Source organism: Actinacidiphila yanglinensis, assembly GCF_900107965.1.
Classification (GTDB): domain Bacteria; phylum Actinomycetota; class Actinomycetes; order Streptomycetales; family Streptomycetaceae; genus Actinacidiphila; species Actinacidiphila yanglinensis.
The window spans coordinates 114,123-228,381 of sequence record NZ_FNVU01000002.1; the positions used below are offsets into that span (position 1 = coordinate 114,123).

Sequence of the window (114,259 nt, forward strand, 5' to 3'; positions counted from 1 at the left end):
CCGCCGGGGGCAGCCCCGTGTGGCTGGAGGTCGGCGGCACCAGCCTGTCCGCCCCGACCTGGGCCGCGGTGATCAGCACGGCCGACCAGCTGCGTGCCGAGGCCGGCAAGGCGCCCCTGGCCGTCGCCGGGCCCGAGGGGGACACCGCCCACACCGACGTGTACGCCCTGGGCACCAAGCTCGACGACGTCACGTCGGGCTCCAACGGGCTGTGCGGCACCGAGTGCACCGCCGGCCCCGGGTACGACACCGTCACCGGTCTCGGATCGCCCCTCGCGGGAGTGGACCAGGCCCTGGCCGCCATGAAGTGAGCCCCGGCAGGCCCGCCCCCGGCGAGGCGGCCTGACCGGACGCCCCGGGCAGGGTGCGCGGAGGGGAGCGCCCGGCCCGGAGCACCCAGAGCTGTGCCCCGCTGCCAACGGCAGCGGGGCACAGCCGCGTTCAGCGGTCGGTTCGGCAGGCCCGGGGGCGCCTTGGACGAGGGTGTCCCGGGACCCGCCGGAGGCCGCTCCCTGCCGCGCACTCCGGTCACCCATGGCATTTCAGCCACATGGTTTTCTCCTGTCACATCCAACCCATCAGTAACTTGTGTCTCGGACGTCTCGCCCCGAGCCGGTCCTGCCGGTGAACGGCCAGGTCAGGCGGGCGAGTTGGGCGGCCCGCCCGGTGGGACAACGGCCGAAACGCCCCCTTAACCGCCGGGTCGGGCGGGTGGATATTCCGGCGTAGGCGGTCGGGAATGACATGTACATGATTTACGTACCTGATCGACCTGCACCACTCCCGCACCCCACCCCCACAGCCCCGGCCCGGGCTGACACGGAGCCGGAGCACCGGAACAGGAGAGGTTCATGCGAACCAGAGTTGCTCTGCCCATGGCCCTGCTCGGCGCGGTGGCCGCGCTCGGCCTGGCCACCGGGGCGGCCTCGGCCGCCGACAACCCGCTCACCCTGGCGTGCCAGGCGACACCGCCGATCGTCTCCGCGGAGACCTTCACCATCGACGCCGGGGTCAACGGCACGGCCCCGGCCACCGTCGCCGCCGGCAGCGCCTTCACCGTGACGCTGGCGCCCGACGCGATCACCGTCCCCGGCTCGGTCAACGGGAACACGGTGAACTCGATCAGCTCGCTGAAGCTCACCGCCCCGGTGCCGGCGAACGCGACCCTGAACACCGAGACACTCAGCGGCGGTTCCGGGCTGGGCTCGGGTACGCCGTCGGTCTCGGTGAGCGGCGGCACCCTCACGATGACCGTGCCCGGCCCGATCAGCGGCGGCAGCACCTTCACCCTGCCCACCCTCGATCTGGGGCTGACCGCCGGGGCGTCCGGGACCACCGTGCAGACCCAACTCGCCGGCAGCAGCTACTCCAGCCCCGGTCTGACCTTCACCGCGAACGTGACCTCCAGCATCTTCACGGTGAACGCGCCGACCGCCTGCTACCCCTCGCCCAACCCGGTGCTGACCACGACCACCGTCAGCTGACGGCGCCGGCCTGACTCCCGGATTCCCCGGAGCACGGCGGAACGGGATACGAACGGCGGACGAGCGGATCGGTGCGGCAGGTGCGGGCGCGTCCCCCACGCGCGCGGCCCGCCGGCCGGTCCGTTCTCATCCGACGCACCTGACGTGGTGTCAATTGCCGTTGAGCAGCTGCTCGGTCCAGATGGTCTTCCCGTCGGGCTTGTAGCGGCTGCCCCAGCGGTGGGTGAGCTGGGCGATCAGGAACAGGCCGCGGCCGCCCTCGTCGGTGAGGCGGGCGCGGCGCAGGTGCGGCTGGGTCTGGCTGGGGTCGGAGACCTCGCAGATCAGCCGCTGGTCCCTGATCAGCCGGACGCCGATGGGCGCGCCGGCGTAGCGGATGGCGTTGGTGACCAGCTCGCTGACGATCAGCTCGGTGCTGAACGCCAGCTCGGTCAGTCCCCAGGCGTCGAGTTGGGCGGTGACGCCGGACCGCACCTCGGCGACCGCCTCGGGGTCGGCGGTCACCGTCCAGCCGGCGGTGCGGTCGTCGGGGAGGGCGCGGGTGCGGGCCAGCAGCAGCGCCTGGTCGTGGTCGGGGGCCGGTTCGGACAGCAGGCCGAGCAACTCGCGGCCGGTGTCCGCCATCGAGCGGCCGCTCGCCGCGGCCGACCGGGCGGCGTTCCGGACCGCCTCCGTCCTGCGCAGCTTCGCCGGGTCGTTCCGCTGGGGGCGGCCGTCGCTGTGGAAGGTGAGGATGTCCCCGGCGTCCAACCGCAGTTCGGTCATCTCGAACGGCCCGCTCCCGGTGCCCAGCGGCGGGCCCGCGTTGACCTCCACCTGCTCCGCCACGAGGCCGCCGGCCGGGGGGCGTTCGACCGGGTCCTGTCCTTCACGAACCTCCCCGGCGGACCCGGCCCCGGCGGTGGACGCCCGCACCAGGACCGGCCCCGGGTGTCCCGCCGACGCGATCAGGCAGCGGCCGGTGAGCGGGTCGTAGGTCGCGTACACGCAGCAGGCGCCGCTCAGGGCGCCCTCGATCCCCTCGTGCCGGGGGCCGCTGTCGTCGGTGCTGGAGAACCGCACGACCAAGTCGTCGAGGTGGCTGAGGAGTTCGTCCGGAGCCGGGTCGAGGTCGGCGAGGGTGCCCACCGCGGCCCGCAGCCGTCCCATCGCCGCCGTCGCACCGAGCCCGTGCCCGGGCACCCGGCCCACGAGGAAGGCGACGCGGGCGGAGGACAGCTCGATCACGTCGAACCAGCTGCCCCCGATGCCTTCAGGGGTGCCGCCCGGCACGTACACGCCGGACGTCTCCGCAGCTGTGCCGTCGCCCACCACCCGCGGCAGCAGGCTGCGTTGCAGGGTCTCGGCGGTACGCCGCTCCTTGGTGTAGCGGCGCGCGTTGTCGATGCTCAGGGCGGCCCGCGAGGCGACCTCGTCCGCGAGGCTCGCGTCGGTCTCGTCGAACCGCCGGCGGTCCCCGCTGCGCCAGAGCAGCACGGCGCCCAGCACCAGGCCGCGCGCCTGCACCGGCATCAGCAGAAGCGACGTGGCGGCCTCCGGGAGCAGCAGCCGGGTGCGCTCCTCGTTCTCGGACAGGATCGCGCGCACGTCGCGGAGGTCCGCCAGGAAGCCCGCGGCGCCCCTGCGCACCTGCTCGCCGGTGGTCTCGCCGAACGTCAGCGTGGCGCCGAGCGGGTAGACGTCCTGCGGCCACGCGCCGACCGCGGACACCGCCACCCGGCGCAGTGGCGTCGCACCGGTGAAGGGGGCCGGTTCCTCGCCCTGGAGCACGGCGTGGGTCAGGTCGACCGAGGCGAGGTCGGCGAAGGCGGGGACGAGCACCGCCGCCAGGTCCTCGGCGTTGCGGGTGATGTCCAGCGACCCGCCGATCGCCGCGGCCGACGCGTAGAGCAGGTCGGCCCGCTCCTGCGCCCTCGCGCCCGCGACCGGGGCCTGCGGACGGCTCAGCGGACCGTTCTCCGCCTGCGCGGCGGGCAGCGCCTCGGTGGAGCCCTCCTCCGCCCGGACCGCCTCCTCCGCGCCGCCCTGCGCCATCCGCATGAGCAGGAACGCGCCGCGCGGGCCGCCCGACACGAGGACCGACACCCGCAGCCGCACGTGGAGGGTCCCGCCGCCGGGCCGCAGCAGCACCACTCCGCCGGTGTTCTGCCGGCCGCCGACCGCGCCGGAGGCCAGCACCGCCCAGGTCCGCGGGTCCTCGAACATCTCCACGACGTTGCGCCCGCGCAGTTGCTCCGGGCTGCATCCGAGCAGGTCCGCGGCACGTCCGGTGCAGCTCACCACCGTCGACCGGGCATCCACCACCAGCGCAGCATCGCCCCGCGCCCGGCGTGCCAGACCCTCCGGCCCGCCGGCGTCTCTTCGTCGCCCAGGCCCGCTCGACCCCATAGCACCATTGAAACCCGTGCCCCGGCGCCCCGCGCGGTGGGAATCCCGCCGAGGTGGCGCGGTGCGTCCCGGGCGGCGCCGCCGCGAGCGACCGCGCCGGAGGGCCCCGTAACCGGCTGATGCACCCCGCGGCCGGACCCGGGGAGAACACCGGAGAACGCACCCGGAGAACGCACCCGGAGGACGGGCCCGGGCGGGGGCGGCGGTGGGCCGGGGGAGGGCGCGCGCGGTGACAGGGGCGGTTGCTGCTGCGGGTGGGGCGCGCGGGTGCCGGCGGAAGCGGATCGGAAGCGGATCGGAAGCGGAGAGCGCTGGCCGCGGAAGCGGTCGTGCTGGTCGCATCGACGCATGGTGAAGCGGTTCCGCTTCGCCACGCACCGGGCACCGGCGGTGCCGATCGGGCACCGCGCTTCGGCCGTCAGCGGCCTACTGAAATATGACGATGAATCAGCAGCCGTACCACATCGCCGGGTTGGGGCGTGTAAGCAGGTCGGTGAGCGCGACGGCGCTGTCCATCAGCGATGGAGTGGCACATGAATGACCTCGGCACATCCGCCGGTTTACCCGCTCAGCCCCGCCCGCCGGAGGCGCCCCAGCCGCCCCCGCCGCCCAACGCGCCGCCCCCGTACCGGGCGGTGGGCCTGACCCTCGACGCCGGGCCGGTACGCACCCGCGCGCTGGTCGTGATCGGGATTCCGCTCCTGATCGTCCTGGTGCTCGGCGTGTGGGCCGGGTCCGGGTCGGGCGGGTCCGGCTCCGGAACCTCGCAAGGCGCCCCCGTGAGCGCCCCGTTCGGTGGCACCTCCGGCACCTCCGACACGTCGCAGGGGCAGCCCGCGACCGCCGAGCCGTCGGCCACCGAGGCGACCGACCCCTTCGGTGGGGCGCCCACCCTGCCCTTCGGCGCGGGAACACCGACGGGTACCGACACGGCGGGCACCGATCCCGGCCTCGGCGGCCCGGCGAGCACGGACCCGGGCGTGCCCGAGGACTCCGGATCACCCTCGGCGTCCGCCACCGTCGGCCCCGCCGAGGTCGTCACCGCCTACTACGACGCCATCAACAACGGTGACTACCAGCACGCGTGGGACCTGGGCGGCAAGAACATCGACGCGAGCTACGCCGACTTCGTCAAGGGCTTCGCACACACCAGGACCGACACCGTCACCGTCGGGAGCGTCTCCGGCGGCCAGGTCTCGGTCACGGTCGACTCCGTCCAGACGGACGGCACCCGGCACTCCTTCAGCGGTACCTACCAGGTGGCCGGCGCGGTCATCACCGGCGGCCGGCTGATCCAGGTCGGCTGATGAGTCTCAACGGAGGAAGTCCCATGTCGCACACGCCGGTTCGGGAGCACGCGACGAGCAACGCCACCCGGCTGCTCAGCGCGGGCACGTATCTCGACCCGATCTACCGCAGATCAGTGATCAAGGAGCTGATGGGCAACCGCTTCCGGGTGGTGGCCCCGGCCTTCGGGTACGACACGGTCTCGGTGCTCGCGCACGCCCTCGCGGCGCACAAGCTGCGGCGCGACCAGCTGCTGGCGCTGGCCGCCGGCACGGTGCTGCTGGTGGTGCTGATGGTCACCGGCGCCATCGGGGTCGTCCTCGGCCTGCTGACGCTGGTGTGGCTGGTCTGGGCCGCGGCGTTCCTGCGCCGGATCGCGACCCTGCGGGTGCTGACGAAGTACCTCCGGCCGGCGGACGGCAAGGGGGGCACGGGCGGCACGGGCGGTTTCGACGGCGGGTACCCGCTGACCAGGGCCCTCACCGACGACCTGGTCCGGAAGGTGGCGGCGGAGCAGTCCGCCGACCGCGGGGTGGTGCTGTACGGCGGCTACCGCCCGTTCGTCGGCGCGGGCGTGCAGGTGCACCGCTGGTCCAACGCCGAGTTGCTGGTCGGCGCCCGGCTCGGGCTGCTCGACGAGGGCTTCGCCGACCCGGCCGCCATGCCGCCCGGGATGCTCGCGCACGTGGCCGCCCTGGTGCCCGAGCACGTGCCGGAGCACCTGTCCGGCGGCGGGACCGCGGCCGGCACCGACGCGCCGCGACGCAAGGAGGTCATACCCTTCACCGTCGACAAGATCACCGGCTACGTCGCGGCCCGGATGACCGCGGAGCTGCACGACGAGGCGCCCCCGCAGGAGCGGATCGAGTCGCTCACCGTGGAGCGGCGCAAGTACACCACCGCCGTGGTGACCACGGACCGCCCGCTGCGCGAGTGGGAGCCGGCGCCGGACGCGTCGGCCGCGCACTGGGACGAGCGCTACGACGCGGCCCGCGAGTACCTGTGCGTGCGCGTCGGGTCGTGGGACGAGGAGCTGGTCGTCTCGATGTTCGTCGGGTTCGACCTCAAGGGCAACACGCTGCACACGGAGTTCTACACCTACGTGCTGCCGCCGCTGATCCGGAGCTTCCACCTCGCCGACCGGCTGCCGCCGCGGCTGGGCGGCCGGCTGATGGCCCGGGTGGCGTGGCACGTGGTCAGGAGCGCCCCCTCGGACCTGGCGCGGCTGGTGCTCAACCCGCTGCGCGAGCGGCTGCCCCGGCGGCTGCGGCGCGGCCGGGTCCTGGTGGAGGTGGACCGGCCGATCGACACCAGTGAATTCCGGCTCGGCCGCTACGCGTTGACGACCGTCAACCGCGGTGCGCTGCTCAGCGTGCGGGAAATGGCCACCCGCCGCGACTTTCCGCACTTCTTCCAGGAATCGGACACGATCAAGTACACCCGAATCGTGGAGCGCCGGCTCCTGCAGATCATCCGCACGTTTCTCGCCGAGCACAACGTCGACCTCGCCGACCACGACGCGCAGCAGCTGAACATTCTGCAGCAGCACTTCGGCGACAACAACAACAACTCCGGCACCGGCAACACCATGAACACCCGGACCGGCGGCAACCGGACGTCCGGCGCCAACTCGCCCATCCGCAACGGAGCGTGAATTCATGAGTCCCATCAGGCGCGTTCACTACGGGGACGACAACAACAACTCCGGCAGCGGCAACACCATGAACACCCGGACCGGCGGCAACCGGACGAGCGGGGCGAACTCCCCGATCCAGCTCGGCCCGCCGGTTCCCGCGCCGCCCGTTCCCCCGCAGCCGGCGCCCGTCCAGCCGGCGCCCGAGGCCGGATCCGGCGCCGACGCGGGCCCGGGCGGCGGCCGCCCGTCCGCGCCGGGCCGGACCCGCCGGGTCTTCGTCGTGTACGGGCGGGACGAGCAGGTCCGCCGCGAGATGTTCGAGCTGCTGCGGCGGCTGGACCTGCGCCCGCTGGAGTGGGAGGACCTGGTCAGGGCGACCGGCCAGGCGTCGCCCTTCCTCGGCGACGTCGTCGCGCACGCCCCGTCCCAGGCGCAGGCGGCGCTGGTGCTGCTCACCCCGGACGACGTGGCCCACCTCCACCCGAGACTGGCCGGGCCGAACGAGCCGGAGTACGAGAGGGAACCCACCGGCCAGCCGCGGCAGAACGTGCTGATCGAACTCGGCATGGTGCTGATGGCCTACCCCGAGCGCACCCTGATCGTGGAGGTGGGCGCGCTGCGGCCGGCCGCCGACACCGCCGGCCGCAACGTGATCCGCTTCGACGGCTCGGAGGCCGCGCTCGGCAAGATCGTGCAGCGGCTGAAGCAGGCGGGCTGCGAGGTGGACGACACCGGCTCCGACTGGCGGCAGACCTGGCCGTTCCGGCACCTGGACGCCTACGACCGCACGCCCTGACGGAAACGTCGACCCGACCCGCGTCAGGTGCCGCCGAGCCCTGACGCGAGGGTGGCGAGGAACGCCTCGACCTCCGGCACGTTGATCCTCGCCAGATCGGCGGGCCGGAGCACCACCCGCAGCTCGCGGCAGATCGCCCGCTCCCGCGAGTGCGCCACGAACGAGAGCAGGATCAGGCGCAGCAGGCTCTCCTCGTCCAGGTAGTCCAGCCGGGACAGCCCCGAGCCGATCAGCGGCATGGCCACGCACTCCCGCTGCGCGTGCCGGTGGACCGCGTCCCACAGCCGGTTGAGGCTGTACCAGAACTCCTCCACGCTCGAACTCGCCACGTAGTCGTTGCCGATCCGGCTGTACGCCGAGGCGAAGACGAACCGGGGGCGGGCACCGAGGACCGCCACCGTGCCGACCGGGTACCGGTCGAGCTTGCCCAGCGGCTTGCGCTCCGGCGCCTCCCGGGCGGACGGCGCGACCGCGGCCAGCGCCGTGCTCAACTCCCCGTCCAGGCGCTGTACATCACCGCCGTAGCGGCGGGCCAGCAACTGCCCCTGCACGCTGGTGTCGTTGATGAGCAGGCCGCCGCCCTCGGCGGTGTCGAAGGTGTCGCTGAACCCGACCACGAGGTGGCCGGGCTGCTCGAACAGGTCGCCGGCCTGGACCACCACCGTCATCGCCGGGTGCCGGAACTCCTGCCGCACCACGGACTTCGTGCGGGCCCGCACCGCCCCCCAGGCGACACCCAGCGCCACCGACGCGAGGGTCACCGCGCCCGGGTCCGGGAAATCCCGCGGAAAGAGCTGGTCGAAGAACTGGACGGCCGCGGATATTCCGCCGAATGCCGCCATCGTATTGCGCAGGAACACCCGGCGGACCCGCCGTGCGCCCGTAACGCGCCCCCATGCGCCCGTGATACGCCGCTGTGCGCCGGTGAGCGGTCGGCTGCCGTGAGGACGCCCGATCCCGGGCGTTCCACCCCTTCGCGAAATTCCCGAAAGCACGGCCCCTCCAAGGCATTTTGCTATGCTGCGAACACCGCTTCCGGAAGAACGCTCTCAACCGGCGCGGCGCGAAAGACGAAGCGTCGGGAGATTCGCATGGCGCATATCCGGGTGAGCGTCCTGGGACCGGTGAGGCTCGAGATCGACGGCGTGCCGGCGCATCTGACCCCGCTCACCACCCGGTTGCTGGTGCGACTGGTGGCGGCCGACGGGGAGCCGGTGCCGGTCCGGACGCTGCGCCGCGAGGTGTGGGGGATGACCGCCGAACTCCCCGGCCAGGCGCAGCGCGATCGCAACGAGGTGCAGAAGCGCGTCCTGGAGTTGCGCCGCACGTTCGATCCGGACCGGACCGGCGACGGCGCCCGCGTGCTGCGCACCGTCCAACTGCTCACCGCCCGCGGGCCGGAGAGCGCCTATCGACTCGTGTTGCGGGCCGAGGAGTTGGACAGCGCGGAGTTCACCGAGCTGGTCAACGGCGCCCTGCACGCGGCTCCGGCGACCGCGGCGCGCGGCCTCGCCGACGCCCTCGGGATGCTGCGCGGCCGGCCGCTCGCCGAGGCCGACGGCGAGCCGTTCGCCGCCCCGATGACCCGGCGGCTGGACGGCCTGCGCGACGCCGCCCGCGAGGCGTTCATCCGCAGCCAGTCCGACCTCGGCCGGCCCGACCTGGCCCTCCCGGTGGCCGAGCGGATCGCCCGGGAGCGGCCGGACGACGGGCCGGCGGCGGCCCGACTCGCCCTGCTCCGTGAGCGGTTGCGGGAGCGGCACGGCGGGGAGCTGCTGCGGCACCGGGTCCCCGGGCGGAACGCCGACGTCGTGCTGGTGCGCGGCGACCTCTTCGACCAGCTCGACGCCAACCTCGTGGTCGGGTTCACCGACACCTTCGACACGTCCACCGAGCAGGACGTGGTGATCAGCCGGGAGAGCGTGCAGGCGCAGCTGGTGGAGCGGGTCTTCGGCGGGCAGCGCCGCCTCCTGGACGACCGGCTCCGGCTCGGGCTGCGGGCGCACATCCCGGTCGGCACCGAGACCGCCCGGGACAAGCCGCGCGGCCGGCGCACCCGCTACCCGATCGGCACCACCGTGGTGCTGCCGGTCGACGGGCGGCGGGTCTTCGCGACCGCCTACTCCCGTCTCGGCAACGACCTGGTGGCCCGTGCCGACCCCGCGGACCTCCGGCTCGCCCTGGAGCGGCTGTGGCCGCAGGTGGCCAGGCACGGGCTGTTCAAGCCGGTGGCCGTTCCGCTGATCGGCGCGGGTCTGGCCCGGGTGGTCGCCCTCGACCGGGCCCAGCTCGCCACCCTGGTCATCGAGACGTTCGCGGACTGCTGCCGCCGCGACCCGGCCGTGGCCCGCGAGCTGCGCATCGTGATCATGCCGGGCGAGCTGGCGGCCATCGACCTGGCCGCGGTCGAGAAGTGCCTGCGGAACCTGGACGGCCCGGCGCCCGCGGCGTCGGTCCGGACCCCCCTGCCCGGCGCGGCCGGCCCGCGCGACTCCGGCTGAGCCGCGCGGACCCGGGCCGGCCCGGCCCCGGCCCCCGACCCCGCCCGCGGCCGCGCCCCGCACACCCCCTGCCCCCGCGGGCCGCGCACCCCTGCCTGCCGCCGCGCCCCTCGTGCCGGGCGGTCGCCCTCTGCCCATCGAGCATCCCCATCACGCGTTCGCGCGTCGCCCCGGTGCCGCCGGGCCGTCCACACCGATCGCACCACCGCTTCCGCTTCCGCCGGCAGCCGCGTGCCGCTTCCGATCCGCTTCCGGCCGCCCGAGCCGCCCCGATCCGGCTGCGCAATCTTTCTGCAATATCCGGAAAGGCGTTGCAGTACGTCTTGACGGGACCTCCGGGTCGGAGCATGGTCTACCTCGCGTTCAACCGCCGTGTCCGCCACGGCGATTGGCTCCGGGGCCCACGGGCGGTCCCGGGCCGCCCGTCCGAGGCGCGTCGGAGCCGGGTGGCCGCGTACGCATGCCGCCGTCCTCCACCATCAGCGGGAGCCACCCATGCTTCGCTCACCTGACCGCGCCGATCCCCCCCACCGCGCCACGCCCCCGTCCGCGCCGCAGTCCGCGCCCCGTTCCCGGCGGGAGGGCCAACCGGGCCACCGCCGCAAGGCCCTGCTTGCCGCCGCGGCGCTTCTGGCCGGCACCGTCGTGCCGCTCGCCGCCGCGCAGGCCACCGCGCACGCCGCCCCCGCCCCCGTGACGGCCGCCGCGAGCGGCGGCAACGGCAGCGACGTGACCGCCAACCTCTTCATGTGGAACTGGTCGTCGGTCGCGAGCGAGTGCACCGACCAACTCGGCCCCAAGGGCTACGGATCGGTCCTCGTCTCCCCGCCGCAGGACTCGATCCGGCTGTCCGGCGCGCACCCATGGTGGGAGATCTACCAGCCCGTCGGCTACGACCTGAACAGCCGGATGGGTACCGAGGCGCAGTTCCGGTCGATGGTCACCACCTGCCATGCCGCGGGCGTCAAGGTCTACGCCGACGCGGTGATCAACCACATGTCCGGCACCGACCAGTCCAGCACCGACTCCTACGGCGGCGACGGCTTCGACGTCGGTGCGAAGTCCTACGGCCAAGTCCCCTACGATTCCTCGGACTTCCACACCTCACCGGCCAACTGCCCCAACTCCGACATGGCCATCGACGACTGGAACAGCCAGACCCAGGTCCAGGAGTGCGATCTGGAGGGCCTCGCCGACCTCTACACCGAGACCGACGACGTGCGCGGCAAGATCGCCGGGTACCTCGGCAAGCTGATCGGCTACGGCGTGGACGGCTTCCGGATCGACTCCGCCAAGCACATCAACCAGTCCGACATGGCGAACATCGAGTCCCGGCTGCCCGACACCGCCTGGGGCGCGCGGCCGTACGTCCTCCAGGAGGTCGCGCTCGGCGGCAGCGGCAACCTCGCGCCCGGCGCCTTCGAGTCCAACGGCAGCGTGATCGGCTTCGACTACGCCAACGCGATGAAGTCGCAGTTCCAGGGGAACATCGCCAACCTCAGGACGTTCGGGCAGAGTTGGGGCCTGGAGCCGTCCGACAAGGACGGCGCGATGGTCACCAACCACGACACCGAGCGCAACGGCAGCACCCTGAACTACAAGGACGGCTCGCAGTACACGCTGGCCACCGAGTTCATGCTCGCCTGGGGCTACGGCGCCCCCACGGTGTACTCGGGCTTCGCGTTCAACGGCTCCGACGACTCGCCGCCCGCCGACGGCAACGGCTACGTCACCGGCACCGACTGCGCGTCCCCGGCATGGGTGTGCACCGACCGGGGGCAGGGCGTCGCGAACATGGTCGGCTGGCACAACGCGGCGCAGGGCCAGCAGGTCGCCAACTGGTGGGACAACGGGAACAACGCGATCGCGTTCAGCCGCGGGAACGCGGCGTGGATCGGCATCAACAACAGCGCCGACGCGGTGACCACCACCTTCACCACCGGCCTGGCCGCCGGCACCTACTGCGACGTCATCCACGGCGACCCCACCTCCTCCGGCGGCTGCACCGGGTCGACCGTCACCGTCGGCAGCAACGGCACCGCCACGGTGACGCTGCCCGCGCACGACTCCGTCGCCCTGTACGGGACCGGCACCTCGGCCGGCCCGCCGTCCGGCACCGTCGCGGAGACCTTCCAGGTGTCCGCGACCGCGCCCGCCGGGCAGAGCGTCTACCTGGTCGGCTCCATCCCGGAACTGGCGAACTGGGACCCCGCCCAGGGCATCCCGCTCGCCTCCACCGACGGCACGCACTGGACCGGCACCCCGAACCTCCCGGCGAGCACCTCCTTCGCGTACAAGTACGTCCTCAAGGACGGGTCCGGGAACGTGACATGGGAGCCGGGCGACAACCACACCGCGAGCACCGGCAGCGGCGCCGGAACGCTGAACGACACCTGGTAGCAGGGCGGACCCGGCAGCCGGGCGGCGGCACCGCGCACACGCGGTGCCGCCGCCCGCGAGCGTGCCGAGAAGGTCAAAGGACGCAGGTCAGAAGGGTGCTGCCGGCTCCTGAGTGGCGAGCACGGACGGTCAGGCGTGCAATGGAACGGAGGGAGATCCGAGTTCTGGAGGCACCCGTGCCCGTCGTACCTCTGGCCGACATCCTGGCCGACGCGTTCGAACGGCGCTACGGCGTGCCGGCCATCAACATCGTCAACGACCTCACCCTGGAAGCCGTGCTGGCCGCGGCCGTGGAGCGCTCGTCGCCGCTGATCGTGCAGACCTCCGTGAAGACGGTGAAGTCCGTCGGCAGCGAGGTGCTGTACGCGATGTGGACGTCGATGACCGCGGGCATCGAGGTGCCGGTCACCCTCCACCTCGACCACTGCCCGGAGCGCGAGGTGATCAGCGAGTGCCTGCGGGTGGGATGGAACTCGGTGCTCTTCGACGCCTCGAGGATGCCGGTCGAGGAGAACACCCGGCAGACCGTCGAGGTCGTCGCCGAGGCCCGCCGTTACGGTGCGCACGTCGAGGGGGAGATCGAGTCCATCACCGGTGTCGAGGACGGCATCGGCAGCGACAAGGCCGCCGAGCAGCAGGATCTCGCGGTCGCGCTGGACTTCCTGCGCACCACCGGGGTCGACGTCTTCGCCCCCGCGATCGGCAACGCCCACGGCTCCTACCGGCAGTTGCCGGTGCTGGACTTCCAGCGGGTCTCCGACATCATCGCCGCCTACCCGATCCCGATCGCGCTGCACGGCGGGAGCGGCCTGTCCGACGAGCAGTTCCACGACCTGATCGGCCGCGGCTGCGCCAAGGTCAACATCTCCACCGCGCTCAAGGAGACCTTCATGAAGTCCGGTCTGGTCTTCCTCCAGCAGGCCGCCGAGCGGCAGAAGTGGGATCCGCCGTCGCTGTTCCGGGCCCAGCGCCAGGACGTGGTGGAGCTGGCAGGTTCGTTGATGACGCTGTTCGGCAGCGCCGGCCGGGCCGGGTGAGTGCGGTGCCCGCCCTCGTCTTCGACTGCGACGGCGTCCTGGCCGACACCGAGCGCTACGGTCATCTGCCCGCGTTCAACCGGACGTTCGAGGAGTTCGGGCTGCCCGTCCGCTGGACCGACGAGGAGTACGCGCGCAAGGTCAAGGTCGGCGGCGGCAAGGAGCGGATGAAGACCCTGCTGACCCCGGAGTTCCTCGCGCGGGCCGGACTGCCCTCCGACCAGGCCGCGCTCGACGCCGAAGTGGCCCGCTGGCACCGGCGCAAGACCGAGATCTACACCGGCATCATCGCCGGCGGCAGCATCCCGCCCCGTCCCGGGGTACGGCGGCTCGCCGAGGAGGCACACGCTGCGGGCTGGCCGCTGGCGGTCGCCTCCACCTCCGCCGAACCGTCCGTGCGCAGCGTGCTCGAACTTGCCGCCGGCCCCGAACTCACCCCGCACTTCAGCGTGTTCGCCGGAGACGTGGTGCCGAGCAAGAAGCCCGCGCCGGACATCTACGAGTACGCGGTGACCCGACTCGGTGTCGACCCGCTGGAGGTGCTGGTCGTCGAGGACAGCCACAACGGGCTGCTGGCCGCGGTCGGCGCCGGGCTGACCTGCGTGGTGACCACCAGCGCGTACACCGGCGAGGAGGACTTCACCGGCGCCGCCCTCGTGGTCGGCTCGCTCGGCGACACGGGTCCGGACGCGACGGTCACCCACGTGCTGAACGACCCGTTCGGCGCGGACCCGCGACCCTACGTGCGCCTGGCCGACCTCTCGTTCCTGCTCACCGCCGCCAGGGGTCCCGGGCCGGACCGACCGGGTTGAGGCCGCGGGCGCCGGGGCGGCAGCGCCGTCCCGGTCCGTGTCCGTGCCGCGGAGCAGCAGTCCCGGCCACGCCGACGTCAGGAGAGTCATGTCATCGCCAACGCCCCCACCGCCGTCCGAGCCCGCCGCCGCGGGGCCGGAACCGGGCAACCTGGAGTACGCGGTGCGCACGATGGCGCAGACCGCGGTCGACAACGAGCGGGAGTTCGGCGACCTGGACGCGGTCGCGGGCGACGGGGACTTCGGGTACTCCCTCGCGCGCGGCTTCGAGATCGTCATCGCCGACTGGGACTCCCTGGACCGCAGTTCGCCGGCCGAGTTCCTGAAGAAGGTCGCGCTGATCATCTCCAAGCGGGTCGGCGGCACCTCGGGGCCGCTGTGGGGCACCGCGTTCCTGCGGGCCGCCGGCGCCGTGAAGGACCGCGACGAGCTGACCGGGGCGGACGCGGTGGCGATGCTGCGCGCGGCCGCCGAGGGCATCAAGGTGCGCGGCAAGTCCGACGTGGGGGACAAGACCCTGCTGGACGCGCTGGTCCCGATGACCGACGCCCTGGAGGGCGCCCTGCAGGACGCCGGCCGGTCCGGCGACCCGGCCGGGCTGGCTGCGCTCGCCGCGTCCTCCGCCCGCGCCGCCGCCGACGCGACCACGCCGATGCAGGCCATGCGCGGCCGCCAGAGCTACACCGGCGAACGCAGCATCGGCTCGCCCGACCCCGGCGCGGTGGCGGTCGCGGTGATGGCCGAGCGCATCGCCGCCGACTGGCCCGCCGGCCGCTGATACCCGGCGGGCGACGATCCGCAGCGACCGTACGGGTGGACCGCCCGCACGGCGCATACGACACCGGAGCGATCTCATGAAGAAGTTCGTCAACGACCCGAAGGACTACGTCGCGGAGATGCTTCAGGGCCTGGCCCTCGCCAACCCCGACACGCTGCGCTACGTGCCCGAGTACAACCTGATCATGCGGGCCGACGCGCCCCGCGCGGACAAGGTCTCCCTCGTGCAGGGCTCCGGCTCGGGCCACGAGCCCGCCCACGTGATGAGCGTCGGCCCCGGCATGCTGGACGCGGCCTGCCCCGGCGACGTCTTCTCGGCGCCACCGGCCGACTTCGTCTACGAGACGGTGAAGCTGGTCGCGTCGCCCAAGGGCGTGCTGCTGCTGGTGAACAACTACACGGGCGACCGGATGGCGTTCGAGATGGCCCAGGAACTGGCCGAGGCGGACGGCGTCACGGCCCGCACCCTGTTCATCGACGACGACGTGTCCGTACAGGACTCGACGTACACCGTCGGGCGGCGCGGGGTGGCCGGGAACTTCTTCGTGCTGAAGGCGGTCGGCGCCGCCGCCGAACGCGGCGCCGACCTGGACGAGCTGGTCCGGATCGGCGAGAAGGTCAACTCCGTGACCCGCAGCATGGGCATGGCGCTGACCGCCTGCACCCCGCCCGCGAAGGGCTCGCCGCTGTTCGACCTGCCCGGCGACGAGGTCGAGATGGGCGTCGGCATCCACGGCGAGCCCGGCCGCAGCCGCGAGAAGCTGCAGCCCGCGCGGGAGCACGTGCGCGAGATGCTCACCGCCGTCGTGGACGACCTGCCCTACGCCTCCGGCGACTCCGTGGCCCTCATGGTCAACGGCCTCGGCGGCACCCCCGTCGGCGAGCTCTACCTCGTCTACGGCCTCGCCCACCGCCAGCTCGCCGAACGCGGCATCGAGATCGCCCGCTCCTACGTCGGCGAGTACTGCACCTCGCTCGACATGGCCGGGGCGTCCCTGACGCTGGTCCGGCTGGACGACGAGATCAGCGAGCTGCTGGCCGCTCCGGCCGGGACCGCGATCCGCGTCTTCTGACCGCCGTGTCGCCCGGGTGGACGACCCTGGTTGCGGGGCGGTCGGTGCCCGCTTTGACTGCTGGGTGATACCTGCCGGTGGGCGAAGGGAGCACGGGGATGCTGTCGGTGCGCGGACTGTTCACCTCGATCCTGGACGACGACGATGCGTACCGCCTTTTCTGCTCCATCGCGGCCAGCGGTGAGGCACAGGGCGGTTGGGAGAACGGCCGGATCGCCGCGCTCGTGCCCCCTTCGCAGCGGGCGCTGGCGCCGAAGATCGCCCGGCACGGCGCGGACGAGGACAAGCACGGCCGGATCTTCAACGCGCTGCTGCGCAAGCGCGGGCTCGAACCGGTGCCGGTGCCCGCCGACACCGACTACACGATGCTGCTGGAGCGGGCCGGCATCGGGCTCGCCCACACCCGGCTGCGGCAGAACCAGCCGCTGACCGAGCAGGACATCGTGGTCTACCTCGCGCACAGCAGGGTCACCGAGCAGCGCGCGTCGGAGCAGATGGCGCTCCTGCTCAAGCACTTCTCGGACCACCCGGAGATCGGCCGCGCGATCCGGGCGATCTCGAACGACGAGGACAACCACCTCGCCTACTGCCACGAGGAGTTGCTGCGGCTGGCCGCCGCCGGCCACGGCCGGGCGATCCACCGCGCGCTGCGCGAGTGCGCGCACGCCGAGATCCGCGTGCACCGCGATGTGAGCCTCGGAGTGATGGCCCGGATGGGCCGCATCCTGCGGTGGTCCCCGGCGACCGCGGCCATGCTGCGGTTCGGCATCCACCTCACGTACCTCTACGAGCGCCTGCACGGCTGGCGCCGGATGACCACGCTGTCGATGCCGGAGCGGCGCAACGCCCTGGCCGGGCCGGAACCCGCCGGGGTTCCGCTGTCCGCCGGCTGAGCGGCACCCGGCACCCTGGAGGATCAGGGCGTCATGCGGACCGTGGACGAGGCGACCCTCTCGTTGTCGTCGGCGAAGACGATCTCCGCCCGGAGGGTCCGGCCGGCGAGGACGCCGGGCAGCCAGTGGCGGGCGTCGTCCCACATGGCGTCGAAGGGGACGGCGTCGACCGGGACCCACAGGGGCGCGATCTCCTCGGTCTCGCGGGGCTCGCCGCGCACGAGGGGCACGGTGAAGGCGGTCACCCACATGTCCCAGGCCGGGCGGGCCGGGAAACGCCAGTCGACGACGGCGGCGGGCCGCAGGTCCGCCGGGTCGACCACCAGCCCGGACTCCTCGGCGACCTCGCGGACCGCGGCCTCCTCGGCGCTCTCCCTGGGCTCGACGTGTCCGCCGAGCCCGACCAGCTTTCCCGCGCCGAGCCCTCTCTTCTTGCGCCCGAGCAGCACTTCACGGCGGTCGCCGGCACCGTCGCGCAGGCAGAAGCACAGGCAGGTATGCGTCCGTTGGTCCACCGCCGGATCATGGCGCACCGGGCCCGGCCGGCACAACGCGCGCTCCGGCGGCCTGCCGGCAGGCCGCCGCGTAGGCGCGGATCAGCGGCCCCGCCGCGGTGCGCGGCCAGGCCAGGGCGAAGCGGCTGGGGGTGATGCCGCGCACCGTGCGGGTGGCGACGCCGCCGAGGCTGATCAGTGGCGCGTTGCCGGCGGCGAGGAGCACCACCCCGAGGCCCGCGCACAGGGCCTCGTACGTCTCCTCGGTGCTGGCCACCTCCGCACCGATCCGCGGCGGGCGGCCGGCCCGCACGTCGGTGGCCAGCCAGTAGTCGCGCAGCGGACCGGCCGCGGCCGGGAGGGCGAGGAAGGGCTCGTCCAGCAGGTCGGCGAAGTCGACGGGGGAGTCGTCCGCGGCCAGCCGGTGCCCGTCGGGGAAGGCGACCAGCCGGGGCTCCTCGGCGACCACCAGGTGGTCGTAGCGCTGCTGGTCCGGCAGCGGCAGCCAGACGAAGGCCACGTCGCTGCCGCCGTCGGCGAGCCCGGCGGTCGGGTCCTGCCAGGACACCTGGCGCAGCCGCAGTTCCGCGCCCGGGCAGGCGGCGGAGAAGCGGGAGCGGATCGCGGGCAGCAGGCCGCCGCGCCCCGGGCTGGTGCTCATCCCGACCACCAGGGTGCTGCGCTGCGCCGCCTTCGCCCGCTCGACGGCCTGCCACCCCCGCTCCCAGCCGTCGAGGACCTCGCGGGCGTAGGGCAGCAGTGCCTCGCCGGCCGGGGTGAGGGCCACGCCGTGCCGGTCGCGCACGAACAGGTCCGCCCCCAACTGCCGTTCCAGCGCCCGGACCTGCTTGCTCAGCGCGGGCTGGGAGACGAACAGCCGCTCGGCGGCACGGGTGAAGTGCAACTCCTCGGCGACCGCGACGAAGTAGCGCAGGTCCCGACCGTGGACGTCCATGGCCAACGGTTATCACCGCAGGTCTTGGACGGGCAACAGGGTCCGCCCGCAGAGTTGTTCACGGCGGCCGGTCCACCCGGCCGCGACGGCGGGGCCGCACCGGCAGGGGAGCCGTGGCGGCAGCAGCCGCACCGACACGACGGGAGAACATCATGAGCAGGGTCTGGCTGGTCACGGGTGCGAACAGCGGTTTCGGGCGGGCGATCACGCTGGCCGCGGTCGCCGCGGGCGACGTGGTGGTGGGGGCCGCCCGGCGGGCGGGCACGCTGGACGACCTGGTGGCCGCGCACCCCGATCAGGTCGAGGCGCTGGTCCTGGACGTGACCGACATCGCGTCCATCGACGCGGCCGTGCGCGACGTCCTCGCCCGCCACGGGCGGATCGACGTCCTGGTCAACAACGCGGGCCGGACCCATGTCGGCGCCATGGAGGAGGACACCGACGGCGACCTGCGGTCGCTGTTCGACGTGCACGTCTTCGGGCCGGCCGCGCTGGTACGGGCGGTGCTGCCCGGCATGCGCGAGCGGCGCTCCGGGGCGATCGTGCAGATGAGCAGCATGGGCGGGCAGATGTCCTTCGCCGGCTTCTCGGCCTACAGCGGCACCAAGTTCGCGCTGGAGGGGATGACGGAGGCGCTGCGCGACGAGGTGGCGCCGCTCGGCATCAGGACGTTGATCGTGGAGCCGGGCGCCTTCCGCACCTCCCTGATGGGCAACGGCACCGCGAGCGGGGCCGAACTGCCGGACTACGAGGGGACGGTGGGCACCACCCGGAAGATGGTCGCGGGCGGTGACGGCGACCAGCCCGGCGACCCGGCGAAGGCCGCCGCCCTGATCATCGAGGCGCTGGACGCCGACGAGACGCCGCTGCATCTGCCGCTCGGCGCCGACGGCGTGGACGCGGTGCTCGGCCACCTCGACGACGTCCGCGGCCAGGTCGAGCGGTGGCAGGACCGCGCCCGCGCCACCGCCTTCGCACCGGGCCACTGACCGGCCATCGCCGGCGGCCGGCCGCGACGATCCCGTTAAGCTCGGCCCATGACCAGCGAGATCGAGGACGTACGCGTCGGGCCGCCGAACTTCGGAACGGAGCGCGAGATGCTCCGGGCGTTCCTGGAGTTCCACCGGGCCACCCTGGCGATGAAGTGCCAGGGGCTCGGGGACGAGGAGTTGCGGCAGCGGTCGATGCCGCCGTCGACGCTCTCGCTGCTGGCCCTGGTGCGCCACCTGGCCGAGGTCGAACGCGCCTGGTTCCGCCGGGTGTTCGAGGACCACGACGCCCCGATGGTGTGGTCCGACAAGGTCGACTTCCAGGCGGCGTACGACGCGAGCGCCTCGAACCGGGCCGAGGCGTTCACCGCGTGGGAGGCCGAGGTCGCCGCGTCCCGGCGGATCGAGGCCGCCGCCGAGTCGCTGGACCTGGCCGGTTATCAGCCCAGGTGGGAGGAGGACGTGAGCCTGAGGATGGTCATGGTGCACGTGTTGCTGGAGTACGGACGGCACAACGGCCACGCTGACCTCCTCCGCGAGGGAGTCGACGGCACCGTGGGGGCGTAGTCGGAGGGGGACCGTAAACTCCCCGCGTGGACATATCCCCGCCGTCCCCCGAGGACCAGCCGCCGCCGCCCGGCGGGCACCCGATCGGGCCGCCCCCGCCGCCGCCCGCCCCGCCCTACGGCGGCACCTCGTCGCCGTACGAGTCCGGCCCTCCGTACGGCTATCCGCAGACGTCGTACGCCCAGCCCTCGCCCTACGGCGGCGGCGACGGGCAGCCGCAGTACGGCGCGGGACCGGGGCCGTACCAGCAGCCGAACCCGAATCCGTACGCGGCCCCGGGCGGGCCGGGGATGCCGGGTGGGCCGGGAATGCCCGGGATGCCCGGGCAGTACAACCCGTATCCTCAGCAGGGCTGGTACGCCGCCGAGCGCACCACCAACGGGCTGTCCATCGCCTCGCTGGTGACCGCCTTCACCTGCATCCCGCTGCTCGGCCTCGGTCTGGGCATCGGCGGGCTGAAGCAGGGCAAGCGGCATGGGCAGCGCGGGCGCGGCCTGGCCATCGCGGGGATCACCATCAACTCGATCACCACCCTGGCGACGGCCCTGCTGATCACGCTGGGCGCGCTCGGGGTGCTGGACGGCGGCGGCAACACCAAGGTCCAGGACATCAAGGCCGGCCAGTGCTTCAACACGGTCGGCCACTCGCTCTCCGACTTCGAGCAGGGCGCCAAGGTGTCCAGGCGCGTCAACGTCGTCGACTGCGCGAAGGAGCACGACGCCGAGGCGTTCTACACCTACACGCTCGACCCCAGCACGAGCGGGAGCTACCCGGGCGTCGACGCGATCACGCGCGAGGCCCAGTCGACCTGCGCCCGGCAGATGCAGGACTACCTGGACGGCGCCTCGCTCAAGGACGGCATGACGCTGTTCTTCTTCGGGCCGCAGAAGTCCCTGTGGGAGACCGGGGACCGCTCGGTGACCTGCTTCTTCGGCAGCCCCCACGGCAAGGTGACCGGATCGGTGCGGAGCGGCGGCGGCTCCTCGGACGGCGGCTCCTCCGGCGGCGGGTCGGACGGGGGATCGGACGGCTCCTCGGACGGGGGATCGGACGGCGACGGCGGGAACTCCGGGGTGGGCGTCTGATCCCGGCGCCCCGCTGTTGATCCACCACCGGCCCCTCGCGCCGCGCCGTACGGGCGCGGCGCGAGCGTCGGCCGGGACACCGCACGCCACGTGATGCTCAGGGGAAGGCTTGCGGTCGCGCACCCAGGGTTGCCAAGCTGTCGCACACAGTCAACCCCTGGGAGGGGCACGTGGTCTTCGGTGAGCAGCCCGCCTACCTTCGCGTTGCCGGGGATCTGCGGCGGAAGATCCTCGACGGCACGCTGCCGCCGCACGCCCGCCTGCCCTCGCAGGCGCGCATCCGCAGCGACTACGGCGTCTCGGACACCGTGGCCCTGGAGGCGCGCAAGGTGCTGATGGCGGAGGGCTACGTGGAGGGCCGCTCGGGTTCCGGCACCTACGTGCGGGAGCGCCCGGAGCGGCGCCCGATCATCCGCAGCGGCTTCCGGCCGACCGGCGCCCCGAGCCCGTACCGGCAGGAGCAGGCCGACGAGTCGAGCAAGGGCACCTGGGAGTCCCACACCGTGCAGGACGCGGCGTCCGCCGACGTCGCCGCGCGGCTGGGCATCCAGGTCGGCGACCGGGTGATGCGCACGCACTACCTGTTCCGCACCGAGGGCGAGCCCTCGATGCTCTCCACGTCCTGGGAGCCGCTCGCGCTCACCGCCCGCACCCCGGTGCTGCTCCCGGAGGAGGGGCCGGTCGGCGGGCAGGGCGTGGTGCCGCGGATGACGGCGATCGACGTGCTGGTCGACCACATGGCCGAGGAGGTCGGCGCCCGTCCGGGCCTGGCCGAGGAGACCGCGGCGCTGGGCGGTGTGCCTGGGCACATCGTGATCGAGATCCGCCGCACCTACTACGCGTCCGGGCGGCCGGTGGAGACCGCCGACGTGGTGATCCCCGCCGAGCGGTACCGGGCCGTCTACCACCTCCCGGTCCGCTGACCTGGCGCCGATTCGCTGACGCCACGTCAACTTCCGGTCGGCTGCTTGACCGGATCGGTACCTCTTCGTGCCATTCCGTACCCGCCGAGTGAACCTCGGGCGTAGGGTCGGGCATATGCGCATCGCTGTTTCCCGGAGCACGGGACCGGGCGCGGGTGCGGTGGCCGAGGCGCGAAGAAGGGGGGCGGCGCAGTGACGTCCGAGTTCGGGTGGGTCCTCATACGGCAGGACGAGGGCGCCAACCGCTACCGGGTGGGACGGTACGCCACCCGCGCGGAGGCCGAGCGGGTGGCCGAGGCGCTGACCCGTCCCGCCGGCGCGATCCCCGCGACCGCCACGCCCGCCGCCTCCCAGGTGTACCTGATCGAGCGGGTCGTGCCCCGCGCGGCCGAGGCGTGAGCACCTCCTCCGCGCACTGCTGCGGCAAAAGGGGCAATATCGGGTAAGAGGGAAAACCTCTCTTGGAGGCCGGGTGCGCGCGAGCCCGGCCCGACCCGGTCGGGGGTGTACGCATGAGCGCCAGCGGCGACGGCCCCGAGGCGTCGCCCGGCCGCGCCCCCCGGCCCGTGACGTCCGTGCCGCCGGATCAGGGTGTCCAGGAGAGTGCCGACCGGTCGCCGACGGCCGGCACCCTCCTGGACACCCTCCGCGTCGCCGTGGTGATGCTCGACACCCGGGGCCGGGTGCTGCTGTGGAGCCCGCTGGCCGAGGACGTGCTGGGCTGGGCCGGCGAGCACATCGTCGGCCGCCGGGTCGGCGGCCTCTTCGGCCCGGCCGAGCAGCCGCCCGCGGCGACCGGCGGCCCGGACGGTTCCGGCGACGCTGAGTCCGGCACGGAGTCCGGCACCGGGACCGGCACCGGGACCGGTACCGAGTCCGGTACGGAGACCAGCTCGGACACCAGCACGGAGCCCGGCTCCGACACCGGCTCCGATGCCGGCTCGGACATCGCCATACAGGGCACCCAGGAGCCCGAGACGCCCCGCCGCAGGCCCGGCTCCCGCTCGGCCTCGGCGGCCGCGGCTGCCGAGGCCGACGAGAAGGTCGAGCGGATCCTCGCCGAGCTGCTGCGGACCGGCCGCTGGGACGGCACCCTGTCGCTGCGCCACCGCGACGGCCACACCGTGCAGGTGGAGACCCGCGCCAGCCTGCTCGTCGACGGCGACGGCCGCCCCTTCGTGCTCGCCTCGATGGTGGAGACCAGCCGGTTGCGCACCCTGGAGCACGACCTGGCCGCCCTGGACTCGCTGTTCGACTCCTCCCCGCTGGGCGTGGCCATCTTCGACCGCGACCTGCGCTACGTGCGCGTCAACGAGGCGCTGGCCGCGATGAACGGCGTGCCGCGGGACGACCACCTCGGCCACACCCTCAGCGAGGTCCTCGACCCGCAGGTCGCCGTCGAGCTGATCGAGCTCCAGCGCCGCGTGCTGGAGACCGGCGAGCCGGTGATCGACCGGGTGGAGCCGGCGCCCGGCCGCCGCCGCGGCCACCGGTCGGTGTCCTACCACCGGCTGGTCGACCGGGCGGGGCGGGTGCTGGGGGTGAGCGCCACCGTCATCGACGTCACCGAGCGGGTGCAGGCCGCCAAGCGCGCCGAGCGGGCCCGCCGCCGGCTGACGCTGCTCAACGACGTCGGCTCGCGGATCGCCGGGGTGCTGGACGTCCGCCGGGTCGCCGAGACCATCGCCGAGGCGGTGGTGCCCAGCTTCAGCGACTACGCCGGCGTGGTGATGCACGCCGAGGTCGCCGACGGCGGCGAACTGCCCACCGCGCACTACTACGACGGCTCCCCGATGCGCCAGCTCGGCATCGGCGCGGTCGGCTGGACGCCGAGCGTGGAGCAGCTGCTGCGCCGCGGCCAGCGCATCGACTTCACCGAGGACTCGGTTTTCGGCCGCGTGCTGCTCACCGGTGAGCCCCAGCTGATCAACGGCGAGTACGACCTGAGCACCACCACCTTTCCCGACGACCCGAAGGTGAACGCCGCCGTGGAGCTGGGCGTCAGCTCGCTGCTCGTGCTGCCGCTGCGGGCGCACGGTGTCGTACTCGGGCTGATGGTCGCCGGCCGTACCCGGGACCGGGAGCCCTTCGACGAGGACGACCTCACTCTCGGCATGGAGCTGGCCGACCGGGCCGGCGCCGCGCTGGACAACGCGCGGCTGTACATCCGCGAGCGCGAGGGCGCCCTCACCCTCCAGCGCAGTCTGCTGCCGCGCAGCCTTCCCGAGCCGCCGGGCGTGCGGATCGCCTACCGCTACGTGCCCGGCAGCAGCGGCGCGGAGGTCGGTGGCGACTGGTTCGACGTGATCCCGCTGGCCGGCGGCCGGCTCGCCTTCGTGGTCGGCGACGTGATGGGACACGGCCTGCGCGCCGCGGCCACCATGGGCCGGCTGCGCACCGCCGTACGCACCCTGGCGGGCCTCGACATGGCCCCCGACGAGCTGCTGCGCCGGGTCAACGAGCTGGGCGACGACCTCGCCCAGAGCCAGGTCGAGGGCTGGATGGCCACGGCGGTGTACGCCGTCTACGACCCGTCCACCCGGCGCTGCGCCATCGCCCAGGCCGGACACCTGCCGCCGGTGCTGGTGGAGAACCAGGGCGACCCCGACAGCTGCAACGCGCGGCTGCTGGACCTGCCGCCCGGGGTGCCGCTCGGGGTCGGCGGGGTGCGCTTCGAGACCACCGAGATGGACGTGCCCGACGGCGCCGTCCTGGTGCTGTACACCGACGGCCTGGTGGAGGCTCGCGGCAAGGACATCGGGCTGGGCATCGACCGGCTGCGCGAGACGCTGTGCGGCCGCGTGGACTCCCTGGACGACGCCTGCGACGAGCTGCTGGCCACCATGGATCCCGACCGGGAGCCGGACGACGTGGCGCTGCTGATGGCCCGCCTGGGCGGCCTGCCGGCCGGTTCCACCGCCTCCTGGACCTTCCCCGCCGAGGCCAGCGCCGTCCGGCTGGCGCGCCGCCGGGTCCGTGACACCCTGACGTCGTGGGGCCTGACGGCGATGTGCGACGTCACCGTGCTGCTCGTCAGCGAGCTGGTGACCAATTCGCTGCGCTACGCGCACGGCCCGATCGGGGTCCGCATGGTCCGCGGCAGCTCGCTGCTGGTGGAGGTCTCCGACCCGCTGCCGGACCCGCCGCGCGAGCGGGTCGCGGCCGACGACGACGAGGGCGGCAGGGGCCTGCAGCTGGTGGCCGGGTCGTCGCGGCGGTGGGGGACGCGGCACGGATCGCTGGGCAAGACGGTCTGGTTCGAACTGGCCCTGCCGTGACGCCGTGCGCCCCCGTCCGGGGTCGCACGGGCGTGATGGTTCGGAGCGACTGTGCCGGGTATGCCGAAGAGGCGGGAGCGAGAGGTGCGACCGTGGTGTCCCGGGGACGGCCCCCGCGCTCCACGAGCCGAGATGATGCTGTGATCGACAAGACCGTGTGCTGGACGGTCGCCATGCGAAATACTCGGCTCCAACCGGTCCATGTGTGCTGAGCTGGAGGGGTCGGGCGAGTGAGCGACATGCCAGCAGGGGCGGTTTCGCCCGGCGACGACGACGCGGACGCGGCAAAAGCCGGCGTCTGGCAGTCAAGCCCGCCCGGGTCCCTGTATGACTACATACGCGTCGCTTCGTTCTCCCTCGACGCCGAGGGCCGGATCGACCAGTGGAGCGAGCGCGCCACCGAGTTCTTCGGCGTGCCCGCGGCCGAGGCCGTCGGCAAGGACCCGATCGCCGCCTTCGCGCCGAGCGAGGTGCAGACGCGCGCGCACGAGCGCCTGGCGCAGATCCTCGACGGGCGCGAGTGGCAGGGTCTGGTGCCCTACCGCGACGCCTCCGGCGCCGAGGGCCGGGCCGAGGTCTACGTGATGCCCGCCGACCGCGGTGCGCTGTGCGTGGCCGTCGACGTGGCGACGCTGCGTCAGATCGAGACCGATCTGGCCGCCTCCCAGGCGGTGTTCGGGCAGTCCCCGATGGGCTTCGTGCTGTTCGACACCCGACTGCGCCTGGTCCGGGTCAATGAGCGCTTCGCCGCCGTCTTCGGCCGTACCGCCGAGCAACCCGGCCGCGGGCCGCAGGACTTCCTGTCCCGGGTGGAGGCCGACCGGCTCTCCGCCGCGCTGCGGCAGGTCCTGGAGACCGGCGACGCCGTGCTCGACATGCCGCTGGTCGGCACCGTGCCCGGCGACCCGGCCCGCCGCCGCTGGTCGATCTCGCTGTACCGGCTGCACAGCAACTCCGGCCGCCCGATCGGCGTCGCGGGCCTCGCCATGGACGTCACCGGCCGGCAGCGCGCCGAGCGCGAGGCCGCGCACGCCCGCCGCAACCTCGCGCTGCTCAACGAGGCCGGCTCGCGGATCGGCACCTCGCTGGACCTGGAGACCACCGCCCGCGAACTGCTCGACGTGGCCGTGCCGCACTTCTGCGACCTCGCCTCCGTCGACCTCTACCAGGCGCTGCTGTCCGGCGCCGAGGAGCTGACCGGCACCAGCGACGGCAGTGGCGAGGTGCGCCGGGTGGCGTTCGCCAGTTCGGTGTCCGACGCGCCCGTGGCGATGGCCGGTGACGACGACGTCGAGCCCAGCGACGGCCCGGTCTCGGTCGGCTCCGTGCACCGCTTCCGGTTCAACTCGGCCAGCGCCCGCGCGCTGCGCACCGCCCAACTCCAGGTGCTCGACGGCGAAGGCGGCCACGACCTGGGCGGCACCCCGCTGGTGCAGTCCACCCTCGTGGTGCCGATGGTCGCCCGCGACACCGTGCTGGGCCTGGTGCAGTTCTCCCGCGCCAAGGGCAGCGAGCCCTTCACCGAGCGGGACCGGATGCTCGCCGAGGAACTGGCCGCCCGCGCCGCGATCTTCCTCGACAACGCCCGGCTGTACCGCCGCGAGCACGAGCGCGCCCTGATCCTCCAGCGCAGCCTGCTTCCCCCGGACGACCCGGAGGCGGCCGGCCTCGACATCGCCTGCCGGTACCTGCCCGGCAGCATGGAGACCGAGGTCGGCGGCGACTGGTTCGACGTCATCGAACTGCCCGGGCACCGCACCGCGCTGGTGGTCGGCGACGTGATGGGCCGCGGCCTGCGCGCGGCCGTCGCGATGGGCGAACTGCGCACCGCCGTCCGCACCCTGGCCATGCTCGACCTCGAACCCGCCGAGGTGCTGGGTGCGTTGGACGAGGTCGCGGACGGCCTGGGCACCCCCTCCACCGGCCGCACCCGCCGCTCGAAGAACCCCGCCGAGACCGACCTCGCCGAGGTCTACCTCGCCACCTGCATCTACGTCGTCTACGACGCGGTGACCCGGCGCTGCACCATCGCCAACGCCGGGCACCTGCCGCCGGTCGTGGTCGAGCCGGGCGAGGACCCGCTGATGCTCGAAGTGCCCCGGGGCGTGCCGCTGGGCGTCGGCGGCGAGCCGTTCGAGGAGACCGAGGTCCAGCTCGCCGAGGGCACCCTGCTCGCCCTCTACACCGACGGTCTGGTCGAGTCCCGCAGCCACCCGCTGGACGAGGGCCTGGACGCCTTCCGCGCCTCGCTGGCCGGTCCGGCCCGGCCGCTGGAGGACGTCTGCGACCACGTCCTGGCCACCCTCGACACCGCCCACGGCGAGGACGACATCGCGCTGCTGATGGCCCGTATCCGCGGCCTGCCCGCCGAGCAGGTCGGCGACTGGACGCTCGCGCCGCAGCCCACCTCCGTCGCCCAGGCCCGCGAGCTCGCCCGCGACCAGCTGCTGGAGTGGGGCCTGGACGATCTGGTCGACACCACCGAGCTGCTCGTCAGCGAGCTGGTCACCAACGCGCTGCGGCACGGGTACGGCGACATCCGGTTGCGGCTGCTGCTGGATCGCACCCTGGTCTGCGAGGTGTGGGACAACGCCCTGATGCAGCCGCGCCGGCGCCGCGCCCGGGACACCGACGAGGGCGGGCGCGGCCTGCAGCTCGTCGCGATGCTCAGCCAGAGCTGGGGCAGCCGCCGCACCCACCGCGGCAAGACCGTCTGGTTCGAACTGGCGCTGCGCGGCGGCCAGCCGGGCTCGGCCGGCCCGTCCGTGGACGACCTGCTCAGCATGTTCTAGCCGGCCGGGCACCCCCGGTCGGGCGACTTTGTCCGGGCCACCCCGGTCACGCCGCGCCGGACTTCAACCGGGCCAGCCGGGCGTCGATCTCCGCGGCGTCGCCCGCGCTGTCCAGCGACTCGAACTGGGCGTCCAGCGAGGAGGCGGCCAGCTCCTGGCGGCCCTGCGCCCGGGCCTCCTCGCGCCGCACCTTGTCCTCGAAACGGCCCAACTCGCTCGTCGGGTCGAGAACGTTGACGCTCTTGACCGCGTCCAGCATGGTGTTCTGCGCGTGGGCGGTGCGCGAGCGGGCGACCAGCTCGTCGCGCTTGGCCTGGAGTTGCCGCAGCCGCTCCTTCATCTCGTCCAGGCCGGTGCGGAGTTTGCCGGCCACCTCGTTCTGCGAGGCGATCACCGGTTCCGCCGCCCGCGCCTCCTTCTCGGACTGGAGCTGGCGGCCCAGCGCCACCTTGGCGAGGTTGTCGAACCGGTCGGCCTCCGCGGTGCCGCCCGAGGACCGCAGCTCGTCCGCCTTGCGGCTGGCCGCGACCGCCTTGCCGCCCCACTCCGCCGCCGCGGACACGTCCTCGGCGTGGTCCTGCTCCATCAGCCGCAGGTTGCCGATGGTGCCGGCGACGGCCTCCTCGGCCTCCTTGATGTTCTCGGTGTACTCGCGGATGAGCTGGTCGATCATCTTCTGCGGGTCCTCGGCCTGGTCGAGGAGCGCGTTGATGTTCGCCCTGGCGAGCTGCGCCACCCGGCCGAGGATCGTCTGCTTCGTCATGGCTACTCCTTGGATGACCTGCTGCCGTCGTCGAGCTTCGCTGTCGGAGGGGTCCTGCCTGTCCGGGTCCGTCTAGAAGCGCCCGCCGCCGCCCATCCGGCCGCGGGTGCCGCCGCCGCCGAAGCTGCCGGGGCCGGCGCCGCCGCCCATCCCGCCGCCGTACCCGCCGTACCCGCCCATGCCGAAGCCGCGGGTGCGGCCGCCGCCGAGCAGGTCGCCCAGCAGGATGCCGCCGAGCACGGCGCCGCCCACCCCGCCCGTTCCGCCGGCGCCGTAGCCGCCGCGCCCGCGCCGGCCGCCGAAGCCGGTGACGTCGTCCTGCGCGTACGACTGCGCCTCGCGGGCCAGCCGGTCCGCCTCGCGGGCGTGCTCCAGGGCCGGCTGCGGGTCGGTCGCCGCCAGCGACTCCGCCTGGCGCAGCCGGCGCTCGGCCTCGGTCAGCCGGGTCCTGGCCTGGCTGCCGATCGCGCCGCGGTGCGTGGTGACCACGTCCCGGGCCGCCGCGACCTCGCTGCGCGCGGCCAGCAGCGCCTGGCCGAGCAGCGTGTCGGCCCGGTGCTGCCCGGCCTCCTGCTCCCGGGCCCCGGCCAGCGCGTCGTCCAGCGCCGCGTCCGCCTCCTCCACCCGGCGCAGCGCCGCGATCGGGTCGGGCCGCCCCTCCGCGAGTTCGGTGCGCACCGCCGCGAGCACGCTCTCCGCCCGCGCCACCCGCCCGCGCAGCTCGGCGTGCCGCGGCCGGCCGCCGGGGCCCGGCGCGGCACCGCCCGGGCCCGCACCTGCCGTGCCGCCGGCCCAGCCGGCCGTGCCGGTTCCCGTGCGGGTGGGTCCCGCCGGCTGCGCCGGGCCGCCTCCGGCCGCCGGCTCGTCGCCCCGCGGCCCCGTGCCCGGCCCCGCGCCCGCCTCAGCGCCGCCGCCGGGGGGCGGCCCGGCGCCCAGGATCGCGCGGGCCTCGGCGAGGTCGGTCTCGGTCTCGGCCAGCGCCTCGGCCAGTTTCGTGTCGGCCGCGCGCAGCTCCTGCTCCCTTCGGGTGACGGAGTCGGCGAGCGTGGTCGCCTGGTCCAGGGCGCCCTCGGCGGCGCGCACGAAGACCGCGGCCCGGCCGTGGTCGCTGCCGATCGCCGTACGCGCCTGCTTCAGGCTGGTGCGGGCGAAGTCGAGCCGGTCGCGGGCCTCGGCCGGATAGCCGGTCACCGGTGCCAGCGCGGAGTCGGCGTACCGCTGCGCCAGCGGGCCGAGCACGGCCGCGGCGGCGTCGATCCGGCCGGGCAGCGCCGCCGCCTTCTCCTCGGCCTGGGCCAGCACCTGCGGGGCGTTCGCCTCCATCGCCCGCAGCCGGTCGAACGCCTCCGACTCCGCGTCCAGCCGCCGGTTCGCCTGCGTGCAGCGGGACAGGATGTCGTCCAGCATCTGCCGCCGGGTCGCGTCGTCCTCCGGGTAGGCGTCGTCGAGTTTCTGCCGCAGCCGGAAGGCCGCGGTCAGCTCGCCCTTGGCGTAGTCCACCGCCTCCCCGAAGGGCTGCGCCGCCTCCTCGCCGAACTGCGCCGCCGCGAACCCCACGTCCTCCTGGCTGGTGCGTACCGCGTCGTCCGTGGCCACCAGCAGCTCGCGTGCCTGCGCGTCCAGCTCCGGCAGTGGCGTGACCGGCACCGGCTGCTTCGGGCGTCCCCGCCACTCGCTGGCGCCGCGCCCCGCCGAGGTCCGCACCGGGCGCTGCCGCTCGACCCGCCTGCGGTACGCCCACACGCCCAGCAGGGCCGCTGCGCCCAGCGCGACCACCGGAATCCAGACCGAGCCGGACGAGCGGCCGTCGTTCGCCGCGCCCGGGTCCGCCGTGCCCGGGGTGATCACCGGCGCGGTCACCGGGCGGCCGCTGAGCACCGCGTCGTAGCCGTTCGCCGCGCCGATCGCGGCCCCCGCCCAGTCGTTGTGCCGCAGCGCGGGCTCGATCGCCTGGTCGCCTACCTCGTCGATCTGCTGCTGGGTCAGGCCCGACTCCTGGTCGGCGGAGACCGCGTACTGGCGGTCGTGGGTGGCCACCGCCAGCAGGACGTCCTTGCGGCCCAGGCCGTTGCGGACCGCGGTGGCGTTCGCCCAGTCCTGCGGCGCGCTGCCCGAGAAGCCGCCGACGTAGACGGTGAACAGCTGGAGCCGCTGCTGCGCGTAGAGGCGGTCCAGCGCGGTGCGCACCTGCCCGGCGCGGCTCTGCAGCGCGCCCACCTTGTCGGTGACCTGGCCCGTCCTGGCCAGGGGTATCGGGTCGTCCGCCGCTGCCCGCGCGGGCAGCCCCGTGCTCAGGGCCAGCACGGCCAGCGCGGCCAGCGCGGCGGCGGACGACCTACGTTTGTGGCGCACCGCGTTGCCTCCCGCTGTCCGCGCCACGGCCCACCGCGTGGCTCTTTTCGGGAGCGTATGTGCGGCGTATCGGTCGCGCGACCGGGGAGCGGCGGCCCGCCGCGCCCTCCCGCGCGCCGCCCGGGATTCCCCGGGCGGCGCAGGGCCGCCTGATCCGGAACGGGTCGGGCGCGGGCTCTCCCCCGGGTCGCGCGGGGGCGGGAGGTCCCGGACGGCGGTGCGGCGCGGGGCCGCGCCGCCGTCCGACGATCGGGTGACCCAGGGCCTACTGGCCGCGGCGCCGGATCTTCGAGCCCAGCCACACCAGCGGGTCGTACTTGCGGTCGACGGCCCGCTCCTTCAGCGGGATCAGCGCGTTGTCCGTGATGTGGATGTGCTCCGGGCAGACCTCCGTGCAGCACTTGGTGATGTTGCAGTAGCCGAGCCCGTGGTCGTCCTGCGCGGACTCCGCCCGGGTCGGGCCGCCGTCCGCGGCGGCGGCGTCCAGCGGGTGCATGTCCAGCTCGGCGACCCGCATCAGGAACCGCGGTCCGGCGAACGCGCCCTTGTTCTCCTCGTGGTCGCGCACCACGTGGCAGGTGTCCTGGCACAGGAAGCACTCGATGCACTTGCGGAACTCCTGCGAGCGCTCCACGTCGACCTGCGCCATCCGGTACTCCCCGGCCGCGACGCCCTTCGGCGGCACGAACGCGGGGATCTCCCGGGCCTTGGCGTAGTTGAAGGACACGTCGGTGACCAGGTCCCGGACGACCGGGAAGGCCCGCAGCGGGGTGACCGTGATCGTCTCGTCCCGGGTGAAGACCGACATGCGGGTCATGCACATCAGCCGGGGCCGCCCGTTGATCTCGGCGCTGCACGAACCGCACTTGCCCGCCTTGCAGTTCCAGCGCACCGCGAGGTCGGTGGCCTGGGTGGCCTGGAGCCGGTGGATGATGTCGAGCACGACCTCGCCGTCGTTGACCTCGACGTCGTAGTCCTTCAGCCCGCCGCCCTCGGCGTCGCCCCGCCAGACCCGGAACCGGGCCGTGTAAGCGCTCACGCGTCCAACTCCTCGTCCGTCAGGTACTTCAGCAGCTCGTCCCGTTCGAACAGGTCGAGCAGGTCGGGCCGGATCGCGGCGGTCGGGCGGCGGTGCAGGTCCACCGCGCCTCCGGCCGCGTCCGACAGCTCGCACACCAGGTTGACCTTGCGCCAGGTGCGGTCCATGTCCGGGTGGTCGTCGCGGGTGTGGCCGCCGCGGCTCTCGGTACGCTCCAGTGCCGCCCGGGCCACGCACTCGCTGACCAGCAGCATGTTGCGCAGGTCGATCGCCAGGTGCCAGCCCGGGTTGAACTGGCGGTGCCCCTCCACGCCGGCCCGCTCGGCGCGCTCGCGCAGCACCGCCAGCCGGTCCAGCGCCTGCTCCATCTCCGGGGCTCGCCGGATGATCCCGACCAGGTCGTTCATGACCTGCTGGAGCTCCTGGTGCAGGGTGTACGGGTTCTCGACGGGGACCGCGGGGGCCGCCTCGCCCGCCGACCCGGAGGGGCCGCCGGCGTCCGTGCCGCTTCCGCCGGCCGCCGCTTCGGCCGCGCCGAACGGCCGCAGTGCCTCCGCCGCGGCCCGGTCGATCTGCTCGTCGTCCGCCACCGGGCGGGCGTCACCGAGGCCGGTCGCGTACTGCGCCGCGTACAGCCCGGCGCGGCGGCCGAAGACCAGCAGGTCGGACAGCGAGTTGCCGCCGAGCCGGTTGGAGCCGTGCATCCCGCCGGCCACCTCGCCGGCCGCGAACAGCCCTGGCACCCCGGCGGCCGCCGCGGTGTCCGGGTCCACGGCGACCCCGCCCATCATGTAGTGGCAGGTCGGCCCGACCTCCATCGCCTCGGCGGTGATGTCGACGTCGGCCAGCTCCTTGAACTGGTGGTGCATCGACGGCAGCCGCCGGGTGATCTCCTCGGGCGTCATCCGGGTGGACACGTCCAGGAACACCCCGCCGTGCGGGGACCCGCGGCCCGCCTTCACCTCGGAGTTGATCGCGCGGGCCACCTCGTCGCGCGGCAGCAGCTCCGGCGGCCGGCGGTGGTGGTCCGGGTCGGTGTACCAGCCGTCGGCCTCCTCCTCCGTCTGCGCGTACTTCTCCTTGAACACGTCCGGCACGTAGCCGAACATGAACCGCTTGCCCTCGCTGTTGCGCAGCACCCCGCCGTCGCCGCGGACCGACTCGGTGACCAGGATGCCCTTCACCGACGGCGGCCAGACCATCCCGGTCGGGTGGAACTGGATGAACTCCATGTTGATCAGCGGCGCCCCGGCCAGCAGCGCCAGGGCGTGCCCGTCGCCGGTGTACTCCCACGAGTTGGAGGTCACCTTGAAGGACTTGCCGATCCCGCCGGTGGCCAGCACCACCGCGGGCGCGTCGATCACGAACAGCCGGCCCGACTCGCGGACGTACCCGAAGACACCGGCGACCGCGCCGTCCGGGCTCTTCAGGATCCGGGTGACGGTGCACTCCTGGAAGACCTTCAGCCGGGACTCGTAGTCGCCGCTGTCCGCGAAGTCCTCCTGCTGGAGCGAGACGACCTTCTGCTGGAGGGTGCGGATCAGCTCCAGGCCGGTGCGGTCGCCGACGTGCGCGAGGCGCGGGTACTCGTGGCCGCCGAAGTTGCGTTGGGAGATCTTCCCGTCCGGGGTGCGGTCGAACAGCGCGCCCCACGTTTCCAGCTCCCAGACCCGGTCCGGTGCCTCCTTGGCGTGCAGCTCGGCCATCCGCCAGTGGTTGAGGAACTTCCCGCCGCGCATCGTGTCGCGGAAGTGCACCTGCCAGTTGTCGCCGGAATTGACGTTGCCCATGCTCGCCGCGATGCCGCCCTCGGCCATCACCGTGTGCGCCTTGCCGAACAGGGACTTGCAGATCACCGCGGTCCGCAGCCCCTGCTCGCGTGCCTCGATCGCGGCGCGCAGCCCCGCGCCGCCCGCGCCGACCACGACCACGTCGTACGCGTGCCGTTCCACGTAACTCATCTCAGAAGAACCTCGGATCGTCGAATGCGCCGCTGGACACCAGGTACACGTACAGGTCCGCGACACCGACGCTGATCAGGGACGACCAGGCGAGCAGCATGTGGCGGCCGTTGAGCACTCCGACCCAGCCCCACATCCGGTACCGCACCGGGTGGGCGGAGAAGTGCCGCAGCTTGCCGCCGATGATGTGCCGGCAGGAGTGGCAGGAGAGGGTGTACGCCCAGATCAGGATGATGTTGACCAGCAGGACGAGGGTGCCCAGCCCGGCGTGTCCCCAGTTGCCGTGCGGGTCGCGGAAGGCCAGCACCGTGTCGTAGCTGAGGATGCCGGCGACCACCACGGCCAGGTAGAAGAAGTACCGGTGGATGTTCTGCAGGATCAGCGGGAGCCGCGTCTCGCCGGTGTACGACGCGTGCGGCTCGGCGACCGCGCAGGCCGGCGGGGAGAGCCAGAACGCCCGGTAGTAGGTCTTGCGGTAGTAGTAGCAGGTCAGCCGGAAGCCCAGCGGGAAGATCAGCACCAGCAGGGCGGGGGACAGGCCCCACCAGTTCCCGAACAGGTGCCAGTCGGCGCCGCCGTTCATGTCCGTGCAGTTCGACGCGAGGCAGGGCGAGTAGAACGGCGACACGTACGGCGCCGCGTAGTAGTGCGTGTTCGCGAACGCCCGCCAGGTCGAGTAGCCGATGAACGCGGCCAGACCGAGCGCGCTGACCAGGGGCGGCAGCCACCATCGGTCGGTTCTCAGGTGCGGCGCGGAGATCGCCGCACGGCCGGGGCTGCCGACGCCGTGCGCGATCCGCGCGGGCCCGGCCGGGGAGGTGCTCGGCGGCGTGCCCGGTGGTGTGCTCGAGGGGGTGCTTGAGGTGGTTCCGGTGGCCAAAGGGGACTCCGTAGGGGATGGCGAGGGGCTCACCCGCCGTGCGCGGCGGGCCATGGCCGGGAAAGGCCGGGGAACCGGCTGCCGGGCGTGGTGTGCCGCGGCGGCCGGGTGCGGGAGCGGATCAGCGGCGAGGGCGAACGGCTGCGGCCGGCCGTACGAGGACGGCCGGCGCTGCGGCCACGGCCCCGCCGTACGGCTCAGGGTGCGTGCCGGTGGGGGGAGCCCAGCCCCTCGTCCTCGGCGTCCGCCCACAGTCCGCGGTCGTACGGCGCGTCCGGGATCGTGACCATCTCGCGCTCGCGGTGGTCCGCGGCCGCCGGTACCGAGTCCTGGAGCAGCGCCAGGCTCTCCCGCAGGTGGCTCGCGGCCGATCGCACGCGCTTCATGTCGAGGGTGTCGCCCGCGTGCTCGTCGAGCCGCGCCACGCATCGCATCAGGTCGTCCAGCCGCCGCTGGACGGAGGTCAGGTCGTCGTGCAGGGACATGGAGTGCCCTCGCCATCTGTCGCCGTGCGGAATCGCGCAGTAGCGCTGCGAGTGTTGCGCGTCACACCCGCTCTTGTGAAGACCGCTGCACGGACCGGGTGATCGGCAGCGGGCGCCGCTACTGCCGTACGGCGGCCGGCGGTGGTTGCTGAGCCGTCCGGGTGGACCCCGGGCGAAGGTGCGTCGTGTCGGGTGTGGAAAGGGGCACAGGTCTTCTTGCAGCGAGGGCCCCTGCCCCCGCTCTCCCCGTCCCCGTGCTTCAGGCCGATCGATGACGTCCCGGTCGTGCGCCGTAGAGCGGCGCCCCGGGCCGCGGAGGTGTCCGAGCCCATGAACCGCAGCGCGAAACCGACCGCCGTTCCCCCGGCCGCCCCGGAGCGGCGGCGCCGTGCCGTGTCCGCCACGGCATGTGTCGCCATGGCGCTGACGGTCGGCGCCACCGCGCTGACCGCCTGCTCCTCGTCCGGGACCAAGGCGGCTGGTACCGCCGGCACCGACGTGGCCGCGGTGTCCCGTGCCGGGGTGCGGGCCGGCGGCAGCCTCACCTGGGCCGTCGACCAGATGCCCAAGACCCTGAACGCCTATCAGTCCGACGCGGACGCCGGCACCACCACCGTCACCGGTGCGACCCTGCCGGCGATGTTCCGGCTGGACGGGCGCGGCACCCCCCAGCTCGACCCGGACTACGCCACCTCGGCCAAGGTCACCGCGCAGGACCCGCGCCAGGTCGTCACCTACGACCTCAACCCGAAGGCGAAGTGGAGCGACGGCCGCGCGATCGGCGTGGCCGACTTCACCGCCCAGTGGAAGGCACTCGGCGGCAAGAACACCGCGTTCTGGACCGCCCGGAACGCCGGCTACGACCGGATCTCGGGGATCAGCCGCGGGGCGAACGCCCACCAGGTCAAGGTCACCTTCGCCACCCCGTACGCGGACTGGCGCTCGCTGTTCGCGCCGCTGTACCCGAAGTCGGTGACCGGCAGCGCGGACGCCTTCAACGACGGCGCGCGCACCTCCCTGCCGGTGTCGGCCGGACCGTTCACGGTCAAGGCGGAGGACGCGAAGGCGGGCACCGTCACCCTCGCCCGCAACGCCGGCTGGTGGGGCGACCCGGCCAAGCTCAACCAGATCGTGCTCACCGCGGTGCCGCGCGCCCAGCGGCCCGCGGCGCTGGCCGCGGGCAAGCTGGACGTGGCCGAGATCGACCCGGGCGAGCTGGCCGCGGCCAAGCGCGCCAAGGGCGTCGGGGTGCGGACCGCCCCGGACGCCGCGTACGCGCAGCTCGCGCTGAACGGCAGCTCCGGCCCGCTCGCCGACGAGCGGATCCGGCACGCGGTGGCCCGCGCGATCGACCGGAAGAAGATCGCTGAGGCCGTGCTCAAGCCGCTGGGGCTGCCCACGAAGCCGCTCGGCAACCACCTGGTGCTGCCCTCGCAGGCCGGATACGCCGACCACAGCTCGGCGCTGGGCACCGCCGACGCCCAGCAGGCGGCCGCGCTGCTCGCCGACGCGGGCTGGCAGCGGCCGGTCGGCAAGACCGGTGAGAAGGCCGCCGGTCCGGGCCGGACCGCGGCGTCCGGCGCGCTGACCGTGGTGGAGCCGGCGAAGGCGGTGACGAAGAACGGCAAGGAGCTGACCATGCGGTTCGTGCTCCCGGCCGACTCGCCGACGCTCGACGACGTCGGCGGCCAGATCGCCCGGATGCTGTCGCGGATCGGCATCCGCACCGAGATCAGCAAGGTCGACGACGACAGCTTCTTCCAGGACCACATCGCGTCCGGCGACTTCGACATGGCGCTGTACTCGTGGCCCGGCACCGCGTACCCGGCCACCGACGACACCCCGATCTTCGCGAAGCCGGTGCCGGCGCCGGACGGGTCGCTCGCGGTCGCGCAGAACTACACCCGGGTCGGCACCGACCAGATCGACCAGTTGCTGGCCCGGGCCGGCTCCGAGCTGGACGCCGGGCAGGCCCGCTCGCTGACCAATCAGGCGGACGCGCGGATCTGGGCGGCAGCCGCGTCGATTCCCCTCTACCAGCGCCCCGAGGTGGTCGCCCTCCGCGCGAACGTGGTCAACGCGGGTGCGTTCGGCTTCCAGACCCCGAGCTACCAGAACATCGGCTTCCGCAAGTAAGCACGCCGCCCCTGTCCCCCCGGGCTGCCCCTTCCCGTCGCGACGGGACCTCGCGTCCGGGGGGTGGCCCCGGTACCCGGGGGAGGGGCAGGGTGGGAGGTCCGGCCCCCCCGGGAGCGCTGGGTGGGGCCTCGCCCGGGCGGACCCGTACCATGGGGTGAGGCCGTGGCGTGACCTTGCCCGGCGGGCGATTCGCGTCGAAGGAGAAGGCGCGACGCCATCCACGATTCCGGGAGAAGCGCCGCATTCATGTCCACGCGCCACGACATCCGTAACGTCGCCATCGTCGCCCACGTCGACCACGGGAAGACGACCCTGGTGGACGCCATGCTGAAGCAGGCCGGGGCGTTCGCCGCGCACCAGCATCTGGACGACCGGATGATGGACTCGAACGACCTGGAGCGCGAGAAGGGCATCACCATTCTCGCGAAGAACACCGCCGTCCGGTACCACCCGAAGGACGGCGGCGACCCGGTCACCATCAACATCATCGACACCCCGGGCCACGCCGACTTCGGTGGCGAGGTCGAGCGCGGCCTGTCCATGGTGGACGCGGTGGTCCTGCTGGTGGACGCCTCCGAGGGCCCGCTGCCGCAGACCCGTTTCGTGCTCCGCAAGGCGCTGTCCGCGCGGCTCCCGGTGATCCTGTGCATCAACAAGACCGACCGCCCCGACTCCCGGATCGACGAGGTCGTCAACGAGACGTACGACCTCTTCCTCGACCTGGACGCGGACGAGGACCAGATCGAGTTCCCGATCGTCTACGCCTGCGCGCGTGACGGCGTCGCCTCGCTCACCAAGCCGGACAACGGCACGGTGCCCGCCGACAGCGACAGCCTGGAGCCGTTCTTCTCCACCATCCTGTCCACCGTCCCCGCGCCGATCTACGACGAGGCGGCGCCGCTCCAGGCGCACGTCACCAACCTCGACGCGGACAACTTCCTCGGCCGGATCGCGCTGCTCCGGGTCGAGCAGGGCCACCTGAAGAAGGGGCAGACGGTCGCCTGGATCAAGCGCGACGGCACCATCGCCAACGTCCGCATCACCGAGCTGATGATGACCGAGGCGCTGACCCGCAAGGCCGCCGAGTCCGCCGGGCCCGGCGACATCTGCGCGGTGGCGGGTATCCCCGACATCATGATCGGCGAGACGCTGGCCGACCCGGAGAACCCGATCGCGCTGCCGCTGATCACCGTGGACGAGCCGGCCATCTCGATGACGATCGGCACCAACACCTCGCCGCTGGTCGGCAAGGGCGGCAAGGGCCACAAGGTGACCGCGCGGCTGGTCAAGGACCGGCTGGAGCGTGAGCTGGTCGGCAACGTGTCGCTGCGGGTGCTGCCGACCGAGCGCCCGGACACCTGGGAGGTGCAGGGCCGCGGTGAGCTGGCGCTGGCGATCCTGGTGGAGACGATGCGCCGCGAAGGCTTCGAGCTGACCGTCGGCAAGCCCGAGGTGGTCACCCGCGAGATCAACGGCAAGGTGCACGAGCCGATCGAGCGGCTGACCATCGACTCGCCGGAGGAGCACCTGGGCGCGATCACGCAGCTGATGGCCTCGCGCAAGGGCCGGATGGAGACCATGACGAACCACGGCTCCGGCTGGATCCGGATGGAGTGGATCGTGCCGTCCCGCGGCCTGATCGGATTCCGGACGGAGTTCCTGACCCAGACCCGCGGCACCGGCATCGCGCACTCCATCTTCGAGGGCCACGAGCCGTGGTTCGGCGAGCTGCGCACGCGGAACAACGGCTCGCTGGTCGCGGACCGGGCCGGCGTCGTGACGCCGTTCGCGATGACCAACCTCCAGGAGCGCGGCGTGCTGTTCTGCGAGCCGACCACGGAGGTCTACGAGGGCATGATCGTCGGCGAGAACTCCCGCTCCGACGACATGGACGTGAACATCACCAAGGAGAAGAAGCTCACCAACATGCGGTCCTCCACCGCGGACGTGACCGAGTCGATCGTGCCGCCGCGCAAGCTCTCGCTGGAGCAGTCGCTGGAGTTCTGCCGCGACGACGAGTGCATCGAGGTCACCCCGGCGACGGTCCGTATCCGCAAGGTGGTGCTCGACCAGAAGGAGCGCGGCCGCGCGGCGGCCCGCGCCAAGCGGTAACGCGGCCACTACGGAGGGGCGCCGGGGACACCCCGGCGCCCCTCTTTGCTGCCCTCGGCGAACCGCGGGAGTGTCCGAATATCGGACGCCGATGGTCGTTAGAAACGTCACATTGTCCGTTTTAGATCTGTCTGTGTACGTTCCGGATTGTCCGTATTCAGGAACCCTGTGCACGCGTTGCCGTGACATCCGCGCGACCTCGCCCGTCCTGACGCACTCCTTACGTGACGGATAGTGGATCAGGTTGAGCTCGGGTCAATGGGTCACGCGCAGTCACTACGCGCCGACTCACGAGCACAGAAGGCCGCAGCCACTGTCAGGGGTGTCAGGGCGCTCGGCCTTCTCACGTATCGACACACGTATCGACAGTGACTCCTGAGGAGGCATACCCATGCGCGGTGCCAAGAGCGCCAAGTGGGTCGTAGGGGCGGCGGTTGTCGCACTGGCCGCGACCGCCTGCGGTTCCGGTGGTTCCAGTGACGCCGGTGGTTCGAACGACGGGATCGTCCGGGCGTGGTGGGGCGACCCGCAGAACCCGCTGGAGCCGGCGAACACCAACGAGGTGCAGGGCGGCAAGGTCCTGGACATGATCTTCATGGACCTCAAGGAGTACGACCCCACGACGGGCAAGGCCAACCTTGAGGCGGCCCAGTCGATCACCACGAACGACCAGCAGAACTTCACGGTCAAGCTCAAGCCGGGCCTGAAGTTCTCCGACGGCACGCCCGTCACCGCCAGTTCCTTCGTCGACGCCTGGAACTACGGCGCGCTGCTGACCAACAAGCAGCTCAACGCGTACTTCTTCGAGGACATCGCCGGCTACGACCAGGTGCACCCGGCCACGGGCGCGCCGACCGCGAAGACCATGTCCGGCCTGAAGGTCGTGGACAACGGCACCTTCACCGTCAAGCTCACGCAGAAGTTCTCCACCTGGCCGGACCGGCTCGGCTACAAGGCGTTCGCGCCGCTGCCGAAGTCCTTCTTCACCGACCACGCCGGCTACCTCGACAAGCCGGTCGGCGACGGCCCGTACAAGGTCGTGTCGTACGACAAGGGCTCCAGCATGAAGCTGGTCCCCAACCCGTACTACACCGGCCCGAGCAAGCCGAAGAACAAGGGCGTGCTGCTCAAGGTCTACACGGACTCCAACACCGCCTACGCCGACCTGCAGGCCGGCAACCTGGACGTGCTGGACGACATCCCGGCCGAGCAGCTCTCGCACGCCAAGTCCGACCTGGACGGCCGCCTGCTCAACCAGCCGGCCGGCATCATCCAGACCGTGTCGTTCCCGCTGAACCAGAAGGCGTGGAACGCGCCCGGCATGGACAAGGTCCGGCTCGGCCTGTCGATGGCGATCGACCGCAAGACCATCACGCAGAAGATCTTCCAGGGCACCCGTACCCCGGCCGGCGACCTCACCTCGCCGGTGCTCGGCGCGGCGGGCGGCTACAGCGCGACCATCGCCGGCGACTCCGTGACGTACAACCCGACGAAGGCGCGCGAGCTGATCAAGGAGGGCGGCGGCATCCCCGGCGGTCACATGACCATCGGCTACAACGCCGACTCCGGCTCGCACAAGGAGTGGGTGGACGCGGTCTGCAACAGCATCAACAACGTGCTGGGCAACAACAAGGCCTGCGTCGGCGCCCCCACCGGCACCTTCGCCGACTTCCGGAACCAGATCACCAAGGGTGAGATGACCAACCCGTTCCGGTCCGGCTGGCAGATGGACTACCCGCTGATCGACGACTTCCTGACGCCGCTCTACGCGACCGGCGGCAGCTCGAACGACTCGCACTACAGCAACCCCCAGTTCGACGCGCTGCTCAAGCAGGCCAACGCCGAGCCGGACACCGCGAAGGCGACGGAGCTGTACCAGCAGGCCGAGAAGCTGCTGTTCAAGGACATGCCGGTGATCCCGCTCTGGTACCAGAACGGCGAAGCCGGCTGGTCCTCGCGCGTCTCCCACGTGACCGAGAACGCGTTCAGCTACCCCGTCTACACCGACATCACGGTCAACAACTGACCTGATGCGGTGCGCCCGCCCCGGTGACCCCGGGGCGGGCGCGCACCACTGTCTGGTCCGATCCCTGGAGGACACATGGGGCGCTACGTCATCAGGCGACTGCTCCAGATGGTGCCGGTCTTCATCGGCACGACGTTTCTGATCTTCGTCATGGTCTACGCACTCGGTGACCCCGTGGCGGCCATGTTCGGCGACAAGGCCCCCGACCCGGCCACCGCCGCGCAGATCAGGCACGCGATGTACCTGGACCACTCGCTGCCGGCCCAGTACGTCCACTACATGAAGCAGATCTTCACCGGTGACTTCGGCACCTCGGCCAGCGGCCAGCCGGTCACGCAGCTGATGGGCAGCGCCTTCCCGGTCACCATCCGGCTGACCCTGGTCGCCTTCGTGATCGAGGCGGTGGCCGGTGTCGGCCTCGGCCTCATCGCGGGCCTGCGGCGCGGCCGGCTCGCCGACTCCGGCGTCCTGGCGTTCACCCTGATCGTGGTGGCGGTCCCCACCTTCGTGACGGGGTACGTGCTCCAGTACTTCCTCGGCGTGAAGTGGCACGTCGCCAACCCGGCGGTCGCCGAGGGCGCCCCGATCGGCGACCTGATCATGCCCGGCGTGGTGCTGGCCGGTGTCTCCCTGGCCTACGTGGCCCGGCTGACCCGCACCTCGGTGGCGGAGAACTCCCGCGCCGACTACCTGCGCACCGCCGTCGCCAAGGGCCTGCCCCGGCGCCGGGTGGTCACCGTCCACCTGCTGCGCAACTCGCTGATACCCGTGGTGACCTTCCTCGGCACCGACATCGGCGGCCTGATGGCCGGCGCCGTCGTCACCGAGCGGATCTTCAACATCCACGGTGTCGGCTACCAGCTCTACCAGGGCATCCTGCGGCAGAACCCGCCCACGGTGGTCGGCTTCGTCACCATCCTGGTGATCATCTTCCTCGCCGCGAACCTGATCGTCGACCTGCTCTACGCGGTCCTGGACCCGAGGATTCGTTATGCCTGAGACGACCGACAGCCAGTCGTCCGCGACCGCGGTCGCGGACGCCCCCGCGGTCGCCGCGGCGGCGCCCGGCCTGCGGAAGGAGGGCGAGAAGGCGCGCAGCCTGCGCTCCGACGCCTGGCACGACCTCAGCCGCAAGCCGATGTTCTACATATCCGGCCTGCTGATCCTCTTCCTGATCGTCATCTCGATCTGGCCGGGCCTCATCGCGAGCGGCAACCCGCTCTCCTGCGACCTGGCCAAGTCCCAGATGGGGCCGACCTCCGGCCACCCGTTCGGCTTCGACACGCAGGGCTGCGACGTCTACACCCGCACCGTGTACGGCGCGCGCGCCTCGGTGTCGGTCGGCATCTTCTCCACCCTCGGGGTCGCGGTGCTCGGCTCGCTGCTCGGCGGGCTCGCCGGGTTCTTCGGCGGCTGGTGGGACGCGGTCCTCTCCCGGATCAGCGACATCTTCTTCGGCATCCCGATCCTGCTCGGCGGCGTGGTGTTCCTGTCCGTGGTCAAGGGCGGCACCGTCACCACCGTCTCGGTGTTCATGGTGCTGCTCGGCTGGCCGCAGATCGCCCGGATCGCCCGCGGCGCGGTGATCACCGCCAAGCAGCAGGACTACGTGCAGGCCGCTCGCGCGCTCGGCGCGAGCAACACCCGGATGCTGCTGCGGCACATCGCGCCCAACGCGCTCGCCCCGATCATCGTGGTGGCCACCATCGCGCTGGGCACGTACATCTCGCTGGAGGCGACGCTGTCGTTCCTCGGCGTGGGCCTGAAGCCGCCGGCGGTCTCCTGGGGCATCGACATCTCCCAGGCGTCCAGCCAGATCCGCAACGCGCCGCACATGCTGCTGTGGCCGGCCGGCGCGCTGAGCCTGACGGTGCTGGCGTTCATCATGCTCGGCGACGCGGTCCGCGACGCCCTCGACCCCAAGCTGCGCTAGGAGGCGTCACGTTGACTGTCACCGACGAGAGGACGGGCGCCGCGGCGCCCGTGTCCACCACCCCGCTGCTGGAAGTACGCGACCTGCACGTGGAGTTCCACACCCGCGACGGAGTCGCGCGCGCCGTCAACGGCGTGGACTACTCCGTGAACGCCGGCGAGACGCTGGCGGTGCTCGGCGAGTCCGGCTCCGGCAAGTCGGTCACCGCCCAGACGATCATGGGCATCCTCGACATGCCGCCCGGCCGGATCACGCAGGGCGAGATCCTCTTCCACGGCCAGGACATGCTCACGATGTCCGCCGAGCAGCGGCGGAAGATCCGCGGCCGGAAGATCGCGATGATCTTCCAGGACGCGCTGTCCTCGCTCAACCCGGTGCTCAGCGTGGGCTACCAGCTCGGCGAGATGTTCCGGGTGCACCAGGGCATGTCCCGCAAGCAGGCCCGGGCGAAGTCGATCGAGCTGATGGACCGGGTGCGCATCCCGGCCGCGAAGGAACGGATCGGCGACTACCCGCACCAGTTCTCCGGCGGCATGCGCCAGCGCATCATGATCGCGATGGCACTGGCCCTGGAGCCGGAGCTGATCATCGCGGACGAGCCGACCACGGCGCTGGACGTGACGGTGCAGGCGCAGGTGATGGACCTGCTCGCGGAGTTGCAGCGCGAGTACAACATGGGCCTGATCCTGATCACGCACGACCTGGGCGTGGTCGCGGACGTCGCCGACAAGATCGCGGTGATGTACGCCGGGCGGATCGTGGAGACCTCGCCGGTGCACGACATCTACGCCAGGCCCGCGCACCCCTACACCAAGGGCCTGCTCCGGTCGATCCCGCGGCTGGACCAGAAGGGGCAGGAGCTCTACGCGATCAAGGGCCTGCCGCCCAACCTGACCCGTATCCCCGGCGGCTGCGCGTTCCATCCGCGCTGCCCGATGGCACAGGACGTGTGCGCCACCGACGTGCCGCTGCTGCACCCGGTCGGCGCCGAGCGGGGCAGTGCCTGCCACTTCTGGAAGGAGACGATCGGTGACTGAGCCGCTGACCCGCGAGCCCGCCTCCCGCAAGCCCATCCTCCAGGTCCGCAACCTGGTGAAGCACTTCCCGCTGACCCGCGGCATCCTGTTCAAGAAGGAGATCGGCGCCGTCAAGGCGGTCGACGGCATCTCCTTCGACCTGTACGCGGGGGAGACCCTCGGCATCGTCGGCGAGTCCGGTTGCGGCAAGTCCACCGTGGCCAAGCTGCTGATGAACCTGGAGCAGGCCACCTCCGGCGAGGTGTTCTACAAGGGTGAGGACATCACCCGGCTCTCGGGCCGGGCGCTGAAGGCGGTGCGCCGCAACATCCAGATGGTCTTCCAGGACCCCTACACCTCGCTGAACCCGCGGATGACGGTCGGCGACATCATCGGCGAGCCCTTCGACATCCACCCCGAGGTGGCGCCGAAGGGCGACCGGCGGGCCCGGGTGCGCGAGCTGCTGGACGTGGTCGGGCTGAACCCCGAGTACATCAACCGTTACCCGCACCAGTTCTCCGGCGGCCAGCGGCAGCGGATCGGCATCGCCCGCGGCCTCGCCCTCAACCCGGAGATCATCATCTGCGACGAGCCGGTGTCCGCGCTGGACGTCTCGGTGCAGGCGCAGGTGGTCAACCTGATGGAGAAGCTCCAGGACGAGTTCGGCCTGTCCTACGTCTTCATCGCGCACGACCTGTCAATCGTGCGGCACATCTCCGACCGGGTCGGCGTGATGTACCTGGGACGGATGGCGGAGATCGGCACCGACACCGAGATCTACGAGCACCCGACCCACCCGTACACGCAGGCGCTGCTGTCCGCGGTGCCGGTGCCCGACCCGCAGGCCCGCGAGCGCCGCGAGCGGATCATCCTCACCGGCGACGTGCCCTCGCCCGCCAACCCGCCGTCCGGCTGCCGGTTCCGCACCCGCTGCTGGAAGGCGGAGGAGCGGTGCGCGCAGGAGACGCCGCTGCTGGCGGTGCCGTCGGTCTTCGCGGGCTCGGACAGTCCGGCCGCGCACGAGTCGGCCTGCCACTTCGCCGCGGAGAAGGACGTGGTGGGGTCGGCCTCGGTCGACGCTGCCTGACGCTCCGTCCGCTCCGCGCCCGCCGAAGCGCCCCGGTCCGCCGCCCGTCGCGGCCCCGGGGCGCTTCGCCGTATGCGGCGCCCGGCCCCGCCCGGACGCGTCCAACCGGGTGAACTCGGGCCATCGGGCCGTCTTCTGACCCGCACTTGCCCCCGCGACACGGGGGAGAAGAAGTGCGGATATGACCGTATTGCGGTGTCATGGATACTCACATGCCATTTGTGATCCATGAGGAGGCGTTCGATGCGCGGAGCCACACGCGTGAGGTGTGCCGTCGGCGTGCTGGCGGTCGCCCTGGCCGCGACGGCCTGCGGCGGCGGGAGTAGTGGCAGCAGCGGCGGCAGCAGTGGCGGCATCGTCCGTGCCTCCTGGGGCGACCCGCAGAACCCGCTCGAGCCGACCGACACCAACGAGGTGCAGGGCGGCAAGGTGCTCGACATGATCTTCCGGGGCCTGAAGAAGTACAACCCGAAGACCGCCAAGGCCGAGAACATGATCGCCCAGTCGATCACCTCCACCGACGCGCAGAACTTCGACATCAAGATCAAGCCCGGCTGGAAGTTCAGCAACGGCCAGCCGGTCACCTCCGACTCGTTCATCAACGCCTGGAACTACGGCGCCGACCTGAAGAACGCGCAGCTGAACGCCTTCTTCTTCGAGCAGATCGACGGCTACGACAAGGTGCACCCGGACGCCGTCGGCGCCACGCCCACCGCCACCAAGCTCTCGGGCCTGACGAAGGTGTCCGACACCGAGTTCAAGGTGAAGCTCAACACGAAGTTCTCGCTGTGGCCGGACACCCTCGGCTACGCGGCCTTCTACCCGCTGCCCCAGTCGTTCTTCACCGACCACTCGGGCTGGCTGAAGAAGCCGGTCGGCAACGGCCCGTACCTGATCCAGCAGTACACCAAGGGCACGCAGATGTCCCTGCGCAAGTGGACCGGGTACAAGGGCGACGACGCCGCCGCGAACAACGGTGTCGACCTGCGCGTCTACACGGACAACAACACCGCGTACACCGACCTGCAGGCCGGCAACATCGACCTCGTCGACGACATCCCGGCCTCGCAGCTCAAGAACGTCAAGTCCGACCTCGGCAGCCGCTACATCAACGAGCCGGCCGGCATCATCCAGACCATCTCCTTCCCGCTGTACGCCAAGGGCTGGTCGACGCCGCAGTCCGCGCTGGTCCGGCAGGGCCTGTCGATGGCGATCAACCGGAAGCAGATCACCCAGCAGATCTTCCAGAACACCCGCACCCCGGCCTCCGACTGGACCTCGCCGGTGCTCGGCGACGCGGGCGGCTTCAAGGAAGGGCTGTGCGGCCAGGAGTGCGACTACAACCCGACCAAGGCCAAGCAGCTCATCCAGCAGGGCGGCGGCCTGCCCGGCGGGAAGATCACCATCGGCTACAACGCCGACACCGGCTCGCACAAGGAGTGGGTGGACGCCACCTGCAACAGCATCAACAACGTGCTGGGCAACAACAAGGCGTGCGTGGGTGAACCCACCGGCACCTTCGCCGACTTCCGGAACAAGATCACCAACAAGCAGATGACCAACCCGTTCCGGTCCGGCTGGCAGATGGACTACCCGCTGATCCAGGACTTCCTGCAGCCGCAGTACTTCACCAACGCCTCCTCGAACGACTCGCACTACAACAGTCCGACCTTCGACAAGCTGGTCAACCAGGCCAACGCGGAGAGCAACAGCAGCCAGGCGGTCAGCACCTTCCAGGACGCCGAGAAGCAACTGGTCAAGGACATGCCGGCGATCCCGCTGTGGTACCAGAACGGCAGCGCGGGCTACTCCTCCAACCTGACCGACGTCGCCCTCAACCCGTTCAGCGTGCCGGTCTACAACGAGATCAAGGTCAAGTGAGACCGGCCGGAGGCCGCACCGGGGCGACCCGGTGCGGCCTCCGCCCGCTCCCGGCGGCGGAGGAGGTCCGATGGGACGCTATGTGATCCGGCGGCTGCTCCAGATGATCCCGGTGTTCATCGGCAGCACCTTCCTGATCTTCTTCATGGTCTACGCGCTCGGCGACCCGGTCGCCGCGCTCTTCGGCGAGAAGGCGCCCGACCCGGCCACCGCCGCCCAGATCCGGCACGACCTGTACCTCGACCACTCGCTGGGCGCCCAGTACCTGCACTACATGAAGAACATCTTCGTCGGGGACTTCGGCACCGCCTTCAACGGCGAGCCGGTGCTCACGCTGATGGGAGACGCCTTCCCGATCACGATCCGGCTGACCATCGTCGCCATCATCTTCGAGATCATCATCGGCATCCTGCTCGGCGTGATCACCGGAATGCGGCGCGGCAAGCCGGTCGACACCGGGGTGCTGCTGCTCACCCTGGTGGTCATCTCGGTGCCCACCTTCGTCACCGGCTACGTGCTCCAGTACGTCTTCGGCGTGGAGCTGAAATGGACCAGCCCATCGGTGTCCCCGAGCGCGCCGTTCAACGAACTGATCCTGCCCGGGCTGGTGCTGGCCCTGGTCTCCCTCGCCTACGTCACCCGGCTCACCCGCACCTCGATCGCGGAGAACACCCGCGCCGACTACGTGCGCACCGCCGTCGCCAAGGGGCTGCCACGGCACCGGGTGATCATCCGCCACCTGCTGCGCAACTCGCTGATCCCGGTGGTGACCTTCATCGGCACCGACATCGGCGCCCTGATGGGCGGCGCGATCGTCACGGAGCGGATCTTCAACATCCACGGCGTCGGCTACCAGCTCTACCAGGGCATCCTGCGCAACAACGCGCCCACCGTGGTCGGTTTCGTCACCATCCTGGTGCTGGTCTTCCTGCTGGCCAACCTCCTTGTCGACCTGCTCTACGCGGTCCTGGACCCGAGGATTCGCTATGCCTGAACCGAAGGAACCGATCGACCCGAACGAAGCGATCGATCCGAACCAGGCCATCGCGCCGACCAGCGGTTTCGGCGGCGGCATGGACCTGGCCGCCACCGACGCGGAGACGCTGGAGAAGCCGCCCGGCGAGGAGCAGGAGGGCGGCCCGTCCGCCAAGCCCCGCAGCCTGTGGTCCGACGCGTGGCGCGACCTGCGCCGCAACCCGATCTTCATCATCTCCGCGCTGATCATCCTGTTCCTGGTGTTCATCTCGATCTGGCCCGGCACGATCGCCACCCAGGACCCGCTCGCGGCCAACCTGGCCAAGGCGCAGGACGGTCCGGCCCCCGGCCACCCCTTCGGCTTCGACAACCAGGGCCGCGACGTCTACACCCGCGTGGTGTACGGGGCCAGGGCGTCGGTCACGGTCGGCGTGTGCGCGACCGCCGGCGTGGTCATCCTCGGCAGCGTGCTGGGCGGGCTCGCCGGGTTCTTCGGCGGCTGGTGGGACGCGGTCCTCTCCCGGATCAGCGACGTGTTCTTCGGTATCCCGGTGGTGCTGGGCGGCCTGGTCTTCCTGTCGGTGGTCACCAACTCCACGGTGTGGCCGGTGGTCGGCTTCATGGTGCTGCTCGGCTGGCCGCAGATCGCCCGTATCGCCCGCGGTTCGGTGATCACCGCCCGCCAGAACGACTACGTGCAGGCCGCCCGCGCGCTCGGCGCCGGCAACTCCCGGATGCTGGTCCGCCACATCGCGCCCAACGCGGTCGCCCCGGTGATCGTGGTCGGCACCATCGCGCTGGGCACGTACATCGCGCTGGAGGCGACCCTGTCCTACCTCGGCGTGGGCCTGAAACCGCCCACTGTCTCCTGGGGGATCGACATCTCCGACGCCTCCAACGAGATCCGCAACGCGCCGCACATGCTGCTGTGGCCGGCCGGCGCGCTGAGCCTGACGGTGCTGGCGTTCATCATGCTCGGCGACGCGGTCCGCGACGCCCTCGACCCCAAGCTGCGCTGAGGAAGGAGGAGTTCCGATGTCCACAGGCGGCTCAGGAGCCACGGACGCGCTGATGGCACCCACCCCGCGGCCGCCCGGCGGCGACGAGGGCGGTCCGCTGCTCGACGTACGCGACCTGCACGTGGAGTTCCGTACCAGGGAGGGCACCGCCAAGGCGGTCAACGGGGTCGACTACTCCGTGAACGCCGGCGAGACGCTGGCGGTGCTCGGCGAGTCCGGTTCCGGCAAGTCGGTCACCGCCCAGGCGATCATGGGCATCCTCGACTCGCCCCCGGGCTTCATCACCCGCGGCGAGGTCGTCTTCCAGGGCCGCGACCTGCTCAAGCTCGGCAACGAGGAGCGGCGCAAGATCCGCGGCGCGAAGATGGCGATGATCTTCCAGGACGCGCTGTCCTCGCTCAACCCGGTGCTCAGCGTGGGGGAGCAGCTCGGCGAGATGTTCCGGGTGCACCGGGGGATGTCCCGCAAGGACTCCCGCGCCAAGGCGATCGAGCTGATGGAGCGGGTCCGCATCCCCGCCGCCCGCGAACGCGTCAAGCAGTACCCGCACCAGTTCTCCGGCGGTATGCGGCAGCGCGTGATGATCGCGATGGCGCTCGCGCTGGAGCCGGAGCTGATCATCGCGGACGAGCCGACCACGGCGCTGGACGTGACGGTGCAGGCGCAGGTGATGGACCTGCTCGCGGAGTTGCAGCGCGAGTACAACATGGGCCTGATCCTGATCACGCACGACCTGGGCGTGGTCGCGGACGTCGCCGACAAGATCGCGGTGATGTACGCCGGGCGGATCGTGGAGACCTCGCCGGTGCACGACATCTACCGCGCGCCCGCCCACCCGTACACCAGGGGCCTGCTCGACTCCATCCCGCGGCTGGACCAGAAGGGCCGCGAGCTGTACGCGATCAAGGGCCTGCCGCCCAACCTGCTGCACATCCCGCCGGGTTGCGCCTTCAACCCGCGCTGCCCGCGCGCCCAGGCCGTGTGCCGGACGGACGAGCCGCCGCTGTACCGGGTCAGCGAGGACCGGGCGAGTGCCTGCCACTTCTGGAAGGAGACCCTGGATGACGACAGCCTCCCGTCCCCAGACGCCTGAGCAGCCCCTCCCGCCCGACCCCGCCGACCGCGAACCGATCCTCTCCGTCCGCGGCCTGGTCAAGCACTTCCCGCTGACCCGCGGCATCCTGTTCAAGAAGCAGATCGGCGCCGTCCAGGCCGTCGACGGGGTCAACTTCGACCTGTACGCGGGAGAGACGCTGGGCATCGTCGGCGAGTCCGGCTGCGGCAAGTCGACCGTGGCCAGGCTGCTGATGAACCTGGAGCAGCCCACCGCGGGCGAGATCCTCTTCAAGGGCGAGGACATCACCAAGCTGTCCGGGCGGGCGCTGAAGGCGGTGCGCCGCAACATCCAGATGGTCTTCCAGGACCCGTACACCTCGCTGAACCCGCGGATGACGGTCGGCGACATCATCGGCGAGCCGTTCGAGATCCACTCCGAGGTGGCGCCGAAGGGCGACCGGCGGCGGCGGGTACGGGAACTGCTGGACGTGGTCGGGCTGAACCCCGAGTACATCAACCGCTACCCGCACCAGTTCTCCGGCGGCCAGCGGCAGCGGATCGGCATCGCCCGCGGGCTGGCGCTGCACCCCCAGGTCATCGTGGCGGACGAGCCGGTCTCGGCGCTGGACGTCTCGGTGCAGGCCCAGGTGGTCAACCTGATGGAGCGGTTGCAGGACGAGTTCCAGCTGTCGTACATGTTCATCGCACACGACCTGTCGATCGTGCGGCACATCGCCGACCGGGTCGGCGTGATGTACCTGGGCAAGATCGTGGAGATCGGCTCGGACGAGCAGATCTACGAGCACCCGACGCACCCGTACACGCAGGCGCTGCTGTCCGCGGTGCCGGTGCCGGACCCGCAGGCCCGCGAGCACCGCGAACGGATCATCCTCGCCGGCGACGTGCCGTCGCCCGCCAACCCGCCGTCGGGCTGCCGGTTCCGGACCCGCTGCTGGAAGGCACAGGAGATCTGCGCCGAGAAGGAGCCGCCGCTGCTGGTGCCGGAGGTCTTCCGCGGCACCGCGGGCCCGGCCGAGCACCCGTCGGCCTGCCACTTCGCGGAGGAGAAGCAGATCGTCCCACCCGAGTCCGAGTGAGCGGCCTGTGCACCCGTCAGCCGCACCAAGCGCAACGCCAGGGCCGCATCCGGATGTTCAAGGGGTGTCCGGATGCGGCCCTGGCGCCGAGTGGAGGCTGAACTGAGCCCGGGTCAAAGGGTCTTGTCAGCCGCCTCCTCGGCCCCGGCGAGTGCCGGGTCGAGGATGATGTCCTCGGCCCGCGCCGTGACCGTCGGCTCTTCGGGGAAGTGGCACGCCGTCAGGTGGCCCTCGGAGCTGCCGCCGAGCTGGATCAGCGGCGGTTCCTCGTCCGCGCAGAGGTCCTGCGCCTTCCAGCAGCGGGTGCGGAAGCGGCAGCCCGACGGCGGGTTGATCGGCGAGGGCACGTCGCCCGCCAGCCGGATCCGCTCACGGCCCTTGTCGTCCGGGTCCGCCTCCGGCGCCGCGCTCAGCAGCGCGTGCGTGTACGGGTGGCGCGGCTTGACGTAGATGGACTCGCGGTCGCCGATCTCGACGATCTTGCCCAGGTACATCACCGCGATGCGCTGCGAGAAGTGCCGGACGATCGCCAGGTCGTGCGCGATGAACAGGAACGCGATACCGAGTTCCTTCTGCACCTGCTGCAGCAGGTTGACGACCTGCGCCTGGATGGAGACGTCCAGCGCGGAGACCGGCTCGTCGGCCACGATCAGCTTCGGGTTCACCGACAGTGCCCGGGCCACACCGATGCGCTGCCGCTGACCGCCGGAGAACTCGTGCGGGAAGCGGTTGTAGTGCTCGGGGTTGAGGCCGACGGTCTCCAGCAGTTCGCGGACCCGCTTCTCGCGGCCGCCGGTCGGGTTGATCCCGTTGATCTCCATCGGGGCGGAGATGATGTTGCCGACCGTCTGCCGCGGGTTGAGCGAGGCGTACGGGTCCTGGAAGATCATCTGGATCTCGGACCGGATCGGCGCGAGCTGCCTGCGGGAGGCGTGCGTGATGTCCTGCCCGGCGTACGCCACCTTGCCGTCGGTCGGCTCCAGCAGCCGGGTGACCAGGCGCCCGGTGGTGGACTTGCCACAGCCGGACTCGCCGACCATGCCGAGGGCCTCGCCCTTGTCGATGTGGAAGTCGATACCGTCGACCGCCCGCACGTCCCCGACGCGGCGCTGGAAGACGAAGCCGCCGTTGATCGGGAAGTACTTGCGCATGCCGGTGACTTCCAGCAGCCGCTCGCCCGTCTCGGGGCGCTGGGCCGGGACGGCCTTGTCCGCTTCCGGGGCCGCGTCCGCCGTGGCGCCCTTTTCCAGGCTCGGCTTCTGCTGCTCTTCACTCATTGCTGGTTCCTCGACTCCCGGTCAGCGCAGCCGCGGCTGGATCTGCTCGATGAAGATGTCACGCTTCTGCTCTGTCGTCAGATGGCACGCGGACCCGCGCCCGTCCGGCAGCTGCGGCCGCTCGGTGCTGCACCGGTCGCCGCCCACCTTCTCGACGAAGGCGCACCTGGGGTGGAACGGGCATCCCGACGGCGGGTTCAGCAGGCTCGGCGGGGTCCCCGGGATCGGCGAGAGCGGCACGTCCACATCCGCGGTCAGCCGCGGGATGGAGCTGAGCAGTCCCCACGCGTAGGGGTGCTCGGGCGCCTTCAGGATCTCCCGGGTGGTACCCCGCTCCACCGCGCGGCCCGCGTACATCACGACCACCTTGTCCGCGGTGTTCGCGATCACGCCCAGGTCGTGGGTGATCAGGATGATGGAGGTGCCCGTCTCCTGCTGGAGGTCCTTGAGCAGGTCGAGGATCTGGGCCTGGACCGTCACGTCGAGCGCGGTGGTCGGCTCGTCCGCGATGACCAGCTCCGGGTCGCAGACCAGCGCCAGCGCGATCATCGCGCGCTGCCGCATACCGCCGGAGAACTGGTGCGGGAAGTCGTCCACCCGCGTCTGCGGCTGCGGGATGCCGACCCTGGCCAGCATCTCGATGGCCCGGGCGCGGCCCTCCCGCTTGGAGGCGCCGGTGTGCTTCATGAACGGCTCGGCGATCTGCCGGCCCACCGTGTAGTAGGGCGACAGCGCCGTCAGCGAGTCCTGGAAGATCATCGCCATCTTGTTGCCGCGCAGCCGCTCCAGGGTGCGGTTGCTCGCCCCGGTCAGCTCCTGGCCGTCGAGCATGATCTCGCCGGCGATGGTGGTGTTGCGCGGGTTGTGCAGCCCGAGGATGGCCAGGTTGGTCACCGACTTGCCCGAGCCGGACTCGCCGACGATACCGAGCGTCTCTCCCCGTTCGAGGTCGAACGACAGCCCGTCGACGGCCTTGACGGTGCCGTCTTCGGTCGCGAACCGCACGTAGAGGTCGCGGACGGAGAGGAACGGGTCGGTGCTCACCGGGTCCTTGGGTGCGGGGTCCGGCTTGGTCACTGTGGTCACTTTGGGGCTCTCCTCGGGTCCGGAGCCTGGTGCTGTAGGGGGTGCGCCGGGTTCATGCGAGCCGAATCCGTGGGTCGATGAGGGCGTAGCACGCGTCAACGATGATGTTGAAGATGACGATGGAGGTGGCGCCGATCAGCATCACGCCCATTTCCAGCGGCAGGTCCTGCTGGGTGACGGCCGAGACGGCGAGGTTGCCCAGGCCGTGCAGACCGAAGGTGGCCTCGGTGATGATCGCGCCACCGAAGACCGACCCCAGGTCGATGCCGAAGATGGTGATGATCGGGCCCATCGCGCCGCGCAGCGCGTAGCGCAGGAAGACGTAGCGCGAGCCCATGCCCTTGGCGCGGGCGGTGCGCACGTGCTCCTCGGACAGCTGCTCGACCATCAGGGAGCGGGTCTGGCGGCTGTAGTTCGACCAGAAGATGACCGACATCACCAGGCAGGGCAGGACCAGGCCGGTGAGTGACGATCCCGGGTGGGCACCCCAGCTCGGGTCCTGGCCGCGGTTCAGCCAGCCCAGCTTGTAGGAGAGCAGGTAGATCGCCAGCGGGCCGATGAAGTAGATCTGCACCGACTGGCCCAGCAGGGACACCGAGCTGGCGGCGCGGTCGAAGACCGAGCCCTGCTTCCAGGCGGAGACCAGGCCGAGGCCGACACCGACGACGAGGAAGATGAAGGAGCCGCCGATGGCCAGCGACAGGGTGGTCGGGTAGCGGTCCTTCAGCAGCGCCCAGACCGGGGTCTGGTTGTTGAAGGAGAGCCCGAAGCAGGGGGCCGGGCAGTTGCCCAGCGGCAGGTGGCGACCGCCGAAGATACCGATCAGGTAGTCCCACCACTGGACGATGATCGGCTTGTCGAGGCCGAGGTTCTTGTGGATCTGGGCGATGTTCGACGGCGTGCAGTTCTTGCCGCAGGACAGCAGCGCGGGGTCGCTCGGCAGAGCGAAGAACAGCAGGTATGTCACCAGGCTGATCAGTACGAGGATGACTGCGGCGCCTAGCACCCGGCGGGTGAGGAAACGGAGCATGGGGTCGGGCTCTTCCGTAGGGGGGCCGCGGATGGCGGCGCCGGTCGAGAGCGGGAGGGGTCGGGTGGAGCTTTCGGCTCGCGCCGGTGGCGCCGGCCCCGCGATGCTGCCGCGGGGCCGACGCCGGTGGTGCCGACTACTTCACGTAGATGGTGTTCGGGTTGATCGTGCCGTAGGCGGAGTTGTAGCTGATGCCGCCGAGGCCGTCGCCGTAGACGTTGTAGTACTTGTCGTACAGGTACGGGATCTCCGGCGCGTCGGTCTTCATGATCGTCTCCGCCAGCGTCTGCCATTCAGCGGCCTGCTGGGTGAGGTCCGTGATCTTGCTGATCCGGTCGATCTCGCTGTTGACCTTCGGGTCGTTCAGGTGCGAGTAGTTCGGGTCGTCGTCCGCGACCAGCCGGCCGTCCTGGGTCGGCGGGATGACGGTGGACGCGTTCGGCCAGTCGCTGCCCCAGCCGGTGCGGTACAGGTCGTACGGGTTGTTCGTCTTGCCGATCAGCGTGTAGTACGCGGTCGGGTCGATGGCCTTGGCGTCCAGCGTGATGCCGGCCTTGGCGAACGAGTTCTTCAGCGTGGTGGCGACGTTCGCCCAGCGCTGGCCCGAGTTGGAGTACGCGAAGGACAGGTGCAGGTTCTTGACGCCCGCCTCCTTCAGCAGCTCCTTGGCCTTCTCCGGGTCACCCAGCGGCTTGGTGAGCTTGCCGTACGGGTCGGACGGCTTGAAGCCGGAGACCGTCGGGCCGATCAGGTTGGTGCCGAGCTCACCCTGCTGCGGGCCACCGAGCGCGGTCTGCACCTGCTGCATCGGGAACGCGTAGATGATGGCCTGGCGGACCTTCACGTTCTTGATCCGCGAGACGTTGATGTTGAACACGTCCACGAACGGCTGGTAGTTGCTCTCCAGCCGCGACTTGTACTGCGAGGCGGCGAGCACCGACATCTGCGTCGGGTCGGCGGACTGCACCAGCGAGACGGCGTCCTTGTCGCTGCCGCTCTGCTGCTCCAGGCGCTGGGTCAGGCCGGGCTGCTCGACACCGAGCTGGATGTCCCACTTGTCCGGGAACGCGCCGCGGATCGGGTCCGTCTTGGCGTCCCAGTACTTGTTGCGGGTCAGCTCCAGAGCCTTGCCGGGCTTGTAGCTGGACACCACGTACGGGCCGTCGGAGAACGGGGCGGTGTCGTACTTCGGGCCGGTGTCCTTGGCCTTCAGGATCGGGCCGGAGCCGGACAGCGCCATCGCGTACGGGGCGTCCGCGTGCGGCGTCTTGAAGTGGAAGACGATGGTCTTGTCGTCCGGGGTCGCCAGCACCGAGTCCGGCAGCGACTTGCCGCCCTGCGGGCCGCCGTAGACCTTGCGGAAGTCCGACTGACCGGTCAGCCACTGCTGCAGGTACTGCGGGCCGGCGGTCTCGAAGCTGGAGAAGAGCCGCTCGATGCCGTACTTCACCTGGTCAGAGGTGATCGCCGTGCCGTCCTGCCACTTCAGGCCGTCCTTGAGGTGGAACGTCCAGGTCTTGCCGCCGTCCGAGGAGGTACCGGTGTCGGTGGCGAGGTCGCCCACGAGGGTCGTCTTGCCCGTCGTCGGGTCGATCTTGTAGTTGGTCAGCTGGCGGCTGAACAGCTGCCCGATGACCTGCTCCTGGTTGACGTACGCCTCGGCCGGGTCCAGGTGGTTGATGCCCGCCGGCTCCAGGTCGATCGCGGTGCCGCCCTTCTTCGCCCCCGCAACGGCCGGCGCCGGACCGACGGAGTCGGCCGCGGTGCCCACCGTGATGGTCTGCACCTTCGCGGTGGAGGCAGCGGTGGTGCTGCCACCACTCGGGTTGGAAGACCCGCCGCCGCCACCGTTACCGCTACTGCATGCGCTCAGGGCCAGAGCCCCCACCGACAGCACAGCTGCGGCGCTATACGCCCTACGCTTCTTCATCTATTCCTGCCTGTCATCGAACTGGCCTTGCCGCTCCCCGGGACCGGCGAGACGACGTGGACACTCATCAGCGGATGGTCTTGGGATCGAGAGCGTCCCGGACCGAGTCCCCGAGCAGGTTGAAGGCGACGACGAAGATGACCATCGCGATGCCGGGGAAGAACATGTACGTGAGGTCGGACTGGTAGTTCGCGGCCGCGTCCTGGAACATCAGGCCCCAGTCCGGCGTCGGCTGCTGCATGCCGACACCGAGGAAGGACAGACCCGCTTCGGCCGTCACGTTCACCGGTACGAGCAGGGTGGACTGCACGAGGATCGTGGTCCACAGGTTCGGCAGGAGCTCCTTGCGGATGATCCGGCTGCTGGACGCTCCGGACAGCTTGGCCGCCTCGATGTACTCCCGCTCCCGAAGCGACAGCACCTGCGCGCGGACCAGGCGGCCCAGTGACATCCACCCCAGGACGAACTGCACCAGCACCAGCGCGGTGAAGCGCAGGTAGGTGGGCTCGTTGTCACCCGGCTTGACGAACAGCGACAGGATGACGGGGGTGAAGGCGATGAAGAACAGCTGCTGCGGGAAGGACATCATCAGGTCGGAGGCCCGGCCGACGAAGTAGTCCGTGCGCCCGCCGATGTAGCCCTGCACCAGGCCGACCGTGACACCCAGCAGCACCGACAGGATCGTCACGCACAGCGCGACGCCCAGCGAGGTGCGGATGCCGTAGATCAGCAGGGCGAAGACGTCGCGGCCCAGGTGCGGCTCGATGCCGAACCAGTGGGTGCCGTCGATGCCTCCGTTGGGCTTGATCGGCAGCCCGTAGGCGTTCAGCAGGCCGTCGTCCTGGCCGTAGAGCGAGTACGCGTTCTGACCGTAGAGCTTGACGATCAGCGGCGCGAAGATGGCGATCAGGACGAAGCCTGCCACGACCACGGCACAGAGCATGCCGACCTTGTCACGCTTGAACCGAATCCAGGCAAGCTGCCGGGGTGATCGGCCCACCAGTTCAGCAGCTCGCTTCTGCCCGGAGTCGGGGTTGCCGCCCTCTGGGTCGAGGGTGAGGCTGCCCGCACTCTCAGCGGCAGCCTTACTAGGACTTGTCATCACACTTCCCCGGGACCGAAAACGTGCGTGCAACGCCGATGCGCAACGCGTGTTGAGCGGGACTTTCGCAATGGAATCAACTTCCAGTCAAGGGGGGAAGGTGGGAAGAAAGCTTGTTGTTTGGCATCTTGAGCGAAGGTTTTGCAGATTGTCGTCCGTACGTGCTTGACAACCACTATTTGAAACGGACATTCTGGAAGTCTTCGTACATAACGCGTTTACATGCAAGCAACTTTTCTGTCGCAACTCCGATATACGGACCGAGCAGTCTGAACAACGTACGGCCGTGCGGGTGCCGTAGGCCGGTCGGGGTACGCGATGCGTCTCCGGCCGGCCGCTCCGCCCGCGCTCGGCGGCACCGGTGGCCGTACGTTTCGACCATTAGTACCCGACCTGCATGAACGCCGAAGCCCCGGGCACGGAAAGTGACCGGGGCTTCGGCGCGAGCGGGTGTCGCGTGCGGCTTTCGGGCGCGCTATCCGCGGGGGCGGCTGCCCAGCGCGCGCTTGAGGAAGTCCACCTGGAGCAGCAGCAGGTTCTCGGCGACCTGCTCCTGGGGCGCCGTCATGTGGGTGACCCCGGACAGCGGCAGGACTTCGTGCGGACGGCCCGCCGCCAGGAGGGCGGTGGACAGCCGCAGCGAGTGGGCGACCAGCACGTTGTCGTCGGCGAGGCCGTGGATGACCATCATCGGCCGGGCCGGCTCGGCGGCCTGCACCAGGCCGTGCTCGCCGACCAGGGAGTTCGCCTCGTAGACCGCCGGCCGCTCGCGGGGGTCGCCGAGGTAGCGCTCCATGTAGTGCGTGTCGTACAGCCGCAGGTCGGTGACCGGGGCGCCGACCACCGCGGCGTGGAAGACGTCCGGGCGGCGCAGCGCGGCGAGGCCGGCGAGGTAGCCGCCGTAGGACCAGCCGCGGATCGCGACCCGGCCCAGGTCCAGCGGGTACGTCTCGGCGACCGCGTGCAGCGCCGCGACCTGGTCGGCCAGCGAGACCCCGGCGAAGTCGCCGGCGATGGACTTCTCCCACTGCGGCGAGCGGCCCGGGGTGCCGCGGCCGTCCGCCACGATCACCGCGAAGCCCTGGTCGGCGAACCACTGCGAGACCAGGTGCGGGTTGTGCGCCGCGTACACCCGCTGGCCGTGCGGCCCGCCGTACGGATCGAGCAGCACCGGCAGTGGGCCGTCGCCCTCGCGCCAGTCGGAGGGCAGCAGCACCGCGGTCGGGATGCGCAGCGGCCCGGCCGCCACCAGCCGGGGCCGGGCGGTCAGCGACGGGGTCTCGGTATACGAAGCGATCCGCGCGACCTCGGTCTCGCCGCGCAGCACCCGGGTCCGCGCCCCGGGCCGGTCCAGCGCGGAGGACGTCAGTACCGTCAGGCCGCCGCCGCGCACGGCGGTGTGCACGCCCGGCTCGGTGGAGATCCGGACCGGGGCGGTGCCCGCGCCGCGGTGGTCCACCCGGTAGACGTGCACCTCGCCGATCTCCTGGTCGCCGGCCGCCTCGCCGGCGGACGCGGCCACCAGGAAGTCCTCGGCGCTCACGTCCAGCACCGCCCGCAGGTGCAGCTCCGGGCCGGTCAGCGTCCTTTCGCCCACCTTCAGGGCGCGTGCACCCGATTCGTCACCGATGGTGGCCGGCTCGCCGGCAGGGGTGCGCACCGGCACACCGGGGAAGAGATCCAGCCAAGTTGGATCTTCCTCGACGGCCACGATCCCGGTCGCGCCCGTCCTGGGGTCCACCGCGAGGTATGCCTGGCTGCGCTGGTTCCGGCTCTGCACCAGCAGCAGCGCGGGGCCGCTCGCCGACCAGTGCACGGCGGCCAGGTACGGGTAGCGGTCGCGGTCCCACACCACGTCGGTGCGCGAACCGTCCAGGCCGAACAGGGCGAGGGTCACCTCGGCGTTGTCCGTGCCCGCCTGCGGGTAGGGCACCTCGACCGGGGCGCGGTCCGGATACGCGGGCTGCGAGATCCACCAGCGCTGCACCGGTGTCTCGTCCACCCGCGCGACGAGCAGCGCGCTGCTGTCCGGCGCCCACCAGAAGCCGCGGGCGCGGCCCATCTCCTCGGCCGCGACGAACTCCGCCAGTCCCCACGTCACCGACGCGCCGTCCGGCTCGGCCAGCGCGCGATCGCCCGCGCCGCCGGCCCCGCCCGTGTCCGTGCCCACGCCGGCCGCACCGCCGAGGCCGGCCACGCGCAGGGCGCCACCCGCCGCGTACGCCACCCACCGGCCGTCCGGGGACGGCCGCGGGTCCACCACGGGCCCCGGCGCCGCCAGTTCGCGCACCGCGGGGGAGGAGCCCGGCTCGCGCGACCCCGCGCCGGCGCCCAACTCCGCCACGAACAGCCGCCCCGACAGCGCGAAGGCGGCCACCTCCACCGCGTCGTCCACCGCGAAGGCGACCACGCCCGCCGAGCCCTCCCGGCTGCGCTCGCGCCGGGCCCGCTCCGCCGCGGGCAACTCCTCGTCGGCGCCGCCGAGTACCTCCGCGGGATCCGCCACCAGCCGCTCCACCGGGTCCCCGTCCGCCAGCAGGTCCAGCACCCACAGCAGGTGCTCCCGCTCGGTGCCCGACCGGGCCCGCACGAACGCCACCCGGTCCCCGCCCGGTGCGACGGCGAACGCCCGCGGCGCCCCGAGGGTGAACCGCTGGGTGCGCGCGTGCTGGCGCGGGAATGAGAGGTACGTCATACCCGTGACCCTAGAGGGTGGCTCCGACAATCGCCCCCGTATTTGTGCCCGGAGGCCCCCGCGTGGCGCTGACCTGCTGGTCCCGGTCCGGCCCAGGTGCCGCCCCGGGCACCGCCGTTGGCTGGATCTCGTCATGCGCCCCCGCGTGCTTCCGTGCTCCGACATATGCGGTCGCACGGAAAGTTATGATCCGTAGCCGTGGGTGGGTAATAAGCATGTGGCAACTGACATGGACCCTGCGTAAGAGGAGGTGAGCCGCTGTGGCACTCTCGATTTCGGCGGTGCTGCTGCTGCTGATCGTCGTTGTCCTGCTGATCCGCCGTTCAGGGCTCAAGGCAGGGCACGCGGTGGCCTGTACGTTGCTCGGCTTCTATCTCGCCAGTTCCTCGTGGGCGCCCCAGATCACCGACCTCACCACCAACGTGGCCCAGACCATCTCCAACATCAAGATCTAGCCGCTGCCGGGGTCCGGTGGCCGGAGCCGTAGGCTTCGACCATGACCGAAGTTCCCGGCAGCCCTCCTGCGCGGCGCCTGCTGCTCGTCCACGCCCACCCGGACGACGAGACGATCAACAACGGCGCCACCATGGCCAAGTACGCGGCCGAGGGAGCGCACGTCACCCTGGTCACCTGCACGCTCGGTGAGGAGGGCGAGGTCATCCCGCCGGAGCTCGCCCACCTCGCCGCCGACCGCGACGACACCCTCGGCGAGCACCGGATCGGCGAACTCGCCGCGGCCATGGCCGCGCTGGGGGTCACCGACCACCGCTTCCTCGGCGGCGCCGGCCGGTACCGCGACTCCGGGATGATGGGAGTCGCCCAGAACGACCACCCGGCCTGCCTGTGGCGGGCCGATCCGGACGAGGCGGCCGGCCACCTCGCCGACGTGATCCTGGAGGTCCGCCCCCAGGTCCTGGTCACCTACGACGACAACGGCGGCTACGGCCACCCCGACCACATCCAGGCGCACCGCGTCGCGATGCGCGGCTACGAGATCGCCGCCCGGCGCGGCCATCGGATCGACCGGGTCTACGAGATCTGCACGCCCCGCTCGGTGGTGCAGGCCGGGTTCGACAAACTCGCCGCCGAGGGCCGGGACTTCCCGTTCGAGGGCATCGCGACCCCCGACGACGTGCCCGGTGTGGTCGACGACGAACTGGTGACCGTCGCGGTCGACGGCGCCGCCCATGCCGACCGCAAGACCGCCGCGATGCGCGCGCACGCCAGCCAGATCGCCGTCGACGGCCCCTTCTTCGCGCTCTCCAACGACCTGGGCCAGCCCTTCTTCGCCGTCGAGTACTACCGGCAGGTGCACGGTGCGCCGAGCGGCCGCGCGGACGACCTGTTCGGCCCGGAGCAGGAGCCGGCCGTGCCGTCGGGCGGTGAGCAGCGGTGAACCGCCCTGCCGCGGACCGGAGTCCGAGCCCGTCCCGCATGCCGATCGTCCGGCCGCTGTTCAGCAACCCCCGGGGCACGCAGGGCGCCAGGATCGCCGGGTACCTCGCGTTCGCCGTGCTCGCGGTGGCCGTCGCGGTGGCCGGCTCCCTCGTCCAGGCCGCCTGGGAGCCCGGCGGGCTGCTGCTGGCGCTCGCCGGGTGCGTGGGCCTCTTCTACGGGGGTGGCAAGCTCACCGGCACCCGGCTGGGCACGGTGGTGCCCGGCGCGGTCTGGCTGGTGGGCGTGATCTTCCTCAGCGGCTCCCGTCCGGAGGGCGACTTCCTGCTCGCCGCCGGGATCGGGCCGTACATCTACCTGCTCGGCGGGGCGCTGTCGGCGGTGATCTGCGCCACGCTGCCCCAACTACCTCCATCCGGCACGAATAGGACCTGACTTGGCGGGCAGGGGCCGGCACGTGGTTGGGTGTGCCCCAGCGTTCCGCCGGACCGCAGCCGCCTCCGCGCACAGGTCGGTATGGTGGGTGCGCCGGCGAGCCGCCCGCCAAGTGATGTGTCGGGCGGCGTGGCTAACCGGGAGAGCCTCCTTTGAGTCGTGAAACTGACAGTTCGTCCTCCGGTCCCCAGGGGCGCGGCGGTGCCGCGTACCCGTCAGGGACCCCGCCTTACGGCCCCCGCCCCTTCCCGTCGCTGCACCCGCAGGAGCGGCCGCGCACGGCCGGCCCGGAGCAGGACGGGGCCGAAGCGGCCGAGCCCGGCCAGGACGCGACCGACGAGCCCAGGACCGAGACGACTCTGACCACCCGGATCCGGATCAACATCCCCGGTTCCCGGCCGATCCCGCCGGTCGTCATGCGCACCACCGTCGAGGAGGGCGCGGCCGCGGCCGGCCCGCAGGGCTCCGGCGCCCCGGACACCGCCGGGCCGGCGGGCGCCGCGGCGGCGCCCGCCGAGGAGCCGGCCGCCGACGGCGGGCAGGGCGGCGACGCGCAGCAGGAGCGGGCGGAGAAGAAGGAGAAGACCAGCGACTGGTTCGCGCCGCGCAAGTCTGTGGGCCCGGCGGGCCCGGGGACGGGCGCGGGAGCGGGTTCCGGCGCGGGACCCGGCGGCGCCGGTCCGGCTCCGGCGGGCTTCACCCAGGGAACCGGGGGAGGGGCGACCGGGGACGGGTTCTCCGAGGGCTTCTCCGGCGACGGTTTCCAGGGCGATCTCCAGGGCGGCGGTGCGCCCGGCGGCTCCGGCACGTCCACCGGCGGGTTCACGGTGCCTCCGGTACCCCCCACGCGCGAGGGGAGCGCGCCGGGTGCGCCCGGCTCCCAGCCCGTTGACGGCTACTTCGGCACCGGCACCCCCGCGGGGGGCACCCCGGCGGCGCCCAGGACGGGTGACCTGTTCGCGGGGCCGTACGACGAGCAGTTCGCCGACCCCGACACCGGCACGCAGCAGATCCCGCAGGCGTTCCTGCCGCCGCCGGTCGGCGCGCCGTTCGACGGCGGTCCGGCTGCGCGCGGCCCGCACGACACGCCCTCGGGCGGGTACGCGTCGCCCTTCGAGACCCCGCCGGGCGCCGAACCGGGCGCCGGCGCCAGCCCGTTCGGCACCGAGGGCTTCCCGCCCGGGGTGCCGCGCGGCATCCCCACCGACCCCTTCGGCCGGCCCGCGCCGCCCTCCGGGGCGACCACCGGCCCGGCCACCGGCGAGATGCGCGTACCGCCGCTCGGCGGCGACACCGGCGAGCACGCCTTCCGCCCGCCGTCCCCGGCCGGCTCCCAGCCCCCCGGGGGCCGGGGCGCCGGCGACACCCTGGTCGGCGGTATCGCGCCGGTCCCGGCCGGCGAGGTCCGGCCGCGTCCGGCCGGTCCGGGTTCGATGCCGCCCGCCGGGCCGCCGCCCTTCACGGGCTCCGGCCCGCAGCCCGAGACGGCCACCCCGGCGGCACCGGCCGCGTCCGCTCCGAAGTCGGCCAAGCCGGTGAAGAAGGGCCGCTCCAAGCTGGTGCTGCTGGGCACCGCGGTCGGCGGCGCGGTGGTCATCGCGTACGGCGCCGGGCTGCTGATGAACCACTCCGACGTGCCCAAGGGCACCACGGTGCTCGGCGTCGACATCGGCAACACCAGCCAGGAGAGCGCCGTCAAGACGCTCGACCACGCGATCGGCAACCGCGGCACCGCTCCGCTGACGGTCACTGTCGACGGCAAGCAGCACACGCTCAAGCCGTCGATCGCGGGCCTGTCCATCGACACCGACGCGACCGTGCGCAAGGTGGCGCACTCCGACTACAACCCGGTCTCGGTGATCGGCTCGCTCTTCGGCCGGACGCGCGCCGAGGACCCGGTGATCGTGATCGACCAGGACAAGCTCAAGGCGGCGCTGAAGAGCGTGGCGGGCAACTCGAGCACCGCCTCGGAGGGCATGGTGCGCTTCTCCGACGGCAAGGCCGTCGCGGTGCCCGGCAAGCCCGGGCAGTCCGTCGACGTGGACGCCGCCGCCACCCAGGTCTCCGCGGCCTACCGGCTGCGCGCCCAGACCGGCCGCAACACCCCGATCGACCTCAAGGGCACCACGGTCCAGCCGAAGGTGACCCAGGCCGAGCTGACCAAGGCCGTCAACGGCTTCGGGAAGACCGCGATGCAGGGCCCCGTCTTCGTCTCCGCCGGAGGCGGCCGCTCGGTGGAGTTCGACAGCACGCTGTCGCAGTTCCTGACCATGCAGGCCACCCCGGACGGCAAGCTCAGCCCGCACATCGACCTGAAGGTCCTCCAGTCGCTGTACGGCGGGGCCTTCGACGGGGTGCTGCTGGAGCGCGGCAACGGGTCGAAGACCGCGGTCACGCCGCAGGATGTCGCCACCGCGCTGATGCAGGGCCTGAACGCCACGAGCCCGGCCAAGCGGACCGTGCCACTGCAGGACGTGGCCAACTAGCCGCACCGGCACGACGGCCGCGCGGAGCACGCCCTCGGCGGGCGTCGCTCCGCGCGGGCGGCGTCAGCCGCGCTGCCACCAGTGACGTCTGCGGTGCGGGGCCAGCGCGTGGATGGCCGGGCGCAGATCGGCGAAGGCGACGACGGTCGCCGGGGCGTCGGGCCCGCCCTCGCCGGGCAGGGCCACGCCCAGGCAGAGCAGCTTCAACTGCTCGTCGGGCAGCGGCAGCGCGGCGAAGACCGGAGCGCCGTCGAAGCCGGTGGGCAGCGGGTCGGACCAGGTCAGCGGGGCGTCGGGCGCCGGGCGGCACACCTCGCCCGCCAGCAGTCGCTGGGTCCGGTCGGGGTGCGCGGACCTGCCGCTGTCGTCCGCCTCGTGGCCGAGGATGTACGCGGGCATCGGCTCGGCGCCGATCGCCGCGATGTCGTCGGCCTGCGCGGCCAGCCCGTCGGTGATCTCCTGGGTGTCCCAGCGCCAGCCCTTGCGTTCGGCGTGCAGGTGCAGCTCGACGGTGGGCATCACCGCCACCCCCAGGCCCTCGAGCACCTTCCAGCGTTTCGCGAAACCGCCCATCACCAGCTCGTCGACCGGCTGTTCCGGGTCGGTGAGGTCGCCGCGCAGCGTCCACTGCCCGATCTCGAAGAGGGTGCGCGACGTGGCCGTGACCAGGTACTGCCGGATGACCTCGTGGTCGCCGCCGGTCTCGATCAGGTCGTTGTACCAGAAGGCGGTGCCGAAGCTCAGGTCCGCGCGGGCGGCCTGGAACGGGAGCGTCGCGCGGGCGGCGACCTGCCGTACGGACTCCGGGACGAGGCTCTCGGCGACCACCGGTGCCGAGTGGTCGAACCCGGGCTCGCCGAGATCGAATCCGGCGTCGCCGTGCTCCGCTTCGGGTTCCGCGGTTCCGCGGTCGCCGTCCTCACCGCTGACGGTGCCGGCGGCGTCCTGCGTTCCCTCGGTCTCGGGATCTTCGCGGAGCGCGGGGATCTGCGCGGGGATGTCGGGGATCTCGGGGGTCTCTGGCACAGCCCGGACCCTACTCCTCGCCGTTCGCCCGCCGTTTCGCGCCCACCGGGGTCGGGTCCAGCGGCACCACCGCGGTGAGCGTGAAACCGCCGTCACCTGCCCTGGACGTGCTCAGGCCGCCGCCTTCGAGGACCAGCCGCTCGCCCAGTCCGGTCAGGCCGTTGCCCGGTGGACGCGCGTCGTCGGGCCCGCGCCCGTCGTCGGAGACGGTCAGTGTCGCCGTGCCGCCGCCGGTCTCCAGCGCCACCACGCAGACCGTCGCGCCGCTGTGCCGTACGACGTTGGTCACCGCCTCGCGCAGCGCCCAGGCCAGCGCGCCCTCCCCGGCGGACGTGAGGCCCGTCACCGGCTCGATGACGTGGACGCGCGCCGAGATGCCCGCCGAGGCCAGGGCGGTACGGATCGAGGCGAGCTCGGCCGCCAGGGTCGGGCGCCGGTAGCCGCTGACCGCCTCGCGCACGTCGACCAGCGCCTGCCGGCTGACCGACTCGATGTCGGCGACCTGCTGGGCCGCGTCGTGCGGCCGGTCGGGCAGCATCCGCCCGGCCAGCTCGCTCTTCAGAGTGATCAGGGACAGCGAGTGCCCGAGCAGGTCGTGCAGGTCGCGGGCGAGCCGCAGCCGCTCCTCGGTCGCCGCCAGCTGCGCCACGGTGTCGCGGGCCGCGCGCAGCTCCCGCATGGTGCCCACGAGTTGCTGCACGCCGATCATCGAGAAACCGCCGAGCAGGGCGGGCAGCAGCAGCTCCGGGTAGACCTGCCCGTGCCGGTCCACCGCGGCGGCGTTGGCGAGGAGCAGCCCGGCGGCCGCCGGCACCGCCCAGCGCGAGTGCCGGCCGGGCAGCGCCGCCCCGCACGCCACCCCCACGTACACGAACAGCACCAGCCAGTCCCGGCCGAGCGAGACGGACAGCACCGTGGCCAGCACGGCGAGGGCGACCAGCACCCACCAGACCCAGCGGCGCGGCGGCTGGTCGGTGTTGGTGCGGAAGAAGGCGAGCGTCAGGTAGGCGCCGACGAAGCCGGCCAGGCCGAGTGCGGCCGGGATCACGACGGCGACCGGGTGGCCCCCGCCGGCCAGGTCGCCGACCGGCGAGCCGAGGTACAGCAGCCAGACGCTGATCCACATGATCTTGATCAGGGCCTGTCGGCGGTTCTCCGGCGGGCGGCCGATCGGGCTGCTGTCGGACGCCTCCACCTCCTGCCGCCACGCAGGCCACGGCTCGCGCTCGCCGCCGGGGCCGGCGGCGGCACCGCCCCCGCCGCGCCGCCACCAGTCGCCGGTCATACGGTCATGCCTTCCGGGTGTCCTTGCGATAGAGCCAGGCCGCCGCCCCCGCGAACAGGAGCAGGTACACGACGAGGACGGTGATGTCCTTGGCGTGCGGCGCGTTCCCGACCTCGATCGCCTGGCCCAGCGCGACGTACGGCCGCGACGGGAGGTAGCCGGCGAGGTCCTGCAGCCACTGCGGGAAGCTGTAGATCGGCACCCACAGCCCGCCGAGGATCGCCAGGCCGAAGTAGAACAGCATGGAGACCGGCCGGGCGACATCGGCGGTGGCCAGGTAGCCGATCGCCACCCCGAGCGCGGCGAAGACCAGGCTGCCCGCCCACGTACTGAAGGCGATCGCCACCCACTGCCAGGCGTCCATCCGGATGTTCTTCAGCGCCGCGCCGATGATCAGCACGACCAGGATCGACGGCAGGCTCACCGTGGCCGCCGACGCGACCTTCGCGGTGACGTAGCCGCGGCCGGGCAGCGCGGTCAGCCGCAGCTGCCGCACCCAGCCCTTCTCCCGCTCGCGCGCGATCCGTTCGGCGTTGCCCATCAGCACCGCCGTCATCGCGCCGAACGCGGCCATCGAGACCATCAGGTAGGCGATCGCCGACAGCCCGCTGTTCCCGACCGTGTCGCTCTTCTTGTAGCTCAGGCTGATCGCCAGGAAGAGGAACGCGGGGTAGAGCACCGAGAAGAACATGAACTTGCGGTTCCGCAGGGTGCGGGTGATCTCCAGCCGGATCAGCGTCGTCATCGCTGCCCCGCCTCCTCGGCGCTCGTCGCGGCATCGGTGATGGCGAGGAACGCCTGCTCGAGCCCGAGCCCGGCGACCTCGAGGTTGCGCGGGTACAGGCCGAGCCCGTACACCGCGTGCATCGTCGCGTCCGCGTCGTCGGAGCGGAGGCGGACGGTGGGGCCGGTCACGTCCAGGCCCACCACGTTCGGCAGGCCGCCGAGCGCCTGCTCGTCGATCCCGCCCTCCAGGTCGAAGGTGATCCGGCGGGCGCCCGCCCGCGCCTTGATCTCCGCCGCCGTGCCGTCCGCGATCAGCCTGCCGCGGTGCAGGACCAGCACCCGGTCCGCGATCGCGTCCGCCTCCTCCAGGTAGTGGGTGGCGAACAGCACGGTGCGGCCCTCCTCGACCTGCGCCCGCATCGTCGCCCAGAACGCCTGGCGCGCGGTCACGTCCATGCCCGTGGTCGGCTCGTCCAGCACGATCAGGTCGTTCGCGCCGGCCGTGGCCATCGCGAACCGGACCCGCTGCTCCTGGCCGCCGGACAGCTTGTTCACCTTCCGGTCCCGGATGTCGGTGAGGTCTGCGGCGGCCAGCACCTGGTCCACCGGGTACGCCTTCGGGTGCAGGTCGCAGGCGAGCGCCACCAGCTCGCGGACCGTGACCTCCTCCATCAGCCCGCCGCTCTGCAGCATCGCGCCGACCCGGCCCTTGGCGATCGCCTGGGTCGGGCTGGTGCCGAACACCCGCACCTCCCCGGCGTCGGCGTTCTTCAGCCCGAGCAGCAGGTCGAGCGCGGTCGACTTGCCCGCCCCGTTGGGCCCCAGCAGGGCCACCGTCTCCCCGGGAAACAGCTCCAGGCTCACCTCGGACACCGCCCGTACGGTCCCGAAGCTCTTGCTCACGCCCCCGAAGCTCACCACCGGTTGCCGCGGCCCGTGGCCCGGCCCCCCGTCCTGTTCCTGCGTGCTCGTGCTCACTGATGCTGCGGTCATGCCCCCTACTCTCGCCTGTGCGGGCCGCGCGGCGGCAGTGCGGTCGGTCGTGACATCCGCATGACAGATGTCATACGGAATGCGTGACCCGTCCGGCCCACGGCGACGTGACCGGGCCCGTACGGCCTCGTTGAGCGGGCATGACCGCTCCCGAGCCTCTGCCGATTCCCGTCGCCGCCGCCCTGGAGGCGGCGGGCGCGGGCAACACCGAGGACTTCCTCGCCGCCTTCGCCGCCGACGGGGCGGTGGACGACTGGGGCCGCGTCTTCCGCGGCCACGACGCGATCCGGGAGTGGAGCGACGCCGAGTTCATCGGCAAGCAGGTCACCCTGCGCGTCACGGGCACCCGCACGGAGGACGCCACCACGACCGTCTCCGCCGTGGTCGGCGGCAACGGCTTCAACGGCCCCTCGGACTTCGCGTTCACCGTCGCCGGCAACCGCATCACCCTCATGCGCATCACCGGGTGACGCCGGTCCGCCTCGGGCAGGACCCGCACCGGGACAGCCGCTAACCTGCCGGGATGACGGGGATGATCCGGGTGCTGCTGGCCGACGACCAGTCGATGGTCAGGGAGGCGCTGGCGACGCTGCTCGGGCTGGAGGAGGACATCGAGGTCGTCGCGCAGGTGGCGCGGGGCGACGAGGTGGTGGCCGCCGTGCTGGAGCACCGGCCGGACGTGGCGCTGCTGGACATCGAGATGCCCGGGATGACCGGCATCGAGGCGGCCGCACAACTGCGCGGGGCCGCACCCGGCGTGAAGGTCGTGATCGTGACGACCTTCGGCCGGCCGGGATACCTGCGGCGGGCGATGGAGTCGGGGGCCGAGGCGTTCCTGGTGAAGGACGCGCCGGCCGCGCAACTCGCCGACGCGGTACGGCTGGTGCTGAAGGGGCAGCGGGTAATAGACCCCTCTCTGGCCGCCGCGGCACTCGCCGAGGGCGCGGATCCGCTGACCGCCCGCGAGCGGGAGGTGCTCAACGCTGCCGCGGACGGGTCGGTCAACGCGGAGATCGCCTGCCGGCTGCTGCTGTCGGAGGGGACCGTGCGGAACTATCTGTCCACGGCGATTCAGAAGACGGGGGCGCGGAACCGGGCGGAGGCGGTACGCATCGCCCGCGAGAAGGGGTGGCTCTGACCCCCCGGGGTGCCCTGTCCCGTGAGTTGAGGGACCTTGCGGTCCGGCGGTGGTTTGGGGGTCCCCCCGCACCACAGCGGACCGCAAGGTCCCGGGGGCGGCAGAAGGGGGCAGCCCGGGAAGTCAGTTGAGCAGAGCCCGGGCGGCCCGCGCCTTGGACCGGATCGCCGCGGCAGTCTCGGGATCAAAAGAACCGATCACCTCGGCATACTCCTCCATCTCGGCCGCGCCCCCGAGGAAATCCCCCATCTGCACGAGGACCTGCGCCCGCTCGTAGCGCAACTTGGCCGGGTGGCGGGGGAGCAGGAGGGTCAGATCGAGGGTCCAGAGCTGGACGGCGAGGCGCTCCGGCCGGGGCGCGGCCCACGCCCTGATGTTGTTGAGGACACGGCGGACGATGTCGAGGGTGTCGGCGGGCACCGGCGCGCCCGGCAGCCGCCCCGGGCCGCTGCCGGGCTGCGCGCCGCTGCCGGGGCCGGACATGAGGTGCTCGGCGTCCGGACCCGACAGCACCCGGCCCCCGTCGAAGGGGTCCACCAGGACGTACGGCGCCGGGTCGGCGCCGAACTCCCCGCCGTCCGCCTCGACATCGCCGAGCGCCACCACGAAGTGCCCGGGCAGTCCCACGCCGTGCACCTTCGCCCCCGCGCGCCGGGCCACCTCGATCCACACCACCGACAGCAGGATCGGCAGCCCGCGCCGGCGCCGCAGCACCTCCTGGAGCAGGGACGACGACAGCAGCCCGTAGTCCGCGGCGGTGCCGTGGAAGCCGTGCCCGGCGCCGAGCACCCGGCCCAGCGCCTGCGCCCACTCCAGCGCCGTCGTGGGCCCGTACGGGATCAGCCCGGCGAGCCGGTCCAGTTCGATCTGGGCGAGGTCCGCCACCGGGCCGTCCAGGGCCGGGTCCGCCTCCGCGCCGATCAGCAGGCACAGCTCCGCCAGGTCGGGCCGCTCCTCCCGGGCGGCCGCGGCGAACCGTTCACGCACCGAGTCCGTCATGCCGGTGGACGCCGGTAGTGGTAGCCGTGGTGGTCGGTGAAGCCGAGCCGGTCGTAGAGCGCGCGGGCGGCGTCGTTGTCCGCCTCGACCTGGAGGTACGCGGCGGTCGCGCCCTCGTCGTACGCCTGCCGGGCGAGCGCGCCCATCACGGCGGTGGCCAGGCCGCGCCGCCGCCGGTCGGGCCGGACCTCGACCGCGCCGAACAGGGCCCACGGACCCTCGACCACGGCCCGCCCGATGGCGCCGGGTGCGGTGGCGAACCACACCGACGGCCCGCCCGCGACCACCCTGAGCGCCGCTTCCGCGAGGTTCCCGGTGCGGTGGTAGGCGGCGAGCCACTCGGCGTCCGGTGTACGGGACAACTCCACGGTCAGGCCCGGTTCCACGGGCAGCGAGGTCAGCGGCGCCAGCGGCGCGGTGCGGATCAGGGTGTCCGCCTCCCGCACCCAGCCGAGCCGGTCCAGCTCCGCGGCGTACGGCGAGGAGTCCTGCACCTGGAGCCGGGGCACCAGCCCGCGCTCCTCGTACCACCGCGTGACGGCCGCCAGGGCCTGCTCGGTCGGTATCCCCGGGTCGCCCGACGGCAGCACCGAGTTGGCCCGGCGGGTGAAGCCTCCCGCCGCGCGCAGCACCCAGTCGCCGAGCGCCACCGACTCCGTCGCGGGCCAGGCGCGCGACGCCACGGCCTCCATCGCGTCCGCCGTCACCACCGGCACCTCCGGACCGCGCCGGCCGCGCCCGCGCCGCTCCGGAGCGGGCGGCACCACCTTCCCGGCCACCAGCACCTCCTCCTCGATCCGCACGCTCTCGCCGGTCCGCCGCGTGATGCAGACCACTCCGCTGTCCCAGGATGCGAGAACACCGACCGTATCGGTGAACGTAGGATGCCCGTCGGTGACCTCGACCAACTGCCGGACGGAGACGCGTTTTCCCACGTCAGAAGGGGTAATGCGGATTTCGAGCCGTCCTCCGGACGAGAAATCCCCGCGCATGACTGCCCCTCCTGTTCGGAACGTGCCCCGGAACGGAGATACTAGGTGTGGGCATCGACGACGCCGCGCTCCCGCGCGAGATGAGCCCTACCGAGGAGGAACGACAGCGTGACCTACGTCATCGCGCAGCCTTGTGTCGACGTCAAGGACAAGGCGTGCATCGAAGAGTGCCCGGTCGACTGCATCTACGAGGGCTCCCGGTCCTTGTACATCCATCCGGACGAGTGTGTCGACTGCGGCGCGTGTGAGCCGGTCTGCCCGGTGGAGGCGATCTTCTACGAGGACGACACCCCGGAGGAGTGGAAGGACTACTACAAGGCCAACGTCGAGTTCTTCGACGAGCTCGGTTCGCCCGGCGGCGCCTCGAAGCTGGGCCTGATCGAGCGCGACCACCCCTTCATCGCAGAGCTGCCCCCGCAGAACCAGTGACCCGGTGACAACCCGCCAGGGCTGACACCGCCGGGCCCCGTACGGCAGCGCACCCGCGCCGCCGCTACGGGGCCCGGCGTCTGTGCCGCCCGCCCGAACCACCCAGCGAGAGTGAGCACGTTGAGCATCTCCGCCCGTCTCCCGGTCTTCCCCTGGGACCGCCTGGAGCCGTACAAGGCCACGGCGGCCGCGCACCCCGACGGCGTGGTCGACCTGTCCGTGGGCACCCCGGTGGACCCGGTCCCCGACGCGATCCGGCAGGCCCTGACCGCCGCCTCGGACAGCCCCGGCTACCCGCTGACCTACGGCACCGCCGCCCTGCGCGAGGCGGCCGCGGGCTACCTGCGCGACTGGCACGGCGTGAGCGGGGCGCAGGCGGCGCACATCCTGCCGCTGATCGGTTCCAAGGAACTCGTCGGCTGGCTGCCCACGCTGCTGGACCTGCGCGAGGGCGACCACGTCGGCTTCCCGGCGCTCGCCTACCCGACCTACGAGATCGGCGCGCTCATCGCGCGGGCCGAGGCGGTCGGTTACGACGACCCGCTCACCGACCTGGACACGGCCCGCACCAAGCTGCTCTGGCTCAACAGCCCGTCCAACCCGACCGGCCGGGTACTGTCCGCCGCCGAGCTGCGCCGGATCGTGGTCTGGGCCCGCGAGCACGGCATCCTCGTCGTCTCCGACGAGTGCTACATCGAACTCGGCTGGGAGGGCACCGAGCCGGTCTCGGTCCTGCACCCCGAGGTGTGCGGCGACAGCCACGAGGGCCTGGTCGCCGTCCACTCGCTGTCCAAGCGGTCCAACTTCGCCGGCTACCGGGGCGCGTTCCTGGCCGGGGACCCCGAGGTCGTCGCCGAACTCCTCGCGGTCCGCAAGCACGCCGGGATGATCGTGCCGCAGCCGGTGCAGGCGGCGATGGTCGCGGCCCTGGGCGACCGCGACCACGCGGTCGCCCAGAAAGCACGCTACGCCCGGCGCCGCGCCGCGCTGCGCGGCGCGTTCGAGTCCGCCGGGTTCCGGATCCGGCACAGCGAGGCCAGCCTCTACCTGTGGGCGACCCGGGACGAGGACTGCTGGCAGACGGTCGGCGACCTCTCCAAGCTCGGCATCCTCGTCGCGCCCGGCGAGTTCTACGGGCCCACCGGGCAGTCGTTCGTCCGTATCGCGTTCACCGCCACGGACGAGCGGGTCGAGGCCGCGGTGGCACGGCTCGCCTGACCCGGACTCCGACCCGGTCCGGCGGGGCTCGCCGCCTCTGGAGCCTGTCTCTTGGAAGTGTGGTGCGCAGGGTGCTGCCTGCCGGATCGATCACCTGTGTCGGCGTGGGCGGCATGGTGCGAAACTTCGGGCCATGACCTCACCCGAGCTCAGTGACCTGGACTATCTCCGGGAGATCGAGCGTCTTGCCAACCGCGTCAGTGTGGAGGCATCCAACGAGGGCTGGCTCTCGTTCCAGGCAGACCCGGATGAGGCGACACCACTCCAGCGCAGCGTGAACGTGCTTGCTCGGGCTCTGCGCCACTACCACTTCGAGGGTGACGGTTGCCTGGACGAGGACCGGCCTCTTGTCCGCCTCGTCGGAGCCTCGGTGTTGAAGCCCGGGGCCATGCCGGCCGAGTGGAGGAGGCATATGAGGAGGCGTGCGCGCGGATCGGGGTCGACCCCAGGCCGGAGGGGTGGGCTCTGTGGAACACGTGGAGCGACGGGGACCTGAAGGTGACCATGGTGGTGTCCGCGGTCGAGACGACCGAGGGGCTGTTCGAGAACTGGGCGCGAGGGAGGGCACTCGACCCGGTGTCGCCGCTGCCGTCCCAGGTCGCCCTCGTCCGCCAGGGCTGGACAGGACCGATGACGTTCTCGCCCCGCGGTGTCAGGCGAACCGGCCTTGGCGGTCGGCCGCTGTCCTAGGCTCTCGCCCTCGGTCAGCGCCGTGTCCACATGGGAATCGCAGTGAGACGCAGTGCGGCCTGGTAGGCGATGGCGAGCTGGTCGGTTCGCAGGGCCGGACCACGCCACTGCTTGAGCCGATTGATGCACCGTTCAACGGCGTTGCGCTGCTTGTACGCCTCTGCGTCGAAGCCGGGCGGGCGGCCACCGGCGCGGCCTCGCCGCAGTCGGTGACCGTTTTGGTCGGCGGGCTGCGGGATCACGGCGCGGATACCTCGCCGCCGGCGATGCTCACGGATCGCACGGGACGAGTACGCGCGGTCTGCCAGGACGGCGTCCGGCCGGGTTCGCGGTCGTCCTGGCCCGCTTCGCGGAACGCGGATGCCTGCCATGACCGCCTCGAAGGCCGGCGCGTCGCCCGCCTGTCCCGCGGCGGCTCCGGCGGCGTGCTGGTGAGCCCGACAGACGGTGGAGTCCACCGACTCGGTCCAATCGATGGCGTCAGCACCGTCAGCCGCCGCCAAGAGCGCGGCAAGGATCCGTTCCCAGGTTCCGGCCACGGCCCACCTGAGCAGCCGCTTGTGAGCCCTCTGGAATGAGCTCAGCCCGTCCGGCAGATCCCGCCAGGGCGAGCCAGTGCGGTACTTCCACGCGATGGCCTCCAGAGTTCGACGATGGTCGGCCCATCTCCGACCACGGACCGGATCGGCCGGCATCAACGGCTCGATCCGGTCCCACATCGCATCACTGATCACCCACCGGACCGACACACCTGTTCAACCGAGGAGCAGATCAACGAGACACGCTCTAGCGGAGGGGCAGCTGGTCCGTCGCCAGGGGGGTGCCGAGGGGGAGGTTGCCCGTGTTCGGGAGGGCCGCCAGCGGCAGGGACTCGGCGCCCGGCACGGCCCCGCCCGCGGACTCGCCGGTGGCCCCCGCGATCCGGCCGGCCGCGTCGGTCCCCTGCGCGGCGGCGTGCTGCGCGATCGGCACGCCGGTGGTGCCCGCGGTGCCCACCACGTGGTCGGCGGCCGGGAGCGCGGTGTCGAGCGCCTGCGTCCCGGAGTGGTCGGCGAGCGTCGTCGCCTGGTGCGACGCGCCGTTGACCGTGCCCCCGAGGTCGGCGTTGCCGAGGCTGCCGGTGTCGAGGCTGGACAGCCCGCCGAGGCCGTTGAGCTGCGGCTGGGTGGTGGCGGCGTGCGCGGCGCCCGCACCGATCAGGGGAGCGGCGGCGGCGCCGAGCAGTAGGGCGGCCTGGGCGATCCGGCGCGGGAGGGGGAGGGACATGTTGCTCCTTACGGCGGGACGCGCGGTCGAAACCTGGCGTCCGGGTGAATTCGTGACCCGTTGGTCGCCGTGACTACCGCTCAACTCCCGCCAAGGTTGCGGCCGTTCGAGTGAATCGCAGCGAAAGGCGCACTTCCGGGTGAATCCCGGGGCTACTTTGCGACGGTGATCCGTACGAGCCCGTCCGCGTCCGCGGAGCCGCCCTTCGCGTTCGTACCGGTCTGGTCCTGATCGGTCTTCTGCCACCCTTTGTCCGACTTCGCGGCCTGCCAGCGCATGTCGGCGAAGCTCACCTGCTCCACCTTCAGGTCGTGCGCGTGCGCCACCGCCCACTGAGCCAGCTCCCAGCCGCGCCGCTTCCCCGCGCCCGCGACGGTGCCCGCGGCCGGCGCCGACGGCACCGCCACGGTGCGCGGCTCGCTGTCGTTCCGCGGGTGCACCTGGCTGCCGAACTCCCGCTTCAGCCGCGCCGTCACCTGCGCGGTGTCGCCCAGCCGCCCGCCCGCGCTGTACGCGGTGTTCGCGCCGGTGGTGCAGCTCAGCGCGCCGCCGTAGTCACCGGTCAGTGCGGCCGACAGCGCCGTCGCGTCCGCCTCGTGCTTCGCGTACGCCTGCGGGTAGCCGCTGTGCTGCACGTCCTGTGCGGCGACGGTCAGTGGCAGCCGGGTGTAGCCCTGGATCTTCACCAGGCGGTCGAAGAACGAGTTCGACGCGTACACCGGGTCCTTGATCTGCTGCGCGGTGCCCCACCCCTGCGAGGGGCGCTGCTGGAACAGGCCGAGCGAGTCGCGGTCGCCGGAGCTCAGGTTCTCCAGCTGGGACTCCTGCATCGACGTCGCCAGCGCTATCGTCAGGGCCCGCTCGGGCAGGCCCCTCGACATCGCCACCGCCGCGATGGTGGCCGCGTCGGCGGCCTGGTCCTGGTCCAGGTCCAGGCCCGCGCCGTCGGTGGCCACGGTGCAGCCCGCGGCCGCGGGATTGTTCTTGTTCACGAAGTGGTACGCCACGTAGCCCGCCACCGCGAGCAGGACGACAAGACCGGCGACGAAGCGCAACCCGCAGCCGCGGCCGCGCTTCTTCTCGCTCGCTGGGGACGGCGAATCGGGCACGCCCGAACCCTACCGAATCCGATGGCCGTCACCCGCCGCCCCGACCCCCGCGCGCCTATCCTTCGGGGATGGGAATCGAGCTTGACCTGGAACAGGATGTCGCCGCACTGACCGCCCAGTTGGTCGATGTGGAGTCGGAGAGCCGGGCGGAGAAGGAACTGGCCGACCTCGTGGAGGCCGCGCTGCGCGCCCACCCGCACCTGAGGGTGGACCGCGACGGCGACGCCGTGGTGGCCCGCACCGAACTCGGCCGCGCGGAGCGGGTGGTGCTGGCCGGCCATCTCGACACGGTGCCCGTCGCCGACAACCTGCCGTCCCGGCTCGATTCCGAGGGGGTCCTGTGGGGCTGCGGCACCTCCGACATGAAGGCGGGCGTGGCGGTGCAGTTGAAACTGGCCGCCGGGCTGCGCGCGCCCAACCGCGACCTGACCTTCGTGTTCTACGACGCCGAGGAGATCGCCGCCGAGTTCAACGGGCTCAAGCGCCTCGCCGAGCACCACCCGGACTGGCTGGCCGGGGACTTCGCGGTGCTCATGGAGCCCACCGACGGCCGGGTGGACGGCGGTTGCCAGGGCACGCTGCGGGTACGGGTGCAGACCACCGGCCGCCGCGCCCACTCCGCCCGCAGCTGGCTCGGCGAGAACGCCATCCACAAGGCCGCCCCGATCCTGGCCCGGCTGGCGGCGTACGCACCGCGCCGGGTCGAGATCGACGGCCTGGTCTACCCGGAGGGCCTGAACGCGGTCCTGATCGAGGGCGGCCACGCCGGGAACGTGATCCCGGACTCCTGCGCGGTCACCGTCAACTACCGCTTCTCCCCGGACCAGAGCGAGGCGGAGGCGCTGGAGCGGGTGCGCGAGGTCTTCGACGGCTTCGAGGTGGTGCTCACCGACAGCGCCCCGGGCGCGCTGCCCGGCCTGTCCCAGCCGGCCGCCGCCGCGTTCGTGGCGGCGATCGGCACCCCGCCCGCGGCGAAGGAGGCGTGGACGGACGTGGCCCGCTTCTCCGCGCTGGGCGTGCCCGCGGTGAACTACGGCCCCGGCGACCCCACCCTCGCCCACACCCGCGAGGAGAACGTCCGGGTCGCCGCCGTGCGCGAGGCCGAGCGCAAGCTCCGCGCCTGGCTCTCCGCGTAGCCCGGGGCGTCCGGGAGGCGCCGGGCCGAACGCTTCACGTGGTCTTCCCGTCGTCTTCCCGCCGTCGGTGGCTCCTCGGTGCGTACGCTGCGGGTATGACATCAGACGCAACCGACCCCGACGGCGCGGGTGAGAACGCCGACGAGTGGCAGGACGCGGCGGCCGCGGCCAACGCCGCGGCCGAGAGCCGGCCGGAGGGCAGGGGCTGGCCCGAACGGCACACCGGCCCGGTGATCCGCCGGCGCGGCCAGGTGCTCTCCGGCACCACGGACCAGCGGCTGCTGGACAGCCGCGGCGCCACCGACTGGGTGCACAGCGATCCGTGGCGGGTGCTGCGCATCCAGTCCGAGTTCGTGGAGGGCTTCGGCGCGCTCGCGGAACTCGGCCCCGCGGTCAGCGTCTTCGGCTCCGCGCGCACCGCGGTCGACTCCCGCGAGTACGACGCGGGCGTGCGGATCGGCCGCGCGCTGGCGGAGGCCGGCTTCGCCGTCATCACCGGGGGCGGGCCCGGCGCCATGGAAGCGGCCAACAAGGGCGCGCTCGCCGCCGGCGGGGTGTCCGTCGGCCTCGGCATCGAGCTGCCCTTCGAGCAGGGGCTCAACCCCTACGTCGACATCGGCGTCAACTTCCGCTACTTCTTCGTCCGCAAGACGATGTTCGTCAAGTACGCCCGCGGTTTCGTGGTGCTCCCGGGCGGGTTCGGCACCCTCGACGAGCTCTTCGAGGCGCTCACCCTCGTCCAGACCAAGAAGGTCACCCGGTTCCCGATCGTGCTCTTCGGCTCCGAGTACTGGGGCGGCCTCGTCTCCTGGGTCCGCCAGACCCTCGTGGCCGAGGGGAAGGCATCCCCGGCCGACCTCGAACTCTTCCACATCACCGACGACGTCGACGACGCGGTGGAAAGGGTCACCAAGGAGAGCGCGTAGTGGGGTGCCCCTGACCCCCGCGGTGCCGCGTCCTGCCCGGTTCAGGGACCACCTGCCGGTGGCCGGTTGCTCGCGCAGTTCCCCGCGCCCCTGGTTTGTGACCCTCTTTTCGCGGAGGGAGCCGCACTTATCAAGGGGCGCGGGGAACTGCGCGACAAGCCACAGCGGACCGCAAGGTCCCTCAACCGCGGACAGGGGCAGCCCGGGGGGTCAGGGGCACCCTGGGGGCTACGCGAGGCCGCGACGGGCGACGCGGGGGGCCCGGTACCCGGCAATCGCGGAGACCATCTCCAGGACCTGCCGGGTCTCCGGCACCTCGTGGACGCGGTACACCTGCGCCCCCAGCCACGAAGACACCGCGGTCGCCGCGAGCGTCCCGATCAACCTCTCCTTCACCGGCCGGTCCAGCGTCTCGCCGACGAAATCCTTGTTGGACAGGGAGACCAGCACCGGCCACCCGGTCGCCGTCATCTCCGGCAGCCGCCGCGTCGCCTCCAGCGAGTGCCGGGTGTTCTTGCCGAAGTCGTGCCCGGGGTCGATGAGGATGCCGTCCCGCCGTACCCCAAGCGCCTCCGCCCGCTCGGCGAGCCCGACCGTGACGCGCAGGATGTCCGCCATCACGTCGTCGTAGCCGATCCGGTGCGGCCGGGTCCGCGGCCGTGCCCCGCCCGCGTGAGTGCACACCAACCCCACGCCGTACCGCGCGGCCACCTCCGCGACTGCGGGGTCGACCCCGCCCCACGCGTCGTTGAGGAGATCCGCGCCGGCCTCGCACACCGCCTCGGCGACCTCGTGCCGCCAGGTGTCCACGCTGATCACCACATCGGGGTGGCGGCGGCGCACCTCGGCGACGAAGCCGACCGTGCGCCGGATCTCCTCCTGCGCCGACACCTCCTCGCCGGGCCCCGCCTTCACCCCGCCGATGTCCACGATCGCGGCGCCCTCGGCGACCACCTCGGCGACCCGCTGGAGCGCCGGCTCGTCGCTGAAGGTGGCCCCCTGGTCGTAGAACGAGTCCGGCGTCCGGTTCACGATCGCCATGATCACCGGCTCCCGTTCGCCGAATTCCCGGGTGCCCAGCCGAAGTCCCACGGTCACTCCTCATCTCAGACTCATGCGATCGTGGCACGATCGTGCCTGACATGGAGGACCTGCCGATCCGGACGGCAGGTCCCTGGGCCGTACCCCCGGGAGATCGACGTGTTCTGGTTCATGCTCATCGCGCTCGTCGCGGTGGTCGCCGCGGTGGCACTGGCCGTGCTCGGCGACGGCGGCGCGCTCAAGGACTCCACGCCCGACCGGATCGAGGACCGGCTGCCCCCCGACCGGCCGCTGGTCCGCGCCGACGTGGACGCGGTCCGGCTGCCGGTGGGCCTGCGCGGCTACCGCATGCTCGACGTGGACGAGGTGCTGGAACGGCTCGGCGCGGAGCTGGCCGAGCGCGACGCGCGCATCGCCGACCTGGAGGCCCACCTGGCCGGTGCGCACGCCGGCGCCCCGCGCTATGAGGCCCCCGGCCCGGGCGGCGGCGTACCGGCCGTCCCCCCGGGCGCGCCCGGACCCGGCTACGGCTACGGGTACGGCTACGGCAGCACTCCCGGCGGCGGCTACGGCGAGGCCCCGGCCCGTCCCGCGCCCGGCCCGAACGACTTCCCCGGGGACGCCGGTGAGTGACGCGGTCCCCGGCCCGGACGGCCGGCTGCGCTGCCCCTGGGGGCTGTCCACGCCGGACTACGTCGCCTACCACGACGAGGAGTGGGGCAAGCCGGTCCACGGCGACGACGCCCTCTTCGAGCGGATCTGCCTCGAGGCGTTCCAGTCCGGGCTGTCCTGGATCACCATCCTGCGGCGCCGCGAGACCTTCCGGGCCGCCTTCGCGCGGTTCGACATCGACAAGGTCGCCGCGTTCACCGACGAGGACCGGGTCCGGCTGCTCGCCGACCCGGGGATCATCCGCAACCGCGCCAAGGTGGACGCGGCGATCGCCAACGCGAGCGCCGCACGGACCGTCCGCGAGAGCTACGACGGCGGGCTGGACGCCCTGATCTGGTCCTTCGCGCCCGACCCCGCCACCCGGCCCGCCCCGCGCAGGCTCGCCGACGTCGCCGCCACCACCCCCGAGTCCACCGCGCTGTCCAAGGACCTCAAGAAGCGCGGCTTCCGGTTCGTCGGCCCCACCACCGCGCACGCCCTGATGCAGGCGTGCGGTCTGGTCAACGACCACCTGGCCGACTGCTTCGCCCGCTGACCGCGACGGGCCGGGGCGGGCGTCGCGCCGGCCCCGGCGGCGTCTCGGGGGCGGTCGCGGTGCCGGCCGGTCCCAGGGGCGGGTGGAGGGCTCAGCGGCCCTCGAACCGCGGCCTGCGCTTCGCGACGAACGCCGAGACCGCCTCGCGGTGGTCCGCCGAGGCCCCGGCCCGGGTCTGGAGGGCGTCCTCGCGCTCCAGCGTCTCCGCCAGGGTGTGCGAGGCCCCGTAGGCCAGCGCCTCCTTGATCGCCGCGTACGCGACCGTCGGCCCGTCGGCGAGTTCCCGGGCCACCGCGACCGCGGCCTGCGCCAGCTCGTCCGCCGGGAGCACGCGGTGCACCAGGCCGAGCGACAGCGCCTCCTGGGCGGGGACCGGGCGCGGGAAGAGCAGGAGTTCGGCGGCCCGCGCCTGCCCGACCAGCCGGGGGAGGGTCCACGACATGCCCGAGTCCGTCGAGAGGGCCACGCCGGCGAACGCCGTGGTGAAGGACGCCGTGTCCGAGGCGAGCCGGTAGTCCGCGGCGAAGGCGAACCCGGCGCCGGCCCCGGCCGCCACGCCGTTCACCGCGACCACGACCGGCTTCGGCATGGTGGCGATGGCGGTCGCGATCGGGTTGTAGTGGTCGGCGACGGTCGTCATGCCGCCGCCCGCCTCCAGGATGCCGACGTGCTCCTTGAGGTCCTGGCCCACGCAGAACGCCCGGCCGCGCGCGGTGAGCAGCACGGCGCGCACCGCCGCGTCGGAGGACGCCGCGCGGAGCGCCTCGCGGAGCGTGTCCTTGGTATTCGTGTCGAGCGCGTTCATTGCCTCGGGACGGTTCAGAGTGACCGTCGCCAAGCCGTCCTCGACCTCGTACAGCACGCTCTCGCCCATGCCAGAACCCCTTCGTCGCGGCAAGTGTCCTGGCCAGGATGCCGGACCCGAGGAGCCCCCGACATGTGACGTACATCAAACCACTCGGGGCCCCGAAGCCGCCCGGTCCGGCGAAATAACCGGGTTTGGGACTCGGGAATGTACAACGGAGTGCTACGGCTATTGGTCATCGGGTCCGCTGATGCGGGATAATGGCCGAGAACCAATGTGTTCGAGACCGAGCTGGTTTCAGGAAGGGGAACGAGCATGGCGGCCATGAAGCCGCGGACGGGTGACGGCCCGCTCGAGGTGACCAAGGAGGGGCGGAGCATCATCATGCGCGTTCCGCTGGAGGGTGGCGGGCGGCTTGTGGTTGAGCTGACCCCGGACGAGGCGGACGCCCTGGGCGACGCGCTGAAGAAGGCCATCGTCTGAGACCAGCGATCCAGAATCGTCGCGGCCACGTACGTCCTTGGACGTATGTGGCCGCGTCTTTTCCCCCGCGTCAGGCGCGGCGGACGGCGCAGAGCAGGCCGTCGTCGGTCGGCAGCAGCACCGGGGCGAGCCGCGGGCTGTCCCGGACGGCGCGCATCAGCTCGCGCAGGTGCAGTGACTCGGCGTCCTGGTGCGCGGCGTCCAGCGCGCGGCCCTGGGCGAAGGCGCCCTCGAAGCACAGCACGCCGCCGGGACGCAGCAGCCGCAGCGACTCGTCCAGGTAGTCCAGGCACTCCAGCCGGTCGGCGTCGCAGAAGACCAGGTCGTATCCGCCGTCGGTGAGGCGGGGCAGGACGTCCAGCGCCCGGCCGCAGATGAAGCGGGACCGGTTGGCGGCGATCCCCGCCTCGCGGTACGCCTGGCGGGCCAGCTGCTGGCGGTCGGGTTCGGAGTCCACGGTGGTCAGCACCCCGTCGGGCCGCATCCCGCGCAGCAGGTGGATGCCGGAGACACCGGCGCCGGTGCCGATCTCGACCACGGACTTGGCGTCGCACGCGCCGGTGAGCAGGCGCAGCGCGGCGCCGGTGCCGGGGGAGACCGCGCGCAGGCCGGCGGTACGCGAGCGGGCACGCGCGCGTATCAGGGCGTCGTCCTCGGCGACGAACGCGTCCGCGAACGCCCAGCTCGCCTGCCGGTTGCCGGTAATGGCCGCTCCCCTTGTCTTGGTGTTCCCCTTGCTATTGCGCCGCCCGGGCGACTGTATCCGCTGCCACCGGGAACCTGCTGATGGGACCGGGCGTTAGTGAGGTGTCAGTGCACACGGGTGGCAAGAGCACCCGGCGGGGACGGAGCAGCAGCCCCCTCTCCGCTTTGGCAACAGCGCACTTATCCGGAGCTAACGGGCGAGGTGGATATGGTAGGGGCTCTACTGGAGACCACCAGAGCCGACAGGGGAGGTGCGGCTGCGGCCGGTGACCGAGGAATGCTCGACCGCTTCCGAAGGTCCGCCGGACAGCCCAAATCCGTGACCAACACAGCTGATGACAGTTCACAGAGGACTGACTCCGCGACCGCGACCGCGACGTTCGCCACCGACGGAGACGCTCAGACGTGGACGCCTCCTTCCTGGGAGGAGATCGTCAGCACGCACAGTGCCCGGGTGTACCGGCTGGCCTACCGCCTGACCGGCAACCAGCACGACGCGGAAGACCTCACCCAGGAGGTCTTCGTGCGGGTCTTCCGCTCCCTGTCCACCTACACGCCCGGCACCTTCGAGGGCTGGCTGCACCGCATCACCACGAACCTGTTCCTGGACATGGTGCGGCGCCGGCAGCGGATCCGCTTCGACGCCCTCGGCGACGACGCGGCGGAGCGGCTGCCCAGCCGCGAGCCGTCCCCCGCGCAGCACTTCAGCGACACCCACTTCGACGCGGACGTCCAGCAGGCGCTGGACACCCTCGCCCCGGAGTTCCGTGCCGCCGTGGTGCTCTGCGACATCGAGGGATTGTCGTACGAGGAGATCGCCGCGACCCTCGGGGTGAAACTCGGCACCGTGCGAAGCCGCATCCACCGCGGCCGCTCGCACCTCCGCAAGGCTCTGGAGCACCGGGCGCCCGGAGCGCGCCCGGCGCCCGCGCTCGCTGCCACCGCACCCAAACCCCTGGAGGGCGGGAGAGCGTGAGCAGCAGCGGTTCAGGCGAGCAGTACCGTCCCCCACGTCCTGCACCTGCCGAGCAGCACCTCGGTGACCGACTCGCCGCCTTCGTCGACGGCGAGCTGACGGATGACAGCCGGGACCGGGTACTGGCCCATCTCGCGACCTGTACGCAGTGCAAGGCGGCCGCCACCGAGCAGCGCCGGCTGAAGAGCGTGGTCGCCGGCTCCGAGCTGCCGGCCATCTCGGCCGGCCTGCTGGCGCGCCTTCAGGGACTGCCGGCCATGGACGGCCAGGACGGCCCCGGCGGCCCCGGCCGCCCCAGCGGCCTGTCCGCCGACGAGGCCGGCGACGCCGGTGTCACCGGCGGGCTCGGTCACATCGGCCACCGGCGCGGCCCGTTCGACGGCGGCTTCTTCGGCTCGCGGCCGACGCTGCCGGACTCCGTGCTGTCCGACCCCGGCCGATCCGGTCCGGACCGGTCCCACCCGGCGCGATCAGGCGGCGCCGCGCGGCGCGAGGAGTTCTCCTTCCTCGGCCCGGCCGCCGACCTGGTGCCGTCCGGTGACGGCCGCGGCCGCGGCTTCCGGATACACGACAGCACCTCGCGCGGCCGGCGGTTCGCGTTCGCCGCGGCCGGCGCCTTCTCGATGGCCGCGATCGCCATCGGCAGCGCGCTGCCGATGGAGGCGGCGATGGACAGCGGCGCCCGGCCCGACGACGGCCCCGCGGTCAGCCCGCTCAGCGCCGGTCAGGTCTCCGACACCCGCGGCAGCATTCCGCGCGGCGTGCTGGGCGCGGACAGCGAGGACCGGCGGCAGCGGCGCGACCCGATCGTCGCCGCGTCCGCGACGTCCGTGCCGCTGATCGTGCCGGTCCAGGACACCTCGGACCGCTCGTTCGTGCTGCACTGAGCGGTGGTCAGCAGCCGGATCGTGACCGGTGGCGGCGTAAGCCTTTACCGGTCGTCGGCATAGTGTTGGCCTCAGCCACTCCCGTATCGCTCGTTCGGGCAGGTACCGTAAAGTGCGCCGGTCCCTGCCCATGCCGGCCGTGGACGTCACAAGGAGCTGCAAGGTGTTCTTCGACATAGGCCCGCTGGAGCTGGTCGCGCTCGTGGTCCTTGCCGTGCTCGTCTTCGGCCCGGACAAGCTGCCGAAGGTCATCCAGGACACGATGGCCTTCATCCGGAAGGTGCGGGAGTTCTCGGACAGCGCCAAGGAGGACATCCGCCGCGAGCTGGGGCCGGAGTTCAAGGACTTCGAGTTCGAGGACCTCAACCCGAAGACCTTCATCCGCAAGAACCTGATCAACGGCGAGAACGACGAGTACGGCCTCGGCGAGCTGAAGGAGCTGCGCAACAGCTTCGACCTGCGCAAGGACATCTCCGAGGTCACCGATCTGCACAAGGACATGGCCGAGATCACCGACGCGGTCAACGGGGCGAAGACGGGCGTCAAGGGCTCGTCCGTCGCGTCGGCCTCCTCGGGGACCTCGGAGAGCCCGGGTTCCACCGGGTCGGGTGAAGCCGACTCCTCGGGTACTCCTGACCGGCTGAAGAAGCAGGGTCCGGAGGACCCGCCGCCGTTCGACGCCGACGCGACCTGATCCGGACCTCGTCAACCGAAATCAGCTTTTTCACCCGATTGCATGACCGTTGTCCGTGTGTTCGGCATCACCCCGCGCCGTTTCGCGCCCCCAACCCGCCCATGGTCGGGCAAGATGACATGTCGCCCAGGAGGGCGGTCATCGAGGAGGCGCGACCCATATGGAGACGAAGACCGGCACGCAGCAGGGGGCGGTCGACGGGTACCTGTTGGCCGACTTCCCCTGGTACGGACTGGACCAGGCATTCACCGGGCCCCGGTGGCTCGGTCTGCTCGGCGCCAGCGCGGACGGGACCGTCGAGCACGGAGCGATCGGGCACGGCGACGAGCCGTCGCTGAAGGCCGAGGCCGCCGACCCGGAGGGGCAGAAGTTCGCGGTCGTGGTCACCGTCGCCCACCGGCCGCTGCGGCGCAGCGCCGACGGCACCGGGGTCATGGAGGCCACCTCGGTCTCCTCCGCGGCCTGGCTGGCCGGTTCCGGGCTGCTCTCCGCGACCTGGCCCACCCGGATGGATCGCGCGCTGCGGCAGGACTGGCTCGACCAGCAGACCTCCACCGCGTGGGAGCTCGCCGACGAGCTGGACGGGCCGGGATGGTCCTCCCTCACGCTCCCCGTGGACGGCGAACCCACCGCGTTCCACTACCGCGAGTCGGAGTACGGCTGGGTGATGGCCGGCTCCGCCGCGGGGGTCCACCTGGGCGCGTACGGCCGCAACATGTCCGCGTACGGGCTGGCGCTGGCGGCCATCCCCGATCTTGCCTCGTACGAGGCCTGAGCGGACCCTCCGGGGTGCCCCTGTCCGCCGGTCGAGGGACCTCGCGGTCCGCTGTGGCTTGTCGCGCAGTTCCCCGCGCCCCCCTGTGGGTGACCCTCTTTTCGCGGAGGGACCCGCACATACCAGGGGCGCGTGGGGGCGCTCCCCCAGAGCTCCGCCTGGGAGGTACCCCCACAAGCCACCGCGGATCGCGAGGTCCCGTCGCTGGCAGGACGGGGCAGTCCGGGGGGTCGGCTAGAACTTGTTGCGGGGGGTGATGCCGAGGGACATGCCCGCGAGGCCGCGGGAGCGGGTGGTGAGCTGCGCGGCAATCCCGCGCAACGCCGCACCCGCGGGGGACTCGGGAGCGCTGAGGACCACCGGATTCCCGTCGTCGCCACCCTCCCGCAGTCGCACGTCGATCGGGATGCGGCCGAGCACCGGGACCGTCGTGCCGGTGGTGCGGGACAGCCCCTCGGCGACCCGGTCGCCGCCGCCGGTGCCGAACACCTCGACGATCTCGTCGCAGTGCGGGCACGGCATGCCCGCCATGTTCTCCACCACGCCGACGATCTTCTGGTGGGTCTGCACGGCGATCGACCCGGCGCGCTCGGCGACCTCCGCCGCCGCCTGCTGAGGGGTGGTCACCACGAGGATCTCCGCGTTCGGCACGAGCTGGGCCACGGAGATCGCGATGTCGCCGGTGCCGGGCGGCAGGTCGAGCAGCAGGATGTCGAGGTCGCCCCAGTAGACGTCCGCGAGGAACTGCTGGAGCGCGCGGTGCAGCATCGGCCCGCGCCAGACCACCGGCGCGTTGCCGGGGGTGAACATGCCGATCGAGATGACCTTCACGCCGTTCGCCGACGGCGGCATGATCATGTTCTCGACCTGGGTGGGCCGGCCCTCGGCGCCCAGCATCCGGGGCACGCTGTGCCCGTAGATGTCCGCGTCGACCACGCCGACCTTCAGCCCGTCGGCGGCCATCGCGGCGGCGAGGTTCACCGTCACCGAGGACTTGCCGACGCCGCCCTTGCCGGAGGCGACGGCGTAGACCCGGGTCAGCGAGCCGGGCTGGGCGAAGGGGATCTCCCGCTCCGCCTGGCCGCCGCGCAGCGAGGCGGCCAGCTCCTGGCGCTGCGCGTCGCTCATCACGTCCAGCGAGACCCGCACGGACGTCACACCGGCCACGCCCTGCACCGCGGCCGTGACCCGCCCGGTGATCTCGTCCCGCATCGGGCAGCCGGAGACGGTCAGGTACACGGTGACGGCGACGCTGCCGTCGGCGGCGATGTCGACGGATTTCACCATGCCGAGTTCGGTGATCGGCTTGTGGATCTCCGGGTCGTCAACGGTCGCCAGCGCGGCGCGTACGGCGTCGTCGGTGGGGGTGCCGGTCGGGGTAGAACCGTGCAGAGCGGTAGCCATACGAACGAGGATACGGCGGCGCCGAGCGGCCCTTCAGCGGCCCCGTCCGTCGCCTTCGTCACTGCGCGGGGCGCGCCGGTCGCGGTGCCGCTCGCCGTGGCGTTCGCGGTGCCGCTCGTCCGGCTGCTCGCCGTCGTACCGCCGCTCCTCGATCTCCTTCACGAGGTCCTGGAGCTCCGAGCGGATCCAGTCGCGGGTGGCGACCTCGCCCAGGCCGAGCCGCAGCGCGGCGACCTCGCGGGTCAGGTACTCGGTGTCGGCGATGCTCCGCTCGTTCTGCTTGCGGTCCTGTTCGAGGTTGACCCGGTCCCGGTCGTCCTGCCGGTTCTGCGCCAGCAGGATCAGCGGGGCCGCGTAGGACGCCTGGAGCGACAGCATCAGGGTCAGGAAGATGAACGGGTAGTGGTCCCACTGCAGGTGCCGGGGCGCGAAGACGTTCCAGAGCACCCAGACCACGATCACTGCCGTCATCCAGACGATGAACCGCCCGGTGCCGAGGAAGCGGGCCACCCGCTCGGAGAGCTTGCCGAACTCCTCCGGGTCGTACGACGGCAGGAGACTGCGGCGCGGCGTCAGCGGCTGGTCCAGCCGGTTCTTGCGCGGACGGCCGGTGGCGGTGGCACCGGAGGGGTGGCGGGGCCGCTCCCGCTCGTCAGCGGTCATCCGCGGCCTCCGCGATCGGGTCGGCCGGCGGGTCCGCGGGTCCGCCGCCCTCGGGGCCGAGCAGCGTGGTCTCCCGCCAGTCGTCGGGCAGCAGGTGGTCCAGCACGTCGTCGACGGTCACCGCGCCGAGCAGCGAACCGCTCTCGTCCACCACGGGCGCGGAGATCATGTTGTACGTCGCCAGGAAGCTGGTCACCGACGGCAGCGCGGTGTCGGGCTCCAGCGGCTGGAGGTCGGTGTCCACGATCGCGCCGAGCTGCGTGAACGGCGGGTCGCGCAGCAGCCGCTGGAAGTGCACCAGACCCAGGTACTTCCCGGTCGGGGTGTCGTCCGGCGGCCGGCACACGTACACCTGGGCGGCCAGTGCGGGGGACAGGTCGGGGTTGCGGATGCGGGCCAGCGCGTCGGCGACGGTCGCGTCGGGGCGCAGCACGATCGGCTCGGTCGTCATCAGCCCGCCCGCGGTGTGCTCCTCGTAGGACAGCAGCCGCCGTACGCCCGCGGCCTCCTGGGGCTGCATCAGCGTGAGGAGGCGTTCCTGCTCGTCGTCGGGCAGTTCGGCCAGCAGGTCGGCGGCGTCGTCGGGGTCCATCGCCTCCAGGACGTCGGCCGCGCGCTCCTCCTTGAGCTTGCTGAGGATCTCCACCTGGTCGTCGTCCGGCAGCTCCTCCAGGACGTCGGCGAGCCGGTCGTCGTCCAGCGCGGCGGCGACCTCGCCGCGCCGCTTGGGCGACAGGTGGTGCAGCACGTTCGCCAGGTCGGCCGGGCGCAGCTGCTCGAAGGTCGCCACCAGGTTCTCCGCGCCCTGGCCCTCCTCGGCGAGCGAGAAGCCGCTGACCGTCGACCAGTCCACGGTCAGCGTCTCGCCCTTGCGCCGCAGCGCCCCGCTCTTGCCGCGGCGGACGAAGACCTTGTCGATCTCCCAGTCCCTGCGGGCGGGCAGTTGGGCCATGGACACGTCCAGCACGGTCACCTCGGCCGCGCCGGGCTCGTCGGTGTCCAGCCGCACCCTGCGGTCCAGCAGCTCGCCCAGCACCAGCGTCTCGGTGGGGCGCTGCTCGAAGCGCCGCATGTTCACCACGCCGGTGGTGATCACCTGGCCGGACTCCACACCGGTGACCCGCGTCATGGGCAGGAAGATCCGGCGCCGGCTGACCACCTCGACCACCAGCCCGAGCACGCGCGGCGGGCGTCCGCCGACGCGCAGCATCACGACCACGTCGCGCACCCGCCCGACCTGGTCGCCGTTCGGGTCGAAGACGGCGACGCCGGACAGGTGGGAGACGAAGACCCGGGGGGCGCCTGCCGGCATGTTGGGGGCCTCCTGCCGGTCCGCGGTGGGCTGCTCCGGTGCGCGCGGTCCATCCCGGCGCACGGGGCCAGGCTACTCCGGGCCGATCTTGCCCGCCCCACGGGATGGTTCCCGGGGGTACCCTGCGGTAGCTTCTGGACCGCTCGCAGCCGCCGTCCCTGGAGGAAGAGAACCCGTGCACCACGGCCGCAGGACCGTCGTCGCCGCGCTGGCCGCTCTCGGCGCGAGCGGCCTGCTCACCGGCTGCCTCGGCTTCGGTGGCGACCCCGACGCGGGCACCAACGGCGTCGGAAAGCTGCCCCCGCAGACCATCGAGCAGAAGGCGAAGTCCGCCGCGGCGGGCGCCGCCGCGGTCCGGCTGGCCGGCACCGTGGTCAGCGGCGGCCGGACGTACCGCCTCGACATGCGGCTGCGCGCGGACGGCGGCGTCGGCGAGGTCAGCAGCAAGGGCGCCACCTTCCAACTGCTGCGCGTCGGCGACGACCTGTACCTCAAGGCCGGCGCGGACTTCTACGGTGACGGCGGCAGCGACGCGAACAGCAAGGCCGCCGCCGCGAAGCTCAACGGCAAGTACGTCAAGGTGCCGCCGGACGACCCGTCGTACCAGCAGTTCTCCGGGTTCACCAACAAGAAGACGCTGCTCGCCGAGCTCTTCGTGCTCGACGGCACCCTCAGGACCGGCGCCCACCGCAAGGTCGGCTCGACCCGGACCATCGCCCTCGACGGCAGCAAGGGCGGCTCGCTGGACGTCTCCCTCAAGGGCTCGCCGTACCCCCTGCGCTACCAGCGCGCGGGTGACGCCGGCACCCTGACCCTCTCGGACTGGGGCGAGGAGTTCTCGCTCGCCGCGCCGGCCAAGTCCGAGGTGCTGGACTACGGGAAGACGGTCGGGAAGTAGGACGTCACCCTTGGCGGGCGCGCGGTCAGGTCCTGGCGCTCAGGTCCTACGGCGGCGGGCGAGGAGCTTCGGCAGCCCGGCGGGCGCGGCCTGACGGGTGGTCGCCGGGGTGGGGACGGGGGCCGCGGCGCCCGAGCCGTCGGGCATCGCACCCGGGTGCTCCGGTACCGGCCCGGCCGGGGCGAGGCGGAAGACCTGGCAGTCGGCCGCCCAGCGCGACGGCACCGCCTCCGCGTCGACCGCGTTGAGCCGCTTGCCCTTGAGCTCCCCGACGGCGGCCTCCCAGGGCTCGCCGTGCGGCGCCAGCACCTCGACCCGCGCGGTCCAGGTGACCAGCCGCCCGCCCTTGTCCTTGCTGCGGACGGTCACGGTCGCCGTGCCGCCGTCCGTCAGACCCGGCACCGGCTGCTCGCCAGGACCGCAGACGAGGTGCAGGCCGCCGTCGAGCCACAGGTGCCAGACGGCCTGTCCGTTGACCCAGACCAGCCCCGACTTCTTCGTGGCCTCCTCCACCAGCGCCGACAACTCGGCGGCGGCGGAAGGCGCGGGCGCGGGGGAGGCGGGCGGCGTGGAGGGCGTCGGCATGTGCCCAGGCTAGCGGCGGCGGTCGGAGAGGATGACCAGGGCCAGGCCACCGAGGATCACCGCGAGCGCGGGATACGCGGCCGCGGGCGGGGTCTGCCCCAGCCACAGCCCGGCGATCAGCGCGGCGCCCGGCGTCTCCAGCAGGATCGCGGTCGACGTGGTGGACGGCCCCAGACCGCGCACCACCCGGTTGAGCAGGGAGTGCCCCAGCAACTGGGCGGCCACCGTCAGCGCGGCGATCTTCAGCCACGTCCGTCCGTCGTAGCCGGCCAGCGCGGACCCGGAGACCAGGCACGCGCAGAGCAGGGCTGCCGCGGTCGTCGCGTAGCAGACGAAGGTGTACGCCGTGGTGGTCGCGGTACGCCGGACCTCCGCGCCGAGCAGCATGTAGACGGCGGCGGCCAGGCCGGCGCCGAGCGCCATCGAGTCGCCCACCAGTGCCCGGGTGTCCGTCGACAGGTCGATCCCGGTGAGGATGACCGCGCCGACCACCGCGAGGGCGGTACCCGCCCACACCAGCCGGGGCGGGTGGTGGCCGCGGGCCCGCAGGATCAGCGTGGTCCAGATCGGCGTGGTCGTGCACAGGGCGGTGGACGTGGCCACGGACGTCATGTTCAGGCTCGGCAGCCACAGGCCGAAGTGCAGCGCGAGCACCAGCCCGGCGAGCACCGACAGGCCCAGCGCCCGCCGGCCCATCCGCCGCAGCTCCCCCCGGTGCCGCCACAGCGCGACCGGACTCAGCACGCCCACGGCCATCGCGTTGCGCCAGAAGGCGATGGCCAGCGCGGGGGCGGCGGTCGACGCGATCAGCGGCGCCGACAGGGACACCCCGGAGACGGCCACCGCCAGCAGCGTGAGGTCCAGGCCCCGCCCGCTGTCGGGAACGCCCGCTCCCGCACCTGCGCTCGGGGCTGCCCTGCGCGGTTCGACAGCGGTGCTTTCCGGAATGCTCACCGCACAAGCGTACGGTCCCGCGAGGGATGACCTTCCGTCCTGCCCCGACCCGGCCGGCCCTCTTTTCACGAAAGACCCGCAGATACCCAGGCGCGCTGCGGCACTCCCCCTGGCTTCGCCGGGGGTACCCCCACCCAGCCGCCGGGCTGGGGGAGGAACCGCGCGAGCAACCGGCCACCGGCAGGTGGTCCCTCAGCGGCGGGACGGGGCACCGGGGCGGGTCCGGGCCCCCGACATCACAACCACCCGTTGCGGCGGAACCCGCGATGAATCGCGTAGCAGATCGCCAGGATCGCCACGAGCACCATGGGATACCCGTACTTCCAGTGGAGTTCGGGCATGTGCGTGAAGTTCATGCCGTACACGCCGGTGATCATCGTGGGCACCGCCAGGATCGCCGCCCAGGCGGTGATCTTGCGCATGTCCTCGTTCTGCACCACGGTCGCCTGGGCGAGGTTGGCCTGGAGGATCGAGTTGAGGAGGTCGTCGAACCCGGTGACCTGCTCGTGCACCCGCGCGACATGGTCGGCCACGTCGCGGAAGTACTTCTGGATCTCCGGGTCGATCAGCCGCATCGGCCGCTCGCCGAGCAGCTGCATGGGCCGCAGCAACGGGGACACCGCGCGCTTGAACTCGAGCACCTCGCGCTTGAGCTGGTAGATCCGCCCGGCGTCACCGCCGCGCGAGGTCTTCCCGTTGTCGGCGGAGAAGACGTCGATCTCGACCTCGTCGATGTCGTCCTGCACCGCCTCGGAGACCGCGAGGTAGTCGTCGACGACCTGGTCGGCGATGGCGTGCAGCACCGCAGAGGGGCCCTTGGCCAGCAGCTCCGGGTCGTCCTCCAGCCGGTGCCGGAGCGCGCGCAGCGAGCCGTGCCCGCCGTGCCGGACGGTGATCACGAAGTACCGGCCAGTGAAGACCATCACCTCGCCGCTCTCCACCACCTCGCTGGTGGAGGTGAGTTCGGCGTGCTCGACATAGCGGATGGTCTTGAAGACCGCGAACAGCGAGTTGTCGTAGCGCTCCAGCTTCGGCCGCTGGTGGGCGTGGACGGCGTCCTCGACCGCCAGCGGGTGCAGGTCGAACGCCTCGGCGATACCGGCGAACTCCTGCTCGGTGGGCTCGTGCAGCCCGATCCACACGAAGCCGTCGCTGCCGTCGCACTGGGTGCCGGGCCGGCCGGCCCGCACCAGCTCCAGCGCCTCGCGCGGGTCCGTGGTGTCGCTGCAGCGCACGCCGTCCCGGTAGACCGCGCAGTCCACGATCGCGCTGGTGGTGCGCGGTTCGTGAGTGGGCCCGTAGTCGTACGTGGGAGGCCGGCGGAGGGTGGGCCGCAGGGCGGGACGTACGACTGCGCGCAGGTCTCGGATCATCGACATGGCAAGCTCCTTCACGGACTGGCCGACGGCATGGCGCCGCACTGAAATGCTGATCAGGGCGTGGTGATCGCAGGCAGTTCAGGGCGCTCTTCCGCTGCGGACGGGCTCCGGAGCCGGCACCTCCCCCGGCGCTGGGCCGGGAGGTGTCCCCACCGTGCAGGTGGCGCGTTTCGGACCCGGTCAGCCGGGTAGAGAACGCGAGACGTGCGGGTATGACGGGGAATTCAGTGCGCGCGATGGCATACGGAAGAGCTGCCGGTACTGCACGGTCGACTCGGATCCATGTCAGTCCCCACCTCCTCCGGTCGATCCCCGCTGAGGGATGTCCTTGGTGCGCGAGTGAACGCTCCACTTTAGCAAGCCCCGGCACCCTTCCGGTGCCGCCTTACGGGTTCTGTACGCGTTCTATGCTCGCCGTATGGCTGATGTCCTGGCGCTCGTCGAGGCGCGACTGTCCGAATCCTTCGGCGAGCCGGACGCCCGCGCCGCGATCACCTTCGTCGGCACCGACCGGATCGAGGTGCTCCGCTACACCGCCGGTGACCTGGTGCGTTACGCCACGCTCGGGATGTCCGCACAGCCGATGGCCGACCCGCTCGGCACCGTCGCCGACCCGTTGCGCGGCCCCCGCGGCGAGCTGCTGCTCACCGTCAGGACCGGGCGGGCCGACACCGACAAGGTGCTGCGCCCGCTGGCGGTACTCGCCGCCTCGCCGCAGGTGGAGGGCCTGGTCATCGCGCCCGGCGGCTCCCTGGACACCACCGAGCCGCTCTGGCCCGGCGCCCCGTTCAGCGCGGTGCTCGTCGCCGAACCGGGCGGACTCGTCCCGGACCTCCCGCTCCCGGAGCCTCTCGACCCGGTCCGCTTCCTCCCCCTGCTCCCGATGACCCCCGCGGAGGCCGCCTGGAAGCGCGTCCACGGTGCCGCCGCGCTCCAGGACCGCTGGCTGGCCCAGGAGACGGATCTGCGCGATCCCCTGCGGAGCGCGGCGCCCCTGACCCCCTAGAGGGGCCGCGTCCGCCGGTTGAGGGACCACCTGCCGGTGGGTGGTTGGGAGAAGACCGCCAGCAGCAGGCCCCAGGCGAAGAAGACCGCTCCGGAGCGGTAGGGCGACATGTCCGGCACGAACGGCGTGAACGCCGGCACCGTGAAGAACCGTCGTTGGAGAAGAACGCGGAGGCCGCGGCCGAGGCGAGCCCGCGGTGGCCGAGCGCCTTGAGGGGCTCGGCGAGCGAGGTACGGCGGGCGGGCTTCGGCTGCTTCTCGATGAACAGCGAGATCGCCAGGAACCCGATGGCCATCAGCGCGGCCGTACCGAAGAACGGACAGCGCCACTTCAGGTCGCCGAGCACCGCGCCGAGCGGCGGTCCGGCACAAGCAACTAATGCAAACTACATCTATCCCCGGCCTGGGGGCGGGATGGGCCCAGACGGGTGATCGTCCTTGACGCGGGGAGAGGTGGGGAGGACCGTGGGGATTTATGAGGGGCGAACCCAGTTGCCCGAAGTGCGGTGGCAGGGTCCGTGCGCCCGGCCTCTTCGCCGATTCATGGCAGTGCGACGTGCACGGGACCGTGTACCCGCTCCAGCCTGTGGTGCCCCCCAGTGTCGAAGCCCTCGGCGTCGTCGTGAACCGCTCCCAGGTGCCCGTCTGGATGCCCTGGCCGCTGCCCGTGGGCTGGCTGTTCTCCGGGGTGGCTGCCGCCGGTGACGACCGCAGCGGCGGCCGCGCCACCGCCGTCTCCTGCTCCGGACCCGGACCGCTGGGCGGTCCCGGCGAGCTGATGCTCGTCGCCGAGGAGCTCGGCGTCGGGCTCGGGGCGCGCTTCGCCGGCATCGACGGGCCCGATCCCGGGCCGAACATGTGTGTGAACAAGCCGCCGCACGCGAAGGTCCTCGCGGCCGGCCGCCCCACCCCGCTGTGGCATGTCAACGGCGCGCCCGAGGACCGCGTGGTCTTCGCCGGCGAGGCCCGCGGGCTCTGGCTGTGGGCGATCGTCTGGCCCGAGCAGACCGGGCTGCTCATGTACGACGAGCTCGTCCTCACCGACCTGCGCGACGCCGGCGCCGAGGTCGACCTCCTCCCCTGCGGGGCGCTGGCGCAGCGCCTGCTGACGTAGCTGCTGCCGGCATGGGACCGGGCCGGGCGTCGGCCTACGGCTCAGGGCGGAGGGGCCGGGTGCCGGCCCGGGTTATCCTTGCCCCGGCCCCCTTACCCCCGGCAACCAGCGGAGCGAGTCGTGCGGATAGATCTCCATACGCACTCCACCGCTTCCGACGGCACGGACTCGCCGGCCGAGCTGGTGCGCAACGCCGGGGCGGCCGGGCTGGACGTGGTGGCGCTCACCGACCACGACACCGTGGGCGGTTACACGGAGGCGATCGCCGCGCTGGCCGGGCTGGAGACCTCCGCCCCCCTCACGCTGGTCACCGGCGCGGAGTTGTCGTGCCGCATCGACGGCATCAGCATGCACATGCTTGCCTACCTCTTCGACCCGGCCGAACCCGAGCTGTACCGCGAGCGCGAACTCGTCCGGGACGACCGGGTGCCCAGGGCGCAGGGGATGGTCACCCGGCTCCGCGAGCTGGGCGTGCCGGTGACCTGGGAGCAGGTCGCCCGGATCGCCGGCGACGGCTCGGTGGGCCGCCCGCACATCGCGACCGCGATGGTCGACCTCGGGGTGGTGGGCAGCGTCTCGGAGGCGTTCACCGGGGAGTGGCTGGCCAACGACGGCCGCGCGTACGTCCCCAAGCACGAACTGGACCCCTTCGACGCGGTGCGGCTGGTGAAGGGCGCCGGCGGGGTCACCGTCTTCGCCCACCCCGGAGCGCACAAGCGCGGTGAGACCGTGCCGGACGAGGTGATCGGGGCGCTCGCCGCCGCCGGTCTGGACGGGCTCGAAGTCGACCACGTGGACCATGACCCGGCCACCAGGGCGCGGCTGCGCCTGCTGGCCGCGGAGCACGACCTGCTCACCACCGGGTCGAGCGACTACCACGGCGACCGCAAGACGGTGCGGCTCGGCGAGTGCGCCACCGATCCCGAGGTGTACCGGGAGATCGCGCGGCGGGCCACGGGCGCGGTGCCCATCTCGGCGGTCTAGCGCGCCGGACCCTTCCGGGTCGCCCCGGTCCGCCCTTCGCCGGACCGCGCGCCCCCGACCCCGCCGCCCAGCGGCGGCCGGTCACCCCCCTTCTTCCCCCGGCCCGCCGGCCGGGCGGTGCCTCCCGGCGCCCTTCGGGGCGCCCCCGTGACTTCAGGAAAGCCTGCGCATGTTCGACATCACCCTGTTCGGATCCGTGTTCTTCACCCTGTTCGTGATCATGGATCCGCCCGGGATCACGCCGATCTTCCTCGCCCTGACATCAGGTCGGGCCAGGAAGGTGCAGCGGCGGATGGCGTGGCAGGCAGCGTCCGTGGCGCTCGGGGTGATCACGGTGTTCGGGATCTGCGGCCAGCAGATCCTGGGCTACCTGCACGTGTCGGTGCCCGCGCTGCGGGTGGCCGGCGGGCTGCTGTTGCTGCTGATCGCGCTGGACCTGCTGACCGGGAAGGCGGACGAGCCGACGCAGACCAAGGACGTCAACGTGGCGCTGGTGCCGCTGGGCATGCCGCTGCTGGCCGGGCCGGGCGCGATCGTGACGGTGATCCTCGCGGTGCAGCACGCGCACGGCGTCGGGGAGCAGCTCTCGGTGTGGCTGGCGATCGTGGCGATGCACACGGTGCTGTGGCTGACCATGCGGTACTCGCTGGCGATCATCCGCCTGATCAAGGAGGGCGGTGTGGTGCTGGTGACCCGGCTGTCCGGGATGCTGCTCTCGGCGATCGCCGTGCAGTCGGTGGCCAACGGGATCTTCGGCTTCATCCACGGGGAGGGCTGACCGCATCCAGGAGCACCGGGCCCCGCCCCGGACAGACGAAAGCGCCCCGTACGTCTCTTCGGTACGGGGCGCCGTTGTGTGGGCCTGCGATCAGTCCGCGGGGCGGATGTAGATGCGCTGGCCGAGAGCGGCGGCCTGCTGCACGATCCTGTCGACAGCGTTGGCGTCCACGACGGTGCTGTCCACGGCCTCGCCGTTGACGTCGTCGAGTCGCATGATCTCAAAGCGCATGGGGCTTCTCCCTTCGTCGCGCGTTACATGTGTGGTCAACGAACGCCCCCTTCGAAACATTCCCTAGGCTAAAGAAAAGCTTTCCCCCGTTGACTACTTCCCGGTAAGGGAGTCTTCGTGCCGGCCCTCGGCGTCGTTCCAGAAGGCGATCAGCGCGGCCGCGGTCTCGGCGGGCTGTTCGGCGTTGGGCGAGTGTCCGGCGTCCTTGATCACCACGCGGCGCGCGCCGAGGCGTACCGCCATCTCGTCCAGCCACGGCACCGGCCAGGCGTAGTCCTCCTCGCCGGAGACTACGAGCTTGGGCAGCGGCAGCGCGGCGAGTTCCGCCACTCGGTCCTTTTCTGACATCAACTGGCGTGCGGTGGCAATCAGTTGTTCGGGCCTGGTGCCGATCCAGCGGCGGTGCAGGAAGTCCTCCAGCCACGCCGGGGCGCCCCCCTCCACGTCTCCGCCGCCGTCCGCCGCCACTTCGGCGTCCATCGACCGCATGGCGTGCCAGGCGGTCTCCATGTCCATGGTCGGCAGATGGTCGATCACCAGCTGGGTGCGTACCTGCTGCTGCGCCTCGATCGCCGCCGGGCCGGAGCTCATCAGCGTCAACGAGGCGTAGGCCGCCCGGCGTTCGGGGTGTTCGCCGAGTACCGCGGCGCGCGCGATCTGGCCGCCCAGCGAGTGTCCCAGCAGGTGCAGCGGCGCGCCCGCGCCGTACTCCGTGGCCAGCGCGACCGCCTGGGCGCGGACGTCGGCGGCCAACTCGGCCTGCGCGTACGCCTTTTCGTCCCTCGGGCCGGGGGATTCGTACTGCCCGCGACCGTCCACCGCGACGGCGCGGTAGCCCGCGGCCGTCACCGGTGGCATCAGGTCGAGGAAGTCCTCCTTGCTCCCGGTGAAGCCGGGAACCAGCAGGACGTTCCCCCGGTGCGGCGACCCCTTCGCCGGGGCGCCGTCCAGCACCGCGAACGCGCCCCGCGCCGTCTCCAGGCGGCGGGACACCACGTTCGCGGGCAGCTCAAGCGCGGTCGGTCGACTCATGCAGCGAGATTACGCGCAGCGTATGTCCGCGAGGTTGCGATGAGCGGGCCGATCCGGCCGCGCGCGGCGTTCCGCCGGTTCCGGGACCCCGCGAGGGGCGCGTGGTCCGGGAACCGGCGGAACGGAGCCGCCGGGGTGCTCAGGCCGACGGCGTGGAGCGGGTGCGGCGGCGACGGCGGGGCTTGCGCGGCTCGTCACCGTCGGGAGCGGTGGACTCCACCGCCGGAGCGGCGGCGGGCGCGCTGACCTGGACGGTCTCGGTGGTGACGGTCGTCACGCCGTCCGCGGCGTCCGCGCTGACCGTCGCTCCGCCGCGGGTGCGGCGGCGCTGGCGCGGGGTGCGGGTGCGCGGCGCGCGCTCCTCGACGGGAGCAGCGGGGGTGCGCTCCCGCCCGGCGGAACGGCGGCCGCGGCCACCGGTCTCGCCGAGGTCCTCGACCGCTTCGGCGTCGAGCCCGGCCCGGGTCCGCTCGGCCCGGGGCAGTATCCCCTTGGTGCCCGCGGGGATGCCCAGCAGCTCGTAGAGGTGCGGAGACGTGGAGTACGTCTCCTCCGGGTCGTTGAAGGACAGCTCCAGCGCCTTGTTGATCAGCTGCCAGCGCGGGATGTCGTCCCAGTCGACCAGGGTGATCGCGGTGCCCGAGGCGCCGGCCCGGCCGGTGCGCCCGGTGCGGTGCAGGTACGTCTTCTCGTCTTCCGGCGTCTGGTAGTTGATCACGTGCGTGACGCCTTCGACGTCGATGCCGCGGGCGGCGACGTCGGTGCAGACCAGGACGTCCACCTTGCCGTTGCGGAACGCGCGCAGCGCCTGCTCGCGGGCGCCCTGGCCGAGGTCGCCGTGCACGGCGCCGGCTGCGAAGCCGCGCTTCTCCAGCTGCTCCGCGACGTCGGCCGCGGTGCGCTTGGTGCGGCAGAAGATCATCGCCAGCCCGCGGCTCTCGGCCTGGAGGATGCGGGAGACCAGCTCCACCTTGTCCAGGGAGTGCGCGCGGAAGACGTGCTGGGTGGTGTTCGCCACGGTGGCGCCGTGGTCGTCGGGCGCGGTGGCGCGGATGTGGGTCGGCTGCGACATGTAGCGGCGGGCCAGGCTGATCACGGCACCGGGCATGGTCGCGGAGAAGAGCATGGTCTGGCGCCGCGCGGGCAGCATGGCCATGATCTTCTCGACGTCGGGCAGGAAGCCGAGGTCCAGCATCTCGTCGGCCTCGTCGAGGACGAGCGCGCGTACGTGCCGCAGGTTCAGCTTCTTCTGGCCGGCCAGGTCGAGCAGGCGGCCGGGGGTGCCGACGACCACGTCGACGCCCTTCTTCAGCGCCTCGACCTGCGGTTCGTAGGCCCGGCCGCCGTAGATGGCGACGACCCGGACCGCGCGGACCTTGCCGGCGGTGAGCAGGTCGTTGGTGACCTGCTGGCACAGCTCGCGGGTGGGGACGACGACGAGCGCCTGCGGCGCGTCGGTGAGCTGGTCGTCGGCGGCGCGGCCGGCTTCGACGTCGGCCGCGACGGTGACCCGGTCCAGCAGGGGCAGGCCGAAGCCGAGCGTCTTGCCGGTGCCGGTCTTGGCCTGGCCGATGACGTCGTTGCCCGCGAGGGCGACCGGGAGCGTCATCTCCTGGATCGGGAAGGGACTCGTGATGCCGACGGCCTCAAGGGCTTCGGCGGTCTCGGGGAGGATCCCCAGGCTGCGAAAAGTCGTGGTGGTCAGGATGTTGCCTCTTCTGTGAGACGCGGCACCGGCGGCGAGGGGGTCGAGCAGCCGGTACGTCGGTGGGACGAGCCGGTCACTGACCGCGCAGATGGTTGTACGGCCACAGGTCGGCCGTTCAGGCGCGGGACCGCTGCCCTCGCTCATGCCGCGAGTGGGCCCCTCCCGATGACGGGAAGGCGGTCGGTTCGGAGCCGATCGGGCCACCGACCGGGCATCCAGGTGTTGCATACGTCGCCCGCCGTAGGCCGATGCCGGACCGGCTGTCGACGGGTTCCATACCACTCTACCCCGGAAACACGTAGCTGCACCCGATCAAATGTTTCGTTCGGGACGTCATCGGGTCAGGGCGGCCTCAGTGCGCCCGCTCGGCGGGCGGCCCCCGGGCGCGTCGCGGCGGCCGGGCGCCTCCCGCGGAGAGGGCTCGACGCGGGCCCGGACTTGGCTATTGTGCCCAGCATGGAAACGCCCGCTGAGACGCCCACCGACAACCAGCCCCCCGTGACCGGCATCGCCGCCCAGGACTGGGCCGCCGCGTCCGCGCAGCCTCAGTACCGTGCCGCCGTCGTCGACCTGCTCGGCGCGCTGGCGTACGGCGAGCTGGCCGCCTTCGAACGCCTCGCGGAGGACGCGAAGCTCGCGCCCACCCTCGCGGACAAGGCGGAGCTGGCCGCGATGGCGTCGGCGGAGTTCCACCACTTCGAGCAGTTGCGGGACCGGCTCGCGGAGATCGGCGAGGAGCCGCACGAGGCGATGGCACCGTTCGCCGCGGCCCTCGACGGCTTCCACCGCCAGACCGCGCCCTCGGACTGGCTGGAGGGCCTGGTCAAGGCGTACGTCGGCGACTCGATCGCGTCCGACTTCTACCGCGAGGTCGCGGCGCGGCTGGACACCGACACCCGCACGCTGGTGCTCGCGGTCCTCGACGACACCGGGCACGCGACCTTCGCCGTGGAGAAGGTGCGGGCGGCGATCGAGGCGGAACCCCGGGTCGGCGGGCGGCTCGCGCTGTGGGCGCGGCGGCTGATGGGGGAGGCGCTGTCGCAGGCCCAGCGGGTGGTCGCGGACCGCGACGCCCTGTCCACGATGCTGGTCGGCGGGGTCGCGGACGGCTTCGACCTCGCGGAGGTCGGGCGGATGTTCTCGCGGATCACGGAGGCGCACACGAAGCGGATGGCCTCGCTGGGGCTGGCCGCGTAGCGGGCGTCAGGGGAAGACCTTGGCGTGGCGGCCGCGGCGGGGCGGCCGCGCCAGGACGCTGAGCAGGCTCGCGGAGGTGAGGACGGCCGCGGGGAAGGTGGCCTCGGGGTGGTGGCCGCCGACGATGCTGTAGGCGACGAGGCCGCCGATGACGGCGGCGACCGGGCCGGTCGACAAGGTCAGCGCGTTGACCGCGAGGCGCAGCGGGAAGAGCCGGATCGCGCCCCAGGCGACGAGCAGTCCCAGTGCGGCAAAGGCGACCGCGTACAGAAACATCGTCAAGTCCCTCCGGTGGCGTGCACTTACGGACTCGTTCCGTAACTGCTTCTACCCCGTGGGCCGTCGGTGCAAAGCGCTCTCACCCTTCTGCGCCGCTGTTCGAACCCCTCAGCGGGAAGTTGGGCGGCGCACCACCCGCAGCCCGACCAGATCGGCCTGCTGCACATCGGAGTTGGCGGCGGCGTGCAGCGGCACGATCACCAACCCCCAGGAGAAGCCGGCCCCCCAGCGCCCCATGGTCCGCCCGAACCCGGCCCGCCCGCCGTCGCCGGCGCGCACCACCCGCAGCCCCGTCGGCAGCTTGCCGATGCCGGCGCGGACCGCGGACGACAGCAGGACCTGGTGGACGAAGGAGGCGGCGACCGCACCGGCGAGGGCGGCAAGCCAGAACGCCCGGTCAGTGACCCGAGCAGTGCCCGAGCTACGGCCCGGGCGGGTACGGCTCATCCTGGTTGCCGGACCGTGGGCGCGGCGGACACTGGCCGGAAACGGACGAAGCCGCGGCCCCCCGGAGGGGGACGCGGCTTCGAACCGGTGCTGCGGGCCTGCGTGACCCGAGGGTCAGAGCGCGGCGCCGAAGCCGACCCGGCGGGCGGCGGGCTCGCCGATCTCGACGTAGGCGAGGCGGTCGGCGGGGATGAGGACCTTGCGGCCGTGCTCGTCCTCCAGGGTCAGCAGCTTGCTGGTACCGGACAGCGCGTCGGCGACGGCCGCTTCCACCTCGTCCGCCGACTGCGAGCTCTCGATGTTGATCTCGCGCGGCGCGTGCTGCACGCCGATCTTGACCTCCACGGCTTGGATACCTCCGATGGTCTGGCGGTGTGCGCGGTCGAATCGCGCCGTACGCAGCAAAGACTAGCCCGGCCGGACCTGCGGCACGGGTACGGCGAAAACGCCGTGAGCGAACAGACCCGGACCTGCACCCGGTGCGCGGGAAAGAGGGCCTCCCGACGTCCCCGGGCGCGAAAAGGGCCGGACCGCCAGGTCCGGCCCTCCTCGGCTGCGCGCCCGCGCGCTCAGTGCCTGTCGTCGGGTGCGTGCTCGCCGTGCCCCTCGGCGCCGTGCAGCGGGAACCCGGCGATACCGCGCCAGGCCAGCGAGGTCAGCAGCTGGACCGCGGTGTCGCGCGGCACCCCGCTCCCGCTGGCCAGCCAGTAGCGGGCCACCACCTGGGAGACGCCGCCGAGCCCGACCGCGAGCAGCATGGACTGCTCGGTCGACAGCCCGGTGTCCTCGGCGATCACCTCGCTGATCGCCTCGGCGCACTGGAGGGCGACCTTGTCGACCCGCTCGCGCACCGCGGGCTCGTTGGTCAGGTCGGACTCGAAGACCAGCCGGAAGGCGCCGCCCTCGTCCTCGACGTAGGCGAAGTAGGCGTCCATCGTCGCCTCGACGCGCTTCTTGTTGTCCGTGGTGGACGCCAGCGCCGTGCGCACGGAGTGGAGGAGCGACTCGCAGTGCTGGTCGAGCAGCGCGAGGTAGAGCTCGAGCTTCCCGGGAAAGTGCTGGTAGAGCACGGGTTTGCTGACTCCGGCCCGCTCGGCGATGTCATCCATCGCGGCGGCGTGGTAACCCTGCGCGACGAAGATCTCCTGGGCCGCGCCCAGCAGTTGCTCGCGCCGGGCCCTGCGGGGCAGGCGGGTGCCGCGCGGCCGTGCCGCCTGAGTCTGCTCGATGGCTGTCACGCCGCCTCCCAGTTCTGGTGAAGGTACGAAAGAGCACCGCAATGGCCATCGTACTTTTCAGTAACGACACTGTGCGCCGCGCGGAGGGACATTCTCACTTCCTGGGACCTCCGGGCGGAAGTCCCGGCCGGAACGCGGGGCCGGGGCGGCGGCCGCTCAGCGGTAGTCGTCCTCGTCGAGCGTCACGGTGCGGCGCTGCTCGGCGGCGTCCACCGGGTCCGCCTCGCCGGCCTGGTCCGCCGGGCGCGCGCTCGGCTCGTCGCGCTGCTGGCGCACCTCGGTGTGCTGCTCGGCGGTGTCCGCCTCGGGCGCCTCCAGCGCCAGGCCGTCGTCCTCCTGCGCCGGCTCGGCGGTCTCGGCCGCCTCCGCGTCGTCCCTCCCGTCGTACCGGTCGACCGTGTCCGGATCCTCGCCGGTGTGCTGCTGCGGTGTGCTGCTGCGGGTACTGCTGGTCCTGGTGCCGGGCTGGTCCGACATGGCCCCTCCTCGTACCGGAAATGCGGGAGACACGGGATTACCGCCCCTCACCGAGCCTAGGAGCAGGTGCGCGGCCGCGCAGTGCGGGACCGCCGCGGTGGCGCAGGGGGCGGGCCGTGCCGGCCGCCGCGGATGGCGGCTTTCGATCCCTCACCCACACTTCTGACCGCCTGTGGCAGCGAACACGCAGGCATTGACGTGATCGTCTCGTAATATTGCCGCATGCCCTCGACCGATCTTCCCCGCGCGGCCGTCGCACCGGCGGCCGTACCTCCGGAGGGGCCGCGCCTGGCCAACGGCGAGACGGTGCGGACCGTGGGGCTGCCCGGGCTCAGCCTGGTGGTCCGCTCCGCTGCCGGCGGCGCCCCGGAGCCCGCGCTGTGCGTGCACGGGCTCGGCGGCTCCTCGCAGAACTGGTCCGCGCTGATGGCCCGGCTCTCCGACGTGGTGGCCGCCGAAGCCCCGGACCTGCCGGGATTCGGCCATTCCCCGCCGCCGGACGACGGCGACTACTCGATCCCCGGGCACGCCAGGGCCGTGATCCGGTTGCTGGAGGCGGAGGGGCGCGGCCCGGTCCATCTGTTCGGCAACTCCATGGGCGGCGCGGTGGCGGTCAAGGTCGCCGCGGCCCGGCCGGACCTGGTGCGCACCCTCACCCTGATCTCGCCCGCGCTCCCCGAGGTCCCGCCGCAGTCGACCGCCTGGCCCACCGCGCTGGCCGCGGTGCCCGGCACGACCCGGCTCTACACCCGGCTGACCCGCGACTGGAGCCCGGAGCGCCGAACCGCCGCCCTGCTCTCGCTCTGCTACGGCGATCCGGCGGTGGTCGGCGCGCAGGCCCGCGAGGACGCCGCGGACGAGTACCAGCGGCGGATGGGCCTGCCGTACTTCTGGGACTCGATGGTCCGCTCCACCCGCGGCATCGTCGACGCCTACACCCTCGGCGGGCAGCACGCGCTGTGGCGCCAGGCCGAGCGGGTGCTGGCCCCGACCTTGCTGGTCTACGGCGGGCGCGACAAGCTGGTCTCGATGAAGTCCGCCCGCCGCGCGGCCCGCGCCTTCCGCGACCGGCGGCTGCTGGTCATCCCCGGCAGCGGTCATGTGGCGATGATGGAGCACCCGGTGCTGGTCGACCGGGCCTTCCGCGACCTGCTCTCCGACCTCGCGGCCCGCGAGCGCGAGGGCGGCAACGGCGGCCGGTGGGAGTCCGGCGGCGGATGGAGTACGGGCACGGGTCCGAGTACCGACGCGGCGACCGGGAGCTGATCGAAGGCGTGGGGAAGCACAGCGCGACAGACGGGCAGGACGACCGGGACAACAGGGACCGCCGGACACCCGAGCCGGGCGGCTTCCCGAGCGGCGGCCCGGTCCCCCCGGGTGCCCCCGGCACCGGACGGCGCCGGCGCGGCCCGGCCGAGGACAGCGACTACTTCGCGCCGCTGCGCCCCTCCGACCGCGACGACCCCCCGCGCCCCCACCATCCGGACGACCCGTCGCGGCCGCACGACCCGGACGACCCTCCCGGCCGGCACCCCGAGCACCGCGAGCACGGTGCGTGGGGCGCCGGGGGCACCTGGCCCGCCGCCCGCTCCGCCCGCCGCGACCTGCCGTTCGACCCGGAGGACTGGGCCGCTGACTGGGCGCCGTACGACACCGCGTCCGCGATGAGTTCGCCGGCCGCGCACGGGGTGCAGCCCCGGCACGGTCAGGCCGGCCGGGTCATGCCCCGGCCGCGGCAGGAGTTCCTCGACGCCTTCGACGCGCCCCCGCCGCCGCGCCCGGTGGCGCACCCGCCACCCGGCAACGCCGAGCCCGACGACGACGGCGCGGGCGGCGCCCCCGGCACGCCGGCCGATGACGCCCCCGCTTCCGGCACCCCGGGCGGGTCCGGCCGCGGCAGGGCCCGCGCCCTCACCGGTGTCGCCGCCGCCGCGGCGCTCGCCGCGCTCGCGGTGCTGGGCGGCACCCAGTTCCACCGCGGACACCACCGTCCCGACGACGACGGCACCCCGGCCCCCGGCTCCGGCCCGTCGGCGGGCGAGACGCCGTCGGCGCCGACCACCGCACCCGCCTCGGCGAGCACCGCGACCCCCGCGTCCTACGACGAGCAGATGGCCCGGCAGTACCCGCTCGACCCCGACCTCAGCCTCTCCGGCGCCTTCACCACGGTGCCCGGCCACCAGGCGGCGCCCGGCAAGGGGAAGGTGCTGCGCTTCCGGGTCGACGTCGAGCAGGGGCTGCGCCTCGACCCGCGGCTGTTCTCCGACACCGTCTTCAGCACCCTGAACGATCCGCGGAGTTGGGGCCACGGCGGGTCGATGACGTTCGAGCGGGTCTCCACCGGTCCGGCCGACATCGTCGTCACCCTCGCCAGTCCGGGCACGACCGCCAAGTGGTGTGCGAAGTCCGGCCTCGACACCACCGTCGACAACGTCTCCTGCGACGCGGCGTCCACCCCGCGCACCATGATCAACGCCTACCGCTGGGCCCAGGGCGCCGCCACCTACGGCCCGACCCGGATGCACGCCTACCGCCAGATGCTGATCAACCACGAGGTCGGCCACCGGCTCGGCCACAACCACGTCGGCTGCCCCCGGCAGGGCGCGCTCGCGCCGGTGATGATGCAGCAGACCAAGTACCTGTCGCTGGACGGCGGGCCCACCTGCCGGCCGAACCCCTGGCCGTTCCCGTAGCGCTCGGGCCGCCCTCCATAAGTGATCCTTTGATGATCACCTTGATATGGTTTTGACAAGTACCGGGGAAAGCGTGCACTCTTCTGAGCATGTTGCGCCTCACCCGCCTCTTCGAGCACGCCGGCATCGAGCTGGCTCTCATCGGCGTGGCCGCGCACAGCGTCGCCGACGTGCACTGTCGCTGACGACCTTCGACCCGCCGCGTAGAGGGACGCACACGCCGCCTCCGCCCGGGTCACCTCCGGCTGGTCCCGCCCCAGGGACATCCTTCCCACCCTTTTGTTCACGCGCGCCCAGGCGGCACGCACCCCGCCCTGCCCGACCCCCGCCCGCGCTTCGCTCGTCGAAACCGGCCGGGCGGCGGCACGGCTCGTGAAAGGTTGCACGATGCGTCATCTGTCCCTCTCCTCTCGCCAACTCGGCGTGATAGCCATCGGTCTGGCCCTTGCCGGAGGGACCGTCGCCTGCGGCCCGAAGAACGGCGCCGACGCGAAGGCGAATGACGGCGCGCCCCACAAGGGCGGCACCCTCTACGTGCTCAACAACCAGCCGCAGACCAACTTCGACCCGGCGCGGCTCTACACCACCGGCGGCGGCAACATCCCCGGCCTGATCTACCGCACCCTCACCACCCGCACCCGGGCGAACGGCGCCGCCGGCAACAAGGTCGCCCCCGACCTGGCCACCGACACCGGCGAGCCCAGCAAGAACGCGACGGTGTGGACGTACCACCTCAAGGACGGCCTGAAGTACCAGGACGGCACCGCGATCACCACCGCCGACATCAAGTACGACATCGAGCGGTCCTTCGCCCCCGAACTGTCGGGCGGCGCGCCCTACCTGCGTGACTGGCTGGTCGGCGCGGCGGACTACCAGGGGCCGTACAAGGACCCCAAGGGCCTGTCGGCGATCGAGACGCCCGATGCGAAGACGATCGTCTTCCACCTGAACAAGCCCGAGGGCGACTTCCCGCTGCTGGCCACCCAGACCTCCTTCGCGCCGGTGCCGAAGGCGAAGGACACCGGTGCGAAGTACGCCGACCACCCGGTGTCCTCCGGCCCGTACGAGGTGGTGTCCAACGAGAACAACGGCGAACACCTCGTGCTCAAGCGGAATCCCGAGTGGTCGGCCGCGAGCGACAGCCAGCGCAAGGCGTACCCGGACACCATCGACGTGCAGTCCGGGCTGGACCAGGCCGTGATCAACCAGCGGCTGTCGGCCGGGGTCGGCAAGGACGCGGACGCGGTCACCACCGACACCAACCTCGGCCCGGCCGAACTCGCCAAGATCTCCGGGGACAAGAGCCTGGCCTCGCGGGTCGGCACCGGCCACTTCGGCTACACCGACTACCTCGCCTTCAACCCGAAGGTGAAGCCGTTCGACAACATCAAGGTGCGCGAGGCCATCGCCTACGCGATCAACCGCACCACCGTCGTGAACGCGCAGGGCGGTTCCTCGCTCAACGACCCGGCCACCACCTTCCTGCCCACCCAGGCGGCCTTCGGCTACACGCCGTACGACCCCTTCCCCGCGGGCACGACCGGTGACCCGGCCAAGGCGAAGGAGCTGCTGAAGGAGGCCGGTTACCCGCACGGCCTGACCATCAGCCTCACCCACGACACCGACAAGGGCGGCGAGCAGGGGCCCGAGGTGGCCACCGCGATCCAGGAGGCGCTCAAGCTCGCCGGGATCACTGTCAAGCTCGACGGCGAGGAGCACAACGCCTACGAGGACAAGGTGCACACGGTGAAGTCCGAGCCCGGCGCGTTCCTCGCCGGCTGGGGTGCGGACTGGCCGTCCGGCGGTCCCTTCCTCGGCCCGATCTTCGACGGCCGGCAGATCGTCACCGACGGCGCGAACTTCAACAACGCCCAGCTGAACGACCCCGCGGTGAACAGCGAGATCGACGCCATCAACAAGATCACCGACCTGAAGACGGCGGCGGCCCGCTGGGGCGCGCTGGACAAGAAGATCGGCGCGCAGGCCCTCACCGTCCCGCTCTACCACCCGGTCTACAAGCGGCTGTTCGGCAAGGACATCAAGAACGTCGTGATCAGCGACTGGACCGGTGTGCTCGACGTGGCCCAGGTCGCGGTGAAGTGACGCCGTGACGGTCGAAACCCTCTCGGCCCTGGACGGTGCGGCGGGCGGTGCCGCCGCACCGCCCGCCGGGGCCCGGCAGATCTGGCGACGGCTGCGCGTCCAGCGCGCGGCGCTCGCCGGGGGCGTCGTCATCGTCCTGCTGGTCCTGGTCGCGCTCGCCGCGCCGCTGTTCGCGGCCGTCGAGGGCCAGGACACCACCACCTACCACTCCGGCCTGCTGAACTCGGCGGCCGGCGCGGTGCCCTACGGCTCCTTCGGCGGCGTCAGCGCGCAGCACTGGCTCGGCATCGAACCCGGCACCGGCCGCGACCTGTTCGCGCGGCTCGTCTACGGTGCCCGCACCTCGCTGGGGGTCGCCATCGGCGCCACCGTGCTCCAGGTGCTGATCGGCAGCGCGTTCGGGCTCGCCGCAGGGCTCGGCAACCGTTTCGCGGACGGCCTGCTCAGCCGGATCACCGACGTGTTCGTCACGCTGCCCGCGCTGGTCTTCGCCATCGCCCTGCTGGCGGTGGTGCCGAGCGGCTTCCCCCGGCCGGTCCTGCTCGCGCTCGTGCTCGGGCTGATCTCCTGGGGCAGCATCGCGAAGATCGTCCGGGTCCAGGTGCTCGCCCAGAAGTCGCTGGACTACGTGGCCGCGTCCCGGCTCGCCGGCTCCAGCACGTGGCGCACCGCACGGCGGGAGTTGCTGCCCTCGCTGGTGGCACCCGTGCTCACCTACGCGGCGATCCTGCTGCCCAGCAACATCACGTCCGAGGCCGGGCTCTCCTTCCTCGGTATCGGCGTCAACCCGCCCACCTCCTCATGGGGCCAGATGCTCTCCACCGCCTCCACCTGGTACCAGGCCGACTCCGCCTACGTACTGCTGCCGGCGGCGCTGCTCTTCGCCACGGTGCTGGCCTTCACCGTCTTCGCGGACGGGATACGGGTCGCCCTCGACCCGCGTGCGGCCAGCCGGCTGCGGGTCGGGACGAAGCGGCGGGAGCGCGTGGCCGCGGTACCGGCGGGAGCGGCGGCGGACACAGCGGCGGTTGCCGTGCCGGACGCCGCGTCGGACGACGAGGACGGCACCGCGTGATGGCCCGCTTCGCCGTACGCCGGCTGCTGCAGGCCGTCCTGGTCCTGCTCGTGCTGGCCGCCGTGCTCTACGCCGTGTTCTACCTCGCGCCCGGCGACGCCGCCCGGCTCGCCTGCGGCCCCAAGTGCTCCACCGCCACGGTCGCGCAGATCAGGGAGCAGATGGGGCTCAACGACCCGGTGTACGTGCAGTTCTGGCACTTCCTGCAGGGCATCCTCGCCGGCCACGACTACAGCACCGGCGCCGGGACGCTGCACTGCGCCGCGCCCTGCCTCGGCCAGTCCTACCGGACCGGCGACCTCGTCAGCCACATCATCGCCGAACGGCTGCCCGCCACCGCGTCGCTGGCGCTGGGCGCGATGGTGCTGTGGCTGGCCATCGGCATCGGCACCGGGCTGCTGTCCGCCCTGCGGCGCGGCACGATCGTCGAGCGCCTGCTGACCGGCTTCACGCTGGTCGGCGTCGCCACCCCGGTCTTCATCACCGGCATCCTGCTGCTCCTGCTCTTCTGCTCCTGGCTGCAGTGGCTGCCGTACCCGACGTACGTCCCGCTCACCGACGACCCGCAGCAGTGGGCCTGGAACCTGCTGCTGCCCTGGCTCGCGCTCGCGCTGGTCGAGGCGGCGAAGTACGCCCGCCTGACGCGCAGTTCGATGCTGGAGACGCTCGCGGAGGACCACATCCGGACCTTCCGCGCGTACGGCGTCCGGGAGGGGGCGATCGTCCGGCGGCACGCGCTGCGCGGCGCGCTCACCCCGGTGATCGCGCTGTCCGCCCTGGACCTGGGCACCATGTTCGGCGGCGCGCTGCTGACGGAGACGCTGTTCGGCATCCCCGGCCTCGGCCAGCAACTCGTGCAGTCGGTGCAGTTGAAGGACCTGCCGGTGGTGGTGGGGATCGTGCTGGTGATGGGGCTCGCCGTGGTGGTCGCGAACGCGGTCGCCGACGTGGTGTACGCGGTGGCCGACCGACGGGTGGTACTGACATGACGCTGGTGGAAGTCTCCGACCTGCGGGTGGAGTTCCCGACCGGGGGAGCGGCCGTCCCCGCCGTCGACGGGCTCGGCTTCACCCTCGACGAGGGCGAGGCGCTCGGCCTGGTCGGCGAGTCCGGGTCCGGCAAGAGCGCGACCGCGTACGCGCTGCTCGGGCTGCACCGCGGCACCGGGGCACGGGTCTCCGGCACGGTGCGGGTCGCCGGTACGGACGTGCTCGCCGCCTCCGACGAGGAACTGCGGCGGCTGCGCGGCCGGGTGGCCGCCATGGTCTTCCAGGACCCGCTGTCGTCCCTGGACCCGTACTACGCCGTCGGCGACCAGATCGCCGAGGTCCACCGGGTCCACCACCGCGTGTCACGGGCCGCCGCCCGGGCCCGGGCCGTCGAGGTGCTCCGGCGGGTCGGCATCCCCGATGCCGCGCGCCGGGCCCGGTCCCGGCCGCACGAGTTCAGCGGCGGCATGCGGCAACGGGCGCTGATCGCCATGGCACTGGCGTGCGAGCCGCGCGTGCTCATCGCCGACGAGCCGACCACCGCCCTCGACGTCACCGTCCAGGCGCAGATCCTCGACCTCCTGCACGAACTGCGGTCCGAGGAGGGGCTCGCGCTGCTGCTCGTCACCCACGACCTCGGGGTGGCGGCCGGGAACGTCGACCGGCTGCTGGTCATGCGCAACGGCTCGGCCGTGGAACACGGTCCGGTGGCGGAGGTGCTGCGCGCCCCCGAACACGCCTACACGCGCGCCCTGGTGACGGCGGTGCCCCAGGTGGACGCCGCGCCGGACCGGGTGTCCGCGCAGCCGGCGGCCGGACCCGGCCCCTCCGGACGGGGCGAGGTACTGCTCGAAGCCGTCGGCCTGCGCCGGGAGTTCGGGCGCGGGCGGAACACGGTCGTCGCCGTGCAGGACGCCACGTTCACCGTGCGCGCCGGTGAGACGGTGGGCGTGGTGGGCGAGAGCGGCAGCGGGAAGACCACCCTCGGCCGGATGCTGGTCCGCCTGCTGGACCCGACCGCGGGCGAGATCCGCTACCGCGGCAGGGACATCTCCTCTCTCGGCGACCGGGCGCTGCGCCCGCTGCGCCGCGAGTTGCAGATGGTCTTCCAGGACCCCGTCTCCTCGCTCAACCCCCGCCGCAGCATCGGCGAATCGATCGCCGACCCGCTGCGCGCGGCCGGCGAGCTGACCGACAAGGCCGTCGTCACGAAGGTGAAGGACCTGCTGGAGCGGGTCGGCCTGGAGCCGGACTGGTACCACCGCTATCCGCACGAGTTCAGCGGAGGGCAGCGCCAACGCGTCGGCATCGCCAGGGCGTTGGCGCCGGACCCGAAGCTCGTCGTGTGCGACGAGCCGGTGTCGGCGCTGGACGTCACCACACAGGCGCAAGTGGTGAGCCTGCTGGGCGAGTTGCAGCGGGACCTCGGGCTGTCGCTGGTGTTCGTCGCGCACGACCTGGCCGTGGTGCGGCAGGTCAGCGACCGGGTCGCGGTGATGCGCGACGGCCGGATCGTGGAGACGGGCACGGTGGACGAGGTCTACGAGTCGCCGCAGGACCCCTACACCAAGGGCCTGCTGGCCGCCGTGCCCGTGCTGGACCAGGCCGAGTCGGCCGCGCGCAGGGAGGCGCGGCGGGCGCCGGACGAGACCCCGGCACCGGCTCCCCGGGTCGGGTAAACGTCCGGCCTTCGGGAAAGTTACGACGCTTCACCCCTTTTGGTGGCTCGGCGGACAACCGTCCGCCGAAGCACCGTTGTCCCGGCATAGCGTGCTTCGCGCCGGACCGGTACAGCCGCCGCGCCGCAGGACCGCGCAGCACCCCGACCCGGCAGTGACCGCACATCCGGCACGCCGAGAGGGGGCGCACTCGTGCGCATCGCACTACTCACCGAGGGTGGTTACCCGTATGCGCGAGGTGAAGGAGGTGCGTGGTGCGACCGCCTGGTGCGCGGCCTCGCCCACCACGACTTCGACGTGTACGCGCTCAGCAGGTCGCCGCGGACCGAGGCCGGCGGCCGGGTGGACCCGCCCCCGCCGGTCCAGCGGGTCAGGGCGGAGCGGCTGTGGGGCGAGCCGCCGGCCCCGGTGCGCGGCGGCGGCCGGGCCGAACGCAAGGCCAGGCGGGCCGCGTTCCGCTGGCACTTCGGCGACCTGGCGGCCGCGCTGGCCGGTGCCCCGGACAGCGCCGACCGGCGCCGCCCGGTCCAGGTCCGGGACCGGGCCGACCGGTTCGCGGCCGGGCTGTACGGCCTCGCCGAACTGGCCGCCGAACACGGCGGACTGCCCGAGCTGATACGGAGCGAGGACGCCCTCACCGCACTTGAGGCGGCCTGCCGCGCGCCCGGCGTACGCCCTCTGCTCGGGGACATCGGCGTCACCGAACTCCTCGCCGTGGCCGCCCTGCTGGAGCACCAGCTGCGCCCGCTGTCCCTGCCCTGGTACGGGCCAGGCGAGCTGGGCTCGGCCGACCTGTGCCACGCCGTCTCCGGCGGGCCGGCCACGCTGCCGGGGCTGCTGGCCAAGCGCTTCTGCGGCACGCCGCTGATCGTCACGGAGTACACGGTGCGGGTGCGCGAGGCGCTGCTCGCGCACCGCGCGGCCGGGCTGACCCCGGCGGTACGCGTCCTGCTCGGCGACTACCACCGCCTGCTGGCCGGCGAGTCCTACCGGCAGGCCGCACTCGTCACGCCCGGCTCCACCCACGTACGCCGCTGGCAGGAGCGCTGCGGCGCGCCCGCCGACCGGATCCGCACCGTCCACCCCGGTATCGACGCGGGCCGGT

General features: G+C 72.3%; 104 protein-coding genes and 2 pseudogenes (2 of these 106 only partly in view). 63 read left to right on the forward strand and 43 right to left on the reverse strand.

All coding sequences use genetic code 11. The annotated features are described in order from the left end of the window. Together C4U44_RS04450 and C4U44_RS04455 are read left to right on the forward strand one after the other, a co-directional pair. Positions 1-311, forward strand: the 3' end of a protein-coding gene (locus C4U44_RS04450; protein ID WP_146088192.1) for a S53 family peptidase. The gene continues 3,841 nt to the left of window position 1, outside the view; the window shows 311 of its 4,152 coding nt (coding positions 3,842-4,152); its start codon lies off the left edge, out of view; the stop codon is at positions 309-311. Between the two features lie 540 nt (positions 312-851). Continuing rightward, a complete protein-coding gene (locus tag C4U44_RS04455; RefSeq protein WP_103884290.1) occupies positions 852-1,484 on the forward strand; it encodes a cyclodehydratase in 633 nt (210 codons plus the stop codon). A 150-nt stretch (positions 1,485-1,634) separates the two neighbouring features. Here C4U44_RS04455 and C4U44_RS04460 read toward each other — a convergent pair whose 3' ends face one another. After that, the gene (locus tag C4U44_RS04460; RefSeq protein ID WP_160144973.1) at positions 1,635-3,788 is read right to left on the reverse strand and encodes an ATP-binding SpoIIE family protein phosphatase; all 2,154 of its coding nucleotides are present in this window, start codon (positions 3,786-3,788) and stop codon (positions 1,635-1,637) included. Between the two features lie 617 nt (positions 3,789-4,405). On the opposite strand from C4U44_RS04460, the gene C4U44_RS04465 reads away from it, so the two are divergent. From C4U44_RS04465 to C4U44_RS04475, 3 genes are read left to right on the forward strand one after another with little or no spacing between them, the layout of a single operon-like run. Beyond that, on the forward strand, positions 4,406-5,179 hold the full coding sequence (locus C4U44_RS04465) for a hypothetical protein (RefSeq protein WP_146088193.1): 774 nt from the start codon (positions 4,406-4,408) through the stop codon (positions 5,177-5,179). A gap of 23 nt (positions 5,180-5,202) precedes the next feature. Beyond that, entirely contained in the window at positions 5,203-6,813 is a 1,611-nt protein-coding gene (locus C4U44_RS04470) for a hypothetical protein (protein ID WP_103884293.1), read from the forward strand. Positions 6,814-6,817: 4 nt separating this feature from the next. Then, positions 6,818-7,591, forward strand: a complete 774-nt coding sequence (locus C4U44_RS04475) for a TIR domain-containing protein (RefSeq protein ID WP_235031806.1) — start codon at positions 6,818-6,820, stop codon at positions 7,589-7,591. 23 nt (positions 7,592-7,614) lie between these two features. On the opposite strand, the gene C4U44_RS04480 is transcribed toward C4U44_RS04475, so the two are convergent. Next, on the reverse strand, positions 7,615-8,451 hold the full coding sequence (locus C4U44_RS04480) for a macro domain-containing protein (RefSeq protein WP_103884294.1): 837 nt from the start codon (positions 8,449-8,451) through the stop codon (positions 7,615-7,617). Positions 8,452-8,682: 231 nt separating this feature from the next. On the opposite strand from C4U44_RS04480, the gene C4U44_RS04485 reads away from it, so the two are divergent. The 7 genes from C4U44_RS04485 (at position 8,683) to C4U44_RS04515 (ending at position 17,084) form a co-directional block, all read left to right on the forward strand. Continuing rightward, positions 8,683-10,092 (forward strand): macro domain-containing protein, encoded by a 1,410-nt coding sequence (locus C4U44_RS04485; RefSeq protein WP_103884295.1) that lies wholly within the window; start codon positions 8,683-8,685, stop codon positions 10,090-10,092. Between the two features lie 495 nt (positions 10,093-10,587). After that, on the forward strand, positions 10,588-12,492 hold the full coding sequence (locus C4U44_RS04490) for a carbohydrate-binding module family 20 domain-containing protein (RefSeq protein ID WP_103884296.1): 1,905 nt from the start codon (positions 10,588-10,590) through the stop codon (positions 12,490-12,492). 176 nt (positions 12,493-12,668) lie between these two features. Continuing rightward, entirely contained in the window at positions 12,669-13,529 is an 861-nt protein-coding gene (locus C4U44_RS04495; protein WP_103884297.1) for a class II fructose-bisphosphate aldolase, read from the forward strand. 5 nt (positions 13,530-13,534) lie between these two features. Continuing rightward, positions 13,535-14,341 carry an HAD-IA family hydrolase gene (locus C4U44_RS04500; protein WP_103884739.1) on the forward strand — a complete coding sequence of 269 codons (807 nt, stop codon included), beginning with the start codon at positions 13,535-13,537 and terminating at the stop codon, positions 14,339-14,341. Between the two features lie 88 nt (positions 14,342-14,429). Then, positions 14,430-15,119 carry a dihydroxyacetone kinase subunit DhaL gene (gene dhaL / locus C4U44_RS04505; RefSeq protein WP_103884298.1) on the forward strand — a complete coding sequence of 230 codons (690 nt, stop codon included), beginning with the start codon at positions 14,430-14,432 and terminating at the stop codon, positions 15,117-15,119. A 76-nt stretch (positions 15,120-15,195) separates the two neighbouring features. Further along, positions 15,196-16,191, forward strand: a complete 996-nt coding sequence (gene dhaK, locus C4U44_RS04510; RefSeq protein ID WP_103884299.1) for a dihydroxyacetone kinase subunit DhaK — start codon at positions 15,196-15,198, stop codon at positions 16,189-16,191. Between the two features lie 98 nt (positions 16,192-16,289). After that, positions 16,290-17,084: a hypothetical protein gene (locus C4U44_RS04515; protein WP_103884300.1), complete on the forward strand. Its 795-nt coding sequence runs from the start codon at positions 16,290-16,292 to the stop codon at positions 17,082-17,084. 23 nt (positions 17,085-17,107) lie between these two features. On the opposite strand, the gene C4U44_RS04520 is transcribed toward C4U44_RS04515, so the two are convergent. Then, positions 17,108-17,599: an 8-oxo-dGTP diphosphatase gene (locus C4U44_RS04520; protein ID WP_200823140.1), complete on the reverse strand. Its 492-nt coding sequence runs from the start codon at positions 17,597-17,599 to the stop codon at positions 17,108-17,110. A 7-nt stretch (positions 17,600-17,606) separates the two neighbouring features. Next, the gene (locus C4U44_RS04525; protein ID WP_103884301.1) at positions 17,607-18,539 is read right to left on the reverse strand and encodes a LysR family transcriptional regulator; all 933 of its coding nucleotides are present in this window, start codon (positions 18,537-18,539) and stop codon (positions 17,607-17,609) included. 146 nt (positions 18,540-18,685) lie between these two features. Here C4U44_RS04525 and C4U44_RS04530 point away from each other — a divergent pair, with 146 nt between their 5' ends. The 7 genes from C4U44_RS04530 (at position 18,686) to C4U44_RS04565 (ending at position 28,167) form a co-directional block, all read left to right on the forward strand. Beyond that, a complete protein-coding gene (locus C4U44_RS04530) occupies positions 18,686-19,522 on the forward strand; it encodes an oxidoreductase (RefSeq protein ID WP_103884302.1) in 837 nt (278 codons plus the stop codon). Positions 19,523-19,570: 48 nt separating this feature from the next. Continuing rightward, positions 19,571-20,089 carry a DinB family protein gene (locus C4U44_RS04535; protein ID WP_103884303.1) on the forward strand — a complete coding sequence of 173 codons (519 nt, stop codon included), beginning with the start codon at positions 19,571-19,573 and terminating at the stop codon, positions 20,087-20,089. Between the two features lie 26 nt (positions 20,090-20,115). Beyond that, a complete protein-coding gene (locus C4U44_RS04540) occupies positions 20,116-21,174 on the forward strand; it encodes a DUF4190 domain-containing protein (protein WP_103884304.1) in 1,059 nt (352 codons plus the stop codon). Between the two features lie 170 nt (positions 21,175-21,344). Next, positions 21,345-22,097 carry a GntR family transcriptional regulator gene (locus C4U44_RS04545; RefSeq protein ID WP_103884305.1) on the forward strand — a complete coding sequence of 251 codons (753 nt, stop codon included), beginning with the start codon at positions 21,345-21,347 and terminating at the stop codon, positions 22,095-22,097. Positions 22,098-22,289: 192 nt separating this feature from the next. Then, positions 22,290-22,496: a hypothetical protein gene (locus tag C4U44_RS04550; protein WP_103884306.1), complete on the forward strand. Its 207-nt coding sequence runs from the start codon at positions 22,290-22,292 to the stop codon at positions 22,494-22,496. Between the two features lie 113 nt (positions 22,497-22,609). Further along, a complete protein-coding gene (locus C4U44_RS04560) occupies positions 22,610-25,375 on the forward strand; it encodes a SpoIIE family protein phosphatase (protein ID WP_265737307.1) in 2,766 nt (921 codons plus the stop codon). A gap of 239 nt (positions 25,376-25,614) precedes the next feature. Beyond that, positions 25,615-28,167 carry a SpoIIE family protein phosphatase gene (locus tag C4U44_RS04565; protein ID WP_200823154.1) on the forward strand — a complete coding sequence of 851 codons (2,553 nt, stop codon included), beginning with the start codon at positions 25,615-25,617 and terminating at the stop codon, positions 28,165-28,167. A gap of 46 nt (positions 28,168-28,213) precedes the next feature. Here the strand turns inward: C4U44_RS04565 and C4U44_RS04570 are convergent, their stop codons facing one another. The 6 genes from C4U44_RS04570 to C4U44_RS04595 all read right to left on the reverse strand — a co-directional run bounded on the left by C4U44_RS04570 (position 28,214) and on the right by C4U44_RS04595 (position 35,647). After that, complete coding sequence (locus tag C4U44_RS04570; protein ID WP_103884308.1) at positions 28,214-28,930, reverse strand: PspA/IM30 family protein; 717 nt, start codon at positions 28,928-28,930, stop codon at positions 28,214-28,216. Between the two features lie 72 nt (positions 28,931-29,002). Then, positions 29,003-31,282: a TPM domain-containing protein gene (locus tag C4U44_RS04575; RefSeq protein WP_103884309.1), complete on the reverse strand. Its 2,280-nt coding sequence runs from the start codon at positions 31,280-31,282 to the stop codon at positions 29,003-29,005. Positions 31,283-31,547: 265 nt separating this feature from the next. Next, complete coding sequence (locus C4U44_RS04580) at positions 31,548-32,321, reverse strand: succinate dehydrogenase/fumarate reductase iron-sulfur subunit (RefSeq protein ID WP_103884310.1); 774 nt, start codon at positions 32,319-32,321, stop codon at positions 31,548-31,550. Further along, a complete protein-coding gene (locus C4U44_RS04585; protein WP_103884311.1) occupies positions 32,318-34,282 on the reverse strand; it encodes a fumarate reductase/succinate dehydrogenase flavoprotein subunit in 1,965 nt (654 codons plus the stop codon). Before C4U44_RS04585 ends, C4U44_RS04580 begins: the two co-directional genes overlap by 4 nt. A gap of 1 nt (position 34,283) precedes the next feature. Beyond that, a complete protein-coding gene (locus tag C4U44_RS04590; protein ID WP_407642779.1) occupies positions 34,284-35,162 on the reverse strand; it encodes a hypothetical protein in 879 nt (292 codons plus the stop codon). Positions 35,163-35,359: 197 nt separating this feature from the next. Beyond that, a complete protein-coding gene (locus tag C4U44_RS04595; RefSeq protein ID WP_103884312.1) occupies positions 35,360-35,647 on the reverse strand; it encodes a hypothetical protein in 288 nt (95 codons plus the stop codon). A gap of 330 nt (positions 35,648-35,977) precedes the next feature. Here C4U44_RS04595 and C4U44_RS04600 point away from each other — a divergent pair, with 330 nt between their 5' ends. From C4U44_RS04600 to C4U44_RS04655, 12 genes are all read left to right on the forward strand, one after another. Beyond that, positions 35,978-37,783 carry an ABC transporter family substrate-binding protein gene (locus tag C4U44_RS04600; RefSeq protein ID WP_235031807.1) on the forward strand — a complete coding sequence of 602 codons (1,806 nt, stop codon included), beginning with the start codon at positions 35,978-35,980 and terminating at the stop codon, positions 37,781-37,783. Between the two features lie 249 nt (positions 37,784-38,032). After that, positions 38,033-39,898, forward strand: coding sequence for a translational GTPase TypA (gene typA, locus C4U44_RS04605; protein ID WP_103884313.1), 1,866 nt, complete (start codon positions 38,033-38,035; stop codon positions 39,896-39,898). A 391-nt stretch (positions 39,899-40,289) separates the two neighbouring features. Further along, positions 40,290-41,924, forward strand: a complete 1,635-nt coding sequence (locus C4U44_RS04610; protein WP_103884314.1) for a peptide ABC transporter substrate-binding protein — start codon at positions 40,290-40,292, stop codon at positions 41,922-41,924. A gap of 75 nt (positions 41,925-41,999) precedes the next feature. Next, positions 42,000-42,923: an ABC transporter permease gene (locus C4U44_RS04615; protein WP_103884315.1), complete on the forward strand. Its 924-nt coding sequence runs from the start codon at positions 42,000-42,002 to the stop codon at positions 42,921-42,923. After that, on the forward strand, positions 42,916-43,857 hold the full coding sequence (locus C4U44_RS04620) for an ABC transporter permease (RefSeq protein WP_103884316.1): 942 nt from the start codon (positions 42,916-42,918) through the stop codon (positions 43,855-43,857). Before C4U44_RS04615 ends, C4U44_RS04620 begins: the two co-directional genes overlap by 8 nt. Positions 43,858-43,868: 11 nt before the next feature. Next, positions 43,869-44,894, forward strand: a complete 1,026-nt coding sequence (locus C4U44_RS04625) for an ABC transporter ATP-binding protein (protein ID WP_103884317.1) — start codon at positions 43,869-43,871, stop codon at positions 44,892-44,894. Continuing rightward, on the forward strand, positions 44,887-45,960 hold the full coding sequence (locus tag C4U44_RS04630; protein WP_322973553.1) for an ABC transporter ATP-binding protein: 1,074 nt from the start codon (positions 44,887-44,889) through the stop codon (positions 45,958-45,960). The genes C4U44_RS04625 and C4U44_RS04630 overlap by 8 nt, the downstream gene beginning before the upstream one ends. A 243-nt stretch (positions 45,961-46,203) precedes the next feature. Continuing rightward, a complete protein-coding gene (locus C4U44_RS04635; RefSeq protein ID WP_103884318.1) occupies positions 46,204-47,841 on the forward strand; it encodes a peptide ABC transporter substrate-binding protein in 1,638 nt (545 codons plus the stop codon). A 70-nt stretch (positions 47,842-47,911) separates the two neighbouring features. Further along, positions 47,912-48,835 carry an ABC transporter permease gene (locus tag C4U44_RS04640; RefSeq protein WP_103884319.1) on the forward strand — a complete coding sequence of 308 codons (924 nt, stop codon included), beginning with the start codon at positions 47,912-47,914 and terminating at the stop codon, positions 48,833-48,835. Next, positions 48,828-49,835 carry an ABC transporter permease gene (locus C4U44_RS04645; RefSeq protein WP_103884320.1) on the forward strand — a complete coding sequence of 336 codons (1,008 nt, stop codon included), beginning with the start codon at positions 48,828-48,830 and terminating at the stop codon, positions 49,833-49,835. Before C4U44_RS04640 ends, C4U44_RS04645 begins: the two co-directional genes overlap by 8 nt. Positions 49,836-49,887: 52 nt before the next feature. Further along, complete coding sequence (locus C4U44_RS04650; protein WP_103884745.1) at positions 49,888-50,928, forward strand: ABC transporter ATP-binding protein; 1,041 nt, start codon at positions 49,888-49,890, stop codon at positions 50,926-50,928. Further along, the gene (locus C4U44_RS04655; RefSeq protein WP_103884321.1) at positions 50,897-51,988 is read left to right on the forward strand and encodes an ABC transporter ATP-binding protein; all 1,092 of its coding nucleotides are present in this window, start codon (positions 50,897-50,899) and stop codon (positions 51,986-51,988) included. Before C4U44_RS04650 ends, C4U44_RS04655 begins: the two co-directional genes overlap by 32 nt. A gap of 113 nt (positions 51,989-52,101) precedes the next feature. Here C4U44_RS04655 and C4U44_RS04660 read toward each other — a convergent pair whose 3' ends face one another. From C4U44_RS04660 to C4U44_RS04685, 6 genes are all read right to left on the reverse strand, one after another. Beyond that, the gene (locus C4U44_RS04660) at positions 52,102-53,265 is read right to left on the reverse strand and encodes an ABC transporter ATP-binding protein (protein WP_103884322.1); all 1,164 of its coding nucleotides are present in this window, start codon (positions 53,263-53,265) and stop codon (positions 52,102-52,104) included. A 21-nt stretch (positions 53,266-53,286) separates the two neighbouring features. Beyond that, a complete protein-coding gene (locus C4U44_RS04665; RefSeq protein ID WP_103884323.1) occupies positions 53,287-54,351 on the reverse strand; it encodes an ABC transporter ATP-binding protein in 1,065 nt (354 codons plus the stop codon). 52 nt (positions 54,352-54,403) lie between these two features. Continuing rightward, a complete protein-coding gene (locus tag C4U44_RS04670; RefSeq protein ID WP_103884324.1) occupies positions 54,404-55,381 on the reverse strand; it encodes an ABC transporter permease in 978 nt (325 codons plus the stop codon). Between the two features lie 136 nt (positions 55,382-55,517). Beyond that, the gene (locus C4U44_RS04675; protein WP_235031808.1) at positions 55,518-57,167 is read right to left on the reverse strand and encodes an ABC transporter substrate-binding protein; all 1,650 of its coding nucleotides are present in this window, start codon (positions 57,165-57,167) and stop codon (positions 55,518-55,520) included. Between the two features lie 211 nt (positions 57,168-57,378). Continuing rightward, positions 57,379-58,413, reverse strand: coding sequence for an ABC transporter permease (locus C4U44_RS04680; RefSeq protein ID WP_103884326.1), 1,035 nt, complete (start codon positions 58,411-58,413; stop codon positions 57,379-57,381). A 475-nt stretch (positions 58,414-58,888) separates the two neighbouring features. Next, the gene (locus C4U44_RS04685) at positions 58,889-61,108 is read right to left on the reverse strand and encodes a S9 family peptidase (protein WP_103884327.1); all 2,220 of its coding nucleotides are present in this window, start codon (positions 61,106-61,108) and stop codon (positions 58,889-58,891) included. Between the two features lie 260 nt (positions 61,109-61,368). On the opposite strand from C4U44_RS04685, the gene C4U44_RS04690 reads away from it, so the two are divergent. The 4 genes from C4U44_RS04690 (at position 61,369) to C4U44_RS04710 (ending at position 65,424) form a co-directional block, all read left to right on the forward strand. Next, the gene (locus tag C4U44_RS04690; protein ID WP_103884328.1) at positions 61,369-61,563 is read left to right on the forward strand and encodes a hypothetical protein; all 195 of its coding nucleotides are present in this window, start codon (positions 61,369-61,371) and stop codon (positions 61,561-61,563) included. A gap of 41 nt (positions 61,564-61,604) precedes the next feature. Then, a complete protein-coding gene (gene mshB, locus C4U44_RS04695; protein ID WP_103884329.1) occupies positions 61,605-62,504 on the forward strand; it encodes an N-acetyl-1-D-myo-inositol-2-amino-2-deoxy-alpha-D-glucopyranoside deacetylase in 900 nt (299 codons plus the stop codon). 38 nt (positions 62,505-62,542) lie between these two features. After that, positions 62,543-62,938 (forward strand): DUF6113 family protein, encoded by a 396-nt coding sequence (locus C4U44_RS04700; protein ID WP_103884330.1) that lies wholly within the window; start codon positions 62,543-62,545, stop codon positions 62,936-62,938. A 152-nt stretch (positions 62,939-63,090) separates the two neighbouring features. Continuing rightward, the gene (locus tag C4U44_RS04710) at positions 63,091-65,424 is read left to right on the forward strand and encodes a hypothetical protein (protein WP_160144975.1); all 2,334 of its coding nucleotides are present in this window, start codon (positions 63,091-63,093) and stop codon (positions 65,422-65,424) included. 63 nt (positions 65,425-65,487) lie between these two features. Here C4U44_RS04710 and C4U44_RS04715 read toward each other — a convergent pair whose 3' ends face one another. From C4U44_RS04715 to C4U44_RS04730, 4 genes are all read right to left on the reverse strand, one after another. Then, positions 65,488-66,450 carry a hypothetical protein gene (locus tag C4U44_RS04715; RefSeq protein ID WP_103884333.1) on the reverse strand — a complete coding sequence of 321 codons (963 nt, stop codon included), beginning with the start codon at positions 66,448-66,450 and terminating at the stop codon, positions 65,488-65,490. A 10-nt stretch (positions 66,451-66,460) separates the two neighbouring features. Beyond that, positions 66,461-67,576, reverse strand: coding sequence for a sensor histidine kinase (locus tag C4U44_RS04720; RefSeq protein WP_235031865.1), 1,116 nt, complete (start codon positions 67,574-67,576; stop codon positions 66,461-66,463). Between the two features lie 163 nt (positions 67,577-67,739). Next, positions 67,740-68,480, reverse strand: a complete 741-nt coding sequence (locus C4U44_RS04725; protein WP_103884335.1) for an ABC transporter permease — start codon at positions 68,478-68,480, stop codon at positions 67,740-67,742. Continuing rightward, a complete protein-coding gene (locus tag C4U44_RS04730; protein ID WP_103884336.1) occupies positions 68,477-69,454 on the reverse strand; it encodes an ABC transporter ATP-binding protein in 978 nt (325 codons plus the stop codon). The genes C4U44_RS04725 and C4U44_RS04730 overlap by 4 nt, the downstream gene beginning before the upstream one ends. Positions 69,455-69,594: 140 nt before the next feature. Here C4U44_RS04730 and C4U44_RS04735 point away from each other — a divergent pair, with 140 nt between their 5' ends. Both C4U44_RS04735 and C4U44_RS04740 read left to right on the forward strand, forming a co-directional pair. Beyond that, on the forward strand, positions 69,595-69,924 hold the full coding sequence (locus C4U44_RS04735; RefSeq protein WP_103884337.1) for a polyketide cyclase: 330 nt from the start codon (positions 69,595-69,597) through the stop codon (positions 69,922-69,924). Between the two features lie 53 nt (positions 69,925-69,977). Continuing rightward, positions 69,978-70,592 carry a response regulator transcription factor gene (locus C4U44_RS04740; protein WP_103884338.1) on the forward strand — a complete coding sequence of 205 codons (615 nt, stop codon included), beginning with the start codon at positions 69,978-69,980 and terminating at the stop codon, positions 70,590-70,592. Positions 70,593-70,715: 123 nt separating this feature from the next. Here the strand turns inward: C4U44_RS04740 and C4U44_RS04745 are convergent, their stop codons facing one another. Together C4U44_RS04745 and C4U44_RS04750 are read right to left on the reverse strand one after the other, a co-directional pair. Next, on the reverse strand, positions 70,716-71,591 hold the full coding sequence (locus C4U44_RS04745) for a transglutaminase family protein (RefSeq protein ID WP_103884339.1): 876 nt from the start codon (positions 71,589-71,591) through the stop codon (positions 70,716-70,718). Beyond that, positions 71,588-72,583, reverse strand: coding sequence for a GNAT family N-acetyltransferase (locus C4U44_RS04750; RefSeq protein ID WP_103884340.1), 996 nt, complete (start codon positions 72,581-72,583; stop codon positions 71,588-71,590). The genes C4U44_RS04745 and C4U44_RS04750 overlap by 4 nt, the downstream gene beginning before the upstream one ends. A gap of 108 nt (positions 72,584-72,691) precedes the next feature. Between C4U44_RS04750 and fdxA the strand changes: the two genes are divergently transcribed. The 3 genes from fdxA to C4U44_RS04765 all read left to right on the forward strand — a co-directional run bounded on the left by fdxA (position 72,692) and on the right by C4U44_RS04765 (position 74,920). Continuing rightward, positions 72,692-73,012 carry a ferredoxin gene (gene fdxA, locus C4U44_RS04755; protein ID WP_033319951.1) on the forward strand — a complete coding sequence of 107 codons (321 nt, stop codon included), beginning with the start codon at positions 72,692-72,694 and terminating at the stop codon, positions 73,010-73,012. Positions 73,013-73,123: 111 nt separating this feature from the next. Then, positions 73,124-74,230: a succinyldiaminopimelate transaminase gene (gene dapC, locus C4U44_RS04760; RefSeq protein ID WP_322973554.1), complete on the forward strand. Its 1,107-nt coding sequence runs from the start codon at positions 73,124-73,126 to the stop codon at positions 74,228-74,230. Positions 74,231-74,629: 399 nt separating this feature from the next. Then, entirely contained in the window at positions 74,630-74,920 is a 291-nt protein-coding gene (locus tag C4U44_RS04765; protein ID WP_103884342.1) for a hypothetical protein, read from the forward strand. Between the two features lie 14 nt (positions 74,921-74,934). On the opposite strand, the gene C4U44_RS04770 is transcribed toward C4U44_RS04765, so the two are convergent. The 3 genes from C4U44_RS04770 to C4U44_RS04780 form a co-directional block, all read right to left on the reverse strand. Next, a complete protein-coding gene (locus C4U44_RS04770) occupies positions 74,935-75,669 on the reverse strand; it encodes a transposase (RefSeq protein ID WP_200823141.1) in 735 nt (244 codons plus the stop codon). 37 nt (positions 75,670-75,706) lie between these two features. Continuing rightward, positions 75,707-76,186, reverse strand: a complete 480-nt coding sequence (locus tag C4U44_RS04775) for an ATP-binding protein (protein WP_103884343.1) — start codon at positions 76,184-76,186, stop codon at positions 75,707-75,709. A 152-nt stretch (positions 76,187-76,338) separates the two neighbouring features. Next, positions 76,339-77,295: a heavy metal transporter gene (locus tag C4U44_RS04780; protein ID WP_103884344.1), complete on the reverse strand. Its 957-nt coding sequence runs from the start codon at positions 77,293-77,295 to the stop codon at positions 76,339-76,341. A gap of 68 nt (positions 77,296-77,363) precedes the next feature. Between C4U44_RS04780 and dapE the strand changes: the two genes are divergently transcribed. Then, a complete protein-coding gene (gene dapE / locus C4U44_RS04785) occupies positions 77,364-78,431 on the forward strand; it encodes a succinyl-diaminopimelate desuccinylase (RefSeq protein ID WP_103884345.1) in 1,068 nt (355 codons plus the stop codon). A gap of 95 nt (positions 78,432-78,526) precedes the next feature. Next, positions 78,527-79,357 (forward strand): LOG family protein, encoded by an 831-nt coding sequence (locus C4U44_RS04790; protein ID WP_103884346.1) that lies wholly within the window; start codon positions 78,527-78,529, stop codon positions 79,355-79,357. 228 nt (positions 79,358-79,585) lie between these two features. On the opposite strand, the gene folP is transcribed toward C4U44_RS04790, so the two are convergent. Next, positions 79,586-80,398, reverse strand: a complete 813-nt coding sequence (folP, locus tag C4U44_RS04795; RefSeq protein WP_103884747.1) for a dihydropteroate synthase — start codon at positions 80,396-80,398, stop codon at positions 79,586-79,588. Between the two features lie 159 nt (positions 80,399-80,557). Here folP and C4U44_RS04800 point away from each other — a divergent pair, with 159 nt between their 5' ends. After that, positions 80,558-81,031: a cell division protein DivIVA gene (locus C4U44_RS04800; RefSeq protein ID WP_103884347.1), complete on the forward strand. Its 474-nt coding sequence runs from the start codon at positions 80,558-80,560 to the stop codon at positions 81,029-81,031. Then, positions 81,024-81,605: a DNA-3-methyladenine glycosylase I gene (locus tag C4U44_RS04805; protein ID WP_103884348.1), complete on the forward strand. Its 582-nt coding sequence runs from the start codon at positions 81,024-81,026 to the stop codon at positions 81,603-81,605. Before C4U44_RS04800 ends, C4U44_RS04805 begins: the two co-directional genes overlap by 8 nt. A 91-nt stretch (positions 81,606-81,696) precedes the next feature. Here C4U44_RS04805 and C4U44_RS04810 read toward each other — a convergent pair whose 3' ends face one another. Next, positions 81,697-82,479, reverse strand: a complete 783-nt coding sequence (locus C4U44_RS04810; protein WP_103884349.1) for an enoyl-CoA hydratase-related protein — start codon at positions 82,477-82,479, stop codon at positions 81,697-81,699. Positions 82,480-82,725: 246 nt separating this feature from the next. Between C4U44_RS04810 and C4U44_RS04815 the strand changes: the two genes are divergently transcribed. After that, positions 82,726-82,893 carry a DUF3117 domain-containing protein gene (locus C4U44_RS04815; protein ID WP_073493047.1) on the forward strand — a complete coding sequence of 56 codons (168 nt, stop codon included), beginning with the start codon at positions 82,726-82,728 and terminating at the stop codon, positions 82,891-82,893. Positions 82,894-82,963: 70 nt separating this feature from the next. On the opposite strand, the gene C4U44_RS04820 is transcribed toward C4U44_RS04815, so the two are convergent. Beyond that, complete coding sequence (locus C4U44_RS04820) at positions 82,964-83,599, reverse strand: O-methyltransferase (protein WP_103884350.1); 636 nt, start codon at positions 83,597-83,599, stop codon at positions 82,964-82,966. A gap of 207 nt (positions 83,600-83,806) precedes the next feature. Here C4U44_RS04820 and sigE point away from each other — a divergent pair, with 207 nt between their 5' ends. The 4 genes from sigE (at position 83,807) to C4U44_RS04840 (ending at position 86,930) form a co-directional block, all read left to right on the forward strand. Next, positions 83,807-84,574, forward strand: coding sequence for an RNA polymerase sigma factor SigE (gene sigE, locus C4U44_RS04825; protein WP_103884351.1), 768 nt, complete (start codon positions 83,807-83,809; stop codon positions 84,572-84,574). Then, positions 84,571-85,461 carry an anti-sigma factor family protein gene (locus C4U44_RS04830; protein ID WP_103884352.1) on the forward strand — a complete coding sequence of 297 codons (891 nt, stop codon included), beginning with the start codon at positions 84,571-84,573 and terminating at the stop codon, positions 85,459-85,461. The genes sigE and C4U44_RS04830 overlap by 4 nt, the downstream gene beginning before the upstream one ends. A 163-nt stretch (positions 85,462-85,624) precedes the next feature. Then, complete coding sequence (locus tag C4U44_RS04835) at positions 85,625-86,155, forward strand: sec-independent translocase (protein WP_103884353.1); 531 nt, start codon at positions 85,625-85,627, stop codon at positions 86,153-86,155. A gap of 160 nt (positions 86,156-86,315) precedes the next feature. Continuing rightward, positions 86,316-86,930 carry a hypothetical protein gene (locus tag C4U44_RS04840; protein WP_103884354.1) on the forward strand — a complete coding sequence of 205 codons (615 nt, stop codon included), beginning with the start codon at positions 86,316-86,318 and terminating at the stop codon, positions 86,928-86,930. A gap of 234 nt (positions 86,931-87,164) precedes the next feature. On the opposite strand, the gene C4U44_RS04845 is transcribed toward C4U44_RS04840, so the two are convergent. The 3 genes from C4U44_RS04845 to C4U44_RS04855 are packed head-to-tail and all read right to left on the reverse strand — an operon-like array spanning position 87,165 to position 90,309. Further along, positions 87,165-88,334 carry an Mrp/NBP35 family ATP-binding protein gene (locus C4U44_RS04845; RefSeq protein ID WP_103884355.1) on the reverse strand — a complete coding sequence of 390 codons (1,170 nt, stop codon included), beginning with the start codon at positions 88,332-88,334 and terminating at the stop codon, positions 87,165-87,167. A 33-nt stretch (positions 88,335-88,367) separates the two neighbouring features. Next, on the reverse strand, positions 88,368-88,997 hold the full coding sequence (locus C4U44_RS04850; RefSeq protein WP_103884356.1) for a DUF1003 domain-containing protein: 630 nt from the start codon (positions 88,995-88,997) through the stop codon (positions 88,368-88,370). Beyond that, entirely contained in the window at positions 88,987-90,309 is a 1,323-nt protein-coding gene (locus C4U44_RS04855; RefSeq protein WP_103884357.1) for a magnesium transporter MgtE N-terminal domain-containing protein, read from the reverse strand. The genes C4U44_RS04850 and C4U44_RS04855 overlap by 11 nt, the downstream gene beginning before the upstream one ends. A 175-nt stretch (positions 90,310-90,484) precedes the next feature. Here C4U44_RS04855 and C4U44_RS04860 point away from each other — a divergent pair, with 175 nt between their 5' ends. Continuing rightward, positions 90,485-91,207 carry a hypothetical protein gene (locus C4U44_RS04860; RefSeq protein ID WP_103884358.1) on the forward strand — a complete coding sequence of 241 codons (723 nt, stop codon included), beginning with the start codon at positions 90,485-90,487 and terminating at the stop codon, positions 91,205-91,207. Positions 91,208-91,246: 39 nt separating this feature from the next. Here the strand turns inward: C4U44_RS04860 and C4U44_RS04865 are convergent, their stop codons facing one another. From C4U44_RS04865 to C4U44_RS04880, 3 genes are all read right to left on the reverse strand, one after another. Then, a complete protein-coding gene (locus tag C4U44_RS04865) occupies positions 91,247-91,792 on the reverse strand; it encodes a hypothetical protein (protein ID WP_235031809.1) in 546 nt (181 codons plus the stop codon). Positions 91,793-91,801: 9 nt separating this feature from the next. Continuing rightward, on the reverse strand, positions 91,802-92,746 hold the full coding sequence (locus C4U44_RS04875; RefSeq protein ID WP_407642780.1) for a DMT family transporter: 945 nt from the start codon (positions 92,744-92,746) through the stop codon (positions 91,802-91,804). Positions 92,747-92,982: 236 nt separating this feature from the next. Further along, on the reverse strand, positions 92,983-94,125 hold the full coding sequence (locus C4U44_RS04880; protein WP_103884360.1) for a magnesium and cobalt transport protein CorA: 1,143 nt from the start codon (positions 94,123-94,125) through the stop codon (positions 92,983-92,985). Between the two features lie 418 nt (positions 94,126-94,543). Between C4U44_RS04880 and C4U44_RS04885 the strand changes: the two genes are divergently transcribed. Further along, positions 94,544-95,131 (forward strand): suppressor of fused domain protein, encoded by a 588-nt coding sequence (locus tag C4U44_RS04885; RefSeq protein ID WP_103884361.1) that lies wholly within the window; start codon positions 94,544-94,546, stop codon positions 95,129-95,131. Between the two features lie 47 nt (positions 95,132-95,178). Here C4U44_RS04885 and C4U44_RS04890 read toward each other — a convergent pair. Then, positions 95,179-95,507 (reverse strand): annotated as a pseudogene (locus C4U44_RS04890) (MFS transporter); the annotation flags it as partial. 98 nt (positions 95,508-95,605) lie between these two features. Here C4U44_RS04890 and C4U44_RS04895 point away from each other — a divergent pair. The 3 genes from C4U44_RS04895 to C4U44_RS04905 all read left to right on the forward strand — a co-directional run bounded on the left by C4U44_RS04895 (position 95,606) and on the right by C4U44_RS04905 (position 98,006). Next, complete coding sequence (locus tag C4U44_RS04895; RefSeq protein WP_103884362.1) at positions 95,606-96,244, forward strand: DUF6758 family protein; 639 nt, start codon at positions 95,606-95,608, stop codon at positions 96,242-96,244. A 120-nt stretch (positions 96,245-96,364) separates the two neighbouring features. Next, a complete protein-coding gene (locus tag C4U44_RS04900) occupies positions 96,365-97,228 on the forward strand; it encodes a PHP domain-containing protein (RefSeq protein WP_103884363.1) in 864 nt (287 codons plus the stop codon). A 169-nt stretch (positions 97,229-97,397) separates the two neighbouring features. After that, complete coding sequence (locus tag C4U44_RS04905) at positions 97,398-98,006, forward strand: MarC family protein (RefSeq protein WP_103884364.1); 609 nt, start codon at positions 97,398-97,400, stop codon at positions 98,004-98,006. Positions 98,007-98,096: 90 nt separating this feature from the next. Here C4U44_RS04905 and C4U44_RS41850 read toward each other — a convergent pair whose 3' ends face one another. The 3 genes and pseudogenes from C4U44_RS41850 to C4U44_RS04915 form a co-directional block, all read right to left on the reverse strand. After that, positions 98,097-98,237, reverse strand: coding sequence for a hypothetical protein (locus C4U44_RS41850; protein WP_200823142.1), 141 nt, complete (start codon positions 98,235-98,237; stop codon positions 98,097-98,099). Positions 98,238-98,330: 93 nt separating this feature from the next. Beyond that, on the reverse strand, positions 98,331-99,269 hold the full coding sequence (locus tag C4U44_RS04910; RefSeq protein WP_103884365.1) for an alpha/beta fold hydrolase: 939 nt from the start codon (positions 99,267-99,269) through the stop codon (positions 98,331-98,333). A 298-nt stretch (positions 99,270-99,567) separates the two neighbouring features. Beyond that, a pseudogene (locus C4U44_RS04915) lies at positions 99,568-101,025 on the reverse strand (DEAD/DEAH box helicase); the annotation flags it as partial. A gap of 408 nt (positions 101,026-101,433) precedes the next feature. Between C4U44_RS04915 and C4U44_RS04920 the strand changes: the two are divergent. Continuing rightward, positions 101,434-102,174, forward strand: a complete 741-nt coding sequence (locus tag C4U44_RS04920; RefSeq protein ID WP_103884366.1) for a ferritin-like fold-containing protein — start codon at positions 101,434-101,436, stop codon at positions 102,172-102,174. Positions 102,175-102,180: 6 nt separating this feature from the next. Here C4U44_RS04920 and C4U44_RS04925 read toward each other — a convergent pair whose 3' ends face one another. The 5 genes from C4U44_RS04925 to C4U44_RS04945 form a co-directional block, all read right to left on the reverse strand. Next, the gene (locus C4U44_RS04925) at positions 102,181-102,450 is read right to left on the reverse strand and encodes a hypothetical protein (protein WP_103884367.1); all 270 of its coding nucleotides are present in this window, start codon (positions 102,448-102,450) and stop codon (positions 102,181-102,183) included. Between the two features lie 111 nt (positions 102,451-102,561). Further along, on the reverse strand, positions 102,562-102,900 hold the full coding sequence (locus C4U44_RS04930) for an RDD family protein (RefSeq protein ID WP_103884368.1): 339 nt from the start codon (positions 102,898-102,900) through the stop codon (positions 102,562-102,564). 114 nt (positions 102,901-103,014) lie between these two features. Then, positions 103,015-103,245 (reverse strand): DUF3107 domain-containing protein, encoded by a 231-nt coding sequence (locus C4U44_RS04935; protein ID WP_200823143.1) that lies wholly within the window; start codon positions 103,243-103,245, stop codon positions 103,015-103,017. Positions 103,246-103,469: 224 nt separating this feature from the next. Further along, complete coding sequence (locus C4U44_RS04940) at positions 103,470-104,138, reverse strand: TetR/AcrR family transcriptional regulator (RefSeq protein WP_103884369.1); 669 nt, start codon at positions 104,136-104,138, stop codon at positions 103,470-103,472. Between the two features lie 156 nt (positions 104,139-104,294). Next, entirely contained in the window at positions 104,295-104,615 is a 321-nt protein-coding gene (locus C4U44_RS04945; protein WP_200823144.1) for a hypothetical protein, read from the reverse strand. A gap of 222 nt (positions 104,616-104,837) precedes the next feature. Here C4U44_RS04945 and C4U44_RS04950 point away from each other — a divergent pair, with 222 nt between their 5' ends. From C4U44_RS04950 to C4U44_RS04980, 8 genes are all read left to right on the forward strand, one after another. After that, complete coding sequence (locus C4U44_RS04950; RefSeq protein WP_103884370.1) at positions 104,838-105,881, forward strand: alpha/beta fold hydrolase; 1,044 nt, start codon at positions 104,838-104,840, stop codon at positions 105,879-105,881. Further along, on the forward strand, positions 105,833-107,308 hold the full coding sequence (locus C4U44_RS04955) for a DUF3152 domain-containing protein (RefSeq protein ID WP_103884371.1): 1,476 nt from the start codon (positions 105,833-105,835) through the stop codon (positions 107,306-107,308). Before C4U44_RS04950 ends, C4U44_RS04955 begins: the two co-directional genes overlap by 49 nt. An 89-nt stretch (positions 107,309-107,397) precedes the next feature. Then, positions 107,398-107,493: an Ms4533A family Cys-rich leader peptide gene (locus tag C4U44_RS43410; RefSeq protein ID WP_322973555.1), complete on the forward strand. Its 96-nt coding sequence runs from the start codon at positions 107,398-107,400 to the stop codon at positions 107,491-107,493. A 202-nt stretch (positions 107,494-107,695) separates the two neighbouring features. Further along, on the forward strand, positions 107,696-109,411 hold the full coding sequence (locus C4U44_RS04960; RefSeq protein ID WP_103884372.1) for an ABC transporter substrate-binding protein: 1,716 nt from the start codon (positions 107,696-107,698) through the stop codon (positions 109,409-109,411). A gap of 4 nt (positions 109,412-109,415) precedes the next feature. Beyond that, positions 109,416-110,486, forward strand: coding sequence for an ABC transporter permease (locus C4U44_RS04965; protein ID WP_103884373.1), 1,071 nt, complete (start codon positions 109,416-109,418; stop codon positions 110,484-110,486). Further along, entirely contained in the window at positions 110,486-111,475 is a 990-nt protein-coding gene (locus C4U44_RS04970) for an ABC transporter permease (protein ID WP_103884374.1), read from the forward strand. The genes C4U44_RS04965 and C4U44_RS04970 overlap by 1 nt, the downstream gene beginning before the upstream one ends. Beyond that, entirely contained in the window at positions 111,472-113,154 is a 1,683-nt protein-coding gene (locus C4U44_RS04975; RefSeq protein WP_103884375.1) for an ABC transporter ATP-binding protein, read from the forward strand. Before C4U44_RS04970 ends, C4U44_RS04975 begins: the two co-directional genes overlap by 4 nt. A gap of 192 nt (positions 113,155-113,346) precedes the next feature. After that, a protein-coding gene (locus tag C4U44_RS04980; RefSeq protein WP_103884376.1) for a DUF3492 domain-containing protein crosses the window boundary here: on the forward strand, positions 113,347-114,259 show its 5' portion. It continues 740 nt past the right edge of the window; 913 of the gene's 1,653 nt are visible here — the first part of the coding sequence; its start codon is at positions 113,347-113,349; the stop codon falls past the right edge of the window.

Excerpts from the sequence above, each read along its gene's own strand:
- C4U44_RS04570 (WP_103884308.1), bottom strand. The coding sequence starts at position 28,930 with ATGACGAAGCAGACGATCCTCGGCCGGGTGGCGCAGCTCGCCAGGGCG.
- C4U44_RS04560 (WP_265737307.1), top strand. The coding sequence starts at position 22,610 with ATGAGCGCCAGCGGCGACGGCCCCGAGGCGTCGCCCGGCCGCGCCCCC.
- C4U44_RS04720 (WP_235031865.1), bottom strand. The coding sequence starts at position 67,576 with ATGTGGATCAGCGTCTGGCTGCTGTACCTCGGCTCGCCGGTCGGCGAC.
- C4U44_RS04700 (WP_103884330.1), top strand. The coding sequence starts at position 62,543 with ATGCCGATCGTCCGGCCGCTGTTCAGCAACCCCCGGGGCACGCAGGGC.
- C4U44_RS04920 (WP_103884366.1), top strand. The coding sequence starts at position 101,434 with ATGGAAACGCCCGCTGAGACGCCCACCGACAACCAGCCCCCCGTGACC.
- C4U44_RS04745 (WP_103884339.1), bottom strand. The coding sequence starts at position 71,591 with ATGACGGACTCGGTGCGTGAACGGTTCGCCGCGGCCGCCCGGGAGGAG.
- C4U44_RS04970 (WP_103884374.1), top strand. The coding sequence starts at position 110,486 with ATGGCCCGCTTCGCCGTACGCCGGCTGCTGCAGGCCGTCCTGGTCCTG.
- C4U44_RS04640 (WP_103884319.1), top strand. The coding sequence starts at position 47,912 with ATGGGACGCTATGTGATCCGGCGGCTGCTCCAGATGATCCCGGTGTTC.
- C4U44_RS04750 (WP_103884340.1), bottom strand. The coding sequence starts at position 72,583 with ATGCGCGGGGATTTCTCGTCCGGAGGACGGCTCGAAATCCGCATTACC.
- C4U44_RS41850 (WP_200823142.1), bottom strand. The coding sequence starts at position 98,237 with ATGCGCTTTGAGATCATGCGACTCGACGACGTCAACGGCGAGGCCGTG.
- C4U44_RS04905 (WP_103884364.1), top strand. The coding sequence starts at position 97,398 with ATGTTCGACATCACCCTGTTCGGATCCGTGTTCTTCACCCTGTTCGTG.
- C4U44_RS04885 (WP_103884361.1), top strand. The coding sequence starts at position 94,544 with ATGGCTGATGTCCTGGCGCTCGTCGAGGCGCGACTGTCCGAATCCTTC.
- C4U44_RS04565 (WP_200823154.1), top strand. The coding sequence starts at position 25,615 with ATGCCAGCAGGGGCGGTTTCGCCCGGCGACGACGACGCGGACGCGGCA.
- folP (WP_103884747.1), bottom strand. The coding sequence starts at position 80,398 with ATGGCGATCGTGAACCGGACGCCGGACTCGTTCTACGACCAGGGGGCC.
- C4U44_RS04660 (WP_103884322.1), bottom strand. The coding sequence starts at position 53,265 with ATGAGTGAAGAGCAGCAGAAGCCGAGCCTGGAAAAGGGCGCCACGGCG.
- C4U44_RS04790 (WP_103884346.1), top strand. The coding sequence starts at position 78,527 with ATGACATCAGACGCAACCGACCCCGACGGCGCGGGTGAGAACGCCGAC.
- C4U44_RS04730 (WP_103884336.1), bottom strand. The coding sequence starts at position 69,454 with ATGACCGCAGCATCAGTGAGCACGAGCACGCAGGAACAGGACGGGGGG.
- C4U44_RS04910 (WP_103884365.1), bottom strand. The coding sequence starts at position 99,269 with ATGAGTCGACCGACCGCGCTTGAGCTGCCCGCGAACGTGGTGTCCCGC.
- C4U44_RS04810 (WP_103884349.1), bottom strand. The coding sequence starts at position 82,479 with ATGGGCGAGAGCGTGCTGTACGAGGTCGAGGACGGCTTGGCGACGGTC.
- C4U44_RS04470 (WP_103884293.1), top strand. The coding sequence starts at position 5,203 with ATGTCGCACACGCCGGTTCGGGAGCACGCGACGAGCAACGCCACCCGG.
- C4U44_RS04955 (WP_103884371.1), top strand. The coding sequence starts at position 105,833 with ATGGAGTACGGGCACGGGTCCGAGTACCGACGCGGCGACCGGGAGCTG.
- dapE (WP_103884345.1), top strand. The coding sequence starts at position 77,364 with ATGGGAATCGAGCTTGACCTGGAACAGGATGTCGCCGCACTGACCGCC.
- C4U44_RS04455 (WP_103884290.1), top strand. The coding sequence starts at position 852 with ATGCGAACCAGAGTTGCTCTGCCCATGGCCCTGCTCGGCGCGGTGGCC.
- C4U44_RS04895 (WP_103884362.1), top strand. The coding sequence starts at position 95,606 with ATGAGGGGCGAACCCAGTTGCCCGAAGTGCGGTGGCAGGGTCCGTGCG.
- sigE (WP_103884351.1), top strand. The coding sequence starts at position 83,807 with ATGGTAGGGGCTCTACTGGAGACCACCAGAGCCGACAGGGGAGGTGCG.
- C4U44_RS04465 (WP_146088193.1), top strand. The coding sequence starts at position 4,406 with ATGAATGACCTCGGCACATCCGCCGGTTTACCCGCTCAGCCCCGCCCG.
- C4U44_RS04945 (WP_200823144.1), bottom strand. The coding sequence starts at position 104,615 with ATGTCGGACCAGCCCGGCACCAGGACCAGCAGTACCCGCAGCAGCACA.
- C4U44_RS04850 (WP_103884356.1), bottom strand. The coding sequence starts at position 88,997 with ATGACCGCTGACGAGCGGGAGCGGCCCCGCCACCCCTCCGGTGCCACC.
- C4U44_RS04670 (WP_103884324.1), bottom strand. The coding sequence starts at position 55,381 with ATGCTCCGTTTCCTCACCCGCCGGGTGCTAGGCGCCGCAGTCATCCTC.
- C4U44_RS04855 (WP_103884357.1), bottom strand. The coding sequence starts at position 90,309 with ATGCCGGCAGGCGCCCCCCGGGTCTTCGTCTCCCACCTGTCCGGCGTC.
- C4U44_RS04685 (WP_103884327.1), bottom strand. The coding sequence starts at position 61,108 with ATGACGTACCTCTCATTCCCGCGCCAGCACGCGCGCACCCAGCGGTTC.
- C4U44_RS04615 (WP_103884315.1), top strand. The coding sequence starts at position 42,000 with ATGGGGCGCTACGTCATCAGGCGACTGCTCCAGATGGTGCCGGTCTTC.
- dhaL (WP_103884298.1), top strand. The coding sequence starts at position 14,430 with ATGTCATCGCCAACGCCCCCACCGCCGTCCGAGCCCGCCGCCGCGGGG.
- C4U44_RS04775 (WP_103884343.1), bottom strand. The coding sequence starts at position 76,186 with ATGTCCCTCCCCCTCCCGCGCCGGATCGCCCAGGCCGCCCTACTGCTC.
- C4U44_RS04725 (WP_103884335.1), bottom strand. The coding sequence starts at position 68,480 with ATGACGACGCTGATCCGGCTGGAGATCACCCGCACCCTGCGGAACCGC.
- C4U44_RS04620 (WP_103884316.1), top strand. The coding sequence starts at position 42,916 with ATGCCTGAGACGACCGACAGCCAGTCGTCCGCGACCGCGGTCGCGGAC.
- C4U44_RS04635 (WP_103884318.1), top strand. The coding sequence starts at position 46,204 with ATGCGCGGAGCCACACGCGTGAGGTGTGCCGTCGGCGTGCTGGCGGTC.
- C4U44_RS04645 (WP_103884320.1), top strand. The coding sequence starts at position 48,828 with ATGCCTGAACCGAAGGAACCGATCGACCCGAACGAAGCGATCGATCCG.
- C4U44_RS04680 (WP_103884326.1), bottom strand. The coding sequence starts at position 58,413 with ATGACAAGTCCTAGTAAGGCTGCCGCTGAGAGTGCGGGCAGCCTCACC.
- C4U44_RS04880 (WP_103884360.1), bottom strand. The coding sequence starts at position 94,125 with ATGTCGATGATCCGAGACCTGCGCGCAGTCGTACGTCCCGCCCTGCGG.
- C4U44_RS04475 (WP_235031806.1), top strand. The coding sequence starts at position 6,818 with ATGAGTCCCATCAGGCGCGTTCACTACGGGGACGACAACAACAACTCC.
- C4U44_RS43410 (WP_322973555.1), top strand. The coding sequence starts at position 107,398 with ATGTTGCGCCTCACCCGCCTCTTCGAGCACGCCGGCATCGAGCTGGCT.
- C4U44_RS04530 (WP_103884302.1), top strand. The coding sequence starts at position 18,686 with ATGAGCAGGGTCTGGCTGGTCACGGGTGCGAACAGCGGTTTCGGGCGG.
- dhaK (WP_103884299.1), top strand. The coding sequence starts at position 15,196 with ATGAAGAAGTTCGTCAACGACCCGAAGGACTACGTCGCGGAGATGCTT.
- C4U44_RS04815 (WP_073493047.1), top strand. The coding sequence starts at position 82,726 with ATGGCGGCCATGAAGCCGCGGACGGGTGACGGCCCGCTCGAGGTGACC.
- C4U44_RS04925 (WP_103884367.1), bottom strand. The coding sequence starts at position 102,450 with ATGTTTCTGTACGCGGTCGCCTTTGCCGCACTGGGACTGCTCGTCGCC.
- C4U44_RS04490 (WP_103884296.1), top strand. The coding sequence starts at position 10,588 with ATGCTTCGCTCACCTGACCGCGCCGATCCCCCCCACCGCGCCACGCCC.
- C4U44_RS04655 (WP_103884321.1), top strand. The coding sequence starts at position 50,897 with ATGACGACAGCCTCCCGTCCCCAGACGCCTGAGCAGCCCCTCCCGCCC.
- C4U44_RS04865 (WP_235031809.1), bottom strand. The coding sequence starts at position 91,792 with ATGCCGACGCCCTCCACGCCGCCCGCCTCCCCCGCGCCCGCGCCTTCC.
- C4U44_RS04585 (WP_103884311.1), bottom strand. The coding sequence starts at position 34,282 with ATGAGTTACGTGGAACGGCACGCGTACGACGTGGTCGTGGTCGGCGCG.
- C4U44_RS04930 (WP_103884368.1), bottom strand. The coding sequence starts at position 102,900 with ATGAGCCGTACCCGCCCGGGCCGTAGCTCGGGCACTGCTCGGGTCACT.
- C4U44_RS04485 (WP_103884295.1), top strand. The coding sequence starts at position 8,683 with ATGGCGCATATCCGGGTGAGCGTCCTGGGACCGGTGAGGCTCGAGATC.
- C4U44_RS04740 (WP_103884338.1), top strand. The coding sequence starts at position 69,978 with ATGACGGGGATGATCCGGGTGCTGCTGGCCGACGACCAGTCGATGGTC.
- C4U44_RS04600 (WP_235031807.1), top strand. The coding sequence starts at position 35,978 with ATGAACCGCAGCGCGAAACCGACCGCCGTTCCCCCGGCCGCCCCGGAG.
- C4U44_RS04515 (WP_103884300.1), top strand. The coding sequence starts at position 16,290 with ATGCTGTCGGTGCGCGGACTGTTCACCTCGATCCTGGACGACGACGAT.
- C4U44_RS04950 (WP_103884370.1), top strand. The coding sequence starts at position 104,838 with ATGCCCTCGACCGATCTTCCCCGCGCGGCCGTCGCACCGGCGGCCGTA.
- C4U44_RS04975 (WP_103884375.1), top strand. The coding sequence starts at position 111,472 with ATGACGCTGGTGGAAGTCTCCGACCTGCGGGTGGAGTTCCCGACCGGG.
- mshB (WP_103884329.1), top strand. The coding sequence starts at position 61,605 with ATGACCGAAGTTCCCGGCAGCCCTCCTGCGCGGCGCCTGCTGCTCGTC.
- typA (WP_103884313.1), top strand. The coding sequence starts at position 38,033 with ATGTCCACGCGCCACGACATCCGTAACGTCGCCATCGTCGCCCACGTC.
- C4U44_RS04845 (WP_103884355.1), bottom strand. The coding sequence starts at position 88,334 with ATGGCTACCGCTCTGCACGGTTCTACCCCGACCGGCACCCCCACCGAC.
- C4U44_RS04735 (WP_103884337.1), top strand. The coding sequence starts at position 69,595 with ATGACCGCTCCCGAGCCTCTGCCGATTCCCGTCGCCGCCGCCCTGGAG.
- C4U44_RS04840 (WP_103884354.1), top strand. The coding sequence starts at position 86,316 with ATGGAGACGAAGACCGGCACGCAGCAGGGGGCGGTCGACGGGTACCTG.
- C4U44_RS04535 (WP_103884303.1), top strand. The coding sequence starts at position 19,571 with ATGACCAGCGAGATCGAGGACGTACGCGTCGGGCCGCCGAACTTCGGA.
- C4U44_RS04595 (WP_103884312.1), bottom strand. The coding sequence starts at position 35,647 with ATGTCCCTGCACGACGACCTGACCTCCGTCCAGCGGCGGCTGGACGAC.
- C4U44_RS04960 (WP_103884372.1), top strand. The coding sequence starts at position 107,696 with ATGCGTCATCTGTCCCTCTCCTCTCGCCAACTCGGCGTGATAGCCATC.
- C4U44_RS04610 (WP_103884314.1), top strand. The coding sequence starts at position 40,290 with ATGCGCGGTGCCAAGAGCGCCAAGTGGGTCGTAGGGGCGGCGGTTGTC.
- C4U44_RS04650 (WP_103884745.1), top strand. The coding sequence starts at position 49,888 with ATGGCACCCACCCCGCGGCCGCCCGGCGGCGACGAGGGCGGTCCGCTG.